The sequence below is a fragment of the Amycolatopsis sp. NPDC003865 genome (genome assembly GCF_053605345.1).
The window spans coordinates 1-112,059 of the sequence record NZ_JBSGJA010000005.1 but is presented as its reverse complement, the minus strand read 5'-3'; the positions used below and the strand labels follow the sequence as shown (position 1 = coordinate 112,059).

At 72.3% G+C, this 112,059-nt stretch carries 108 protein-coding genes, 1 tRNA gene and 1 pseudogene (1 of these 110 only partly in view); 68 read left to right on the top strand and 42 right to left on the bottom strand.

The features are described 5' to 3' along the window. From ACWEVP_RS14630 to ACWEVP_RS14615, 4 genes are all read left to right on the top strand, one after another. On the top strand, window positions 1-354 hold the 3' portion of the coding sequence (locus tag ACWEVP_RS14630) for an SgcJ/EcaC family oxidoreductase (RefSeq protein ID WP_452063051.1). 57 nt of this gene lie to the left of the window's left edge; 354 of the gene's 411 nt are visible here — the last part of the coding sequence; the start codon falls outside the window, past its left edge; it ends in the stop codon at window positions 352-354. Then, window positions 351-686, top strand: coding sequence for a hypothetical protein (locus tag ACWEVP_RS14625; protein ID WP_452063050.1), 336 nt, complete (start codon window positions 351-353; stop codon window positions 684-686). Before ACWEVP_RS14630 ends, ACWEVP_RS14625 begins: the two co-directional genes overlap by 4 nt. 64 nt (window positions 687-750) lie before the next feature. Beyond that, the gene (locus ACWEVP_RS14620) at window positions 751-1,563 is read left to right on the top strand and encodes a siderophore-interacting protein (RefSeq protein ID WP_452063049.1); all 813 of its coding nucleotides are present in this window, start codon (window positions 751-753) and stop codon (window positions 1,561-1,563) included. A 9-nt stretch (window positions 1,564-1,572) separates the two neighbouring features. Continuing rightward, entirely contained in the window at window positions 1,573-2,796 is a 1,224-nt protein-coding gene (locus ACWEVP_RS14615) for a serine hydrolase domain-containing protein (protein WP_452063048.1), read from the top strand. Between the two features lie 23 nt (window positions 2,797-2,819). Here the strand turns inward: ACWEVP_RS14615 and ACWEVP_RS14610 are convergent, their stop codons facing one another. Together ACWEVP_RS14610 and ACWEVP_RS14605 are read right to left on the bottom strand one after the other, a co-directional pair. Further along, window positions 2,820-3,410, bottom strand: a complete 591-nt coding sequence (locus tag ACWEVP_RS14610) for an N-acetyltransferase family protein (protein WP_452063047.1) — start codon at window positions 3,408-3,410, stop codon at window positions 2,820-2,822. Window positions 3,411-3,414: 4 nt separating this feature from the next. Continuing rightward, complete coding sequence (locus tag ACWEVP_RS14605; protein WP_452063046.1) at window positions 3,415-4,029, bottom strand: DJ-1/PfpI family protein; 615 nt, start codon at window positions 4,027-4,029, stop codon at window positions 3,415-3,417. A 62-nt stretch (window positions 4,030-4,091) separates the two neighbouring features. Between ACWEVP_RS14605 and ACWEVP_RS14600 the strand changes: the two genes are divergently transcribed. After that, window positions 4,092-5,429, top strand: a complete 1,338-nt coding sequence (locus tag ACWEVP_RS14600; RefSeq protein ID WP_452063045.1) for an aminotransferase-like domain-containing protein — start codon at window positions 4,092-4,094, stop codon at window positions 5,427-5,429. 148 nt (window positions 5,430-5,577) lie between these two features. Further along, entirely contained in the window at window positions 5,578-5,883 is a 306-nt protein-coding gene (locus ACWEVP_RS14595; protein WP_452063044.1) for a DUF4342 domain-containing protein, read from the top strand. A 32-nt stretch (window positions 5,884-5,915) separates the two neighbouring features. Here ACWEVP_RS14595 and ACWEVP_RS14590 read toward each other — a convergent pair whose 3' ends face one another. The 5 genes from ACWEVP_RS14590 to ACWEVP_RS14570 all read right to left on the bottom strand — a co-directional run bounded on the left by ACWEVP_RS14590 (window position 5,916) and on the right by ACWEVP_RS14570 (window position 12,173). Continuing rightward, window positions 5,916-7,361, bottom strand: a complete 1,446-nt coding sequence (locus tag ACWEVP_RS14590; protein ID WP_452063043.1) for an alpha/beta hydrolase — start codon at window positions 7,359-7,361, stop codon at window positions 5,916-5,918. Window positions 7,362-7,432: 71 nt separating this feature from the next. Then, on the bottom strand, window positions 7,433-8,431 hold the full coding sequence (locus ACWEVP_RS14585) for a TIGR03842 family LLM class F420-dependent oxidoreductase (RefSeq protein WP_452063042.1): 999 nt from the start codon (window positions 8,429-8,431) through the stop codon (window positions 7,433-7,435). 7 nt (window positions 8,432-8,438) lie between these two features. Further along, window positions 8,439-9,821: a dihydropyrimidinase gene (gene hydA, locus ACWEVP_RS14580; RefSeq protein WP_452063041.1), complete on the bottom strand. Its 1,383-nt coding sequence runs from the start codon at window positions 9,819-9,821 to the stop codon at window positions 8,439-8,441. Beyond that, window positions 9,821-10,603 carry a nitrilase-related carbon-nitrogen hydrolase gene (locus ACWEVP_RS14575; protein WP_452063302.1) on the bottom strand — a complete coding sequence of 261 codons (783 nt, stop codon included), beginning with the start codon at window positions 10,601-10,603 and terminating at the stop codon, window positions 9,821-9,823. Before ACWEVP_RS14575 ends, hydA begins: the two co-directional genes overlap by 1 nt. A 10-nt stretch (window positions 10,604-10,613) precedes the next feature. Beyond that, window positions 10,614-12,173 (bottom strand): NCS1 family nucleobase:cation symporter-1, encoded by a 1,560-nt coding sequence (locus tag ACWEVP_RS14570; protein ID WP_452063040.1) that lies wholly within the window; start codon window positions 12,171-12,173, stop codon window positions 10,614-10,616. A 220-nt stretch (window positions 12,174-12,393) separates the two neighbouring features. Here ACWEVP_RS14570 and ACWEVP_RS14565 point away from each other — a divergent pair, with 220 nt between their 5' ends. The 3 genes from ACWEVP_RS14565 to ACWEVP_RS14555 all read left to right on the top strand — a co-directional run bounded on the left by ACWEVP_RS14565 (window position 12,394) and on the right by ACWEVP_RS14555 (window position 15,783). Continuing rightward, window positions 12,394-13,086 carry a response regulator transcription factor gene (locus tag ACWEVP_RS14565; RefSeq protein ID WP_452063039.1) on the top strand — a complete coding sequence of 231 codons (693 nt, stop codon included), beginning with the start codon at window positions 12,394-12,396 and terminating at the stop codon, window positions 13,084-13,086. Next, the gene (locus ACWEVP_RS14560; RefSeq protein ID WP_452063038.1) at window positions 13,083-14,063 is read left to right on the top strand and encodes a HAMP domain-containing sensor histidine kinase; all 981 of its coding nucleotides are present in this window, start codon (window positions 13,083-13,085) and stop codon (window positions 14,061-14,063) included. Before ACWEVP_RS14565 ends, ACWEVP_RS14560 begins: the two co-directional genes overlap by 4 nt. 127 nt (window positions 14,064-14,190) lie before the next feature. Next, complete coding sequence (locus ACWEVP_RS14555) at window positions 14,191-15,783, top strand: DUF4153 domain-containing protein (RefSeq protein WP_452063037.1); 1,593 nt, start codon at window positions 14,191-14,193, stop codon at window positions 15,781-15,783. A gap of 203 nt (window positions 15,784-15,986) precedes the next feature. Here the strand turns inward: ACWEVP_RS14555 and ACWEVP_RS14550 are convergent, their stop codons facing one another. Both ACWEVP_RS14550 and ACWEVP_RS14545 read right to left on the bottom strand, forming a co-directional pair. Continuing rightward, window positions 15,987-16,319 carry an SSI family serine proteinase inhibitor gene (locus ACWEVP_RS14550; RefSeq protein ID WP_452063036.1) on the bottom strand — a complete coding sequence of 111 codons (333 nt, stop codon included), beginning with the start codon at window positions 16,317-16,319 and terminating at the stop codon, window positions 15,987-15,989. 58 nt (window positions 16,320-16,377) lie between these two features. Further along, window positions 16,378-18,012, bottom strand: a complete 1,635-nt coding sequence (locus ACWEVP_RS14545) for a PucR family transcriptional regulator (RefSeq protein ID WP_452063035.1) — start codon at window positions 18,010-18,012, stop codon at window positions 16,378-16,380. 134 nt (window positions 18,013-18,146) lie between these two features. Between ACWEVP_RS14545 and ACWEVP_RS14540 the strand changes: the two genes are divergently transcribed. Both ACWEVP_RS14540 and ACWEVP_RS14535 read left to right on the top strand, forming a co-directional pair. Further along, a complete protein-coding gene (locus ACWEVP_RS14540; RefSeq protein ID WP_452063034.1) occupies window positions 18,147-19,637 on the top strand; it encodes a CoA-acylating methylmalonate-semialdehyde dehydrogenase in 1,491 nt (496 codons plus the stop codon). A 70-nt stretch (window positions 19,638-19,707) separates the two neighbouring features. Continuing rightward, complete coding sequence (locus tag ACWEVP_RS14535) at window positions 19,708-20,559, top strand: aldo/keto reductase (protein ID WP_452063033.1); 852 nt, start codon at window positions 19,708-19,710, stop codon at window positions 20,557-20,559. Here ACWEVP_RS14535 and ACWEVP_RS14530 read toward each other — a convergent pair. The 4 genes from ACWEVP_RS14530 to ACWEVP_RS14515 are packed head-to-tail and all read right to left on the bottom strand — an operon-like array spanning window position 20,556 to window position 22,946. Continuing rightward, complete coding sequence (locus ACWEVP_RS14530; protein ID WP_452063032.1) at window positions 20,556-21,047, bottom strand: hypothetical protein; 492 nt, start codon at window positions 21,045-21,047, stop codon at window positions 20,556-20,558. The two genes, ACWEVP_RS14535 and ACWEVP_RS14530, sit on opposite strands and share 4 nt — an antisense overlap. Beyond that, complete coding sequence (locus ACWEVP_RS14525) at window positions 21,044-22,240, bottom strand: hypothetical protein (protein WP_452063031.1); 1,197 nt, start codon at window positions 22,238-22,240, stop codon at window positions 21,044-21,046. Before ACWEVP_RS14525 ends, ACWEVP_RS14530 begins: the two co-directional genes overlap by 4 nt. Then, window positions 22,237-22,554 carry a type VII secretion target gene (locus ACWEVP_RS14520; RefSeq protein WP_452063030.1) on the bottom strand — a complete coding sequence of 106 codons (318 nt, stop codon included), beginning with the start codon at window positions 22,552-22,554 and terminating at the stop codon, window positions 22,237-22,239. The genes ACWEVP_RS14525 and ACWEVP_RS14520 overlap by 4 nt, the downstream gene beginning before the upstream one ends. After that, window positions 22,554-22,946 carry a YbaB/EbfC family nucleoid-associated protein gene (locus tag ACWEVP_RS14515; RefSeq protein ID WP_452063029.1) on the bottom strand — a complete coding sequence of 131 codons (393 nt, stop codon included), beginning with the start codon at window positions 22,944-22,946 and terminating at the stop codon, window positions 22,554-22,556. Before ACWEVP_RS14515 ends, ACWEVP_RS14520 begins: the two co-directional genes overlap by 1 nt. Window positions 22,947-23,186: 240 nt before the next feature. On the opposite strand from ACWEVP_RS14515, the gene hrcA reads away from it, so the two are divergent. The 19 genes from hrcA (at window position 23,187) to ACWEVP_RS14420 (ending at window position 38,081) form a co-directional block, all read left to right on the top strand. Further along, on the top strand, window positions 23,187-24,212 hold the full coding sequence (hrcA, locus tag ACWEVP_RS14510; RefSeq protein ID WP_452063028.1) for a heat-inducible transcriptional repressor HrcA: 1,026 nt from the start codon (window positions 23,187-23,189) through the stop codon (window positions 24,210-24,212). Between the two features lie 31 nt (window positions 24,213-24,243). After that, entirely contained in the window at window positions 24,244-25,410 is a 1,167-nt protein-coding gene (dnaJ, locus tag ACWEVP_RS14505) for a molecular chaperone DnaJ (RefSeq protein ID WP_452063027.1), read from the top strand. A gap of 3 nt (window positions 25,411-25,413) precedes the next feature. Continuing rightward, window positions 25,414-26,166 (top strand): 16S rRNA (uracil(1498)-N(3))-methyltransferase, encoded by a 753-nt coding sequence (locus ACWEVP_RS14500; RefSeq protein ID WP_452063026.1) that lies wholly within the window; start codon window positions 25,414-25,416, stop codon window positions 26,164-26,166. Window positions 26,167-26,561: 395 nt separating this feature from the next. Then, complete coding sequence (locus ACWEVP_RS14495; RefSeq protein ID WP_452063025.1) at window positions 26,562-26,924, top strand: histidine triad nucleotide-binding protein; 363 nt, start codon at window positions 26,562-26,564, stop codon at window positions 26,922-26,924. Between the two features lie 86 nt (window positions 26,925-27,010). Beyond that, window positions 27,011-28,084: a PhoH family protein gene (locus ACWEVP_RS14490; protein ID WP_452063024.1), complete on the top strand. Its 1,074-nt coding sequence runs from the start codon at window positions 27,011-27,013 to the stop codon at window positions 28,082-28,084. Continuing rightward, window positions 28,081-28,641, top strand: coding sequence for an rRNA maturation RNase YbeY (ybeY, locus tag ACWEVP_RS14485; RefSeq protein WP_452063023.1), 561 nt, complete (start codon window positions 28,081-28,083; stop codon window positions 28,639-28,641). The genes ACWEVP_RS14490 and ybeY overlap by 4 nt, the downstream gene beginning before the upstream one ends. A gap of 9 nt (window positions 28,642-28,650) precedes the next feature. Then, window positions 28,651-29,997, top strand: a complete 1,347-nt coding sequence (locus tag ACWEVP_RS14480; protein WP_452063022.1) for a hemolysin family protein — start codon at window positions 28,651-28,653, stop codon at window positions 29,995-29,997. After that, window positions 29,990-30,328, top strand: coding sequence for a cytidine deaminase (locus ACWEVP_RS14475; protein ID WP_086679058.1), 339 nt, complete (start codon window positions 29,990-29,992; stop codon window positions 30,326-30,328). The genes ACWEVP_RS14480 and ACWEVP_RS14475 overlap by 8 nt, the downstream gene beginning before the upstream one ends. Further along, window positions 30,325-31,221: a GTPase Era gene (gene era, locus ACWEVP_RS14470; RefSeq protein ID WP_452063021.1), complete on the top strand. Its 897-nt coding sequence runs from the start codon at window positions 30,325-30,327 to the stop codon at window positions 31,219-31,221. Before ACWEVP_RS14475 ends, era begins: the two co-directional genes overlap by 4 nt. Before the next feature lies 1 nt (window position 31,222). After that, window positions 31,223-31,528 (top strand): CD225/dispanin family protein, encoded by a 306-nt coding sequence (locus tag ACWEVP_RS14465; RefSeq protein ID WP_452063020.1) that lies wholly within the window; start codon window positions 31,223-31,225, stop codon window positions 31,526-31,528. 29 nt (window positions 31,529-31,557) lie between these two features. Then, a complete protein-coding gene (locus ACWEVP_RS14460) occupies window positions 31,558-31,872 on the top strand; it encodes a CD225/dispanin family protein (RefSeq protein ID WP_452063019.1) in 315 nt (104 codons plus the stop codon). Then, window positions 31,869-32,318, top strand: a complete 450-nt coding sequence (locus ACWEVP_RS14455; protein WP_452063018.1) for a DUF2752 domain-containing protein — start codon at window positions 31,869-31,871, stop codon at window positions 32,316-32,318. The genes ACWEVP_RS14460 and ACWEVP_RS14455 overlap by 4 nt, the downstream gene beginning before the upstream one ends. A 184-nt stretch (window positions 32,319-32,502) precedes the next feature. Then, window positions 32,503-33,564 (top strand): RDD family protein, encoded by a 1,062-nt coding sequence (locus ACWEVP_RS14450; protein WP_452063017.1) that lies wholly within the window; start codon window positions 32,503-32,505, stop codon window positions 33,562-33,564. Between the two features lie 67 nt (window positions 33,565-33,631). Next, window positions 33,632-34,096, top strand: coding sequence for a CD225/dispanin family protein (locus ACWEVP_RS14445; RefSeq protein WP_452063016.1), 465 nt, complete (start codon window positions 33,632-33,634; stop codon window positions 34,094-34,096). A 52-nt stretch (window positions 34,097-34,148) separates the two neighbouring features. After that, window positions 34,149-34,940, top strand: coding sequence for a DNA repair protein RecO (recO, locus tag ACWEVP_RS14440; protein WP_452063015.1), 792 nt, complete (start codon window positions 34,149-34,151; stop codon window positions 34,938-34,940). Window positions 34,941-34,980: 40 nt separating this feature from the next. Then, window positions 34,981-35,796 (top strand): isoprenyl transferase, encoded by an 816-nt coding sequence (locus ACWEVP_RS14435; protein WP_452063014.1) that lies wholly within the window; start codon window positions 34,981-34,983, stop codon window positions 35,794-35,796. Then, window positions 35,793-36,218, top strand: a complete 426-nt coding sequence (locus ACWEVP_RS14430) for a YbjN domain-containing protein (RefSeq protein ID WP_452063013.1) — start codon at window positions 35,793-35,795, stop codon at window positions 36,216-36,218. The genes ACWEVP_RS14435 and ACWEVP_RS14430 overlap by 4 nt, the downstream gene beginning before the upstream one ends. A 118-nt stretch (window positions 36,219-36,336) precedes the next feature. Further along, window positions 36,337-37,338, top strand: coding sequence for a permease (locus ACWEVP_RS14425; RefSeq protein WP_452063012.1), 1,002 nt, complete (start codon window positions 36,337-36,339; stop codon window positions 37,336-37,338). Continuing rightward, complete coding sequence (locus tag ACWEVP_RS14420) at window positions 37,335-38,081, top strand: TIGR03943 family putative permease subunit (protein ID WP_452063011.1); 747 nt, start codon at window positions 37,335-37,337, stop codon at window positions 38,079-38,081. The genes ACWEVP_RS14425 and ACWEVP_RS14420 overlap by 4 nt, the downstream gene beginning before the upstream one ends. A gap of 21 nt (window positions 38,082-38,102) precedes the next feature. On the opposite strand, the gene ACWEVP_RS14415 is transcribed toward ACWEVP_RS14420, so the two are convergent. Both ACWEVP_RS14415 and ACWEVP_RS14410 read right to left on the bottom strand, forming a co-directional pair. Further along, on the bottom strand, window positions 38,103-38,516 hold the full coding sequence (locus tag ACWEVP_RS14415) for a Fur family transcriptional regulator (RefSeq protein WP_364456119.1): 414 nt from the start codon (window positions 38,514-38,516) through the stop codon (window positions 38,103-38,105). Continuing rightward, entirely contained in the window at window positions 38,516-38,878 is a 363-nt protein-coding gene (locus tag ACWEVP_RS14410; protein WP_400876598.1) for an ArsR/SmtB family transcription factor, read from the bottom strand. The genes ACWEVP_RS14415 and ACWEVP_RS14410 overlap by 1 nt, the downstream gene beginning before the upstream one ends. A gap of 266 nt (window positions 38,879-39,144) precedes the next feature. Here ACWEVP_RS14410 and ACWEVP_RS14405 point away from each other — a divergent pair, with 266 nt between their 5' ends. From ACWEVP_RS14405 to ACWEVP_RS14350, 12 genes are all read left to right on the top strand, one after another. Continuing rightward, complete coding sequence (locus ACWEVP_RS14405; protein ID WP_452063010.1) at window positions 39,145-40,230, top strand: hypothetical protein; 1,086 nt, start codon at window positions 39,145-39,147, stop codon at window positions 40,228-40,230. Then, the gene (locus tag ACWEVP_RS14400) at window positions 40,231-40,869 is read left to right on the top strand and encodes a class F sortase (protein WP_452063009.1); all 639 of its coding nucleotides are present in this window, start codon (window positions 40,231-40,233) and stop codon (window positions 40,867-40,869) included. A 167-nt stretch (window positions 40,870-41,036) separates the two neighbouring features. Continuing rightward, on the top strand, window positions 41,037-41,687 hold the full coding sequence (locus ACWEVP_RS14395; protein WP_452063008.1) for a class F sortase: 651 nt from the start codon (window positions 41,037-41,039) through the stop codon (window positions 41,685-41,687). Window positions 41,688-41,770: 83 nt separating this feature from the next. After that, window positions 41,771-43,159 (top strand): glycine--tRNA ligase, encoded by a 1,389-nt coding sequence (locus ACWEVP_RS14390; RefSeq protein ID WP_364456129.1) that lies wholly within the window; start codon window positions 41,771-41,773, stop codon window positions 43,157-43,159. Window positions 43,160-43,253: 94 nt separating this feature from the next. Further along, window positions 43,254-44,186 carry an ABC transporter ATP-binding protein gene (locus ACWEVP_RS14385; RefSeq protein ID WP_452063007.1) on the top strand — a complete coding sequence of 311 codons (933 nt, stop codon included), beginning with the start codon at window positions 43,254-43,256 and terminating at the stop codon, window positions 44,184-44,186. Continuing rightward, window positions 44,183-44,920, top strand: coding sequence for an ABC transporter permease (locus tag ACWEVP_RS14380; protein ID WP_452063006.1), 738 nt, complete (start codon window positions 44,183-44,185; stop codon window positions 44,918-44,920). Before ACWEVP_RS14385 ends, ACWEVP_RS14380 begins: the two co-directional genes overlap by 4 nt. A 16-nt stretch (window positions 44,921-44,936) precedes the next feature. Next, window positions 44,937-46,142, top strand: a complete 1,206-nt coding sequence (locus tag ACWEVP_RS14375; protein WP_452063005.1) for a sensor histidine kinase — start codon at window positions 44,937-44,939, stop codon at window positions 46,140-46,142. Next, a complete protein-coding gene (locus ACWEVP_RS14370) occupies window positions 46,139-46,744 on the top strand; it encodes a response regulator transcription factor (protein ID WP_452063004.1) in 606 nt (201 codons plus the stop codon). The genes ACWEVP_RS14375 and ACWEVP_RS14370 overlap by 4 nt, the downstream gene beginning before the upstream one ends. A gap of 24 nt (window positions 46,745-46,768) precedes the next feature. Continuing rightward, window positions 46,769-47,422 (top strand): YdcF family protein, encoded by a 654-nt coding sequence (locus tag ACWEVP_RS14365; protein ID WP_452063003.1) that lies wholly within the window; start codon window positions 46,769-46,771, stop codon window positions 47,420-47,422. A gap of 34 nt (window positions 47,423-47,456) precedes the next feature. After that, window positions 47,457-48,731, top strand: a complete 1,275-nt coding sequence (locus ACWEVP_RS14360; protein WP_452063002.1) for a deoxyguanosinetriphosphate triphosphohydrolase — start codon at window positions 47,457-47,459, stop codon at window positions 48,729-48,731. Between the two features lie 507 nt (window positions 48,732-49,238). After that, complete coding sequence (locus tag ACWEVP_RS14355; protein ID WP_452063001.1) at window positions 49,239-50,330, top strand: serpin family protein; 1,092 nt, start codon at window positions 49,239-49,241, stop codon at window positions 50,328-50,330. Continuing rightward, window positions 50,327-52,138 carry a glycosyl transferase gene (locus ACWEVP_RS14350; protein WP_452063000.1) on the top strand — a complete coding sequence of 604 codons (1,812 nt, stop codon included), beginning with the start codon at window positions 50,327-50,329 and terminating at the stop codon, window positions 52,136-52,138. The genes ACWEVP_RS14355 and ACWEVP_RS14350 overlap by 4 nt, the downstream gene beginning before the upstream one ends. On the opposite strand, the gene ACWEVP_RS14345 is transcribed toward ACWEVP_RS14350, so the two are convergent. Next, window positions 52,139-52,825, bottom strand: coding sequence for an alpha/beta fold hydrolase (locus ACWEVP_RS14345; protein WP_452062999.1), 687 nt, complete (start codon window positions 52,823-52,825; stop codon window positions 52,139-52,141). A 50-nt stretch (window positions 52,826-52,875) separates the two neighbouring features. On the opposite strand from ACWEVP_RS14345, the gene ACWEVP_RS14340 reads away from it, so the two are divergent. Further along, entirely contained in the window at window positions 52,876-53,415 is a 540-nt protein-coding gene (locus ACWEVP_RS14340) for a DinB family protein (protein WP_452062998.1), read from the top strand. 1 nt (window position 53,416) lies between these two features. On the opposite strand, the gene ACWEVP_RS14335 is transcribed toward ACWEVP_RS14340, so the two are convergent. From ACWEVP_RS14335 to ACWEVP_RS14325, 3 genes are all read right to left on the bottom strand, one after another. Beyond that, a complete protein-coding gene (locus ACWEVP_RS14335) occupies window positions 53,417-54,811 on the bottom strand; it encodes a serine/threonine-protein kinase (RefSeq protein WP_452062997.1) in 1,395 nt (464 codons plus the stop codon). A 97-nt stretch (window positions 54,812-54,908) separates the two neighbouring features. Beyond that, on the bottom strand, window positions 54,909-55,253 hold the full coding sequence (locus ACWEVP_RS14330; protein ID WP_452062996.1) for a VOC family protein: 345 nt from the start codon (window positions 55,251-55,253) through the stop codon (window positions 54,909-54,911). A 31-nt stretch (window positions 55,254-55,284) separates the two neighbouring features. Continuing rightward, window positions 55,285-55,887 carry a TetR/AcrR family transcriptional regulator gene (locus tag ACWEVP_RS14325; protein WP_452062995.1) on the bottom strand — a complete coding sequence of 201 codons (603 nt, stop codon included), beginning with the start codon at window positions 55,885-55,887 and terminating at the stop codon, window positions 55,285-55,287. 101 nt (window positions 55,888-55,988) lie between these two features. On the opposite strand from ACWEVP_RS14325, the gene ACWEVP_RS14320 reads away from it, so the two are divergent. Beyond that, on the top strand, window positions 55,989-56,699 hold the full coding sequence (locus ACWEVP_RS14320) for a carboxymuconolactone decarboxylase family protein (protein ID WP_452062994.1): 711 nt from the start codon (window positions 55,989-55,991) through the stop codon (window positions 56,697-56,699). On the opposite strand, the gene ACWEVP_RS14315 is transcribed toward ACWEVP_RS14320, so the two are convergent. Then, the gene (locus ACWEVP_RS14315; protein WP_452062993.1) at window positions 56,663-57,115 is read right to left on the bottom strand and encodes a MarR family winged helix-turn-helix transcriptional regulator; all 453 of its coding nucleotides are present in this window, start codon (window positions 57,113-57,115) and stop codon (window positions 56,663-56,665) included. The two genes, ACWEVP_RS14320 and ACWEVP_RS14315, sit on opposite strands and share 37 nt — an antisense overlap. A 24-nt stretch (window positions 57,116-57,139) precedes the next feature. Between ACWEVP_RS14315 and ACWEVP_RS14310 the strand changes: the two genes are divergently transcribed. From ACWEVP_RS14310 to ACWEVP_RS14300, 3 genes are all read left to right on the top strand, one after another. Continuing rightward, window positions 57,140-58,498, top strand: coding sequence for an MFS transporter (locus ACWEVP_RS14310; RefSeq protein WP_452062992.1), 1,359 nt, complete (start codon window positions 57,140-57,142; stop codon window positions 58,496-58,498). 21 nt (window positions 58,499-58,519) lie between these two features. Beyond that, complete coding sequence (locus ACWEVP_RS14305; protein WP_452062991.1) at window positions 58,520-59,086, top strand: carboxymuconolactone decarboxylase family protein; 567 nt, start codon at window positions 58,520-58,522, stop codon at window positions 59,084-59,086. A 63-nt stretch (window positions 59,087-59,149) separates the two neighbouring features. Then, entirely contained in the window at window positions 59,150-59,920 is a 771-nt protein-coding gene (locus tag ACWEVP_RS14300; RefSeq protein WP_452062990.1) for a hypothetical protein, read from the top strand. On the opposite strand, the gene ACWEVP_RS14295 is transcribed toward ACWEVP_RS14300, so the two are convergent. Beyond that, window positions 59,892-60,845 carry a sigma-70 family RNA polymerase sigma factor gene (locus tag ACWEVP_RS14295; RefSeq protein ID WP_452062989.1) on the bottom strand — a complete coding sequence of 318 codons (954 nt, stop codon included), beginning with the start codon at window positions 60,843-60,845 and terminating at the stop codon, window positions 59,892-59,894. The genes ACWEVP_RS14300 and ACWEVP_RS14295 overlap by 29 nt on opposite strands. Before the next feature lie 32 nt (window positions 60,846-60,877). On the opposite strand from ACWEVP_RS14295, the gene dnaG reads away from it, so the two are divergent. The 3 genes from dnaG to ACWEVP_RS14280 are packed head-to-tail and all read left to right on the top strand — an operon-like array spanning window position 60,878 to window position 64,127. Further along, complete coding sequence (gene dnaG, locus ACWEVP_RS14290) at window positions 60,878-62,794, top strand: DNA primase (RefSeq protein WP_452062988.1); 1,917 nt, start codon at window positions 60,878-60,880, stop codon at window positions 62,792-62,794. A 1-nt stretch (window position 62,795) separates the two neighbouring features. Further along, window positions 62,796-63,317, top strand: coding sequence for a hypothetical protein (locus ACWEVP_RS14285; RefSeq protein WP_452062987.1), 522 nt, complete (start codon window positions 62,796-62,798; stop codon window positions 63,315-63,317). A 48-nt stretch (window positions 63,318-63,365) separates the two neighbouring features. Then, window positions 63,366-64,127: a trans-aconitate 2-methyltransferase gene (locus ACWEVP_RS14280; RefSeq protein ID WP_452062986.1), complete on the top strand. Its 762-nt coding sequence runs from the start codon at window positions 63,366-63,368 to the stop codon at window positions 64,125-64,127. Here the strand turns inward: ACWEVP_RS14280 and ACWEVP_RS14275 are convergent. Beyond that, window positions 64,124-64,336: a hypothetical protein gene (locus ACWEVP_RS14275; RefSeq protein WP_452063315.1), complete on the bottom strand. Its 213-nt coding sequence runs from the start codon at window positions 64,334-64,336 to the stop codon at window positions 64,124-64,126. The two genes, ACWEVP_RS14280 and ACWEVP_RS14275, sit on opposite strands and share 4 nt — an antisense overlap. A 125-nt stretch (window positions 64,337-64,461) precedes the next feature. Between ACWEVP_RS14275 and ACWEVP_RS14270 the strand changes: the two genes are divergently transcribed. Beyond that, window positions 64,462-64,534 (top strand) — tRNA-Asn (locus ACWEVP_RS14270). Between the two features lie 56 nt (window positions 64,535-64,590). On the opposite strand, the gene ACWEVP_RS14265 is transcribed toward ACWEVP_RS14270, so the two are convergent. Further along, window positions 64,591-65,160, bottom strand: a complete 570-nt coding sequence (locus tag ACWEVP_RS14265) for a TetR/AcrR family transcriptional regulator (RefSeq protein WP_452062985.1) — start codon at window positions 65,158-65,160, stop codon at window positions 64,591-64,593. Window positions 65,161-65,273: 113 nt separating this feature from the next. Here ACWEVP_RS14265 and ACWEVP_RS14260 point away from each other — a divergent pair, with 113 nt between their 5' ends. Then, window positions 65,274-66,437, top strand: a complete 1,164-nt coding sequence (locus ACWEVP_RS14260; RefSeq protein ID WP_452062984.1) for an epoxide hydrolase family protein — start codon at window positions 65,274-65,276, stop codon at window positions 66,435-66,437. A gap of 24 nt (window positions 66,438-66,461) precedes the next feature. Here the strand turns inward: ACWEVP_RS14260 and ACWEVP_RS14255 are convergent, their stop codons facing one another. The 5 genes from ACWEVP_RS14255 to ACWEVP_RS14235 are packed head-to-tail and all read right to left on the bottom strand — an operon-like array spanning window position 66,462 to window position 71,368. Beyond that, on the bottom strand, window positions 66,462-67,010 hold the full coding sequence (locus ACWEVP_RS14255) for a TetR/AcrR family transcriptional regulator (RefSeq protein ID WP_452062983.1): 549 nt from the start codon (window positions 67,008-67,010) through the stop codon (window positions 66,462-66,464). Then, window positions 67,010-68,287 (bottom strand): amidohydrolase family protein, encoded by a 1,278-nt coding sequence (locus tag ACWEVP_RS14250; protein ID WP_452062982.1) that lies wholly within the window; start codon window positions 68,285-68,287, stop codon window positions 67,010-67,012. The genes ACWEVP_RS14255 and ACWEVP_RS14250 overlap by 1 nt, the downstream gene beginning before the upstream one ends. Further along, window positions 68,284-69,762 carry an FAD-dependent monooxygenase gene (locus tag ACWEVP_RS14245; protein WP_452062981.1) on the bottom strand — a complete coding sequence of 493 codons (1,479 nt, stop codon included), beginning with the start codon at window positions 69,760-69,762 and terminating at the stop codon, window positions 68,284-68,286. The genes ACWEVP_RS14250 and ACWEVP_RS14245 overlap by 4 nt, the downstream gene beginning before the upstream one ends. Beyond that, window positions 69,759-70,655 (bottom strand): alpha/beta fold hydrolase, encoded by an 897-nt coding sequence (locus tag ACWEVP_RS14240; RefSeq protein ID WP_452062980.1) that lies wholly within the window; start codon window positions 70,653-70,655, stop codon window positions 69,759-69,761. Before ACWEVP_RS14240 ends, ACWEVP_RS14245 begins: the two co-directional genes overlap by 4 nt. Continuing rightward, the gene (locus tag ACWEVP_RS14235; protein ID WP_452062979.1) at window positions 70,652-71,368 is read right to left on the bottom strand and encodes an alpha/beta fold hydrolase; all 717 of its coding nucleotides are present in this window, start codon (window positions 71,366-71,368) and stop codon (window positions 70,652-70,654) included. The genes ACWEVP_RS14240 and ACWEVP_RS14235 overlap by 4 nt, the downstream gene beginning before the upstream one ends. A gap of 129 nt (window positions 71,369-71,497) precedes the next feature. Between ACWEVP_RS14235 and ACWEVP_RS14230 the strand changes: the two genes are divergently transcribed. Continuing rightward, window positions 71,498-72,166: a TetR/AcrR family transcriptional regulator gene (locus tag ACWEVP_RS14230; protein WP_452062978.1), complete on the top strand. Its 669-nt coding sequence runs from the start codon at window positions 71,498-71,500 to the stop codon at window positions 72,164-72,166. On the opposite strand, the gene ACWEVP_RS14225 is transcribed toward ACWEVP_RS14230, so the two are convergent. Next, a complete protein-coding gene (locus tag ACWEVP_RS14225; protein ID WP_452062977.1) occupies window positions 72,132-73,703 on the bottom strand; it encodes a glycoside hydrolase family 44 protein in 1,572 nt (523 codons plus the stop codon). The two genes, ACWEVP_RS14230 and ACWEVP_RS14225, sit on opposite strands and share 35 nt — an antisense overlap. 208 nt (window positions 73,704-73,911) lie before the next feature. Next, window positions 73,912-74,568 (bottom strand): TetR/AcrR family transcriptional regulator, encoded by a 657-nt coding sequence (locus ACWEVP_RS14220; RefSeq protein WP_452062976.1) that lies wholly within the window; start codon window positions 74,566-74,568, stop codon window positions 73,912-73,914. Between the two features lie 135 nt (window positions 74,569-74,703). Here ACWEVP_RS14220 and ACWEVP_RS14215 point away from each other — a divergent pair, with 135 nt between their 5' ends. Genes ACWEVP_RS14215 through mhpA form a run of 5 tightly spaced genes read left to right on the top strand, consistent with a single transcriptional unit; the run spans window position 74,704 to window position 80,402 of the window. Further along, complete coding sequence (locus ACWEVP_RS14215) at window positions 74,704-75,828, top strand: VOC family protein (protein WP_452062975.1); 1,125 nt, start codon at window positions 74,704-74,706, stop codon at window positions 75,826-75,828. Beyond that, window positions 75,825-76,754, top strand: a complete 930-nt coding sequence (locus ACWEVP_RS14210; RefSeq protein WP_452062974.1) for a fumarylacetoacetate hydrolase family protein — start codon at window positions 75,825-75,827, stop codon at window positions 76,752-76,754. Before ACWEVP_RS14215 ends, ACWEVP_RS14210 begins: the two co-directional genes overlap by 4 nt. Further along, window positions 76,751-78,619 (top strand): acyl-CoA synthetase, encoded by a 1,869-nt coding sequence (locus tag ACWEVP_RS14205; RefSeq protein ID WP_452062973.1) that lies wholly within the window; start codon window positions 76,751-76,753, stop codon window positions 78,617-78,619. Before ACWEVP_RS14210 ends, ACWEVP_RS14205 begins: the two co-directional genes overlap by 4 nt. Continuing rightward, window positions 78,616-78,957, top strand: coding sequence for a DoxX family protein (locus ACWEVP_RS14200; RefSeq protein WP_452062972.1), 342 nt, complete (start codon window positions 78,616-78,618; stop codon window positions 78,955-78,957). Before ACWEVP_RS14205 ends, ACWEVP_RS14200 begins: the two co-directional genes overlap by 4 nt. Beyond that, on the top strand, window positions 78,954-80,402 hold the full coding sequence (mhpA, locus tag ACWEVP_RS14195) for a bifunctional 3-(3-hydroxy-phenyl)propionate/3-hydroxycinnamic acid hydroxylase MhpA (RefSeq protein ID WP_452062971.1): 1,449 nt from the start codon (window positions 78,954-78,956) through the stop codon (window positions 80,400-80,402). The genes ACWEVP_RS14200 and mhpA overlap by 4 nt, the downstream gene beginning before the upstream one ends. A gap of 265 nt (window positions 80,403-80,667) precedes the next feature. On the opposite strand, the gene ACWEVP_RS14190 is transcribed toward mhpA, so the two are convergent. After that, entirely contained in the window at window positions 80,668-81,207 is a 540-nt protein-coding gene (locus ACWEVP_RS14190) for a YbhB/YbcL family Raf kinase inhibitor-like protein (RefSeq protein WP_452062970.1), read from the bottom strand. Window positions 81,208-81,318: 111 nt separating this feature from the next. Here ACWEVP_RS14190 and ACWEVP_RS14185 point away from each other — a divergent pair, with 111 nt between their 5' ends. Both ACWEVP_RS14185 and ACWEVP_RS14180 read left to right on the top strand, forming a co-directional pair. Further along, window positions 81,319-82,026 carry a GntR family transcriptional regulator gene (locus ACWEVP_RS14185; protein ID WP_452063301.1) on the top strand — a complete coding sequence of 236 codons (708 nt, stop codon included), beginning with the start codon at window positions 81,319-81,321 and terminating at the stop codon, window positions 82,024-82,026. Next, on the top strand, window positions 82,023-82,229 hold the full coding sequence (locus tag ACWEVP_RS14180; protein ID WP_452062969.1) for a hypothetical protein: 207 nt from the start codon (window positions 82,023-82,025) through the stop codon (window positions 82,227-82,229). Before ACWEVP_RS14185 ends, ACWEVP_RS14180 begins: the two co-directional genes overlap by 4 nt. Here the strand turns inward: ACWEVP_RS14180 and ACWEVP_RS14175 are convergent. From ACWEVP_RS14175 to ACWEVP_RS14165, 3 genes are read right to left on the bottom strand one after another with little or no spacing between them, the layout of a single operon-like run. Beyond that, window positions 82,209-83,666 carry a glycosyltransferase family 39 protein gene (locus ACWEVP_RS14175; RefSeq protein WP_452062968.1) on the bottom strand — a complete coding sequence of 486 codons (1,458 nt, stop codon included), beginning with the start codon at window positions 83,664-83,666 and terminating at the stop codon, window positions 82,209-82,211. The genes ACWEVP_RS14180 and ACWEVP_RS14175 overlap by 21 nt on opposite strands. Beyond that, window positions 83,663-84,355 (bottom strand): TetR/AcrR family transcriptional regulator, encoded by a 693-nt coding sequence (locus tag ACWEVP_RS14170; protein ID WP_452062967.1) that lies wholly within the window; start codon window positions 84,353-84,355, stop codon window positions 83,663-83,665. Before ACWEVP_RS14170 ends, ACWEVP_RS14175 begins: the two co-directional genes overlap by 4 nt. 24 nt (window positions 84,356-84,379) lie before the next feature. Further along, window positions 84,380-85,330: an alcohol dehydrogenase catalytic domain-containing protein gene (locus ACWEVP_RS14165; protein ID WP_452062966.1), complete on the bottom strand. Its 951-nt coding sequence runs from the start codon at window positions 85,328-85,330 to the stop codon at window positions 84,380-84,382. Between the two features lie 95 nt (window positions 85,331-85,425). Here ACWEVP_RS14165 and ACWEVP_RS14160 point away from each other — a divergent pair, with 95 nt between their 5' ends. Next, a complete protein-coding gene (locus ACWEVP_RS14160) occupies window positions 85,426-85,998 on the top strand; it encodes a TetR/AcrR family transcriptional regulator (protein ID WP_452062965.1) in 573 nt (190 codons plus the stop codon). 4 nt (window positions 85,999-86,002) lie between these two features. On the opposite strand, the gene ACWEVP_RS14155 is transcribed toward ACWEVP_RS14160, so the two are convergent. Further along, window positions 86,003-88,678, bottom strand: a complete 2,676-nt coding sequence (locus tag ACWEVP_RS14155; RefSeq protein WP_452062964.1) for a glycoside hydrolase family 9 protein — start codon at window positions 88,676-88,678, stop codon at window positions 86,003-86,005. Window positions 88,679-88,792: 114 nt separating this feature from the next. Next, window positions 88,793-89,535: pseudogene (locus ACWEVP_RS14150) on the bottom strand (AraC family transcriptional regulator). A 91-nt stretch (window positions 89,536-89,626) separates the two neighbouring features. Here ACWEVP_RS14150 and ACWEVP_RS14145 point away from each other — a divergent pair. Next, window positions 89,627-90,556, top strand: coding sequence for an NADP-dependent oxidoreductase (locus tag ACWEVP_RS14145; RefSeq protein WP_452062963.1), 930 nt, complete (start codon window positions 89,627-89,629; stop codon window positions 90,554-90,556). On the opposite strand, the gene ACWEVP_RS14140 is transcribed toward ACWEVP_RS14145, so the two are convergent. Next, window positions 90,546-91,235 (bottom strand): TetR/AcrR family transcriptional regulator, encoded by a 690-nt coding sequence (locus ACWEVP_RS14140; protein WP_452062962.1) that lies wholly within the window; start codon window positions 91,233-91,235, stop codon window positions 90,546-90,548. The genes ACWEVP_RS14145 and ACWEVP_RS14140 overlap by 11 nt on opposite strands. A 106-nt stretch (window positions 91,236-91,341) precedes the next feature. Between ACWEVP_RS14140 and ACWEVP_RS14135 the strand changes: the two genes are divergently transcribed. Then, window positions 91,342-91,863, top strand: coding sequence for an RNA polymerase sigma factor (locus tag ACWEVP_RS14135; RefSeq protein WP_452062961.1), 522 nt, complete (start codon window positions 91,342-91,344; stop codon window positions 91,861-91,863). A 251-nt stretch (window positions 91,864-92,114) separates the two neighbouring features. After that, window positions 92,115-92,519, top strand: a complete 405-nt coding sequence (locus tag ACWEVP_RS14130) for a hypothetical protein (RefSeq protein WP_452062960.1) — start codon at window positions 92,115-92,117, stop codon at window positions 92,517-92,519. A gap of 156 nt (window positions 92,520-92,675) precedes the next feature. On the opposite strand, the gene ACWEVP_RS14125 is transcribed toward ACWEVP_RS14130, so the two are convergent. From ACWEVP_RS14125 to ACWEVP_RS14110, 4 genes are all read right to left on the bottom strand, one after another. Beyond that, window positions 92,676-94,313 carry a beta-1,3-glucanase family protein gene (locus ACWEVP_RS14125; protein ID WP_452062959.1) on the bottom strand — a complete coding sequence of 546 codons (1,638 nt, stop codon included), beginning with the start codon at window positions 94,311-94,313 and terminating at the stop codon, window positions 92,676-92,678. Between the two features lie 465 nt (window positions 94,314-94,778). Next, on the bottom strand, window positions 94,779-95,564 hold the full coding sequence (locus ACWEVP_RS14120) for an NAD-dependent epimerase/dehydratase family protein (protein ID WP_452062958.1): 786 nt from the start codon (window positions 95,562-95,564) through the stop codon (window positions 94,779-94,781). Further along, a complete protein-coding gene (locus ACWEVP_RS14115) occupies window positions 95,564-96,562 on the bottom strand; it encodes a Gfo/Idh/MocA family protein (protein WP_452062957.1) in 999 nt (332 codons plus the stop codon). The genes ACWEVP_RS14120 and ACWEVP_RS14115 overlap by 1 nt, the downstream gene beginning before the upstream one ends. Continuing rightward, window positions 96,541-97,986, bottom strand: coding sequence for an NDP-hexose 2,3-dehydratase family protein (locus ACWEVP_RS14110; RefSeq protein WP_452062956.1), 1,446 nt, complete (start codon window positions 97,984-97,986; stop codon window positions 96,541-96,543). The genes ACWEVP_RS14115 and ACWEVP_RS14110 overlap by 22 nt, the downstream gene beginning before the upstream one ends. A 165-nt stretch (window positions 97,987-98,151) precedes the next feature. Between ACWEVP_RS14110 and ACWEVP_RS14105 the strand changes: the two genes are divergently transcribed. Together ACWEVP_RS14105 and ACWEVP_RS14100 are read left to right on the top strand one after the other, a co-directional pair. Continuing rightward, window positions 98,152-99,372, top strand: coding sequence for a macrolide family glycosyltransferase (locus ACWEVP_RS14105; RefSeq protein WP_452062955.1), 1,221 nt, complete (start codon window positions 98,152-98,154; stop codon window positions 99,370-99,372). After that, window positions 99,369-109,565 carry an SDR family NAD(P)-dependent oxidoreductase gene (locus ACWEVP_RS14100; RefSeq protein ID WP_452062954.1) on the top strand — a complete coding sequence of 3,399 codons (10,197 nt, stop codon included), beginning with the start codon at window positions 99,369-99,371 and terminating at the stop codon, window positions 109,563-109,565. Before ACWEVP_RS14105 ends, ACWEVP_RS14100 begins: the two co-directional genes overlap by 4 nt. A gap of 74 nt (window positions 109,566-109,639) precedes the next feature. On the opposite strand, the gene ACWEVP_RS14095 is transcribed toward ACWEVP_RS14100, so the two are convergent. Next, window positions 109,640-109,855: a hypothetical protein gene (locus tag ACWEVP_RS14095; RefSeq protein WP_452062953.1), complete on the bottom strand. Its 216-nt coding sequence runs from the start codon at window positions 109,853-109,855 to the stop codon at window positions 109,640-109,642. A 271-nt stretch (window positions 109,856-110,126) separates the two neighbouring features. Between ACWEVP_RS14095 and ACWEVP_RS14090 the strand changes: the two genes are divergently transcribed. Continuing rightward, on the top strand, window positions 110,127-111,098 hold the full coding sequence (locus ACWEVP_RS14090; RefSeq protein ID WP_452062952.1) for an ABC transporter ATP-binding protein: 972 nt from the start codon (window positions 110,127-110,129) through the stop codon (window positions 111,096-111,098). Between the two features lies 1 nt (window position 111,099). Beyond that, on the top strand, window positions 111,100-111,930 hold the full coding sequence (locus tag ACWEVP_RS14085; protein WP_452062951.1) for an ABC transporter permease subunit: 831 nt from the start codon (window positions 111,100-111,102) through the stop codon (window positions 111,928-111,930). Window positions 111,931-112,059: the final 129 nt, after the last annotated feature.

The following is a 112,059-nucleotide window of genomic DNA, read 5'->3' as shown; positions in this document are numbered from 1 at the left end:
AACGCCGGCGACGCGACCGCGTACGGCCGGCTGTTCACCGAAGACGCGGACTACGTGACGTTCTTCGGCCTCAACTTCCCCGGCCGCGAGGCGATCGAGAGCTCGCATCGCGCCCTCTTCGAGGGGCCGCTGAAGGGGTCCAAGCTGACCGGGCGGCTCGGCGCGACGGCGAAGGTGCGGTTCGTCCGGCCCGACGTCGCCGTGGTCGTCGCCGGTGGTGGCTCGTCGCTGACCGGCGCGGACACCGCCGACGAGGGCCGCGACTCGACCGTGAGCTTCGTGCTCGTCGAGGAGGAGGGCCAGTGGCTGATCACGGCGTTCCAGAACACGCGCGTCTCGGATCCGCGCGGGTGAAGGCGCTTGCGGAGGCGTCGGGCGTGGTCGCGCGCCCGGCGGCCGAGGTGTTCGAGGTCCTGCTGCGGCGGGTGACCGGGGGCGGCTACCCGATGCGGACGGAGATCGACCGCGAGCGCGGGTTCCTCGCGGTCCAGGGCGGCTGGTGGTACCGCGGCGAATACCGCGTCACCCCGGATCCGGTCGGCGCGCGCGTCGAGCACCGGGTGGTCAACGCGGCGGCCTGGGGCCGCTGGGGTGTCCCGCTGGCCAACCGGTTCTTCCTGGGGTTCCGCGCGCGGACTTCTGTCGCTTTTGCCCGGATGCTCGAGGAACTGGGCACATCCGAGTAGGCAACCGGCGGCTGCGGCGCGTACGGTTGCTTAGGTAACCCTTAGTTCTCCCGAGGAGTTGTCGATGGCTGAAGCACCCCGGCGGTCCGGGCGTCCCGCGGTGCGGCTGCGGGTGCTGCGCACCGAGCGGCTGACCCCGCACATGATCCGGATCGTCGCGGGCGGCGAAGGCATCGCCGAGTTCACGCCCAACGCGTTCACCGATGCCTACGTCAAGGTGCTGTTCAAGGTGCCGGGCGTCGAGTACCCCGAGCCGTTCGACGTCCAGGAGTGCCGGGCGACCCTGCCGCGCGAGCACTGGCCGCGGATGCGCTCCTACACGGTCCGGGCGTTCGACCCCCAGGCCGGCGAGCTGGTCCTCGACTTCGTCCACCACGGCGACGAAGGCATCGCCGGCCCGTGGGCGGCGTCGGCTCAGGCGGGCGACGAGCTGCTGCTGTCCGGCCCCGGTGGCGCGTACGCGCCGGGCGACGAGGCCGACTGGCACCTGCTGGCCGGGGACGAAAGCGCGTTGCCCGCCATCGCGGCGTCCCTGGAGGCGCTCCCCGCGGGCGTCCCGGCGCACGCCGTGATCCTGGTGGAGGACGCCGGCGAAGAGCAGCCGCTGGTTTCGAAGGCCGACGCGCAGATCACGTGGCTGCACCGGTCGGCCGGCGGCGACGTCGCCGAGGCGGTGCGCGCGCTGCCGTGGCGCGACGGCGTCGTCCAGGCGTTCGTGCACGGCGAGGCGGGGTTCGTTCGCGACCTGCGGCGCTACCTGCTCGACGAGCGCGGGGTGCGGCGCGAGCTGCTGTCCATCTCCGGGTACTGGCGCGTCGGCAAGAACGACGAAGCGTGGCGCGAGGAGAAGGCGGCCGAACGGGCCCGCGAGAAGTAACCTCGCCGCATGGCGAACCTCAAGGTGGACGTCGACCCGGCCGAAGCCGGGTTCGACGCGGGCCGGCTGTCCCGGATCGACGCGCACTTCGACCGCTACGTCGAGAACGGCCGGTTGCCCGGCTGGCTCGCGGTGGTGAGCAGGCACGGCCGGATCGTGCACATCGGCAGCGGCGGGTACAGCGACGTCGAAGCCGGCACCCCGGTCGAGGTCGACACGCTGTGGCGGATCTTCTCGATGACGAAGCCGATCACGTCGGTGGCGGCGATGATGCTCGCCGAAGAGGGCTTGCTGGAGCTGGACGACCCGATCTCCCGGTGGCTGCCGGAGTTCGCGTCGCCGCGGGTGTACGTCAAGGGATCGGCGCTGGCGCCCCTGACCGAGCCGGCCCGCGCGCCGATCCGCGTGTGGCACCTGCTGACGCACACGGCGGGCCTGACGTACGGCTTCCACCACGGTCACCCCGTCGACGCGATCTACCGTTCGGCGGGCTTCGAGTGGGGGACGCCGCCGGGCCTGGACCTGGCGGCGTGTTCCGAGAGGTGGGCGTCGTTGCCGCTGGTGTTCCAGCCGGGAGCGGAGTGGAACTATTCGGTGGCGACGGACGTCCTCGGCCGGCTCGTCGAGGTGGTTTCCGGGCTGCCGCTGGACGAGTTCTTCGCGTCGCGCATCTTCACGCCGCTGGGCATGACGGACACGGGGTTCGTGGCTGCTTCGCTTTCTCGGCTGGCCGCGCTTTACGTGCCCTCACCGGACGGGCTGGCGCGCAACGACGCGTTCGGCCGGCTGGGGACGTCTCGCCCGGACTGCCTGTCCGGAGGCGGCGGCCTCGTGTCGTCGGCGGCGGACTATTGGCGGTTCACGGAGATGCTGCTGCGCGGCGGTGCGTTGGACGACGTCCGGTTGCTGTCCCCGCGGACGGTGTCGCTGATGGCATCGAACCACCTGCCGGGTCACGTGGACCTGGAGGAGTACGGGCGGCCGTTGTTCGCAGAGATGCCGTTCGACGGCCACGGGTTCGGGCTGGGGTTTTCGGTGCTGGAGGACCCGGTCAAGGCACGGACGCTGTCGTCGGCGGGGGAGTTCGCCTGGGGCGGCGCGGCTTCGACCGCGTTTTGGGTGGACCCGGACGAGGATCTGACGGTGGGGTTCTACACGCAGCTTTTGCCGTCGAGCACGTATCGGTTGCGTTCGCAGCTCAGGCAGCTGGTCTACCAGGCGCTGGTGGACTGAGCCGTCGGCGCGCGCGATCTCGGTCACGAATTCCGCTTGAAGAAAGAGAACTCGCGCTCCGATCCCGCTGCCGGGGCCGGGGCGAGCAGGGGCGCCTCGGGATGGTCGCGGAGCCGGACCTCCGCCTCCGCGACCCCCTCCGCGATCACCCGGCTTCCCCGCGCGTAGTCCAACAACTCCGCCACTGGGCGGTTGTCCGCCGAATACACCGCCGTGAAGCGGTCGAACCCGCGCTCCAGAGCCGCCAAGCCCAGCATGTGCAGCAACGCCGAGGCCAGCCCCACCCGGCGCCATGCCGGGGCCACCGCTATCGCCACCTCGGCCATCCGCCTGCCCGTCGCCTCGTAGCGCGCCACCGCCACTCCCGGGCCCTCCAGGCTCCGGGCCACCAAAGCGAACCGGCGTTCGTAGTCCAGTACCGTCAAGCGCTCCAGCAACCGGGGTGTCACGCGGGGTGCCGAGCCGCAGAAGCGGCGCCGCAGGGTCTCCGGGTCCGCGGTGCGGATGGCTTCGCCCAGCTCCGGTGCGTCCTGCGGGGTGAGCGGGCGGACCCGCACGCGGCGGCCGTCGCGGAGGAGGAGCGTGCGGTCGAATCCCTGCGGGGGTCTCGTCACCCGGTCACTTTAGGGCAGGTGCCAAGTACGGGGTGACGTTTCGCAGCGCCCGCGCGACGTACTCCGCCTTTTCCCCGACCGGCGCGACGTAGTGCATGGCCTCCTCCGCCGCCGCCAGGCTGTGGAGCCGGGCGATCGTCCACGTCGCCAAGTACGCCGAGGCCAGGCAGCCGCCCGCCGTGGCGACCGTGCCGCGGGCGAAGAACGGCTGGTCGAGGACCGCGACGCCGGCCGCGACCACCCACGGCTTGGTGATCAGGTCGGTGCACGCGGGTACGCCGGCCAGCAACCCCAGCTTCGCCAGCACCAGCGTGCCCGAGCACTGGGCCGCCAAGAGCTGCCGCGCGGGGTCGAGGCGGCCCAGCACGCCCATGATCGCCGGGTCCGCCACGACTTCGCGGGTCCGGGCACCGCTGCCGACGATCACGGCGTCGGCGTCGCAGGCCTCCTCGAGGTCCGCCGTCGCTTCGATCGTGACGCCGTTCATCGAGCGCACCCGCGGTGCCGGGCCGGCGATGGAGACCCGCCAGCCGGGTTCGCGGACCCGGCTGAGGACGCCGAGGGCGATCAGAGAATCGAGTTCGTTGTAGCCGTCGAAAGTCAGGATCGCGATGTGCATGCCGGCACGCTACGAGCACCGACCCAGGACAGTCCAAGAATTGTCCTGCCTACAATCCGGCCATGCGCGTACCCAAGTACAAGGGGGTCGTCGACGCCTTCGCGGCGGAGATCCGGGACGGGCGCCGCCCGGCCGGGACGAAGCTGCCCACGCACCGCCGCCTGGCCGCGGACCAGGGCATCGCCGTGGTCACCGCTTCCCGCGTGTACGCCGAGCTCGAAGCGATGGGACTGGTCAGCTGCGAGCAGGGCCGGGGCACGTTCGTGCGCGACCCCGCCGGCGCGCCCGGCGCGGCGCCCGACGAGCGGTCGGTGGCCGCCGACGCCCTCGACCTGAGTTTCAACTACCCCGCCGTGCCCGGACAGGCCGATCTGCTGCGCCAGGCCCTGCGCGACCTCGCGACCGCCGGCGACCTCGACGCGCTGCTGCGCTACCAGCCCCACCGCGGGCGCGCCCGCGACCGGGCCGCCGTCGCCCGGCACCTGCGCCGGCGGGGACTCGACGCCGGCCGCGAGCGCGTGCTGATCGTCGACGGTGCCCAGCATGGCCTCGCCGTGACGGCCATGACCCTGTTCCGGCCCGGCGACGTCGTCGCGGTCGACGCCCTGACCTACCCCGGGTTCCGGGCGCTCGCGCGCACGCTCGCGCTGGAGCCCGCGCCGCTGCCGGTGACCGCGGCCGGGCCCGACCTCGACGCCCTCGACCGGCTGTGCCGCCGCCGCGAGGTCCGCGCGGTGTATTCGATGCCGACCCTGCACAACCCGCTGGGCTGGGTGCTCGACGACGCCCACCGCGCGGAGCTGGTCTCGATCGCCCGCGCGCACGGGCTGACGATCATCGAAGACGCCTCCTACGCCTATCTCGCCGAGGACGCTCCGCCTCCGCTGGCGATGCTCGCACCCGAGGCCACCGTGTACGTTTCGGGGCTGTCGAAGAGCGTCGCGACCGGGCTGCGCTTCGGATTCGTCGTCGCACCCGCCGAGCTCGTGCCGCCGCTGGAGCGCGCCATCCGGGCGACGACGTGGAACACGCCCGCGCTGACCGCGGAAATCGCCCGCCGCTGGCTCGACGACGGCACGGTCGACCGCCTCGAGGCGCGGAAGCGCGAAGACGCCCGTCGCCGGCAGGCCGTCGCCGTCGAGGTGCTCGCCGGGCTGCCCGTCCTCGCGCACCCGTCGTCGTACTTCCTGTGGCTGCCCCTGGCCCCGGACGCGCGCCCGGACCGGATCGCGGCGGCGCTGGCGCGGCGGCGGGTCGCGGTCGCCACCGCCGAACCGTTCGCCACGACGCCGACCGTGCCCCACGCGCTCCGGCTCGCGCTCGGCTCCGTCGGGCTCACCGAGCTGCGCGACGCCCTGGAAGCCGTCCGGCAGGAGGCGGGCGCCGACGCGTTCCGCTGATCACGCGCGCCGAGTACGTCGGGAGCCCACCTCGCCGCGACGGCGTCCCGGTGACTTTCGGCCCGCGAGCGAGGACGATCAGCTCTTCGTCCGCCGCCACCGGCCCGCGCAGACTCCGGGCGCAAGCCCATCCCGAGGAGGAACGAACATGACGGTCGACAGCCCGACGGCGAAGCGGGCCGAGCGGTTCCGCGGCCAGGAACTGGTCGCGCGGGTCAAGGAGCTCATCCACCAGGGCAACGTCCGGCGGATCCGGGTCAAGAACGACGAAGGCCACACGGTGCTGGAGATCCCGGTCACAGCCGGTGTCGTCGCCGCCATCGCCGCCCCGGTGGTCACCGCGATCGGGGCGATCGCCGCGCTGGCCAAGGAATGGACCATCGAGGTCGACCACCTGACGGCGCCCGAGCAGGCGCCGGCCGAGAAGAAGCCCGAAGAGGGCACGGCCGGCTGACCCGGACGGTGACCGGGCCTGCCCGGCCACCCTCAGCCGAACGGACCCCGGTCCGGGGCGCAGACCGTGCCCCGGCCGGGGACCGAACCCGCGTCGAAGTAGCGGTCGAGCCAGGCGTCCACGCACGCGCTCTTGCCGCGCGAGCCGTGGCCGTACGTGTCGAGGCTCAGCAGGCGGGCGTTGCCCAGCAGCTTCTCGGTTCGCTGGGCTCCGGCGTACGGCGTTTCGAGGTCGCCCTGGCGGTTGGCGAGGAGCAGGATCGGCGCCGTCGGCCGGTCCCACGGACCCGCGTACCGGCCGGTGTCCGAGACGTCCCAGGTGGCGCACGGAAGCGTCTTGTAGACGTCGTAGGGGCCGAAGCCGCGTCCCACCCGGTCGGCTTTCCGCGCGTAGTCCCACCACACGGCCGGATCGCGCGGGTTCGCCGCGTCCGAACACAGCGTCGCGCCGCCGCCGAGCAGGGAGTCGACGTCCGGCGGGCCGCCCGCCGACGCCGGTGCGCGCGACGCCGGATCCGCCAGCGCGGTCAGGAAAGCAGCGAGGTGCGGAGCGGCTTGGGCGTCGGTCAAGGAGGTGTGGATCTGCGCGATCGCGCTCTGGTAGGTGACGGTGACCTGCTTGCCGGTCGTGTCCGTCACCGTGATCGGGCCCGACTCCAGCCGGTCCAGGATCCGGTCGTAGTCGAAGGCGCACCGCGAACCGCAGGCGTCCGAAAAGGACTGGAACGCGCGTGGCGCGTCTTCGTAGCCGCGCAGGCGGTAGCTCATCGGCCCGGTTCCGGCCGCCCAGCGCGCCGGGTCGTCGACCGCGTCGAGCGCCATCGAACCGACCCGGCCGGGGAACAGGTTGGCGTACGTCTCGCCGAGGTAGGTGCCGTAGGACTTCCCGTAGTAGCGCAGCTTCGGTTCGCCGAACGCTGCCCGCAGCCGGTCGAGGTCGCGGGCGATCGTGCCGGTGGAGAGGTGGTCCGCGAGCGGGCCCGCGTTCCGTTCGCAGAGGTCGGTGACGGTCTTCGTGTCGGCGATCTGCTGCTGTTCGGCGGCGCGGGTCAGCGGGAACGTGCCGAGCGCGCGCTGTAGCACCGCCGGCTGCGACGGGTCGGTGAAGCAGTGGATCTTCGAGCTGGCGCCGACGCCGCGCGGGTCGAACCCGACGATGTCGAAGCGCTCGTGCAGGAAGGGTGTCAACGCGGGCGCGAACCGGCCGGACGATCCTGGGCCGCCGGGGTTGTAGAAGATCGTGCCCAGCTTGCGGTCCTGGTCGGTGGCGGGCAACCGGCCGACCGCGACGGACACGCTGCCCAGTGAAGAGTCCTGATAGGACAGTGGGACGTCGAGGTGGCCGCACTGGTACCCGGCGGCGCAGGTGGGTTCCCAGACGATTCCGGCGGGGCTCGCCGCGGCCGCGGGCGCACTCAAGGCGACCGCGCTCGCGACGGCCCCCAGAGCCAGCGCAGCACGGAGTTTCGGAGAATTCATGCTCCGATGCTCCCGTCACCGGGACCGGGGGCGCGCTGGTGCGCGCCCCCGGAACCGGGGTAGGGCGGGCCCTACGCGGTGAGCTTCGGGATGATCTGCGAGCCGTAGGACGCCAGCGTCGCCTCCCGGTCGTCGTGCATCAGGTACAGCGAGAACTGGTCGACGCCCAGTTCCGCCAGCTCCTGCAGGCGTTCGACGTGGGCCGACGCCGGTCCCAGCAGGCAGAAGCGGTCGACGATCTCGTCCGGGACGAACTCCGTCGACGGGTTGCCCGCCTTGCCGTGGTGGCTGTAGTCGTACCCCTCCCGTTCGCGGATGTAGTCCGTCAGCTCGCGCGGCACCGCACCCGACGAGCCGTACCGCGCGACCAGGTCGGCGACGTGGTTGCCGACCATCCCGCCGAACCAGCGCAGCTGTTCGCGCTGGTGCGGCAGGTCGTCGCCGACGTACGCCGGTGCCGCGACGCAGATGGTGATGCCGCCGGGGTCGCGCCCGGCCGCGCGGGCCGCGTCGCGGACCGCGCCGATCGTCCAGCGGGCGATCGCCGGGTCCGCGCACTGGAGGATGAAACCGTCCGCGTGCTCGCCGACCGTCTGCAGCGCCTTCGGCCCGTACCCGGCCATCCACATTTCCAGGCGTCCGTTGCGGATCCACGGGATCTGCACGGTCTTGTCGTTCATCGTCACCGCGCGGCCTTCGGCGAGGTCCTTGACCACGCGCATGCAGTCGCGCACGGTGGCCAAAGTGGAGGGTGGCTTGCCGACCACCCGGTGCGCGGAGTCGCCGCGGCCGATGCCGCAGACCGTCCGGTTGCCGTACATGTCGTTGAGCGTGGCGAAGGTGGACGCCATCACCGACCAGTCGCGCGTGCCCGGGCTGGTCACCATCGGGCCCACGATGAGCGACGACGTCGCCGCGAGCACGGCGGAGTAGATGACGAACGGTTCCTGCCACAGCACGCAGGAGTCGAACGTCCAGCCGTAGCGGAACCCGGCGTCCTCGGCGTCCTTCATCAGCCGCACGACGTCCCGCGCCGGCGGGTCGGTCTGCAGCACGATCCCGAAGTCCATGGCTACCTCAATTCAGATACTGGTTGAGGGAGCGGGACAGGAACCTGCCGTGTGACGTCGACCCGGTGAACCCGTCCGGCGACACGACGACGCGCCCCCGCGACAGCACCGTGTGCACGCGCCCGGTGATCTCGAACCCTTCGTAGGCCGAGTAGTCCACGTTCATGTGGTGCGTCTCGGCCGACAGCGTCTGCGTCGCCGCTGGGTCGTAGATCACGATGTCCGCGTCCGATCCCGCCGCGATGACTCCCTTCTTCGGGTACAGGCCGAACATCCGCGCGGGCGTCGCCGAACACGTCTCGACCCAGCGCCCCAGCGTCAGCTCGCCGGCGACGACGCCCTGGTGCAGCAGGTCCATCCGGTGCTCGACGCCCGGCATCCCGTTCGGGATGGCCCGGAAGTCGCCGCGGCCCAGCTCCTTCTGGTCCTTGAAGCAGAAGGGGCAGTGGTCGGTCGACACGACGGACAGGTCGTTCGTCCGCAGGCCACGCCACAGGTCGGCCTGGTGCGACTTCTCGCGCAGTGGTGGTGAAGCGACGTATTTGGCTCCTTCGAAGTCCGGCTTGGCAAGGTCCTCAATGGACAGGTACAGGTACTGCGGGCACGTCTCCGCGAAGACGTTCTGGCCGTCGTTGCGCGCCTCCGCCACCGCCGCGAGCGCCTGCGACGCCGAGAGGTGCACGATGTACAGCGGGGCACCGGTCACCTTCGCGAGCTGGATCGCCCGCGATGTCGCCTCTCCTTCCAGCTCCGGCGGCCGGGTCAGGCCGTGCTGCACGGGGTCCGTGTTACCGGCCGCCACCGCCTGCGCCGCCAGCTGGTCGATCGCGATGCCGTTTTCCGCGTGCATCATGATCGTAGCGCCGATTTCGCGGGCTTTCTGCATCGCGAGCAGGATTTCCCCGTCCGTGGAGTAGAACACCCCCGGGTACGCCATGAACATCTTGAAGCTGCCGACCCCGCCGTCGACGCAGGCTTCCATCTCCTTCAGCGACTGGTCGTTGACGTCGGAGACGATCATGTGGAAGCCGTAGTCGATCGCGCAGTTGCCGTCCGCCTTCGAGTGCCACTTGTCCAAAGTGGACAACAGGGACGTGCCCTTGGCCTGCACGGCGAAGTCGATGATCGTCGTCGTGCCGCCCCACGCCGCGGCCGTCGTCCCGGTCGAGAACGTGTCGACGGAGTGCGTGCCGCCGAACGGCATCTCCATGTGCGTGTGCGCGTCGATGCCGCCGGGCAGCACGTACTTCCCGGTCGCGTCGATCGTCTCGTCGCCGGTCAGCGTCCCGGGCGCCCCGACGGCGGCGATGGTCTCGCCGTCGACGAGGACGTCGGCCAGCAGGGCTCCCGACGGCGAGACGACCTGACCGCCCTTGATGAGCGTGGTCATCAGGCCTCCGCGAGCGGGCCGTAGGTGTCCGGACGGCGGTCGCGGTAGAACGCCCAGGTGTTCCGGACCTCCTCGAGCAGCGACAGGTCGAGGTCGCGCACCACGACCTCGTCTTCGGTGTCGGACGCGGCGTCGCCGACCAGCTGCCCGCGCGGGTCGACGAAGTACGTCTGGCCGTAGAAGTCGTTGTCGCCCAGCGGTTCGACACCGACCCGGTTGATCGCGCCGACGAAGTACTCGTTCGCCACCGCGGCCGCCGGCTGCTCCAGCTTCCAGAGGTACTGCGACAGGCTGCGGCTCGTCGCCGAGGGGTTGAACACGATCTTCGCCCCGGCGAGGCCCAGTGCCCGCCAGCCCTCGGGGAAGTGCCGCTCGTAGCAGATGTAGACGCCGATGCGGCCCACGGCCGTGTCGAACACCGGGTAGCCGAGGTTGCCGGGGCGGAAGTAGAACTTCTCCCAGAACCCCTTCACCTGCGGGATGTGGTTCTTGCGGTACTTGCCGAGGTAGGTGCCGTCGGCGTCGATCACCGCGGCGGTGTTGTAGTAGACGCCGGGCTGCTCGACCTCGTACATCGGCACGATCAGCACGACGCCGTGGCGCTGGGCCACCTCCTGCATGAGCTGCGTCGTCGGGCCGTCGGGGATGGCCTCGGTGTAGGAGTAGTAGTCGGCGTCCTGCACCTGGCAGAAGTACGGCCCGTAGAACAGTTCCTGGAGGCAGACGACCTGGGCGCCCTGCGAGGCGGCGGTGGCGATGTGGTCGACCGCCGCCTTGATCATGGACTCCTTGTCACCCGTCCACCGCTGCTGGATCAGGCCGGCTCGAACCACGCTCACTGATTTCCTCCTTCGTTGTGGACAAGGGCATGGACAGGGCGGCGAAGACGGCGAACGCGCCGACCAGGCCGACCACCCAGTTGTAGTCGTAAAGCGGCTTGAGGAACGGGATCAGCCCGTCCGCGGGGAACGGCCCGCCATAGGCGCCGCCGACCGCGAGGACGGCCCCCACCAGCGTCGCGACCAACGCGCGCCAGTTCCAGCCGCCGCTGAACCAGTACACCCCATCGGGTGTGTAGAGGTCCTTCAGCCGCAGCTTCGTGCGGTTGATGACCCAGTACCCGGCGACGAGCACCCCGGCGACGGCGCCGAGCAGGCCGCCGTAGAAGCCGAGCCAGGCGAAGATGTAGATGTTCGGGTCGGAGTACAGCCGCCACGGCTGGATCAGGACGCCGATGACGCCGGTGATCCCGCCGCCGACGGCGAACGTGATCCGCTTCGGGAACGCGTTCGAGAAGTCGTAGGACGGACTGACGACGTTGGCCGCGAGGTTCGCCGAAATCGTCGCCAGCACCAGCGCGACCAGCGCGACGACGACCACGACCGGGCTGGTGAACTTGTCCGCCAGCTGCGCCGGGTCCCAGATGTCCTCGCCGTAGAGCACGTGCCCGCCCGACGTCGTCAGGATGGCCACGATCGCGATGAACGTCATCGTCGTCGGCAGGCCGAGGATCTGGCCGCGGACCTGCTTGCGCTGGCTGCCGCCGAAGCGGGTGAAGTCCGGCATGTTCAGCGACAGCGTCGACCAGAACGCGATCATCGCCATCAGCGCGGGCGCGAACACCTTCCAGAAGTCCGGGCCCCAGCCGAGCTTGCCGCCGTCGGACAGGATCGGGCCGAGCCCGCCCGCCTTGACCAGCACGTACCCGAGCATGATCAGGAAGCCGACGGACACCAGCGGCGCCGTCCAGTTCTCGAACCGGCGGACCGCCTCCATGCCGCGCCAGATGATCAGCATCTGCCCGATCCAGAAGACCACGAAGGACAGCCAGAGCGTCCAGTGCTGCCCGGCGACCACGGCGGAGTCGCGCCACCACGAGCCGAGCAGCCGGCCGAGGATGACGTAGATCGCCTCGCCGCCGACCCACGTCTGGATGCCGAACCAGCCGCACGCGATGAACGCGCGCAGCAGCGCGGCCAGGTTGGCGCCGCGCAGGCCGTAGAAGGCGCGGGCGAACACCGGGAACGGGATGCCGTACTTGGTGCCGGCGTGGCTGTTGAGCAGCATCGGGGCCAGCACGATCAGGTTGCCGATCGTGATCGTGATCAGCGCCTGCACCCAGTTCATGCCGAGCGCGATCAGCGACGCGGCCAGGGCGTAGCTGGGGATGTTGTGCGCCATCCCCATCCAGAGCGCGAAGTAGTTGTAGGTGGTCCAGGTCCGTTTTTCGACGGGAACGGGGGCCAGTTCCGAGTTGAAGAACCGGCTGCCTTCGAGAGACCTGACGTCGGCGGGGTCGAGCTCGACCCGGCCGTCGTCGTGCACGCGCTGGTCTGCGGGTGTCGGCGCCATTGCGGCATCCTGCGCGCCTGGTCAGCGCCGGGGCAACGGCAGTCTGTTCACTCTTCGCTGATCAGGAGTGCAGTCTGTCGATTGCGCGAACGGCCGTCGGAGTGCATGACCTGCGTCACACATCTCGGCGCAACGAACCGGCAAAGCGGGTGAAACGTCTCCACAGGATCTTCACAGTTCACGCGAACCGTCTCCACCGGGGGTGCTTAAGGTCGTGGCCATGGAACCGGGAGTGCGGCGGGTGCTGGTCGTCGAGGACGACCTCACGATCGCCGCGTCGATCGCGGCCCGGCTGCGGGCCGAGGGCTTCACCGTCGACGTCGCCCACGACGGGCCGGCGGCCGTCGAGGCGGACGCGGCCTTCGAGCCCGACCTCGTGGTGCTGGACGTGATGCTGCCGGGGTTCGACGGCCTGGAGGTCTGCCGCCGGATCCAGGGACGGCGGCCGGTGCCGGTGCTCATGCTGACCGCGCGCGCCGACGAGACGGACATGCTGGTCGGCCTGGGGGTCGGCGCCGACGACTACCTCACGAAACCGTTCTCGATGCGGGTGCTGACCGCGCGGGTGCACGCGCTGCTGCGGCGGGTCGAGCGGTCCTCGTCGGTGACGGGCACGCGGATCGTGCTGGGCGACCTCGAGATCGACGTCGACCAGCGGCGCGTCGCCCGGGCGGGGGTCGCGGCGCAGCTGACGCCGATCGAGTTCGACCTGCTGGTGCACTTCGCGCGGCGGCCGCGGGTGGTGCAGCCGCGCGAACGGCTGCTGTCGGAGGTGTGGGACTGGGACGTCCACGGCACGTCGGCGGGGACACGGGCGGTGGACAGCCACATCAAGGCGCTGCGGCGCAAGCTCGGCGCGGACCTGATCCGGACCGTGCACGGCGTCGGCTACGCGTTGGAGGCGGGAGCGTGAACCTCGTGCCGCGGCCACTGGACCGGATCCGGTCGATCAAGCTCAAGCTGGCGATCCTGATGGTGGCGTCCGGTGGCGTCGCGTTCGCGTTCTTCAACTGGCAGATCGGCTGGCTGCCGCCGAAGACGACGATCACGGCGATGGTGCTGGCGCTGGTGTTGTCGCAGGTACTGGCGCACGGGATGACCCGGCCGCTGCGGGAGATGACGGCGGCGGCGCGGGCGATGGCGAAGGGCGACTACACGCGCCGGATCCGCGCGACCACGCGGGACGAGGTGGGCTCGCTGGCGTCGGCGTTCAACCAGATGGCGGGGGACCTCGGGGACGCCGACCGGCAGCGGCGCGAGCTGATCGCGAACGTGTCCCACGAGCTGCGGACGCCGATCACGGCGTTGAGCGGGGTGCTGGAAAACCTGGTCGACGGGGTGGAGGACGCGGACCCGGCGACGTTGAAGACGGCGCTGCAGCAGACCGAGCGCCTGGCGACCTTGGTGGACGAGCTGCTCGATTTGTCGCGGCTCGACGCGGGGGCGATCCCGCTGCACAAGACGTCCTTTTGCCTCTCCTCACTGCTTTCCGAAGCGGTCTCGGAGGCGGCGTTGATCCGCGGGGTGACTTTCTCGGTGTCGGTTTCGCCACCGGACGCCGTGGTGGTGGCGGATCGCGGGCGGCTGTTCCAGGTGGTGGCGAACCTGCTGGAGAACGCGGCCCGCCACGGTCCGGCCGGCGGGTCGGTCGAGGTGCTCGCCGAGGTCCGGCCGGGTGAGGTGCGCCTCGACGTGTGCGACGAGGGGCCGGGCATCGCGCCGGCGGACCGGGTGCGGGTGTTCGAGCGGTTCACGCGGGGGGAGCGGTCGACCGGCGGGGGGACCGGGCTGGGGCTGGCCATCGCCCGGTGGGCCGTGGAGCTGCACGGGGGGACGATCGAAGCCGTGGGGGCCGGGAGCCGGATCCGGGTGACGCTGCCGGCGGGGTAGGTCGGCCCGGCGCGTCTTGAATGAGTCATTCAGGTCAGGGGGCGACGCGGGTCGCGGGGGTTTTGGCCGTTCTCGATCTCCGCGAGCCACCCGTGGATATTTGCGAATGCGAACGACAGGTGGGACGATGCCGAAGAGCAGGATCAGTGAGCCAAGCGGGGAGAAGCCCGCGCCGCGAGGCAAGCGACCGGCCGTAGCCGACCGAGCCGCCGCGGGGGTGGGCGACCGTTCGCGAGCGGCCGGAGCCGCCGCGTCGGGCGGTGGGGTTGCCGTGGCCGCTCCTCCTGTTCTCCTCCAGCCGCTGCCGCCGCCGAAATCCGCCGTCGTGCCACTGCCGCCGGCCGTTCTCCCCGCCGCCGGCCTCGCCGGGGCCGGGGCCGCCCTCGTCCTGCCCGCCGACCGGCCCGGGGTCGGGTGGTTGCTCACCGGGCTGGCCGTCGCCGCCGCGGTCTTCGTCGCCGATCGGCGGTCCTCGGCCGGTTCCGGGTCCTTCACCTGGCGCAGCGCCGGGTGGGCCGCTCTCGCCCTCGCGCTGCTCGGGATGGGGGCCGTGCGGGCGTCCGGGTGGCTGTTCGTCCTCTGCGTGCTCGGCGCCGCCGTCACCGGGTCGCTGGCCGTCGTGGGGAAGCGGACCGTCAACTCCGTACTCTACGACGTGCTCGCCGTCCCGCTCGAAGCCCTCAAAGCGATTCCGTGGGCCGGGCGCGGGGTGGGCCGCTTCGCCGCCCGGCGCGACGGCGTCGCCCGGCGGATCGCCCTCGCCGTGCTCGCGGCGGCCGCGCTCGTCGCCGTCTTCGTTCCGCTGCTCGCCAGTGCCGATGCCGCCTTCGCGGCCGTGGTCGGCGCCGTCGTTCCCGATCTCAGTGTCGACGTGCTCGTGCGGTGGTGTTGCGTCTTCGTCGTCGTAGCGTTGCTCGTCGCCGGGGCGTGCTACTTCCTCGCCGCGCCACCGCACCGCGCCGCCGAAGACCGTCCACACCGGACCCGGTACGGTCTGGAATGGACGGTGCCGCTCACCGTTCTCATCGTGCTGTTCAGCGTTTTCGTCGGCGTCCGGCTGGTCGTGCTGTTCGGGGGTACGGAGTACGTCCTGCGGACCAGCAACCTGACGTCCGCCGAGTACGCGCGCGGCGGCTTCTGGCAGCTGTGCGCCGTCACCGTGCTGACGCTCGGCATCGTCGCCGCGGCGCTGCGGTGGGCGCCGAACGCCACCAAGGCCGACCGCCTCCGGCAGCGCATTCTGCTCGGGGCGCTGAGCGCGCTCAGCCTGGTGCTCGTCGGATCGGCGTTGAGTCGCATGTGGACGTACCAGGAGGCGTACGGCTTCACGGTGCTGCGGCTGCTCGTCGAGGTCTGCGAGCTGTGGTTCGGCGCGGTGTTCGTGCTGGTGTGCGCCTCGCTGGTCAAGCTCCGTTCGACGTGGCTGCCCCGCGCGGCGATCGGCACGGCGGCCGCCGCGCTGCTGGTCCTCGCCGTTCTCGACCCCGAACGGCTGATCGCCGACGCCAACCTCGACCGCGCGGCCGCCGGCAAGCCCCTGGACCACCGGTACCTGGCGGGGTTCTCGACCGACGTGGTCCCGGTGGTGTCGGCCCGTCTGCCGGAGCCGCTGCGGACGTGCGTGCTGCGCGAGGTCCTGGCGGACGACACCCCGGACGGCTGGCCGGCATGGAACCTCAGCCGCGCGAGTGCCCGCGAGGTGACGCTCGGCACCTGCTGAACCGCCGGCGCGTGCGGTGCGTGGTTAAGAGCAATGCGCGGAAGCCACCGGGCCGTCGTGGGGGCGGCCCGGCGGCTTCCGCGCGCCGAGCCGGGTCACGAAGGCTGCCCACGACCGGGTGGTGACGAAGAGTGTGCCGCCGGGCGAGCTCCCGGACGCCGTGCCCGGTCGGGCGACTTACCCTTTGCCGTGGCGGAACAGCGTCAGAAGGCGAAGACGTCGTCCGAATTGCGGTCCGCTTCGCAGCGGTTCGCATACGTCGTGCGGAACGACACCGGCTTGCCGCGCCACGTGCCGACCGCCGTCACGTCCACCGGGGCGTAGATCAGCGTGCACATCTGGTGGCGGGCGTTGATGCGCGAGAAGTCGCCGCCCGCGCTCGTCAGTACCGCGCACGCCTTGTCGTGCTTGGGGTGCGTGCCGCCCGCCGGGTCGCACGTCAGGACCACCGAGCCGATCCGGTCGGCCGTGTCGTGGGTGGTGAGCTGCAGCGTCGACGCCGGCGGCTGCACGGGCGCGAGGCAGCTCAAGCTCATCAAGCAGGCTGCGAAGGGGAGTAGGGCCATATCGGTTCCATCGGCAGCCCGGGGTCGATCACTGTGCTCCACGTCCGGGTGAGTCTTCTTCGCTCGACCGGGTGAGGTCCGCCGCCAGCAGGGCGACGTACAGCGAGAGCATCGACTCCGGGTCCTCCAGCCGCACGCCCAGGACCTGCTCGATCCGGGCGAGCTGCTGGTAGTACGCCGTCCGTGAGGTGTGCGCCGCCGCGGCCGCCGCCGACTTGTTGCCGCCCTGCTCGCAGTAGTGCCGCAGCGCCTGCACCAGCCGGCTGCCCGAGGCGGCGTCGCGCTGCAGCAGCGGGCCCAGCTCGCGGGCGGCGAACGCCGTCACGCGCTCGTCGCCCGACAGCAGGTGCAGCAGGCCGCGCAACCGCACGTCGGACAGCCGGTGCAGGACCCGGTCCGTCCCGGCCCCCAGCGCGGCCGCCGCGACCTGCCCGGCCTCCATCAGCGTCCGGCCCGCTTCGGCGGGCGAAAACACCGTGGTCCCGACCGCGAGCACCCCCGGCGCGCTGCCGCGGGCCTCGTGGACGTCGGTCGCGAGCCGGTGCAGCACCGTGTCGGCGTTGGCCTCCGGCGACAACGCGAGCAGCGCCCGCACGCCCAGCTCGTCGGTCGCCACCAGCGCCGACACCTTCGCGCGGCGCGCCGCCAGCACCGTCGCCTCGGCCAGTTCGCGCAGCACCGGCGGCGTGGACAAGGCCGGCCGGGTGCCGGCCAGCCGGGGCCGGACCGCCAGCCCGACCAGCTGCCGCCCGCCCAGCGGCACGGCCAGCGCCGAGGCGCGCGCCAGCAGCTCCGCCGACGGCGCCGGCGACGCGAGCAGCTCGGTGAGCACCGCGCGGTGGGCCTGGCGCTCGAGGCCGTCGGAATCCTTCGCGACCAGCCGGTGCACGGCCAGCGCGGACGCGGCCCGCTCGGCGACCACCCGGTGGCGGTGCGGCGGCTGGTCGGCGCAGACGACGACGAGGCGGCCCCAGTCGTGCCCGCGCGCGCCGACGACGGTCACCAGCCAGCCCGAACCGGGGTGGTAGCCGGTCCGCTCGCCGAGCTGCACCACCCGCGACCGCGACGGCCAGCCGGTGAGCAGCTCGGCCGGGTCGGTGCCGGCCGCGTCGTAGGCGAGGACCTCGTGCGACAGCGTCTCCAGCACCACCGGCTGCTCGGTCAGCCGGGCGACCTCACCGAGGACGACACCGGGTTCGGCGCCCGCGACCGTCAGCGCGGTGAACGTCTCGTGGACGCGCTCGGCGGCGCGCAGCTCGGCGACCTGGGCGTCGACGATCTGGCCGTTCACCGCCTCGGTGACGCTCACGTACCGCGTCTCACGCGAGAGCGTCACCAGCGGCAGGCCGTGCTTCTCGGCCGCCTCGACCAGCGCGGCGGGCAGCTTGTCGCTCCAGTGCCGGACCAGCTCGATCACCAGCCCGGCGGCGCCGACCCCGGCCAGGTCGGCGACGTAGCGGGCGAGCGACGGGCCGTCGTCGGGCAGCGCGACGCCGGTCGTCAGCACCAGCTCGCCGCCACGCAGCAGGTGCGCGATGTCGGCGACCTCGGCGACGTGCGCCCAGCGCACCGGGGCGTCGAGCCCGGCCGAGCCGGCGACGACGTGCGGACGGCCCTGGCGCAGCACCGGCAGCGCGAGCACCTCGGCGACGGTCGGGTACATGGCTCCTCGCGTGTGATCGGCAGGGACAGACTGTACGGCGGGAAGCCAACTGACGTACACGTTGTCGATGGCGTTGGCGTGGCGCCCGCCCGGAGACTCGCAGGAGAAGTCCCCCGAGCGAAGGAGCGCGCGCCGTGACCGACCGCATCAGCCACTGGATCGACGGCAAGCCGTTCACCGGGACCGCCGAGCGCTCGGGCGAGGTGTTCGACCCCGCGACCGGGCAGGTCCGGGCGCACGTCGACTTCGCGGGCGACGCCGAGGTCGAAACTGCCGTCGCCGCGGCCAAGGCGGCGCTGCCGGGCTGGCGCGGGACGTCCCTGGCCGGCCGGACGCGGGTGCTGTTCGCCTTCCGCGAGCTGCTGTCGGCCCGCAAGCACGAGCTGGCGAAGATCGTCACGAGCGAGCACGGCAAGGTCGAGTCCGACGCGGCGGGCGAGGTCGCCCGCGCGATCGAGAACGTCGAGTACGCGTGCGGCGCGGCGCAGCTGCTCAAGGGCGGGTTCAGCGAGAACGCCTCCACCGGCGTCGACGTCTACTCGATCGCGCAGCCACTCGGCGTGGTCGGGGTCGTCTCGCCGTTCAACTTCCCGGCCATGGTGCCGCTGTGGTTCGTCCCGAACGCGCTGGCCTGCGGGAACACCGTCGTGCTCAAGCCGAGCGAGAAGGACCCGTCGGCCGCGGTGTTCATCGCCGAGCTGTTCGCCGAAGCCGGGCTGCCCGCGGGCGTGCTCAACGTGCTGCACGGCGACAAGGTGGCGGTGGACGGGCTCCTCGAACACCCCGACGTCAAGGCGATCTCGTTCGTCGGGTCGACGCCGATCGCGCGGTACGTCTACGAAACCGGGACCCGGCACGGCAAGCGCGTCCAGGCGCTCGGCGGTGCGAAGAACCACATGGTCGTCCTGCCGGACGCGGACCTCGACCTGGCCGCGGACGCCGCGGTGTCGGCCGGGTTCGGCTCGGCGGGAGAGCGCTGCATGGCGGTGTCGGTGGTCGTCGCGGTCGACCCGGTCGGCGACGAACTGGTCCGCAAGATCACCGAGCGGATGTCCGTGCTGCGCGTCGGCGACGGCCGCGACCCCGAGTCGGAGATGGGGCCGCTGGTCACGAAGGCGCACCACGCGCGGGTCGCGTCCTATGTGGACGCCGGCGTCGCCGAGGGGGCGTCGCTCGTGGTGGACGGCCGCGGCATCGACGTGCCCGGCGACGGGTTCTGGCTCGGCCCGACGCTGTTCGACCACGTCCGCACGGACATGTCGATCTACACCGACGAGATCTTCGGCCCGGTGCTGTCGGTCGCGCGGACGGCTTCGTACGACGACGCCCTGGAGCTGATCAACGCGAACCCGTACGGCAACGGGGTGGCCATCTTCACCGGCGACGGGTCCTCCGCGCGGCGGTTCCAGAACGAGGTCGAGGTCGGGATGGTCGGCGTGAACGTCCCGATCCCGGTCCCGGTGGGGTACTACTCGTTCGGCGGCTGGAAGGACTCGCTGTTCGGCGACAGCCACGCTTACGGGCCGGAGGGCTTCCACTTCTTCACGCGGACGAAGGTCGTGACGTCGCGGTGGCCGGACCGCTCGCACGCGGGCGTGAACCTGGGCTTCCCGCGCAACTCCTAGGCCGGGGAATCGCCCGCGGGTCCGCCGGGTTGGCACCTGGGGGGGCCCGCGGACGACGTTAGGAAGAGGAATGAGCGCGAAGAACTCCGGCACTTTCACCATCGGCGGCGACCTCCCGGTCACGCGGCTCGGGTACGGCGCCATGCAGCTCACCGGGCCGGGGGTGTGGGGCGACCCGAAGGACCCGGACGAGGCCGTGCGCGTGCTGAGGCGCGCGGTGGAGCTGGGCGTCACCCTGATCGACACGGCCGACGCCTACGGCCCGTTCGTCGCCGACCTGCTCATCAAGAAGGCACTGCACCCGTACGCCGACGACCTGGTCATCGCGACCAAGGCCGGCTTCACCCGGCAGGGGCCGAACCAGTGGATCCCGGTCGGCCGGCCCGAGTACCTGCGCCAGCAGGTCGAGCTGAGCCTGCGCCACCTCGGCCTCGAGCGGATCGACCTGCTGCAGCTGCACCGCATCGACCCGAAGGTGCCCGTGGCCGAGCAGGTCGGGGAGCTGAAGAAACTGCAGGACGAGGGCAAGATCCGGCACATCGGCCTGTCCGAGGTCGGCGTCGGCGACCTCGCCGAGGCGCGGAAGACCGCCGAGATCGTGTCGGTGCAGAACCTGTTCAACCTGGCCAAGCGCGACGCCGAGCCGCTGCTGGAGCACGCCACCGAGCACGGCATCGCGTTCATCCCGTGGTTCCCGCTGGCGACCGGCGCCCTCGCCGGGCCGGACAGCCCGCTGACCACCCTCGCCAAGGAGCACGACGCGTCGCCGTCGCAGCTCGCGCTCGCGTGGCTGCTCAAGCGGTCGCCCGTCGTGCTGCCGATCCCGGGGACCTCGTCGGTCGCGCACCTCGAGGACAACGTCGCCGCCGCGGACATCGAGCTGACCGACGCCGAGTTCGACGCCCTCAGCAAGGCGGTCTAAGCGGGCAGGACGTTGATCAGCAGCTTCGACCGCGGTGCGATCAGCACCGTGTTGACGCGGTCCGGCCGGATCCGCTCGCGGAGCTCTCGCTCCAGCGGGTAGGTCCGGCCGCCCGTCGTGAGGTAGTAGTGCTCGTTGTACCCCTGGCTGAGCCGGGTGGAGAGCGCGATCGGGTGGTCGCCGCCGGGCCGCTGCCTGCCGAAGTCGTGGGTCCAGCCCGTGGTCGCGACCAGCCGGCCGCTCCGCACGTCCGCCAGCCGGCGCCGGCAGACGAACGCGAACCAGGCGGTGATCGCCAGAACCGGGACGAGGGTGCCGAGGACTTCGGCGGCGGTCTCCGCCACGGCGGCGAGCAGCGCCGCCACCACGAGGCCGGCGACGACCAGAACGGCCGCGACCCAGAAGTTGAAGTCGAGCAGCTTTCCCCGTTGCGACGGGTGGAGCCGGCCGTGGCGGTTGGCCAGTTCCACCTCGGCCTGCTCGATCACTCGGCCTCGCCTTCGGGGTGTTCCTTCTCGTAGGCCTCCCGGCCTTCGTGGTAGCGGTCGATCTGTTCGTTCTCCTGACGGCGGCCCTCGGTCACGACACCGACGGTGTCCGCGGTGCTCCACCCCGGATAGCCGCCGGCCTTCCGCCACTCCGCCGGCTTGAGCGCGCTGCGGCCGTCCTCCGAGTACTTGTCGCCGAGGCCTTCGACCTTTTCGCGGCCGGGGACATGTGACTCGACGGCGTCGCTCCAGCCCTTCGCCGTCTCTTCGGCGGACTTCGCCTCCCGGCCCGCCTGCTTCAGCTCGTTGGCCTTCCGCTCGATGCCCGCGGCCGTGTCGACGCTCTTGTCCACGATCTTGTCGAGCCCCTTGCCGGCCTTCTTCAGCGCGTTGGCCGCACTTTCGAGGGCTGCCTTCGACTTCCCGGCACCCTTCGCCAGGCCCTCCAGCTTCTCCACGACCTTCGCGATGCGCGTGCTGATCTTCTCCGCCAGCACCCCGCCCTCGACGACCGTGTCCGCGATGAACGCCGCGACCGTGCCGCCGAAGGTGCACCAGGAGGCCGCCAGCGCGGCCACGGCCTTGACGATCAGCTCGCCCACGAACGACGAGATCATGTCGCGGATCAGCCCGCGCTCGGTGCCGACCAGCGCCGCCCCGACGTTCATCGCCGTCGACGCGGCCCCCGCGTGCGACGCCGCGCCGCGCAGGACGCTGACGTAGCTCTCCGCCGTCCGCTGGTAGGCCTCCGCCGAGCCGCAGTCGCTGAAGGACTGCTGGACCTTCTTCGCCCGCTGCTCGTAGCTTTCGGCCGTCTCGGTGAGCGACTTCTGGATGTTCGACCACGTCACGGCCTTGGCCGTGACGGCCTCGGGCTTGCCGGCGAGCTTGTCGAGGCCGTCCTTGAGGAAGCTGATGTGCTCGATCAGCCACCCGACCCCGGCGCCGGCGAGGGTGCCGAGCGGGTCCATCGCCGCGCCGAGCAGGTCGAGGGCGTCCGTGCCGACGTCCATGGCGAGGTTGCCCCAGTCGCCGCCGCGGGCGTCGGTGAGCGTCGACGCGGCGTCGCTGAAGATGCCCGCGCCGCCGGTCTGGGCGTTGAGGTTGTCCAGCTCGCCCTTCGAGCCGTCGCCCATGCCGCTCCAGAAGCCGCCCGGCGACTCGGCGGTCGCGACCAGGGAGTTCTCCGTCATGCCGGCAGCTCCTTGCCGATGCCCTCGATCAGGCACTTCGTCTTTTCTTCGTGCTCGCGGAACGCCGCGTGCGCGGCCTTGACGCGGTCGGCGACGTCGTGGCCGGCCTCGACGGCCGCGGTCAGGAAGCCGTCGGCGCTGTCCACCCACCCCTGGATCGGCACCGCGAACACCTGCCCGACCAGCCCGAAGGCGTCGAAGTCCAGCGCGCCGGCGGTGCCCGCGGCCTCGACCGCCTGCTGCACCTTGCCCGCGATCTCGCGGACCTCGTCCTCGTGGCCGCCGAGGACGTCGAAGTCGACCTTCATCGCCATCACAGCCCCCGGCGCAGGATCGGGCCGCCGAAGTCGTCGTCGGCGGGCGGATTCCGGCGTGGTTCCCGGCGCGGTTCTCCGTCCGGGATCTCGGGTTCCGGAATCTGTTCACGGAGGAATTGCATCGCGTCGCTGTCGGCGCCGATGACCGGCGCCATGACGGCGGTCAGCTGCCGCGCGGCGTCGAGCTGGGCGCGTTTGGCGGTGGCCAGGACGGCCTGCGCGAGCCGGGCGCGGGGCACCTCGTCCGCACGCGGGCCGAAGGTGAGTTCCTGCAGCGCACCGCTGGTGCCGACGGTCACCGTGACAGCGCCGTCGGCACTCGTGGCGGTCGCCGAGACGTGCTCGAGCCGCGCTTTGGCCTCGGCCGCGCGCCGGGCGATTTCGGGCATTCCGGCTGAAGCGGGTTCAATTCGGTTCACGGCGACCTCGGAAGTCGGGGAAGGGCATGCGGATCAGAGGCAGCAAACCGCTTTTCGGTTCCCCCATCAAGCCGGAAATTCCTGGCGAGAACAATGCATGGGAATTCGTTTGTCCGTCCTTTACCCGACTGGGACGGCCCGGGTTGAGCACAACCGGCTCAGGCTTCCGTAAACTCGGGGTGAGCAGCGAGCGAGGTAGGTGAGGAACCGGTGGCCAACGCGGATGAGCGCCGCTTCGAAGTGCTGCGCGCGATCGTCGCCGACTACGTGTCCAACCAGGAGCCCGTCGGGTCCAAGGCGATCGTCGAGCGGCACAACCTCGGCGTGTCCAGCGCGACCGTGCGCAACGACATGGCGACGCTCGAAGAAGAGGGCTACATCACCCAGCCGCACACCAGTGCCGGCCGCGTGCCGACCGACAAGGGCTACCGCCTCTTCGTCGACCGGCTCTCGGAGATCAAGCCCCTCTCCACCGCCGAACGCAAGGCCATCACCACCTTCCTCGACAGCGGCACCGACCTCGACGACGTCCTGCGCCGGTCGGTCCGGCTGCTCGCGCAGCTGACCCGGCAGGTCGCCGTCGTCCAGTACCCGATGCTGACCAACGCCAAGGTGCGCCACCTCGAGGTGGTGCCGCTCACGCCGGCGCGGCTCATGCTGGTGCTGATCACCGACAACGGCCGGGTCGACCAGCGCACGGTCGACCTCGGCGACGTCGTCACCGAAGAGGACGTCGCCCGGCTGCGGACCGTGCTCAACGCGGCCATGTCGGGACGGCGGCTCAACGACGCCGCCGCGCGCGTCGCCGAGCTGCCCGACCAGGCGCCGGGCGAGCTGCGGGACGCGCTCATCCGCGTCACGACCGTGCTGGTCGAGTCGCTGGCCGAGCACCCGGAAGAACGCCTGGTCCTCGGCGGGACCGCGAACCTCACGCGGAACGTCGCCGACTTCCCGGGCTCGCTGCGCCAGGTCCTCGAAGCCCTCGAGGAGCAGGTGGTCGTGCTCAAGCTGCTGGCCGCGGCGCGCAACCCCGGTGCGATCACGGTGCGCATCGGTGAGGAAAATGAGGACGAGCAGATGCGCAGCACCTCGGTCGTCTCGATCGGCTACGGCCGCGACGACGTCGTGCTCGGCGGCATGGGAGTCGTCGGCCCGACCCGGATGGACTATCCGGGCACGATCGCCGCGGTGCGCGCGGTCGCCAACTACGTGGGGCAGATCCTGGCCGGCCGCTGAGCCGGGCAGAGCAGAAGGAGAAGCAGAGACGGTGGCGAGGGACTACTACGGCATCCTCGGGGTGGCCAAGAACGCGAGCGATCAGGAGATCAAGCGCGCGTACCGGAAGCTGGCCCGGGAGCTGCACCCCGACGTCAACCCGTCGGACGACGCCCAGCACAAGTTCGCCGAGGTCACCACGGCCTACGAGGTGCTGTCCGACCCGCAGAAGCGCAAGATCGTCGACCTCGGCGGCGACCCGATGGACAACGGCGCGCGCGGCGGGGGCGGCGGTGACCCGTTCGCCGGGTTCGGCGGCCTCGGCGACATCATGGACGCCTTCTTCGGCGCGGCCGGCGGTGGCGGCGGACGCGGGCGCGGACCCCGCAGCCGCGTCCAGCCCGGCTCCGACGCCCTCATCCGGCTCGGCCTCACCCTCGAGGAGTGCGCCACCGGGGTCGACAAGGAGATCGCCGTCGACACCGCGATCGTCTGCGACCTCTGCCGCGGCGCCGGCACGGCCGAGGGCACCACGGTCAAGACGTGCGACACCTGCGGCGGCGCCGGCGAGGTCCAGTCCGTGCAGCGGTCGTTCCTCGGCCAGGTCGTCACCGCCCGCCCGTGCCCGGTCTGCCGCGGCTTCGGCGAGGTCATCCCCGACCCCTGCCGCCAGTGCGGCGGCGACGGCCGCATCCGCGCCCGCCGCAACGTCACCGCCAAGATCCCGCCGGGCGTCGGCGACGGCATGCGCATCCGCCTCTCCGGCCAGGGCGAAGTCGGCCCCGGCGGCGGCCCGGCGGGCGACCTCTACGTCGAGATCGACGAGACCCCGCACGAGGTCTTCGTCCGGCAGGGCCACGACCTGCACTGCAACTTCCGCATCCCGATGACCACCGCCGCCCTCGGCGCCACGGTGCCCATCGCGACGCTCGTCGACGGCGACTACGAGCTCGACATCGAACCCGGCACCCAGCCCAACGCCGAGCTCGTCCTCACCGGCAAGGGCATGCCGCGGCTGCGGTCCTCCGGGCGCGTCGACGGCCGCGGCGACCTGCACGTCCACATCGACGTCCAGGTGCCGACCAAGCTCGACGAAGCCCAGCGCGAGCTGCTGGTCGAGCTGGCCCAGCAACGCGGTGAAGAGGCCCCGACCCTCGCCTCGAACGGCAGCAAGCACGGCGGCCTCTTCGGCAAGCTGCGCGCCAAGAACCACCGCTGACCCGTGCCGGACACCACCCTGCCGGTCTTCCTCGCGGCCGCCGTGCCCGCTTCCGGGCGCACGGTCCTCGACGGCGAGGAAGCCCGGCACGCGGCCACCGTCCGCCGCCTGCGCGCGGGGGAGCGGCTCGTCCTGTCCGACGGCGCGGGCGCGATGGCCCGCTGCGTCGTCGAAGCCGTCCAGCCCGGCCGCGACGCCGCGCTGACGCTGTCGGTCGAGGAAAGCTGGACCGAGGACCCACCCGCCCTGCGCGTCGTCCTCGCCCAAGCCCTCGCGAAAGGCGACCGCGGCGAACTCGCCGTCGAACTGGCCACCGAGGCCGGCGTCGACGCGATCGTCCCCTGGCGCGCCGCCCGCAGCGTCGCCAAGTGGGAAGACGGCGGCCGCGGCGACAAAGCCCTCGCCCGCTGGCGCGCCACCGCCCGCTCCGCCGCCAAACAAGCCCGCCGCGCCCACATCCCCGACGTCACCGAAGCCGTCAGCACGCGCGAGCTCGCCGGGCTCGTGGCGACGATGTCCCTGGCCATCGTGCTCGAATCCGACGTCCCCGACCGCCTCACCGACCTCGACCTCCCCGACACCGGTGACGTCCTCCTCGTCGTCGGCCCCGAAGGCGGCATCACCGACGACGAACTCCACACCCTGCGCGAAGCCGGCGCCCGCGCCGTCCGGCTGGGCACGACCGTCCTGCGCACCTCCACCGCCGCGGCCGTCGCCCTCGGCGCGCTCGGCGCCCTGACCACCCGGTGGCGGTGAAAAGATCACCGGAAAAAAGAAGCCCCATTTTGCGCCCAGTTATGGCGCGATCACACTCCGACCCGTTACTCTCGTTTACTAACGCACCACGCACCGTCTCGGACCGTCACGGATAGAGGCGACCGGTGCGCCACTGGGAAGCAAGACTCCGCCGGGCACCTCCCCCCTCGGTCCGGCGGCCGCCGCGGACGCGGTAGATCGACCCCCAGGGTCTACCGCTCCGCGGCCCCCTTCCTCTCGCTTCGCTCGACTCAGGTGGCCGCTTCGCGTTCGTTGTGTCTTCTGGGGGTCGAACCCCCAGACCCCCGCCGGGGGCTTCGCCCCCGGACCCCCCGCGGCTTTCGGCCGGTGCCTGTCTGTGCCGCGTGTTGCCTTCGTCGGTAGGGTTCCTGCTCATGAGTGAGGCTGAGACTCTCTTCGAACGGATCATTGCCGGGGAGATCCCTGCTGACGTCGTCTACCAGGACGACACCACCTTTGCCTTCCGGGACATTCGGCCTCAGGCGAAGGTTCACGTCCTCGTTGTGCCTCGGACCCGGTATCGGAACCTCGGGGAGCTTGCTGCCGCCGATCCTCAGCTGCTTGCCGATGTTGCTCTTGCCGCTCGGAAGGTCGCCGAGCTCGAGGGCGTTCTCGAGTCCGGGTACCGCGTGGTCTTCAACACCGACTCCGATGCCGGGCAGACCGTCTTTCACGTTCACGCCCACGTTCTCGGTGGTGAGCCTCTGGGGCTCTTCGGGGCTCCTCAGGAGGACTAGGGAAACCGGCCTGCGTCTTGTCGGTGGGTGCCAGTAGCATCGGTGGGGTCCGATCTCCCTCACCGAGAAAGCAGGCCTGAGGCCACGTGGCCGGAACCGTACCGGGTGGTGCCGCCCGACCCGACGTCCCCGGGGACGTCGCCAAAACCGAGGATGCCTCCGTCCAGGCTGCGCAGTCCCGGTTCCCCATCCCAGATGCCGCCGCCCTCAGCCTGCTCGGCTCCCGCGACGAGAACCTGCGCGTCGCCGAGGAGCTCCTGGCCGCCGACGTGCACGTCCGCGGCAACGAGGTCACCTTGACCGGCACCCCCGCCGACGTCGCGTTCGCCGAACGCGTCTTCGCCGAGCTCGTGCAGCTCGCCGGCGGTGGCCAGCAGGTAGGCCCCGACACCGTCCGCCGCACCATCGGCATGCTCTCCACCGGGGACGCCTCGCCCGCCGAGGTCCTCAGCCTCAACATCGTCTCCCGCCGCGGCAAGACCATCCGGCCCAAGACGCTCAACCAGAAGCGCTACGTCGACGCCATCGACAAGCACACCGTCGTCTTCGGCATCGGCCCCGCCGGCACCGGCAAGACCTACCTCGCCATGGCCAAGGCCGTCCAGGCGCTGCAGGCCAAGCAGGTCACCCGCATCGTGCTGACCCGCCCCGCCGTCGAAGCCGGCGAGCGCCTCGGCTACCTGCCCGGCACCCTCAACGAGAAGATCGACCCGTACCTGCGGCCGCTCTACGACGCGCTGCACGACATGGTCGAGCCCGAGTCGATCCCGCGGCTCATGCAGGCCGGCACCATCGAGATCGCGCCCCTGGCCTACATGCGCGGCCGCACGCTGAACGACGCCTTCATCATCCTCGACGAGGCCCAGAACACCACGCCCGAGCAGATGAAGATGTTCCTCACCCGCCTCGGCTTCGGCTCCAAGATCGTCGTCACCGGCGACATCACCCAGGTCGACCTGCCCAGCGGCCAGCGCAGCGGCCTCCGCGTCGTCCGCGACATCCTCCACGGCGTCGACGACCTCCACTTCGCCGAACTGACCAGCCAGGACGTCGTCCGGCACCGGCTCGTCGCGAGCATCGTCGACGCCTACGAGAAGTGGCAGGCCGTGCAGGACACCCAGGAACAGCAGGGCAACGGCTGGAAGGGCACCCGGCGGTGAGCATCGAGATCGCCAACGAGTCCGGCGTCGACGTCGACGAGACCTCCATCGTCTCCGCCGCCCGCTACGCCCTCGACAAGATGGAGGTCAGCCCGCTCGCCGAGCTGTCCATCCTGCTCGTCACCCTCGACGTCATGGAAGACCTCCACGAACGCTGGATGGACCTCCCCGGCCCCACCGACGTCATGGCCTTCCCCATGGACGAGCTCGACTCCAGCCGCCGCCCCGACGCCCCCGACGCGTCCCCGGCACTGCTCGGCGACATCGTGCTCTGCCCGGCGTTCGCCAAGGACCAGGCCAAGACCGCGGGCCACGCCCTGATCGACGAGCTGCACCTGCTCACCGTGCACGGTTGCCTCCACCTCCTCGGCTACGACCACGCCGAGCCCGCCGAGGAACGCGAGATGTTCGCCCTGCAGAAGCGCATCCTCGGCGAGTACCAGGACGCCGTCGCCGCCCTGCAGAAGCAGGACGCCCAGCGCAGCTCCGACGACCGCGTCCTCGGCTTCGCCGGGCTCGACGCCGCCGCCGAACCACCCGCCGGGGAAACGCCCTAGGCGTCAGCCATGGTCCAGCTCCTCTTCGCGATCGCGCTCGTGCTCCTCGCGGGCGTGTTCGCCGCGGCCGACGCCGCGATCAGCACCGTGTCGCAAGCCCGGGCCGACGGCCTCGCCCGGCTCGGGCTGCCCGGCGCCCGCCAGCTCTCCGCCGTCGTCGCCGAACGCCGCCGCCACATCAACCTGCTCCTCCTGCTGCGCCTCGGCTGCGAACTCACCGCCACCGTCCTCGTCACGGTGTTCGTCGGCACCCGCCTCGCGCCCCTCGGCGTGGCCGTGCTCGTCACCGCCGTCGTGATGGTCGTCGTCAGCTACGTCCTCATCGGCGTCGGCCCCCGCACCCTCGGCCGCCAGCACCCCTACCGCATCGGCCGCTACGTCGCCGGGCCCGTCCGCGTCCTCGGTTCCGTCCTCGGCCCGCTGTCCCGGCTGCTCATCCTCATCGGTAACGCCATCACCCCCGGCCAGGGCTTCCGCGAAGGCCCGTTCACCTCCGAGGTCGAGCTGCGCGAGCTGGTCGACATCGCCCAGGAACGCGGCGTCGTCGAGGACTCCGAGCGCGAGATGATCCACTCGGTGTTCGAGCTCGGCGACACCGTCGCCCGCGAGGTCATGGTGCCGCGCACCGAGATCGTCTGGATCGAGCGCACCAAGACCGTCCGCCAGGCACTGGCGCTGGCCCTGCGCACCGGCTTCACCCGGCTCCCGGTGATCGACGAGTCCGTCGACGACATCGTCGGCGTCGTCAACATCAAGGACCTGATGGCCGGGTACATGGACCCGGACGGCGCGAGCACCGTCGTCGGCACGCTGATGAACGAAGCCTCGTTCGTCCCCGACTCGAAACGGCTCGACGAGCTGCTCAAGGAGATGCAGCGCTCGCACAACCACATGGCGATCGCCGTCGACGAGTACGGCGGCACCGCCGGCCTCCTCACCATCGAGGACGTCATCGAGGAGATCGTCGGCGAGATCACCGACGAGTCCGACGCCGACGAGCGCCCCGAGGTCGAGGAACTGACCGACGGCGCGGTCCGGGTCTCGTCCCGGATGAGCGTCGACGACCTGGGCGAGCTCTTCGGCATCGACCTCGAAGACCACGACGTGGAGACCGTGGGCGGGCTGCTCGCGGAACGACTGGGTAGGGTCCCGCTGCCGGGGGCCGAAGCCGAGGTCGCCGGCCTTCGGCTGTTCGCCGAAGGGGGCAAGGACCGCCGTGGCCGCATGCGGATCACCACCGTGGTCGTCCACCCGGCCGACGCCGAGGCGATGACCGACCCGGCCGACCGCACGACCCGGCGCCGCACGCGCCTGCCCCACCCCGACGAACGCGACAGGAGCGTCGAACATGCCTGACCTCGAGGCGGAGGACCAGAAGCTGGTCGTCCTCGCCCGGTCCTCGCGCGCCCGCATCCAGGCCCCCGAAGGCGCCGCGGTCCGCGACACCGACGGCCGCACCTACGCCGCGGGCACGGTCGACCAGCCGTCGTTCAAGCTCACCGCCCTGCAGGCCGCGGTCGCCGCCGCGCTCTCCAGCGGCGCCGAAGGCATCGAAGCCGCCGCCGTCGTCAGCGAAGAAGGCCTGCTCAAGGGCGCTTCCGTGCACGCGGTCCGTGACATCGCGAAGTACGCGCCGATCATCCTCGCCGCCCCGGACGGCACGGTCCTCGAGGTGCTCGAACGATGACGGAACACCGCTCCGGCTTCGCCTGCTTCGTCGGCCGCCCCAACGCGGGCAAGTCGACGCTCACCAACGCCCTGGTCGGCACCAAGGTCGCGATCACCTCGAGCAAGCCGCAGACCACGCGCCACGCGATCCGCGGCATCGTGCACCGCGAGGACGCCCAGCTCGTCCTCATCGACACCCCCGGCCTGCACCGCCCGCGCACCCTGCTCGGCGAGCGGCTCAACGACATCGTGCACACGACGTGGTCCGAAGTGGACGTCGTCGGCTTCTGCGTGCCCGCCAACGAAAAGATCGGCCCCGGCGACAAGTTCATCGCCGCCGAGCTGCAGAAGATCGCGAAGCGTACGCCGGTCATCGGGATCGTCACGAAGACCGACCTCGTCCAGCCGCAGCAGGTCGCCGAGCAGCTGCTCGCGCTGCAGGAGGTCATGGACTTCGCCGAGCTGATCCCGGTGTCGGCGGTGGACGGCTTCCAGGTCGGCGCGCTCGCGGACCTGCTCGTCGGCAAGCTCCCCGAAGGCCCGCAGCTCTACCCGGGCGGCGAGCTCACCGACGAACCCGAGCAGACGCTGGTCGCCGAGCTCATCCGCGAGTCCGCCCTGGAGGGCGTCCGCGACGAGCTGCCGCACTCGATCGCCGTCACGGTCGAGGAGATGCTGCCCCGCGAAGGCCGCGACGACCTCATCGACGTGCACGCGTTCCTCTACGTGGAGCGGCCCAGCCAGAAGGGCATCATCCTCGGGCACAAGGGCGAGCGGCTGCGCGAGGTCGGCGCCACCGCGCGCAAGAACATCGAGGCGCTGCTCGGCTCCAAGGTCTACCTCGACCTGCACGTCAAGGTGGCCAAGGAGTGGCAGCGCGACCCCCGCCAGCTGCGCCGGCTCGGGTTCTGACGTGAGCGAGCAGCCGCGGCCGCCTGCCGACTACAACCCCGGCCCGCCGCCGTCGAACCACCTGGTCTGGGGGATCGTCAGCGCGATCCTGTGCTGCCTCCCGTTCGGCGCGCTGTCGATCTACCAGGCCGCGAAGGTCGAAAAGCTCTGGGCGCAGGGCGACCCGGAAGCCGCGCACGAGGCGGCCCGCGACGCCCGGCGGTGGGCGATCGTCGCCGCCGTCGCCGGCGCCGTCCTGTGGGTCGCGGCGATCGTGACGGTCGTCTTGCTGCTCGGAACCCTCACCGACGACGCCGCGTCGAACTGACGCAAGCTCGGCGGCAGGAGGCGATCCCGGTGTACCAGCAGTACCCGCCCTACGGCTGGGGGCCGAACTACGGACCGCCGCCGGAGAACAACATGGTCTGGGCGATCCTCTCGACCGTGATGTGCTGCATGCCGTTGGGTATCGTCTCCATCGTGAAGGCGAGCCAGGTCAACTCCCTGTGGTTCCAGGGCTTCCACGCCGAAGCGCACCGGGCCGCCGACGAAGCCCGCAAGTGGGCGATGTGGTCGGCGATCTCCGCCGGCGTGCTGATCGCGCTCTACCTGGTGTTCGTCTTCGTGATGTTCGCCTTCCTCGGCGTCTCCTTCTGGGCGCTGCTGCCATGACGACCGTCTACACGGGATACCCGGCCCGTGGCGTCAAAGCGAAGCTCCGCGCCCTCGGCGCCCCGATGGCCGTCGTGGGCGCGCTCGGCGCGTGCTGCGCGGCGGTCTGGATCGGTGACCCCACCACCCCCGGCGGCTGGCTCCCGGTCTGCCCGACCAAGGCGCTGCTCGGCATCGACTGCCCCGGCTGCGGCGGCATGCGGATGGCCTACAGCCTGATGCACGGCGACCTCCCCGCGGCCCTGCACTACAACGCCGTGTCGCTCGTCTTCGTCCTCCTCTTCGTGTGGAGCACGATCGCCTGGACGGTCGGGCGGCTGCGCGGCCGCTGGGTCGACAGCTGGCTGCACTGGCGCTGGACCCCGCTGACCGTCGGCGTCGTGTTCGTCGTCTGGTTCGTCATTCGCAACCTCCCGTTCGCCCCGTTCACCGCCCTGCACGTCTGATTCGGACGGACGGGAACCGCGTCGCCACGCTGCGCGTCGGAGGCAGGTCCGGTTCACCCGGACAGTGGATGCCTGGGCAGCGCGGCCGCAGGTGAACCGAGTACGCTCCCGCGGACCAGTGCCGTACGTCCGGCGCGGTTCCGCACGGAGTGTGCGGAGGAGTGACCAGCGAGGGGGAGACCCAATGACCGATCCCTACGGTCAGCCGTCCTTCGGGCAGCAGCAGCCCGGCGGCCAGCAACCGTTCGGACAACCGCAGCCCGGTCAGGCACCGCCGCCGTACGGGCAGCCCGCGCCCTTCGGGCAGCCGGCCCCGTTCGGCCAGCCGGGTACCCCCTTCGGGGCGCCGCAAAACTACGCGAACTGGGGCCAGCGCGCCGTCGCGCTGCTGATCGACCAGGCGCCGGTCCTCGTCATCTACCTGATCGCGGTCATCGTCTTCGTCTCCGGCGCGTATGGGCTCGGCGGGACCCTGTACGGCCTGGGCGCGCTCGCCGGCATCGGCTGGGCCGTCTACAACCGGTGGATCCAGCAGGGCAACACCGGCCAGTCGCTGGGCAAGCGGATCGCCGGCATCAAGCTGATCAGCGAGCAGACCGGGCAGCCGATCGGCGCCGGGTCCGCGTTCCTGCGCGACCTGTGCCACGTCGTCGACGGCGCGGCCTGCTACATCGGCTTCCTGTGGCCGCTCTGGGACGACAAGAGCCAGACCTTCGCCGACAAGATCGTCGGAACGGTCGTGGTGCAGGCCGACGCCGCGCCCGGCCAGGCCCCGTTCGGGCAGCAGCCCGGCGCGCAGCCCTTCGCCGGCGGCTACCCGCCGCCGGGACAGCAGCCCGGCCAGCCCGGTCAGCCCGGTCAGTTCGGCCAGCCCGGCCAGCCGCCGTCCGGCGGTTTCCCGCAGCAGCCGCAGTCCGGTGGCTTCGGCCAGCCCGCGCCGGGTGGTTTCCCGCAGCAGCAACCGGCTTCCGGCGGGTTCGGCCAGCCGCCCCAGCCGGGTGGCTTCGGCCAGCAGCCCGGCCAGCCGCTCGCCCCGCCGCCCGGTGGCGGGTCCGCCTTCGACGAGGTCGAGCGCACCCAGATGCTCCGCCCGGATTCCGCCGGGGGCGGCGGATCCGCGTTCGACGAGCAGGCCGAGCGGACGCAGATGCTGCGTCCGGAAGGCCAGGGCGACGCCGGGCAGACCCAGAAGATCCAACCGGGCCAGTTCGGCCAGCCGCCGAACGACCAGCCGCCGCACCACTGAGGCAGCCTTTCCGCACCACCGCCGGGGTGACCCGGCGGACGTTCACGAATAGTTGGGGTACACGTTCATGACCAATCCCTACGGCCAGCAGCAGCCGCCCTACGGCCAGCAGCCGCAGTCCGGCGGATTCCCGCAGCAGCCCGGTTACGGCACGCCGTCGGGCGGGATGCCCGCCTACGGCCAGCCCGCGCCGTACGGCCAGCCGCCGTCCGGCGGCTTCGGCGCGCCCGGCTACGGCATGCCCGGCGGCGGCGACATCAACGCCATCAAGGACTACAAGGGCTGGGCGATCGCCTCGCTCTTCCTGGGCGGCCTGATCCTCGGCATCTTCGCGATCATGAAGTCCAACGAGGTCGGCACGTATAAGATGCAGGGCAACTACATGATGGCGGAGCAGGCGTCGCGCACCACCAAGACGCTCTGCCTGATCTCCACCATCCTGGGCGGCATCGGCTGCGTCGTGGCGATCATCCTGATCATCGTCGCGGTGACCGCCACGACGTACACCTGCTACGGCTACTCCTACTGCTGATTCCCGCGGGGCGCTCCACCCCGGCATCACCCCGAAGTGGGACGATGTCGGGGTGGTGAACCTCTACCGCGACACCGGGGTGGTGTTGCGCACGCACAAGCTGGGTGAGGCCGACCGGATCGTCACCCTGCTGACCCGGCGGCACGGCAAGGTCCGCGCCGTCGCGAAGGGCGTGCGGCGGACCTCTTCGCGGTTCGGGGCCCGGCTGGAGCCGTTCGGCCACGTCGACGTGCAGTTCTACACCGGACGCACGCTCGACGTCATCACCCAGGTCGAGACCGTGGACGCGTTCCAGCTGCCGCTGGTCGCCGACTACCAGCGCTACACCGCGGCGAGCGCGATCGCCGAGACCGCGGACCGGCTCTCGGCCGAAGAGGGCGAGCCGGTGCTCAAGCTCTACCTCCTCGTCTGCGGCGCGCTGCGGTCGCTCGCCGCCGGGGAACGCGACCCGTCGCTCGTGCTCGACGCCTTCTTCCTCCGCGCGATGTCCTACGAAGGCTGGGCGCCCGCGCTCACCGAGTGCGCCCGCTGCGGCCTGCCCGGTCCGCACGTCGCGTTCAGCGTCCCCGCCGGCGGCTCGATGTGCCAGGACTGCCGCGTCCCGGGGGCCGTGCACCCCGCGCCCGAGGTCCTGGACCTGCTCACGGCCCTGCTGCACGGCGAGTGGACGATGGCCGAGGCGACCCTGCCGGGCACCCGCCGCGACGCGAGCGGCCTGGTCGCGGCGCACCTGCAGTGGCATCTGGAGCGGCAGCTCCGGTCCCTTCCCCTGGTCGAGCGACGCGCCCGGGAGTCGGCGGTGACATCCCGGACCCCCGAGGGACAGGTGGTGTCCGGGCAGTAGGGTCGGGCTGACCGGTATCACCCATCCAGGGAGGCTCGCAGTGCTGCGCAGGGGACGCGAGAGCAAGGCGTCGCGGTACGAGCTGCGGGCCCCGGATCCGCACCCGTCCGGCGCGAAGCCACCGGAAATCCCGCGCGAGCTGGTCCCGAAGCACGTCGCGCTGGTCATGGACGGCAACGGCCGCTGGGCCAACCAGCGCGGCCTGCCCCGGATCGAAGGCCACAAGCGCGGCGAAGCGGTGATGATCGACGTCGCCGCCGGCGCGGTCGAGATCGGCGTCAAGTGGCTCTCGGTGTACGCCTTCTCGACGGAGAACTGGAAGCGCAGCCCCGAAGAGGTGCGGTTCCTGATGGGCTTCAACCGCGACACCATCCGCCGCCAGGTCGACTACCTCGGCTCGATCGGCGTGCGCATCCGGTGGGCCGGGCGGCGCCCGAAGCTGTGGGCGTCGGTGATCAAGGAGCTGCAGGCGGCCGAGGAGAAGACCAAGCACAACACGGCGCTGAACATGACGATGTGCGTCAACTACGGCGGCCGCGCGGAGCTGGGCGACGCCATGCGGCGGATCGGGCAGGACGTCGCGGACGGCAGGCTGGACCCGGCCAAGATCAGCGAGAAGACCATCGGCAAGTACCTGTACCAGCCGGACATGCCGGACGTGGACCTGTTCCTGCGGCCTTCGGGCGAACAGCGGACGTCGAACTTCCTGCTGTGGCAGTCGGCCTACGCCGAGATGGTCTACCAGGACACGCTGTTCCCGGACTTCGACCGCACGCACCTGTGGCGCGCGTGCCTGGAGTTCGCGAAGCGGGACCGCCGCTTCGGCGGCGCGATAGACCAGGCGGCCTTGTCGTGAGCGCGACCGAAGCGGCCGAGACCGCGGAGCTGCTGACACAGGCCAAGGACGCGCTCGAGCGGTACCTCGAGGTGCGCGTCGACGACGACGGCGCGCTGACGTTCTCCCACGGCGACGTCCCCTGCGTGATCCAGGCGACTCGGCTCGGCGAGGGACTCACCGTGCTGTCGCTGACCTGCGTGGTCGGCTGGGACCTGCCGGACCGCCCCGGCCTGTCGGTCGCGGTCGCCGAGCGGGCGGGCCAGGGGCTCTTCGGCACGCTCGGGGTCGGGCATTCCGACGGTGGCCTCGACGTGACGCTGCGGTACGCGTTCCCGGCGGCGGGTCTGGACGCTGCGGCGCTCGGAACGTTGCTGATGCTGGTGGTGTCGACGGCGTCGCAGCTGCGGACCGATCTGCCGGGGATCGTGCCCGGCGAATAACCCACACGGGGCTTTTCGGCCCCGCGAAAGGTAAATTCCGGCCGGAAAACGGCCGTTTCCGACCGTTCGCGGATGTGCGGTGCTCTCGCTGCCGGATCCGGCTGGCATCATCGCCGTCGTGAACATCGTTTCCGATACGCGCCGGCGCACCCGCCGGTTCCGGATCAGCTCGGTCGAGGTGCTGTGCGCGGTCCTGCTGGTCGCGATCCTCGGTCAGGGCTGGCTGCAGCAGGCGTTCGACGTGCCCGCGCTGCGCACGGGCTCGACGGTGTTCGTCGCCGTCTGCGTGCAGGCGCTGCCGTTCCTCGTGCTGGGCGTGCTGATCAGCGGGGCCATCGCCGCGTTCGTGCCGGCTCGCGTGCTGGAGAAGGTGCTGCCCCGGCGCGCCGGGGCGGCGGTCGGGGTGGCGGGGCTGGCCGGTGTCGCGCTGCCGGGGTGTGAGTGCGCGTCGGTGCCGGTGGCGCGCCGGCTGATGGGCCAGGGCGTGGCCCCGGCGGCGGCGTTGACGTTCCTGCTGGCGGCGCCGGCGGTGAACCCGGTGGTCCTGGTGGCGACGGCGGTGGCGTTCCCCGGCAAGCCGGAGATGGTGCTGGCGCGGTTCGCCGGTTCGCTGGCGACGGCGATGGTGATGGGCTGGCTGTGGGCCCGCTGGGGCAAGCTGGAGTGGATCACGGCCCGCGCGTTGCGGCGGTTGCCCGACGTCGCGGGCGGCCAGCGCTGGCGGGTGTTCGCGGAGACGGCCCGCACGGACCTGGTCGAGGCGGGCGGCTTCCTGGTGCTGGGGGCGCTGATTTCGTCGGCGCTGAACGTGCTGGTGCCCGCCCGGTGGTTCGGGGTGCTGGGTGACCAGCTGGTGCTCGGCATCGTCGTGATGGCGGTGCTCGCGGTGGTCCTGGCGTTGTGCAGCGAGGCGGACGCGTTCGTGGCGGCTTCGCTCACGGCGCTGCCGCTGCTGCCGAAGCTGGTGTTCCTGGTGGTGGGGCCGGCGGTGGACGTGAAGCTGTTCGCGTTGCAGGCGGGGACGTTCGGGAAGTCGTTCGCGGTCCGGTTCGCCCCGGTGACGTTCGTGGTGGCGGCGGCGTGCGCCGTGGTGGCCGGGCTGGTGGTGGGGGTGGCGTGAAACGCGAAACGCAGAACATCCTGCTGGTGCTGCTGGGCGGCGCGCTCGTGAAGATCGCGCTCAACGGCGACTACCTGAGGTACGTGAAGCCGGCGCAGCAGCCGTGGATCATCGCGGGCGGAGCGGTGATGGTCCTGCTCGGCGCGGTGGCGATCGCGCGTGATGTGCTTGCGGCGCGGGCGAAGGCGGCCGCCCGCGCACCTCTCGGCGATGGTGGTGACGACCACGCGGGCCACTCCCACTCGGCGCGGTCCGCCTGGCTGCTGCTGGTTCCGGTGCTGGCGGTCTTCCTCGTCGCCCCGCCGGCGCTGGGCGCGGACTCGGTCATCCGCACCGAGGCCCGGGTCCCGTCGAGCGCGGCCGCCGCCAACGCCGCCGCCTTCCCGCCCCTGCCCGCCGGGAACGTCGTGCCGCTGAGCGTCAACGAGTTCGTCAGCCGCGCGGGCTGGGACGCCTCCGGCACCCTCGACGGCCGCACCGTCTCACTGACCGGTTTCGTCGTGCACACCGGCGGCAACACCCTGCTGGCCCGCCTGGTGATCAGCTGCTGCGCGGCCGACGCGTTCCCGGTGACGGTCCACCTCCGCGGCGGCGAAGCCGACCACCTCGCCGGCGACGCCTGGATCCAGGTGACGGGCCAGGTCGTCCCCGGCACGGCCACGAAGAACAACAGCTACACGCCGGACTTCACCTTGACCTCGATCACGACCGTGCCGGCGCCGAAGGACCCCTACGAGTACTGACCGCGCCGCCGGCCGTTCCGCTCAGTGCTCCGCGCAGGTGCCGGTGATCTCCACCGTGTGGGAGATCTGCGAAAAGCCGTGCTCGGCCGCGATCTTCTCCGCCCAGCGCTCCACCGCCGGCCCCTCGACCTCCACCGTGCGGCCGCACAGGCGGCACACCAGGTGATGGTGGTGGTGCGCCGAGCACCGGCGGTAGATGGCCTCGCCCGAGTCCGTGCGCAGCACGTCGATCTCGCCGGCCTCGGACAACGACTGCAGTGTGCGGTACACCGTCGTCAAGCCGATGCCGTCGCCGCGTTTGCGCAGCTCGTCGTGCAGCTCCTGGGCCGAACGGAAGTCGTCGATCCTGCTCAGCAGCTCGACGACCGCCGCCCGCTGGCGGGTCGATCGGCGGCCGGGCACCGGGGCCTGGCTGCGCGGCGCGGCGGCGTTCATCACTTTCCTTCCTGCACGTGCGCGACGGCGTCGACGACGATGTGGGCCAGGTGGTCGTCGGCGAGCCGGTAGACGACCTCGCGGCCGCGACGCTCGCCCTGGACCACCCCGGCCGTCTTCAGCACCCGCAGGTGCTGGCTGATCAGCGGCTGCGCGACGTCGAGGGCGTCCACCAGCTCGTGCACGCACCGGTCGGCCGCGCGCAGCTGCAGCACGATCGCGATCCGGACCGGCGCCGCCAGCGCGCGCAGCAGGTCGCCCGCGTCCGTCAGGACCGACGCAGGGGGGTGTGCCGGTGCGGCGGCCGCCGGGGCGCACTCCGCGAGTCCCGGCTGGGCGTCACTCCCGGTCACCGTCGCCATACCCGCCTCCACCCTCGTCGCCGCGACATGAATTCCGTAGTCATTGCCGATAACGGCACCGCCCATCCTAGTGTTCCCCCGGACGCGGCCCCGCTCCGTCGCCTCGCCTGCGGACTACGGCCGGTCGTACTACCCCATTCGGGTGAGTTCGTGGGATATTGCCTCTTCGGCTTCGCATGTCGTGGCCGACGGTGCAAGGTTGTCGCGGAGCGTTTCGTCGCTTCTCGTACGCTGGCGACCCGCCCGAGCAGACGCAGTGGGGAGACATGACCCGTTTCGTGACGAAAGCAGCCGTCCTGACGGCCGTCCTCTTCCCGCTGGCCGGCACCGGGGTCGCCGGGGCGCAGAGCCAGGCCGTCGACGAGAAGACGGGCCCTGTCTCCTTCGCCAACATCGCGTCGGTCCGGATCGGCGGCGAGGGCCAGCGCGGCGGCGCCCTGATCACCGAAACCCAGCGCTCCCCGCTGCTTCCCGGCCAGTCCAAGCTCGGCACGGACCGGGTCACCGTGCCCAAGGACGACGGCGAGCGCGCCACCTTCGGCGGGCACTACCAGATCGACCTCGGCCGCTACACCGGCGGCAACCCCTACCCGTCGGGCGTCCCGAGCCGGGACCACAACGTCGTCGCCGCGCTGCAGGCGACCACCGTGCCGACCGCCGTCGCCGAGACGAACTACGCGCTGCGCGACAACTGGCAGGGCGGCGCGAAGCCGTCCGACAACACCGTGCTGGTGCTCGAAGGCGCGAAGACGTCGGTGGACTGCACCGCGCCGGGCAAGCTCACCGGCACCTCGGCGGTGAACCGGCTGTGGGTGCGGCAGGGCGGCGGGCTCGGCATCGTCCCGATGCCCGGCGGCACCGCGGGCCTCGAGCTGAAGAACCTGCGGCTCGGCCCGCCCGGCGACATCGCGAACGCCAGCAAGGACACCACCGTCTCCGACCTGAAGCTGACCCGCGTCGCCGCGTTCGACCAGCTGATCCGCCAGGACGGCTGGCGGGGCGGCGACTACACGGCCGTCGCCGGCTGGCGCGTCGAGATCACCACGCACGTCAAGGACGCGGCGGGCGCCGCGGTGCAGGACGTCCAGACGAACATCGTGCTCGGCGGGGTCAGCTGCTCGGTGCCGAAGGGCTTCGTCGCGAAGGCCGCGGGCAGCACCGGCGGCGGCACGGGCGCGACGCAGGCCCCGGTGCCGACGCAGGTCCCGGCCGGGTACCTGGGCGCGGCCGCGCCCGACACCGGCGGGGACGGCTCGCGCATCCCGCTCGGCATCGGCCTGCTGTTCGGCGGGGTGTTCTTCGCGGCCGTCGCGCTGCTGCTCGGCAGGCGGCGCAAGACCGGGACGGACTAGGTGCTGCGCACCGGGCTGGCCGCCGTCTCGGCGGCACTGGCCGTGGCCGCGTTCGCGGCCGGGGTCATCGTGCTGACCTGGCTGCCGCCCACGGCCACGCAGGCCGCCGCGCCGCCACCCGGCTCGTTGCCGGGGGAGAACGCGGCCCCGGCCGTGCTGCCCGCCGACAACGAGTCCGCCGCGCAGCAGCGCCCGGGCACGGTCCGGCTGCCCGACGGGGCGACCGCCCGCCTGGTCCGCACGGAGCTCACCGACCGCGGCGTGCTGCCGATCCCGCGTGGCCTCGGCGACGCGGCCTGGTGGGGCGCGAAGCTGGGCGCGGCGCAGGGGGCGGCGCTGCTGTCCGGGCACGTGAACTGGGAGGGGCGGCGCGGCCCGTTCGACGAGCTGTGGCGCATGCGCGACGGCGACGAGGTGAGCGTGGTCGACGCCCGCGGCGGCCGCTGGGTGTACCGCGTGGACGACGTGGTGACGCTGCCGAAGGAGGCGCTGCCGGAGCAGGCCGCGAAGTGGTTCGGCCAGAACGGGCCGCACCGGCTGGTCCTGGTCACCTGCGGCGGCGACTACGTGGGCGGCACCGAAGGCTACGACGAGAACCGCCTGGTCACGGCCAGGCTGGTGACGCGCCCCGCGGGCTGATCCGAGTCGGCTGGTGCGGGCTGACGGCTGCCGTGGGACCCGCTGCGCCGAACCGCCGCCGGGCTGCGGAAGCCGCCGCCACCCCGCACCTCGCCGATCCGCTGCAACCCACGCCGCCCCTCACCGCATGTGACCCTTCGCAACGGCACGACCAGCGAAGGAGCAGCATGCAGGAGCGGAACCCGGCGGAGAAGAACGGCTCCGGCCGCTGGTGGATCGTCGGGGTCACCGGCGCGTTCGTGGTCGCGGCGCTCGTCGCCACCCTGCTCATCTTCACCGGAAAGGATGAACCCGCCGGCGCCAACGGCAGCACCACCACCCCCGCCGCCCCCACCGCGGTCGCGGAGCAGCCCGCCAAAACCGACACCGGCCAGGCGCCCGCGAACCTCGCCCTCCCCGGCGGCGGCACCGCGAAGCTCGTCCGGGAGGACCTCGACTCCAGCGGCGCCCTCGAGATCCCCGAAGGCCTCGACGAAGCCGCCTGGTGGGGCGCGAAACTCGGCGCCGACCACGGCGTCGCCTTGCTCTCGGGGCACGTCAACTGGAAGGGCGAGAAGGGCCCCTTCACCGAGCTCTGGCAGGTCAAGCAGGGTCAGGAGATCAAGCTGACCGACGCCGCCGGCGGGGCCTGGGTGTACCGCGTCGACGCGACCGAGACCATCCACAAGTCGGAGCTCGCCGGGCGCTCGGAGCAGCTGTTCGACCCCGACGGCCCGCACAAGCTGCTCCTGGTCACCTGCGGCGGCGAGTACGTCGGCGGGACCGAGGGCTACGAGGACAACCGCGTCGTCACGGCGTCGCTGGTGTCGCGGCCCTAGCCTGCGCGAAAAGGGCTCGGCCCCGGCGGATACCCTGGACGTTCTAGTCCGATAACCGTCCCCGCATGCTTCCGGAGCGTGGAGTGCCCACGAACACCATCGATACCGTAGTCAGCCTGTGCAAGCGCCGTGGTTTCGTCTTCCCCAGCGGGGAGATCTACGGCGGTACCCGCTCGGCGTGGGACTACGGACCGCTCGGGGTCGAGCTCAAGGACAACATCAAGCGCCAGTGGTGGAAGACCGTGGTCCAGGGCCGCGACGACGTCGTCGGCCTCGACTCCTCGGTCATCCTGCCGCGCCAGGTGTGGGTGGCTTCGGGGCACGTCAACGTGTTCACCGACCCGCTGATCGAGTGCCTCTCGTGCCACAAGCGGTTCCGCGCCGACCAGCTCGCCGAGGAGTACGAGGCGCGCAGCGGCAAGCAGACGTCCGAGGACGACCTGTCCGACGTGCCGTGCCCGAACTGCGGCACGCGCGGCGAGTACACCGCGCCGCGGGACTTCAACATGATGCTGAAGACCTACCTCGGCCCGGTGGAGTCCGAGGAGGGCCTGCACTACCTCCGCCCGGAGACCGCGCAGGGCATCTTCGTCAACTTCTCGAACGTCCAGACGACGTCGCGGATGAAGCCGCCGTTCGGCATCGGCCAGATCGGCAAGTCGTTCCGCAACGAGATCACGCCGGGCAACTTCATCTTCCGCACGCGCGAGTTCGAGCAGATGGAGATGGAGTTCTTCGTCGAGCCGGGCGAGGACGAGACCTGGCACCAGTACTGGATCGACGAGCGCACGAAGTGGTACACCGACCTCGGCATCAAGGCCGAGAACCTGCGCCACTTCGAGCACCCGAAGGAAAAGCTCTCGCACTACGCGAAGCGCACGGTCGACATCGAGTACCGCTTCGCGTTCAACGCGGGCCAGGAGTGGGGCGAGCTGGAAGGCATCGCCAACCGCACCGACTTCGACCTGACCACCCACTCGAACCACTCGGGGCAGGACCTGTCGTACTTCGACCCGACGTCGAAGCAGCGGTACCGCCCGTTCGTCATCGAGCCGGCGGCCGGTGTCGGCCGGTCGATGATGGCGTTCCTGATCGACGCCTACTACGAGGAAGAGGTGCCGAACGCCAAGGGCGGCACCGACAAGCGCGTGGTGCTGAAGCTCGACCCGCGGCTGGCGCCGTTCAAGGCCGCGGTGCTGCCGCTGTCGCGCAACGCCGACCTCACGCCGAAGGCGAAGGCCGTCGCCGAGCTGCTGCGCAAGCACTGGAACGTCGACTTCGACGACGCGGGCTCGATCGGCAAGCGCTACCGCCGGCACGAGGAGATCGGCACGCCGTACTGCGTGACTGTCGACTTCGACAGCCTCGAAGACAACGCCGTCACGGTCCGCGACCGCGACAGCATGGCGCAGGAGCGCGTCGCGATCGACAAGCTGGAGTCCTACCTGGCGGGCCGCCTGATCGGCTGCTGAGCCACCCGGAGCCCGGGTACCCCTGACACCTGTCACGGTCACTTCGTGACGCACGGTCTGGGGACCCGGGCTTCGTGCACGGCAGCCTGGGGGCATGCGAGAAACGAACTCCCAGGCGGTGGCGGCGGGGGCCGCGATCCACCTCACCGGCCTGCGCAAGCACTACGGCGACGTGCACGCGGTCGACGGCGTCGACCTCACGATCGCCCCGGGCGAAGTGGTCGCCCTGCTCGGCCCGAACGGCGCCGGCAAGTCCACCACCGTCGACATGATCCTCGGGCTGACCGAGCCCGGCAGCGGGGACGTCCGCGTGTTCGGCCGCAAGCCGATCGACGCCGTCCGCGCCGGCCTGATCGGCGCGATGCTGCAGGGCGGCGCCCTGATGGACGACCTGACCGTCGCGGAGACCGTCGGCATGGTCGCGGGCCTGCACCGCAAGCCGCTGCCGGTCGCCGAGGCCCTGCGCGCCGCCGGGATCGAGGAGCTGGCCGGCCGCCGCGCGAACAAGCTCTCCGGCGGGCAGAAGCAGCGGGTGCGCTTCGCCGTCGCCCTGGTCAGCGACCCCGACCTGCTGATCCTCGACGAGCCGACCGCCGCGATGGACGTCGGCACGCGCCGCGAGTTCTGGCAGTCGATGTACGCGTTCACCGAGTCCGGCCGCACGGTCCTGTTCGCCACGCACTACCTCGAAGAGGCCGAGGAGTTCGCCGACCGGGTCGTGCTGATGCGCCGCGGCCGGATCGTCGCCGACGGCAGCGTCGCCGAGGTCCGCGCGCTGGCCGGCGGCCGGACGCTGCGGGCCGCCGTCCCGGGCGCCACCGACGCCGTCATCGCGGCCCTGCCGGGTGTCAAGGAGTTCGAGCTGCGCGGCGGCCGCGTCGCGATCTCCAGCGGCGACTCCGACGCGACGCTCTGGGCGCTCAAGGCCGCGGTGCCCGCCGTGCACGACGTCGAGATCGGCGCCGTCGGCCTCGAAGGCGCCTTCCTCTCCCTGACCGCCGACGAAACCCCGGAGTCCGTGCGATGACCACCTACCTGCTCACCGAGATCCGCCGCAACTTCCGGCAGCCGCGGTTCCTGATCTTCGTCGTCGCCTTCCCGGTGCTGATGTTCCTGTTGCAGGCCAACGTGTTCGTCAAGGCGGACGCGCCGGAGCACGCGCAGTTCGCCGCCGTGATCATGATCAACATGATGACGTTCGGGACCTTCGCCGCGGCCAACACCAGCGGCGGCAGGCTCGCGCTGGAACGCGCGCTCGGCTGGCAGCGGCAGCTGCGGCTGACCCCGCTCACCGGCACCGGCTACCTGGCGGGCAAAGGCCTTTCCGGCATGCTCGTCGGGCTGCCCGCGCTGATCCTGGTGCCGCTGCTGGCCGTCACCGCCGAGGGCGTGCACCTCGACGCCGCGGGCTGGGTGCGGATCTTCGCCGGCGTCTGGCTCGGCACCATCCCGCTGGTCCTGCTGGGCCTGCTGATCGGGCAGTTCGGCACCCCCGAGACGATGCAGCCGATCAGCATGATCGTCACCCTCGGCATGGGGTTCCTCGGTGGCCTGTGGATCCCCCTGGAAGGCATGCCGTCGTGGATGCACGACGTCGCCCAGATCATGCCGACCTACTGGGTGCTGCAGGTGGCCCGGCCGGCCGTGACCAGCGACCTGGTGGTCTCGCTGCCGACGGCCGTCGGCGTTCTCGCGGCGTGGACGGTCGTGCTGGGGGCACTGGTGATCAGGCGTTACCGTAAGGACAGTGCCCGCGTCTGAGGGCCGGAGGGGAACCATGGCCGAGGACGACGTGAACCGGAAGTACGGGCTGGGCACGAGGGAAACGTGGTGGGAGGACCCGCCGCCCAACCGCGGCAAGAGCGGGCCGGACAAGTTCCGGTGGCCGGTCCTGTCGATCGTGTTCACCCTGCCCTACCTCATCCCGGCGACGAAGTCGCTGCTGAAGGTGGACCGGGTGACCCCGGGGGTGGTCGCGCTGTGGGTGCTCGTCTACGGCGTCGCCGTCTCCTACGCGCTGTTCCCGCTGGCGTTCGACCGCGCCCGCCCGTTCCGCTTCGCCTACAGCGGGTGGATGCTCGTCCTCGGGCTCGCCGTGGTCGCGGCGACGAGCACCAGCCCGTTCGTCTTGCTCTACGGCACCGCCGCGCTGGTGTTCCTGCTGCCGCTGGCCTGGGTGGTGCTGCTCGACGGCGCCGCGTTGCTGGTCGCGGCGGTGATCCTGCTGATCGGCGGCCGGTTCGCCGACAACTGGGGTGACCTGGTCACGGTCGGCTCGGTGACGATGGCGATGTTCTTCATGTCCAGCCTGGTCCGGGCGGTCCGGCGGCTGCAGCAGGCCAACGAGGAGATCGCGACGCTCGCCGTGACGAACGAGCGCCAGCGCGTCGCCCGCGACCTGCACGACCTGCTCGGGCACAGCCTCACCACGATCACCGTCAAGGCGGGGCTGGCCCGGCGGGTGCTGGAGAGCTCGGGGGACATCCCGCGCACGGTCGAGGAGATCCGCGAGATCGAGAGTCTGACGCGCAGCGCGCTGTCCGACGTCCGCGCCACCGTGTCGGAGTACCGCGAGGTGTCGCTGTCGGCCGAGATCGTCGGCGCCCGGGCCGCGTTGCGGGCCGCGGAGATCGACGCCGACCTGCCGCACGCCGTCGACAACGTGCGGCCGGAGTTCCAGAGCGTCTTCGGGTACGTGCTGCGCGAGGCCGTGACGAACGTGCTGCGGCACTCCGGGGCCAAGCAGGTCAAGGTGAAGCTGGGGGACACCTGGCTCGAGGTCGAGGACGACGGCACCGCCACCGGCGTCGTCGCGGGCAACGGCCTGCGCGGGCTCACCGAGCGGCTCGCCGCCGTCGGGGGGACGCTGCGGACGTCGGTGCGGCCCGGGGGAGGATTGCTGGTGCGGGCGGAGATCCCGCAGCCGGAACCCCGCGCGGCCGCCCCGGCCGTGCGCGCCGAACCCGCGGGAGGACTCGCTTGATCCGGGTGTTGCTGGCCGACGACCAGGCCATGGTGCGCGGCGCGCTGGCCACCGTGCTCGGCCTCGAAACCGACATCGAGGTGGTCGGGCAGGTCGGCTCCGGCGACGAGGTGGTGGCCGCCGCGCGGGAAGCGAAGCCGGACGTCGCCCTGCTGGACGTGCAGATGCCGGGCAAGGACGGCCTGGAGGCGGCGGCCGACCTGCGGGCCGCGCTCCCGTCGTGTCGGGTGATCATCTGCACGACGTTCGGGCGGCCCGGCTACCTCGCGCGCGCGATGGCGGCGGGCGCGGCCGGGTTCGTCGTCAAGGACGCCCCGCCCGAGCAGCTCGTCGAAGCCGTCCGCCGGGTCCACAGTGGACTCCGGGTGGTGGACCCGGCGCTGGCCGCCGAGTCGCTGGCCACCGGCGCCAGCCCGCTCACCGCGCGCGAGCGGGACGTGTTGCGGGAAGCCAAGGACGGGGCCACGGTGGCCGGCATCGCCCGCGCGGTGCACCTGTCCGAAGGGACCGTGCGCAACCACCTGTCCGCCGCGATCGGCAAGACCGGCGCCCGGACGCGGGCCGAAGCCGTGCGGGTCGCGGAGGAGCGTGGCTGGCTCTGAGCCGCTTCTGAAAGAATGGGCCGGGTGGGTACCGCTGAACGCACCAAACCGTCGCTCGCGAACTGGGCGCGCCGGATCGCCTTCGGCACGCTCCTCGTGCTGCTCGCGCTGGTCGGCGGCACGGCGTTCCGCGTCTGGCAGGTCGCGCGGGAGAACGACCGCACACCCGCCGACGTCATCGTGGTGCTCGGCGCGGCGCAGTACAACGGCAAGCCGTCGGACATCTACGCGGCGCGCCTGATCAAGGCGAAGCAGCTCTACGACGCGGGCGTCGCGAAGACGATCGTCACGGCGGGCGGCAAGAAGGCCGAGGACAACTTCACCGAGGCGCGGGCCGGCCAGCTCTGGCTGACCCGCCACGGCGTGCCGTCGTCCGCGACCCTGGCGGTCGGCGAGGGCAGCGACACGCTCCGCAGCCTCCGAGCGGTCGCGGAGCAGGTGCAGGGCCGCGGCTGGCACACGGCGGTGCTGGTCAGCGACCCGTGGCACTCGTTCCGGGCCCGCACGATGGCCGACGACCTCGGCCTCGACGCCTGGACCGCGCCGACGCACAGCGGGCCGATCGTGCAGGAGCGCGTGACGCAGGTCCGCTACATCGTCCGCGAGACCGGCGCGCTGCTGTACTACCGGCTGACGAAGACCCCGGCCGACGACCTGTTCGCCACGTTCCTCGGCTGAGCTTTTTGTCGGTGCCCGCGTTTAGGCTGGTCGGGTGGATTACACGGAGCACGACACCGCCCGCCTGCTGCCGGAGCCGGCGAAGGGCGCGGCGCTGCCCGGCACGCGCGAAGACGGGCGCAGCGCGTTCTCGCGCGACCGGGCCCGCGTGCTGCATTCGGCGGCGCTGCGGCGGCTGGCCGGCAAGACCCAGGTGGTCGGGCCGGGGGAGGGCGCCGAGGTCACCGGCGTCCCGCGCACGCGGCTGACCCACTCGCTGGAGGTCGCGCAGATCGGCCGCGGGATCGCCGACGAGCTGGGCGCGGACCCGGACCTGGCCGACACGGCCGGGCTGGCGCACGACATCGGGCACCCGCCGTTCGGGCACAACGGCGAACGCGCGCTCGACGAGGTGGCGGCCGCGTGCGGCGGCTTCGAGGGCAACGCGCAGACGCTGCGGATCCTCACGCGGCTGGAGCCGAAGCTGCTGTCGGCCGAGGGCGACCCGGTGGGGCTCAACCTGACCCGCGCGTGCCTGGACGCGACCACGAAGTACCCGTGGCCGCGCAAGCCGGGGCAGGCGAAGTACGGCGTGTACGAGGACGACGTGCCGGTGTTCTCGTGGTTCCGGTCCGGGGCGCCGGCGGAGCGGACCTGCCTGGAGGCCCAGATCATGGACTGGGCGGACGACGTCGCGTATTCGGTGCACGACGTCGAGGACGGCGTGCTGGCCGGCCGGATCAAGCTGCGCGTGCTGGCCCACCCGGACGAGCGCGCGGCCGTCGCCGAGGCGGCGGCCAAGCACTTCTCGGCGCAGTCGGTGTCCACTTTGGAGGATGCGGCGGCGGAGCTGCTGGCGCTGCCGGTGGTGGCGGCGCTGGCGTCGGCGGAACCGGACGGCTCACCGGGCGCGCAGGTGGCGTTGAAGAGGCTGACGAGCGAGCTGGTCGGCCGCTTCACGACGGCGGCGGTCAGCAGCACGCGCGCGGAGTTCGGCGAGGGGCCGCTGGGGCGGTACCGGGCGAGGCTGTGCGTCCCGGACCAGGTGGCGGCGGAGGTGGCCCTGCTGAAGGCGCTGGCGTTGCGGTACGTGATGAGCGACCGCCGCCGGCTGGCGATGCAGGAGGGGCAACGGGAGCTGCTGGTGGAGCTGGTCCACGCGCTGGCGCGGCGGGCGCCGGAGTCGCTGGACCCGCTGTTCGTACCGGCCTGGGAGTCGGCGCGTGACGACGCCGGGTTGCTGCGGGTGGTGATCGACCAGGTCGCTTCGTTGACGGACGCGCAGGCCCACGCGTGGCATTCGTGGCACGTGACCCGCCACCACCGCTGACGGGCGTGGAGCGAGGCTGCCACCGGTCGGGCCGGGCCGGGTGGCGGCCGCGCCGACAGCGGCCGGCAGCCGCGCTCACCGCGACCGGCCGCGGCGGCCAACCGGTGGCGGGCCGGTGCTTGGGGTGGTTGGGCTTCGGACGGCCACCCGCGTGGCGAGCCGGTTGGGGTGGCTGGGCTTGGGTCGGTGCTGGGTGGTGGGCCGGTGCTGGGTGGTGGGCCGGTGCTGGGGGTGGCCGGGCTTCGGGCGGCCACCCGGGTGGCGGGCCGGTGCTTGGGTGGCTGGGTTCGGGTCGGTGCTGGGTGGTGGGCCGGTGGTTGGGGTGGCTGGGCCCGGGTCGGTGCTGGGTAGCGGACCGGCGCTCGCCCCGGTGCGGCCCGTCCCGGACCTCGGCGCGCGGTGGTTCTGGCACCCGGCTGTGCGATCACCCGTGGGGGATTTGTCACCCGTGGGCGGAGTTCCGCGTGGTCGCCCGGCGGGGGTGCCCGGTCCGGTAGTCTCGCCCGCATGGCCACGGACAGCCACCTCCGGTTCGCCCTCGCCGTCCACCGGGCCCTCGGTGCCGAGGGCGGGAACTCCTGTTTCTCCCCCTACTCGGTGGCCAGTGCGCTGACCCTCGCCTCGCGCGCCGCCCGGGGGAAAACCCGGGACGAGCTCGTCGCCCTGCTCGGGGATCCCGGGGAACAGACCTCACTCCTGCGCGAGGCCGCCGTACTCGTCGAGGAGAGCCGCGGCGAACAGGCCGAGCTCGCCGTCGCCAACACCCTGTGGGCCGACGACCGGCTCCCGCTCGAAGACTCCTTCAAGACCGAGCTGGCCGAGTGGCCCGGCGCCGCCGTCTCGAGCGTGCCCTTCGAGAAGGACCCCGAAGCCGCGCGCGCGCTGGTCAACGCCGATGTCGAGCGCACCACCCGCGGCCTCATCCCGCAGCTGCTGCCGCCCGGCTCGATCGACCGGGACGTCGCCGCCGTGCTCGTCAACGCGCTCTACCTGAAAGCCGCGTGGAAGCTGCCGTTCCGCGAGGCGAACACCTCCGACGCGCCCTTCCACGCGCCGTCCGGCACGCGGGACGTCCCGACCATGTGGCTCGGTGAGCGCGTCGGCTACGCGCACGCCGACGGCTGGCAGGCTGTCCAGCTGGTCGCCGCGGGCGGGCTGCAAGCCGTCGTGCTGCTGCCCGACGGCGACCTCGCCGACGCCGAAGCGGCCTTCGACCAGGCCGCTCTCACCAGCCTGCTCGACCGCGTCAAGGTCAAGCCCGTCGAGCTCGCGCTCCCCAAGATCTCGCTCGACGTCGCCAGCTCGCTCACCGGCGTGCTGCGCGGGCTCGGCGTCCGCACGATGTTCACCGACGAGGCCGACCTGAGCGGGCTCTCCCCGGACCCCCGGCTGACGGTGTCCGAGGTGCTGCACCAGGCCGTGCTGCGGGTGGACGAACAAGGCTTCGAGGGGGCCGCGGCGACCGCGCTCACCATGCGCCTCACCTCGATGATCATCGACGAACCGGTCACCGTGACGGTGGACCGGCCGTTCCTGCTGCTGGTCCGGCACGCCGGCACCGGGGCCCTCCACTTCTTCGCCAGGGTGGTCGAACCGTGAGCTTGAAGTCCGAAGCCGTCCCCGAACTCGTTCCGCCCGCCCCCGAACCACCCGAAGGCCCGAAGCGCTGGGCGTGGCAGGACTCCGCGATCACCGGCGGGTTCCTGCTCTTCACGATCCTGCTCTACAACGGGCTCTGGTTCGACCTCAAGCGCGGCTACCTGTGGAACGGCGCCTCCGACCAGAGCCAGTGGGAGTGGTACTCGACGGTCGTCGCGAAGTCCGTCCTGCACTTCCAGAACCCGTTCACCACGGACCTGCAGAACTACCCGCACGGCGTCAACATGGCGGCGAACGCGGCGATGTTCGGCCTCAACATCCCGCTCGCCCCGATCACCCTGACCTTCGGTGCCACGCTGACGTGGGCGATCGTGCTCACCGCCGGCCTCGCCGGCACCGCGACCGGCTGGTACTGGGTCTTCTCCCGGCACCTGGTGCCGAACCGGACGGCGGCCGCGATCGGCGGCGCGTTCTGCGGCTTCGCGCCGCCGATGATCTCGCACGGCAACGCGCACCCGAACTTCGTCGTGCTGTTCGTGCTGCCGTTCATCGCGCTCAAGACCATCCAGATCGCGCACGGCGAACGGCCCGTCCGCAACGGCATCTGGCTCGGGTTGCTCGTCGCGTGGCAGATCCTGCTCGGCGAAGAGCCGCTGGCCATCTTCGCGCTCACGTTCATCGTGTTCGCGATCGCCTACCTCGTCCCGCACCGCGCGGAGGTCCGCGGCATGCTGGCGCCGCTGGCGAAGGGGATCGGCGTGGGCGCGGTCGTCGCGGTGCTGATCGCCGGGTTCCCGCTGTACTGGCAGTTCTTCGGCCCCCAGAGCTTCCACTCGCTGCTGCACGGGTCCGCGGGCAACGACACGGCGGCCTTCACGCGCTTCGCGACGCAGTCGATCGCGGGCGCGCCGGAGGCGGCCGCGGACGTGTCGATGAACCGCACCGAGGAGAACGCGTTCTTCGGCTGGCCGCTGATCGTGCTCATGGTGATGCTGACGATCTGGCTCTGGCGCGACGTCGTTTCGCGCGCGCTCGCGATCACGATGTACGTGATGGCCCTCCTTTCGCTGGGCATCGAAATCACGGTGGCGCACGACGACACCGGCATCCCCGGCCCGTGGAAGTGGCTGGGTCAGCTGCCGCTGCTGGACTCGCTGCTGGAGTCCCGGCTCGCGATGGGCTGCATCCCGGTGGCCGGCGGGCTCCTGGCGATCGCGACGCACCGCGTGTGGACGGCGGCGGCCGAGCAGCCGGAACCCCTCGAAGGCAAGCAACGGTTCCCCCTGAAGATGGTCTGGATCGGCGCGGTGGTGGCGGTGCTGCTGCCGATCGCGCCGACGGAACTGGTGACGCACGAACGCCCGCTCTCGCCGCCCTTCTTCGCCGACGGGATCTGGCGCCAGTACGTCGCCCCGGGCGGCTCGCTGGTGCCGGTCCCGCTGCCGAGCACGGGCGAGGCCGAGCCGTTGCACTGGCAGGTCGACGCCGGCCTCGGCTACCCGATGCCCGAGGGCTACTTCGTCGGCCCGACCTCGCCCACCGACCGCCGCGGCCGCTACGGCGCGGTGCCGCTGCCGACGTCGGACCTGTTCGCCGAGGTCGAGAAGACCGGGCAGGCCGCGGACGTCACCGAAGCCGACCGCACCCAGGCCCTGGCCGACCTGCGCGCCTGGAACGCCGACGTGCTGGTGGTCGGGCCGCGGCAGAACCAGGAAGCGTTGAAGTCCACTGTGGAGCTCCTCCTTCGCAAGCCGGCGGAGTTCGTCGGCGGGGTGTGGATCTGGGACGTGCGCGCGCTGACGCCGTGATCACGCCTCCGCGGCGTCGAGCAGGATCGTGGTCAGCTCCTTCGGCTGCGAGAACATCGGCCAGTGCCCGGTGTTCAGCTCGACCAGCTCCCAGCGGTCGCTTTCCAGCAGCTTCACGACGTCCGGACTCGGTGTCTCCCCGTCGAGCAGGCATTTGACGTAGGTCGCCGGAAGCTCGCCCAGCGGCCGCGCGAGTTCGGCCGGCTCGGTCAGCGCCGCGGCCGGGTGCGGGGTCGAACCCTCGAGGAACCGGGCGATCTCGGCGTCCGAGAGCCCTTGGCCGGCACAGTCTTCCGCGGTCAGCGGCGGCCAGAAGCCGCGCTCGGTGAGCGCCGCGACCTGCGCCTCGGACCAGACGGAGGTGAACGACTCGCCGTCGGTGGGCACGTTCGAGTCGACGAACACCACGCGCCGCAGCCGGTCGCCGATCCGCTCGGCCGCCTGCCCGGCGGGGATGCCGGAGTAGCTGTGCCCGACCACGACGACGTCCCGCAAGCCGCCTTGCGAGACGACGTCGACGATGTCCTGCACGTGCCTTTGCTGCCCCGCGGGCAGGTCGTGTTTTTCGGCGACCCCGGACAACGTCACCGCGTGCGCGCCGTGACCCGCTTCGCGCAGCCCCGGGACGACGTCGTCCCACGCCCACGAACCGAGCCAAGCCCCTGCTACCAAGACGAATTCAGCCATGCCGGAAAACCTAGCGGAGGGGTCCGACAATTTCGGTAGAGTCGGCGCCCGTGACCTCAGTGGACGACCAGGGGCGGACCGAGCCGCCCGTCGACGGCGACGAAGCCGCCGTGCTGCTCGGTTTCCTCGACTTCCACCGCGAAACCCTGGCGTGGAAGTGCGCCGGCCTGACCGAGGCGGGCTTGCGCGCGACGCACCCGCCGGCCACGCTGACGCTGGGCGGGCTGCTCAAGCACCTCGCGTACGTGGAGGACTACTGGTTTTCCTGCGTCCTGTTCGACCGCGAGCCCGCGGCGCCGTGGAACGCGGTCGACTGGCGCGAAAACCCGGACTGGGACTGGGATTCCGCGGCCGAAGACACCCCGGAGCAGCTCCGCGCGCTTTGGTCGGACGCGGTCGCGCGGTCTCGCGAGCGCTACGCGGAGGCGCTGGCGAACGGCGATCTCTCGCAGCCCTCGAAGCACACGCGGCGGGACGGGACCGCGCCGAGCCTGCGCTGGATCCTGGTCCACATGATCGAGGAGTACTGCCGCCACAACGGCCACGCCGACCTCATCCGCGAGTCGATCGACGGCAGCACGGGCGAATAGCTCACCGGCTCTTCGCGAGGGTGTCGGAGTCGATGCACAGCTCGCCGTCCCGCAGGGCGAGCCCGAGGACGTGCGTTTCGGTGGTGTCCGGGCGGCCGTCGCGGTAGTGCAGCCGGATCCGCGCGGTGACCGTGCTGCCTTCGACCGCGGGCGTCCCGAGGACCTCGGCCCCGCTGAACCTGCTCCAGAACTTGTCGTAGCTGTCCCGGGTCCGCAGCCGCAGGTTCGGCCCGATCAGCTCCCAGCCGGCGGCGGTGTCCGGCAGCAGCCCGTAGTAGTGGACGACGAACCCGGCGAGATCGCCGGGAGCCGGACGGCTCGCACCGGCCGTGGGCACCGCGGTCGTCTCCGCCACCGGGGTGGTCGTGCGGACCGGCACCGGAACCGGTGCGGCGACCGGTGCCGAGGCCGGCGTCCCGGGCGGGGTCCGCGCCAGGAACGACGGCAGGGCGAGCACCGCGCCCACCCCGCCGAGCAGGAGAACCGTGACGATCGTGACCGCGACCAGCAGCCCGGTCCGGTGCCGCGGCGGGGCTTCGGGGCCGACCCTGGTGAAGGCCTGGGTCGCGGCGGGCGGAGCGGCGGAGCCGAGGGCGGCCTTCGCGCCGGCCGCGAGCGCCGCGGCGGTCGGGTACCGGTCGTCCGGGCTCTTCGCCATGCCCCGGGCCACGACGCCGTCGAGTGCCGCGGGAAGGCCCGGGTGCAGCAGGCTCGCGCGCGGCGGAGCCTGGTTGAGGTGGGCGTGGAGGATCGACGCGGCCGTCGTCGCCGCGAACGGTTTGGTGGCGGTCAGGCACTGGTGCAGCACGCACGCGAGGGCGTAGACGTCGACGCGCTGGTCGGGCCGGGCCCCGGTGAACCGCTCGGGCGCCATGTAGTCGAGCGTGCCGATCGCCGCGCCGGCACCGGTCAGCCCGGTCGCCGACTCCTGCGACCGCGCGATCCCGAAGTCCACCAGGTAGGCGAACCCGCTGCCGGTCAGCAGGATGTTCGACGGCTTGACGTCCCGGTGGACCAGGCCTTCGGCGTGCGCGGCCGTGAGGGCCTGGGCGATCTGGCCGACGACGTCGACGGCTTCGGCCGCGTCCATCGGCCCGCGTGTGCTCAGCCGCGTCGCGAGGTCTACGCCGTCGACGAGCTGCATGTCCAGGTAGAGGCGGCCGTCGATTTCCCCGAACGCGTGAATCGGCACGATGTGCGGCTCGCGCAGCCGCGCCACCGCGTGCGCCTCGCGGCGGAAACGCTCGCGGAACTCCTCGTCGGCGGCGAGGTGGGGCGGCAGCACCTTCAGCGCCACGACCCGGTCGAGCCGGGTGTCGCGGGCGCGCAGGACTTCGCCCATGCCACCGCGCGCGATCGGCCGTTCGATGCGGTACGGCCCGAATTCCGGGTTCACGAGGCTCCTTCTCAGGGTGGATTACCCCGGAAGTCGCGGCGCCGCGGGCGGCGCGTTACGGGTCCGGCGAAATCCGGGTGCCGGCGCCCGGTCGCGGTCACCAACGGCGGTGCGCGATCTGGAAGACGTTCCCGAACGGGTCGCGGACCATCGCGCGGCGGTCGCCGTAGGGCAGGTTCGCGGGTGGCTCGAGGCTCGTCGCGCCGCAGTCGAGCGCCCGGCGGTACGTCGCGTCCGCGTCGGGGACGTACACGTACAGGAACGCGGGGAACAGCTCGCGCTCGCCGACGGCCGACACCATGACGAGCGAGTCCCCGATGCGGATCTCGGCGGGCCGCCCGCTCTCGATCTCGCCGGTGGCGCCGAACACCGAGCGCAGGAACGCGACGGTGGCGACGACGTCGCGCACCACCATCCGGGGGACCACCGTCTGGAGGCTCATACCCGCCCACCCAAGCCGGTTGCCCGGCTGATCACAAGTGCAGGCCGACCAGCTTCACCAGGAACCGGTCGATCTGCTCGACGGCGGGCGGCCACGGCAGGTCCGGCTCGTTGATCCGCTGGGCGAGCATGCCGTTGACGGCGGTCCGCAGGTCGATCGCGACGGTCGCGGCGTCGTCGGCCGGGGCCAGGCCCGCGTCCATGCACGCCTGGACCGCCTCGGTCGTGCGGGCGACCATGACCTCCTTGAACGGCATGCCGTGGCGCCGGTGGACCGCGCTTTCGTGCAGCACCTTGTAAAGGCCGGAGTGCTCGCGCGCCCACGCCGCCTGCGCCAGGATCCGGGCCCGCAGCGCGGTCGCCGGGTCCGGCGCGTCCGCCGCGGCCGCGTCGCCGGTGCCGACGAGCTCTTCGTGGCAGCGCTGCATCGCGGCCAGGACCAGCGCGTCGCGGTCCGGAAAGTGCAGGTAGACCGACGTCGCCGCGATCGACACCTCGCGCGCGACGGCTCGCAGCGAGAGCGCTTCGTCGTCGCCCAGCTCTTCGAGCATCCGTACGGCGGCCGTGACGATCTCGTCGCGCAGGATTTCGCCTTGGCCGCGCGCGTTCGGACGGCGGCGGGTCGTCTCTTCCATCGAGGTCAGTGTAGCTGGACACCCATCGCGCTACAGGTGTAGCTTCAATTGCACTACAGCTGTAGCGCTACGTACGTTCAGCACACTGAGGGAGCACGATCTTGACCACCACCGAAACGAACCTCGACCGGCTCGCCGCGCTCGATCCGGCGTTCGCGCAGCTGGTCGGCGCCACCGCGCGGCACGTCCGGGCGATTCCCGAGCTGACCGAGCGGGAGAAGACGTTCCTCTGCGTCGCGGCCGACGTCTGCCAGGCGAGCCTGGGCCTGGCGTTCCGGGCTCACGTGCGGACCGGGCTGGCCGCCGGAGTGTCCACTTCGGACGTTCGTGAGCTGCTTCGCTTCGTCTCGTACGACTGCGGCTACCACGCCGCGACGGCGGGCATCGAGCGGATCACCGAGCTGGAAGCGGAGCTGGGCATCGACCCGGAGCTGACGGCGCCCGAACCGGTGCCGGACGGACCCAGCCCGCTGCCGGAGGAAGTACGGGCCCGGCTGAACGAGCTGGACCCGCACTTCACCGGGTTCTTCGACCTCCAGTCGCGGATGCGCGCCGGCCATGGCCCGGGCACGCTGAGCGAACGCGAGCGCGGCGTGGTCAGCCTCAGCGTCGACGTCCACTACCAGACCCTGGAAGACACGTTCCGCATCCACGTCGGACGTGCGCTGCGCGGCGGCGCGTCGCCGGAAGACGTGCGCGCGGCCCTGCGGTTCAACGCCCAGTTCGGCGTCACGCGGGCCTGGCGCGCTTGGGAAGCGCTGAACGCGATCCTGGCTCAGTCGAGGACTTCGCCGGCGAGCCGCGTCAGGTAGCCCGCGAAACGTTCCCGATCCGCCGGGTCCCAGTGGCCCACCAGCGCCTCGAACGCCTGGCGCTGGTGGGCCTGCGAAGCCGCGAGGAACTCCTTCGCGGCTTCGGTGAGCGTCAGCACCGCGCGGCGGGCGTCGCGGGACGACGTCGAGCGCACCACGAACCCGTCGCGGCCCGCTTCGGCGACCATCCGGCTGGCCACCGAGCGGTCGATGCCCAGCTGGCGGGCCACGTCGGCGACCGTCACCTCGTCGCCCGACGCGCCGTCGACCGCCTGGATGACGAAGAGGTTCGGCACCGTCCACGCCGGCGGGGCGTCCGCGGCGAAGCGTTCGACGACGTCCGGGGCCCACTGACGGGCCCAGTGCCGGACCAGGCGGAACAGGGCCGGTCCGCCGCCGGAGCTTGATGCGTGCATAAGGCACGTTATAACGTGTGCTTTATGCACGCATCTCGGAACCTCGCTTTCGCGGGCTTGCTGCTCGGCATGGCCATGGCCCAGCTCGACGGCCTGATCGTCACCGCGGCCCTGCCCTCGATCGGCGCCGACCTGCACGCCCGCACCGGGCTCGTGGCGGTGACCGCCGCCGGCTTGCTCACCCTCACCGTCGCGACGCCGCTGCACGGACGGCTCGGCGACCTCCACGGCCGCCGGATCTCCTTCGCGGGCTCGGTCCTCGTGTTCGCGGCGGCCTCGGCGTGGTGCGCCGCCGCCTCCGGCCTCGGCTCGCTCGTCGCCGCGCGCGCCCTGCAGGGCCTGGGTGGCAGCGGCCTCGTCGTCACGGCGATGAGCGCGCTCGGCGAGCTGTTCGACCGCGACGAGCTGCTGCGGCGCCAAGGCTGGCAGACGGCCGTGTTCGCGGCCGCCACGCTCGGGGGACCGCCGCTCGGCGGCCTGCTCGCGGCGGGGCCGGGCTGGCGCTGGATCTTCCTGGTCAACCTGCCGCTGTGCGTACCGGCGCTCTTCCTCGGTCTACGCGGGTTGCCCGCGAAATCCCTTCGCAGCAGCGAAAAGTTCGACGTCGGGAGCAGCCTCCTGCTCGTGGCCGCGGGGTCGGCGGTCGTCGCGCTGGGCACGGTCGACGCCCTCGCGCACAGTCCACTATGGACTCCGGTGCTGGCCGGAACCGCCGTGGTGGCGGGCTTCCTGTTCGTGCGAAGGCAGCGTCGCACGACGAGCCCGCTGATCTCGCCGAAGGTGTTCGCGGACGGCGTTCTCGCACGCGCGGTGGTGGTCAACGGCCTGGCGGGTGCCGCGCTCTACGGCACCTTCACCTACGTCGCGCTCGTCGCGGCCTTGGGAGCCGACCCGGCCGTGACCGGGTTGCTGCTGATCGCGATGACCGCCGGGCAGCTCGCGTTGTCCGCCTCCTTCGCCGCGCTGGCCCGCCGGCACCCGGAAATGCCGGTGTGGGGCCGGTTCGGCTGCTTCCTCGGGACGGCCGGGCTCGCCACGGTCGCCGTCGCGGCGGCGCTGGGCGGCAGCCCGTGGCTCCTCGCGCCGGGGCTGTTCGCGATCGGCGCGGCCTTCGCGGTCTGCACGTCGGCCTACACCGTCCTGGGCCAGACGCGAGCCCGGCGCGACCTGCTGGGCGTCACACTCGGCTCGCTGACCTTCGCCCGCCAGGCAGGCGGGCTGGCGGGGGCGGCGGCCTTCGGCTGGCTCGCGCTGGCGACGACCGGCGGGCTCGGGGCCGCCGGCCTCACCGTCGTGTTCGGCGCGGCGGCCGCGCTCATGCTGGTGGCCTGCGTCACCTCGCCCGCTGTCACGTCTTCCGAGGCGGTCTCGTCCTCCTCGTGACCGCGAACGAAGGAGAAAGCGATGCCTCGCATCCCCGCGAAGAAGACGTCCGAAGCCGGTTTCGTGCTCAAACTGATGTACCGGTTCGCGGGCCGCCGCTACGGCGCCGTGCCCGAGCCGATGGCCGTCGCCGCCCACCACCCGGCCCTGCTGCGCACCTACGCGGTGCACGAAACGCTGGCCGAGCGGGCGTCGAAGAAGGTGCCGGCGAACGTGCGCGAGCTCGCCGTCTACCGGGTCGCGACCCGGATCGGCTGCTCGTGGTGCGTCGACTTCGGGACCATGCTGCAGAAGCACGACGGCCTGGACATCGAGCGGCTGAAGAAGATCGACGACTACGCGACCTCGCCCGCCTTCAGCCGCCGGGAACGGCTCGCCATCGCCTACGCCGACGCGATGTCCGGCGAGCACGTCACCGTGACCGACGAGCAGGTCGCCGAGCTCGAGCGCGAGTTCGGCCGCGCCGGTGTCGTCGAGCTGACCTACCAGATCGCGCTGGAGAACTCCCGGGCCCGGATGAACAGCGCGCTCGGCATCGTCGACCAGGGCTTCACCTCGGGTGACGCCTGCCGCGTCCCGCTCCCGTAGGACACCGGGGATCGGACCCCGGGTGGACGCGCCACCGGGGTCCGCCGCGGGACCGTTTCGCGCATGCACCTCGTCGCCAGTGAACGGATCAAGCTCTTCAGCATCGCCACGCCCTGGGTGTGCGGCGTCTTCACCCTGGTCGCGCTGGCCTTCCCGGCCGCGCTCACGGCGCTCACCGCCACCGAGTCCCGGCTGCCGCCCACCGTCGCGAGCACCCAGTTCGGCTACCAGCTCGCCCTGGTCGCCGTGCTGGTGCTGGGCGCGCTCGCGGTGACCGGCGAGTACCACTCCGGCACGATCCACGGCACCTTCCAGGCCGTGCCGAGCCGGACGCCGGTGCTGCTGGCCAAGGCCGCGCTCGTCGCCGGGTACGCCTTCCTGCTCGGCGAAGCCGCCGCGTTCGCGGCCTGGCTGGTGGCCCGGGTCCTCGCCCCGGACGCCGACCTGGCCCTGGACAGCGCCGCCGACTGGCGGATCGTCGCCGGGACCGGACCGGTGTTCGCCCTGGCCGCCGTCTGCGGGGTCGGGGTCGGTCTGCTCCTGCGGTACACCGCCGGCGCGGTCGCGGTGCTCGTCGCCTACCCGCTGATGGCGGAGAACGTCGTCCAGCTGATCCCGCGGGCCGGGCAGGCGATCCACCGGTGGCTGCCGCTGAACGCCGTCACGAAGTTCCTCAGCGGGAACGGTGAGGCCAACGCGGGCCGGGACGGCGGCAACGCCACCGTCCTGTCGGACTCACCGCTGAGCCCGGGCTGGGCGCTGGCCTACTTCGGGGCTTTCGCCGTGCTCCTGCTGGCGGCCGGGATCACGAAGGCGCGCCGCCGGGACGCGTGATCCGGGCCAGCTTGTCCGGGTTGACGACGTCGTAGATCGCCACGATCTTCCCGTCGCGGACGGTCATCGCCTGCACGTGCTCGTCGAGGTCGAAGAAGCCCTCCTGACCCGGTTGCGGCGCGAGGTGCACGCCTAGGTCGCCGTTGACGAGCACCGGCGTGCCGGCGGTGAGGATCCCGGGCGCGTACTTCCTCGTGAGGCCGACGAAGAACCGGGCGATCTTGTCCGCGCCGACGATGAGCTGGCGCGTGGTCCGGCCCTTGCCGTTCGAGTCGCCGATGAGCACGACCTCCGGGGCGAGCAGCTCGGTCATCGCCCGGATGTCGCCCTGCTGCAGGGCGGTGACGAACTTCTCGAGGATCTTCGCCTGGTCCTCCAGCGGGACGCGCGGCGCCGGGTCGGCGTCGGCGAGGGCCTTGCGGCCGCGGGAGGCGTGCTGGCGCGCGGCGTCGACCGAGACGCCGAGCGCGTCGGCGATTTCCGCGAACGGCACCGAAAAGGCGTCGTGCAGCACGAACGCGACGCGCTGCTCGGGGGTCAGCTTGTCGAGCACGACCAGCGCGGCCATCCGCAGCCCGTCGTCGCGCACGGCGACTTCCAGGGGGTCCTCGCTCACCGGCCGCCCGAACGGCGTGACGACCGGCTCGGGCAGCCAGTTGCCGACGTACTTCTCCCGCTGGGCCGCGGCCGACTTGAGCCGGTCGAGGCAGATCCGGCCGACGACGGTGGTGAGCCAGCCCCGCAGGTCCCGGATCGCCGCGCGGCCGGCGTCGTCCAGCCCGGCCAGCCGCAGCCAGGACTCCTGGACGGCGTCCTCGGCGTCGGCGCGGGTACCGGTCAGCCGGTAGGCGACCCCGATCAGGTGGCCGCGGTGCTCGGCGAACTCCGCGGCTAGCGTGTCCTGGGCGGTGGGCGTGGAGACCATGCCCCGAGTGTGCCGCAAACGGCGAGACTAGAGTGGGTGACGTGGCAGGACGGATTCGGGAGAGCGACATCGCGGAGGTGCGCGAGCGGAACCGGATCGACGAGGTCGTCGGGGAGTACGTGGCGCTGCGCCGCGCCGGCGGGGGCAGCCTGAAGGGCCTCTGCCCGTTCCACAACGAGAAGACCCCGTCGTTCAACGTCCGCCCGACGCACGGCACCTTCCACTGCTTCGGCTGTGGCGAGGGTGGCGACGTGATCAAGTTCATCCAGAAGATCGACCTGATCTCGTTCGTGGAGGCCGTCGAGCGGCTGGCCGACCGGGTCGGCATCCGGCTCACCTACGAAGGCGGCGGCGCGACGATCCAGCGCGACCGCGGCAGCCGCACTCGGCTCGTCGAGGCCCACCGCCTCGCGCAGGAGTTCTACGCCGAGCAGCTGGTCACCGACGAGGCGCGCGCCGCGCGGGACTTCCTGTCCGAGCGCGGGTTCGACGCCGCCGCGGCGAAGACGTTCGGCTGCGGGTACGCGCCCGGCGGCTGGGACAAGCTGACGAAGTTCCTGCTCAACCGCGGCTTCGAGGTCAAGGAGCTGCTCACGGCTGGGCTGTCCAAGGAGGGCCAGCGCGGCCCGATGGACCGCTTCCACCGGCGGCTGGTGTGGCCGATCCGCGACGTCGGCAACGACGTCGTCGGCTTCGGCGCGCGACGGCTGTTCGACGACGACCGGATCTCGGCGAAGTACCTCAACACCGCCGAGTCGCCGATCTACAAGAAGTCCCAGGTCATGTTCGGCCTCGACCTCGCCAAGCGCGAGATCGCGAAGCGGCACCAGGTCGTGGTGGTCGAGGGCTACACCGACGTGATGGCGATGCACGCGGCGGGCGTGCCGACGGCGGTCGCGTCGTCGGGCACGGCGTTCGGCGAAGACCACATGAAGGTGCTTCGTCGGCTGATGATGGACGACGACGCCTTCCGCGGCGAAGTGATCTTCACGTTCGACGGCGACGAAGCGGGCCAGAAGGCCGCGTTGAAGGCGTTCGAGGGCGACCAGACGTTCGCCGGCCAGACGTACATCGCGGTGGCGCCGGACGGGATGGACCCGTGCGAGCTGCGGCTGGCCAAGGGCGACAGCGCGGTGAAGGACCTGGTCGCGCGGCGGACCCCGCTGTTCGAGTTCGTCATCCGCAGCACGCTCAAGAACTACGACCTCGACTCGGTCGACGGCCAGGTCGCGGCGCTGCAGAAGACCGTGCCGATGGTGGCGTCGATCAAGGACCGCGCGGCCCGCGACGGCTACGCGTCGAAGCTCGCCTGGTGGGTGGGCTGGCAGGACGTCGCGCAGGTGGTCAACCGGGTCCGCGGCAGTGCGGGCGCGACCGACAAGCGCGGCGGGGCGCCGCTGCGTCAGCCCGCGCGCGGCCAGCAGGCGGCCCCGGCGGCGCCTGCCCAGGACGTGGCCCGCCCGGCGCCGAAGGACCCGCGGTTCGCCGTCCAGCGAGAGGCGCTGAAGGCCGCGCTGCAGCAACCCGCGATCGCCGGGCCGGAGTACGACGCGCTGCCGCTGGAGGCGTTCACGCACCCGGTGTACGTGGCGGTCCACGAGGCCGTGCTGAAGGCCGGGGGCGCGGGTTCGGGCCTGACCGGCCCGGCACTGCTGGACGCGGCGGCGCCGCACTGTCCGGAAGGGACGGTCCGGCGCGTGCTGTCCGAGCTGGCCGTGGAACCGTTGCAGGCCAAGGACGAAGTCGACTCGCGGTACATCTCCTCGATCCTCGCGCGCCTGCAGGAGGGGCTCGTCGGGCGGCAGATCGCGGAGATCAAGGGGAAGCTGCAGCGGCTTTCGCCGGTCGAAGCGCCGGACGACTACCGCGCGCTGTTCGGCGACCTCGTCGCGCTGGAGCAGTACAAGAAGTCGCTGGGCGAGCAGGCGGCCGCCAGCACGTGGAGCTGAGATGAGCTGGTTGCGCCGGTTGCTGGGCGACCGCACACCGCCGGACTTCGCGGGCTCGCTGGACCCCGGCGAGGACGTCGTCGACAGCGCCCCGGTCGAGGGCGGTGGCTACCTGGTCGTGACGGCGCTGGGCCTGTGGGTCCCGGACGGCGGCGGGGCGCGCCGCGTCGGCTGGCACCTCGTAGGCAAGGCGGCCTGGGCGGACGGCGTCTTCACGCTGACGGAGTCGTCCGAGGTGGGCACGGCGGGCTCCGCGGTCGTGCTGGCCGACCTGCCGCCGGTGCGCTTCCGGCTGCCGGCGCCGGGCAAGGTGCCGCGCGAGACCTACCAGCGCGTCGAGGGCTCGATCCGCTCGCGGCACCGGCAGGAGATCGGCGCCGGGGGAGCGTGGTTCGTGCAGCGCAAGATCCCCGGCCGCGACGGGAGTGTCCTGCAGGTCCGGCCCGACCCGGGAACCGACCCCGGGCTGGTGGCGGCCATCGCCGAGCAGGTGGCCGCGAAGCTGGTCAACCCCGCCGAATAGCAGTACGCTCGTACTCAGTACAGGCGTACTGTTTACTGGGAGGCTGCCGTGTGGGATCCGGACAAGTACCTCGACTACGCCGACCTGCGGGCCCGGCCGTTTTACGACCTCGTCTCCCGCATCGGCGCGGCGGCTCCGCGACGCGTCGTGGACCTGGGGTGCGGCCCCGGCAACCTGACCGCGTCGCTCCGGGAGCGCTGGCCTTCGGCGGCGCTGGAGTGCGGCGACAGTTCACCCGAAATGGTGAAGGCCGCCCGCGCCCGCGGACTCGACGCGTCGCTGCTCGACGTCCGCGACTGGACGCCGGCGCCGGACACCGACGTCGTCGTGTCGAACGCCGTCCTGCAGTGGGTGCCGGACCACGGTCCGCTGCTTCGCCGCTGGGTCTCGTCGCTGCCCTCGGGTGCCTGGCTGGCGGTGCAGGTGCCGGGCAATTTCACCGCGCCGTCGCACGCGCTGACGCGGCAGCTGGCGGCGTCCCCGGCGTGGTCCTCCCGGCTGGCCGAGGTGGTCCTGCGCGAGGACGACGCGGTGTCGAGCCCTCTGGAGTACGCGAACCTCCTGGCCGACGCGGGCTGCGGCGTCGACGCCTGGGAGACGACGTACGTGCAGCCGTTGCGCGGGCCGTCACCGGTGCTGGAGTGGATAACGGGGACGGCGCTGCGCCCCATCCGCGCTGCCCTGCCGGACGCGGAGTGGGAGCAGTTCCGCGCCGAGCTGGCGCCGCTGCTGTCGTCGGCGTACCCGGCGCGCGCCGACGGAACGACGTGGTTCGAGTTCCGCCGGGTGTTCTTCGTGGCCCAGGTCTAGCGGCGCACCTTCTCGCCGATCTTGGCGCGGGCCACGCCGGCGGCCCCCTGAACCATGGGGTGGTCGACGGCCCGGCGGTAGGTGCGCACGAGCTGTTCGTACCGCCCCCGGCCTGCCTTGGCGCCCAGCACGTACCCCAGGCCTGCCCCCAGCAGGAACTTCTTCATCCGCGTCCACGCCTTCCGTCCGTAGGTCGTCCGACTGTCCATTGTCCAGGAAAACGGCCCGGAGGGTGCGGTTGCGCCAAGTGGGGGGTGGGTGCGGAGGGTGTGAAGGCATGGGCTAAAGTTCTTCTCGTCGGACGGAGACGGACGACACCGGAAGTGAGCGACATTCCCCTGTAGCTCAACTGGCAGAGCATTCGGCTGTTAACCGGAGGGTTCTTGGTTCGAGTCCAAGCGGGGGAGCAGAGGCCCAGGTCATCGACCTGGGCCTTCTTCGCGTCCGAGGTCTCGCCAAGGCATCACGGCCGGCGGTCCAGGAGGAACTTCGCGCGCGCTTCGGGCACTCCCAACATCAGCAGGCTCGTCATCGACGCTGCGCGGACGCCGAGGGCCCCGTGCGACAAATCTTTGTCCGCGATGGTGAACACCGTGGCGAAAGCGATCTCGCTCAGAACGTCCGCGGGCAGGTGCCGTCCGAACGCTTTGCCGTCCTGGCCTCGTTCGACCAGCTCGGCAAGCGTCTTCTCGACCGGTCCGAGGAGGGCGTGGATCTCCTCTCCGTACTCACCGCGGCGGAGCGCCACCAGCACGCGGTAACGGTGCGCCAACGGCCAGAGGTGGGCGATGAAGCCGACCCAGGCCTCGTCGGCCGCTTCGCCGGCGGCGGTGATCTCCGCCAGTACGGCCGCTATCTCGCTCACGGCCCGGTGCGTGAGAGCCAGCACCAGGTCGGTTCGAGAGGGGAAGTGACCGTAGACGGTACGTCGGACCACGCCGGCGGCGGAGGCGATCGCACCCATGCCGGCATCCGGGTTCCTCCCCAGGACTTCGAGTGCGACGTCGAGAATCCGCTCCCGCGTGTCCCTCATGCCGCACACCCCCAGGTCTCGATCCGCGTCGCTTCGATGATTGCACACTGGTGTGCAATTGCGTAATCTGCACACGGGTGTGCAACACCGTGACAGGACAGGAGAACCGGACGATGACCGCATCGACCACCGCACCGCCGGACCTCGTCCGCCCGTTCCGCTTCGTGCTCCAGGATTCCGAGATCGCTGACCTCAAGCAGCGGCTGGCCAGGACGCGCTGGCCGGATCCGGAGACCGTCCCCGACTGGTCGCAAGGTGTCCGCGTGGAGAACGCCAAGTCGCTCGTCGCCTACTGGGAGCGGGACTACGACTGGCGACGATTCGAGTCGGCGGTCAACAGCTTCCCCCAGTTCCTGACCACGATCGACGGCCTGGACATCCACTTCATCCACGTCAGGTCCCGGAACCCGGGTGCGATGCCCCTGATCCTGACCCACGGGTGGCCGGGATCGATCGTCGAATTCCTGAAACTGATCGGCCCGCTCACGGACCCGGTCGCGTTCGGCGGCGACGTCGGAGATTCCTTCGACGTCGTCGTTCCGTCCCTGCCCGGATTCGGGTTCTCCGGAAAGCCGGCCGAGGCGGGCTGGACGGTGCCGCGCATCGCCGCCGCATGGGTGGAGCTGATGAAGCGTCTCGGCTACCGCGACTGGGCGGCTCAGGGCGGTGACTGGGGTTCGGTCGTGACCACCGCTCTCGGAGCCATGCGACCCGAAGGGCTGCTCGGGATTCACTTGAACACCCCCTACGCTTTTCCCGCTCGGATACCCGGCACGCTTTCTGCCGAAGAGCGCCACGCCGTGGACGGCCTCGCCCGCTACACCGGCGCCCTCGGTGGTTCGAACCACCTCCAGGGCACGAAGCCGGAGACCGTCGGGTTCGCGCTGGCGGACTCCCCGGCGGGCCAGGCGGCCTGGATCTACGAGAAGTTCCAGTCCAAAACGGACAACCACGGGCTCGCCGAGGACGTTCTGAGCACCGATGACATGCTGGACGCGATATCGCTCTACTGGTTCACCAACAGTGCCGCCTCGTCCGCCCGCATCTACTGGGAGAACCGATCGGCCAGTATGGCCGGCCCGAAGCTGACACTCCCGGTCGCGGTGACCGTGTTCCCGCGAGACGTCCCACGCCTGCCGCGAAGCTGGATCGAAGACACCTACCGCGACCTGATCCACTACGGCGAGGCCGACAGGGGCGGCCACTTCGCGGCTCTCGAGCAGCCCGAGATCCTGATCAGCGAAATCCGCGCCGGCCTGAGGAGTCTGCGCCGGTAGCCGACGCAGAAGCACGGCAGCCACTCACTGTTCAGGGCCGGCCAGGCCGTGGAGGACGAGGTTCGTGACCGCATCGGGGACGCGGTCGTCGCCGGCGGGCAGGGCTTGGTTGAGGCCGGCGAGCATGAGGCCCACCGCGGCGGCCACCAGTTCGGGGTCGCCGGCGAGCGGCCGGCCGCGGTCACGCCGGTTCTCCAGGTGCTTGCGCAGCGGGGCCGTCCAGGCCGTCAGCTCGTCCCGGAACCGTCCGGAGGCCGGGGCGGCCGCGGTCGCCGACTGCAGCAGGGCGATGGCGGTGGGGCGGTGGGTGCGCAGTGCGGTCCAGCAGGCCGTGACGTGCGCGCGGAGGGTGTCGTCGTCGGGGGCCGGTGTCCCGGCGAGTTCGCCGCGCAGCACCGAGAGGAGCTGTTCCTTGTCACGGAAGTGGCGGTAGAACGATCCCACGGCGCGGCCGGCCGCGGCCGCGATGTCGCTGACCTTGGTGTCGGGGTAACCGCGTTCACCGAACAGTCGCTTCGCCGCGGCCAGCAGCTCCGTCCGGGTCCGGCTCGCGAGTTCGCTCCGGGTGCTCATCAGCCGGCGAGGTGGGGGACGAGCCGAGCCGAGGAGTCCCGCAACTGTTCCCGGACGGCGTCGATGTCGACGTCGAGGAGGGTGTGGTCGCGTTTGCGCCAGCGCCCGGCGATCATGACCGCTTCGATGTCGCCGGTGGTGGCGTGCAGGGCGGCGGCGACCGGGTTCGGCGCCGGGGCGTCGAGGACGACGAGGTCGGCCTGCAGGCCCGGTTCGAGCCGGCCGACGCGGTCGGCGAGGCCGAGTGCCCGGGCACCTTCGACGGTGGCCCAGGCCAGTGCCTGCTTCGCGGTGATCGTCGCGGTGGGGGAGGAGGAGCCGGTGACCCGCCGGTGGTGCTCGTGGTCGTGGCCGCGCTGGTGTGCCAGGGCGATGCGGGCGGCGGAGAGCACGTCGGCGGGCGTGACGGCGTCGGTGTCGGTGCCCAGCGACGGCGCGGCACCCAGCCGGAGCAGGCTCCCCGTGACGGGGAAGCCATGGCCTTGGCCGAGCTCGTTCTCGGGCGTGCTGGTGAGGCCGGCGCCCGCGTCGATGAGGGTCTTGAGCCAGTCGTCGGTGAGCCCGGCGCCGTGCACGACGTTCGTGCGGGGGCTCAGCAGCCCGGCGTCCCGCACCGCGGTCCACCCGGGCCCGGGTTCGCCGCCGCTCTGGTGCATCGACACCACGAGGCCGCGTTCGGCGGCGGCCCGGAAATCGGCGACCGCGGTGTCCGGAGTGGACAGTTGCGGGCCCCGGACGGCCATGCCGAGGGTGAGCAGCGGGCCGGCGGGCAGCCGGTCGACCTCTTCGACGGGGTGGGTCGCGTCGGGGGCGGAGTAGGGGGTGCCGTGCAGGAACACCCCGCGGATGCCGGACGCCACGAGTCCGTCGATCGCGGCGTCGGTGTGGTCCGGGGTGGGGGTGTTGTGGCACCAGTCGCCGAGGGTGGTGGTGCCGCGGTCGAGCTGGCTCAGCGCGCCGGCGAGAGTGCCGATCCGCATGTCCTCCGGACGGTAGTGCCGGGCCACGGTGCCGTGCACGCGGCCGAGGTAGTCCGCGAGCGTCCAGTCGGCGCCGGCGCCCCGCAGCGCGGTCTGCCAGGTGTGCAGGTGGGCGTTGACCAGGCCGGGCATGATGATCCGGCCGGTGACGTCGATGATCTCCGCGCCGGTTTCGCCGAGTCCGTCGCCGACGGCGGCGATGGTGCCGTCGTCGATCAGGATGTCGGCGCGTTCGGCGTCGGGCCGGTCCGGCGCCATGGTGATGACCTGCGCGCCGCGCAGCAGGACGCGGTTCACCCGGCCACCTCCGGGGTCATGGCGCGCACGGCGGCGCGGGTCGAGGCGAGGAAGTCGCGGGTCGCGATGTGCCCGAGGTAGCCGTCGGGCCGGACGAGCAGCAGCGTGTCGCCTTCGACCCCGTAGCCGCGGCGGAAGCCGTCCCGTCCGTCGACGGTGATCCGTCGCAGCGGTGCTCCCGCGGCCGGCCAGGCGAGTTCGTCGCTCGCCGCCGCGGCCCGCGGGCCGTGCGCGACCAGGGTGAAGTGCGGCCCCCGGTAGGCGTCGAACAGACGCGAGCCGGGCAGTTCGGCGTCCGGCGCGCGGTCGCCGACCTGCAGCGTCTTCGTGCGGTCGGCGCCGCCGGGCGCGAGCGGGCCGCCCTGGTAGGTGAGGGACAGCTGCTGTTCGTCCTGGCCGCGGCGCAGGCTCGACGGGTCGAGCTTGGCGAGGCCTTCGTACTTCTTCGTGGACAGGCCGAGCACGCCCGCGGCGATCGGCAGGCGTTCGGCTTCGTAGCTGTCCAGCAGCCGCGGGTCGGCTCCGGCGAGGACCTGGCCGAGCTTCCAACCGAGGTTGTAGGCGTCCTGGATGCCGGTGTTGAGGCCCTGCGCGCCGGCCGGGGTGTGCACGTGCGCGGCGTCGCCGACGAGGAACACGCGCCCGCGGCGGTAGGCCTCGGCCAGGCGGATGTTGGGCCGGAAGACCGACCGCCACCGGATGTCGCGCACGGCGATGGCGCGGTTGCGGGTGTGCGCCCGGATCCGGCGGGTGATCGCGTCTTCGCCTTCGGGCGCTTCTTCGCCGGGGGACAGCCGGATCATCCACTGGAACAGGTCGGTGTGCGGCAGCGGGCACGCGCCGGCGAACCGGCCCCGCGCACCCGGCCAGACGTGCCAGCGGTTCCCGGACAGGCCGGTCGTGACGGCGTCGACGATCAGCATCCGGTCTGCCTCGCGGGTCTCGCCGAGGAACCCCAGCCCGAGGTGCTTACGGACGGCGCTGGAACCGCCGTCGGCGCCGACGAGGTAGCGGGCGGTGATCCGTTCCGGGCCGTCGTCGCCGAGCACGGTGGCGGTGACCGACGTGGCGTCCTGCTCGAACCCGATGAGCTCCCGGCCGTACTCGACCCGGCCGCCGAGCCGGTCGTGCAGCACGGCGTCGGTGCGGTACTGGGGCATCAGCCGCGTGTTCGGGTACGGGACGTCGGCGGTGCGGTCGCGGTTGCGGAACATCCGCCACGGGACGGTCACCGGGCCGAGGTGGAGGCCGAGGCGGGGGTAGTCGCTGCTGCCGGCGAGGACGTCGTCGAGCACGCCGAGGTCGTCGAACACCTCGAGCGTTCGGGGCTGGAGGCCCTTGGCGCGGGAGCCTTCGAAGGAGTGCCGGGCCTTGTCGATGATCCGGACCGCGAGACCGCGGCGGACCAGGTCGATGGCCAGGGTGGTGCCGGCCGGGCCGGCGCCGGCGATCAGGACGTCGAGGGGTTCGTTCATGGTTCGAGCCGATCCGGGTGGGGAACGGCGAACGACGCGAGCAGGTCGCCGACGTCGTCCGGCCGTTCGTAGGGGGCCATGTGGCCGCATTCGGTGATGACGTGCGTCCGCCGCGGGCGCAGCAGTTCGTGGACGGTGCCGAGGTGGGTGATCGGGGTGACCCGGTCGTCGTCGCCCCACACCAGCAGGACGGGCAGGCCCAGCTCGCCGGTGCTGCGGAACAGGTCCTGCCGGTCGTACAGCGGAAAGTCCTGCAGGGTCTGGAAGAAGGCGTGGAGGGAGCCTTCGAACCGGTAGGCGTCCCGCACCATCGCGACCAGCCGAGCGGACAGATCGCGGTCGCGGACGTTGTGCCCGAGGTGGTCTTCCAGGAGCTTGCGGCCGAAGCGCCGGGCGACGAACCCGGCGAGGAAATCGTTGCGCAGCAACCGGTGGGCGCGGGGACGTTCGCCCAGCCCGGCCGGTCCTACGACGGTGAGCGTGGCCACGGTCTCGGGGCGGAGGTTCGCGTAGGCCATCGCGACCAGCGCGCCCATCGACGTGCCGACGACGTGGCGGGGTGGCGCGAGGTTCAGCGCCGAGGTCAGTTCGGCGAGCTGCCGGACGAACAACGCTTCGTCGTAGCGGCCCCGGACGCGGTCGGAGTAACCGCGTCCGTAGGCACTGTGGGCGAGCGTGCGCAGACCTCGCTCGCGCAGGCGGGCCGCGAGACCGTCCCAATAGGACAGCGGAATCGTGATGCCGCCGACGAGGACGACGAGTTCCCCGCCGTCGGGGCCGGTCAGCTCGTAGTGCGTAACGCCGTCGGACAACTCGACGAAGCTGCCGCGCAGCGTCCGACGCGTGGCGGTGTCGAGCCGGCGGTCCTCGTCGGAGGCGACGAAGTACCTCATCGCAGGAACTCCGTGATCGCCGCGGCCACCCAGTCCGGATCCTCTTCCGGCAGCAGATGCCCGCCGTCGGCGTGCACGCGCTCGACGGCGCCGGGGACGTCGCGGGCGAAGTGCTGCCCGTCGACGCCGGCGCTGCGCAGGACCAGCGTCGGGACCGCGAGCTTCGGGATTTCGGCGCTGCGGTCGGGCTGGTCGGTGGTGGCGAAGTCGACGAACGCCGACCGGTTCCCGGGGCGGCTCGTCAGGGCGTGCACCCGGTCGACCATGGCGTCGTCCACGATCGCGGAATTCGCGCCGACGGCCTCCCGCAACCCGCGTTCGGTCGCGCCGCGCGGCAGCCACCGCCGCAGCAGCGGGCGCAGCAGCGGGTTCCGGGCCAGCCGCAACCCGGCGGGCAGCGTCTTCTCCGGGTAGCCGGTGGCGTTGACCAGCACCAGCGCGTCGACCCGGTCCGGGGCGTCGAGGGCCAGGTTCCACGCGATGTTGCCGCCCAGGGAATTGCCCACCACCGTGAAGTGCGGCAGCCCGAGCGCGGTCGTGAAGCGGGCGATCGTGCCCGCGTAGGTCCGGACGCGGTAGTCGCGGTCGGGCCGCGGGCCGGTCCGCCCGAAACCCGGGAGGTCCGGGCGGATGACGTCGTGCGACGCCGACAACAGTGCCGCGACCCGCTCGAAGCCCTCCAACGACGACCCGCTGCCGTGCAGCAACACCACAGCAGGTCCTTGACCTGCGCGTTCGTAGTGCACGCGAAGTCCGTCGACCGGGATTGACTGGATGTCCTTCATAATGGCAACAGTGTTGCCGTTATTGCGGGAGGTGTCAACCGCGGCCATACTGGGCGGGTGACCAGTCCGTCTCAGGCCGCTCGGCGGTCACGTGGCCGTCCCGCCGTCCCGCTGGACCGGATCCTCGCCGCGGCACTGCAGCTCGTCGACGAGGAAGGCGCCGAGGCGCTGTCGATGCGGACGCTCGCCCAACGCCTCGAATCCGGCACGGCCACGCTCTACCGCCACTTCGGCAACCGGGCGACCTTGGTCACCCACGTCGTCGATCGCGTCTTCGGCGAGGTGGAACTCGACCCCGGCAGGCTGGCGGAGCTGCCGTGGGACCAGGCCTGCCAGGCCGTCGCGCAGGCGATGTTCGACGCACTGGGCCGGCACCGGGCGGTGGCGCCGCTGCTGATCGAGCAGACACCGACCGGGCCGAACGCGATGGTGCTGCGGGAACGCTGCCTGGCCGTCCTGCTCGACGGTGGACTGCCGCCGGAACTCGCGGCGCGCGCCTACGCGACCCTCTCGCGCTACGTCCTCGGGTTCGCCATCCAGCTCACCGGTTCCGGGAACGACGCCGAGCGGGCGCGCGCGTCGGCGCACTTCCACGACCTGTCGCCCGCGGACTTCCCGGCCACGCGCGCGGTCGCGGACTCCTTGCCGGTGCCGCTGGAAGACGAGTTCGCCTTCGGCCTGGACCTGATCGTCAACGGCCTGCGCGCGGCAGGACCAGCAGGGTGAGGGAGTTCGCCGGGTACGTCGTGGTGACACTGCCGCGGTTCACCGGCAGGTCCGCGCCTCGCACGATCGAGGAGAGATCGGCCGGGCTGTAGGTGAATCGCTGCGCGGTGCGGTCGGCGCCGGTGACCGCCAGCGGGGCGGCCAGGTCGCCGCCCGTCTTGTTGAGCACCATGAGGGTCAGGGCGCCGTCGCAACGGCGTTGTGCGCCGTAGATCGCGAGCTGTCCTTGGTCGGTGCTGGCCGCGGAGACGCTGACGTCGCCGAACTTGCTTCCGGCGCCGTCATAGTTGCGGTACATCCGGAACGCGTACGCGGCCGGGTCCGTCGGCTTGGGTTCGCCCCAGATGGTGGCCAGGTCGAGGCCTTCGCGGCCGAAGATGCCGAGGACGTCGGCTTCGGCGAGGGCGCCGTTGATGTCGTCGAGGGCGCCCCAGTTGTATTCGGTGATGGCGGTCTTGGTGCCGGGGTTGTACTGGGCGATCCACTGCTTCATCGTGCGGATGAACTGCAGCGGCGGGGCGTTGACGCCGCTCGGGCCGATCCAGGATTCCTCGACGTAGGACGGGTCCCACAGCGAGCGGGTCGACCGCAGCCGCCACGCGTTGGCTTCGGGCGTCTTGTCCCCGCTGATCTGGGGGTAGTAGTGCTGGTCGAAGTAGTCGAGCAGCCGCTTGCCCGCGGTGGTGCTCGCGTCCTTCATGTTCTTCAGGAACCACTGGGACAGGTTGAGCCCGCCGTGGGCGGCGGCGTCCGCGCCCGGCGCGCAACCGTCCACACCGGACGCGACCCATTCGCAGTAGCCCCACCCGGACGGGCCCAGGACCGCCGCGCGCGGATCGGCGGACTTGACGGCCGCCGCGGTCGCGGTGCTCTTGGCACCCAGTTCGTCATCGGACACGGGCTGGGGGTGGACGTCGCGGTGGGTGGAGCTCCACAGCACCGGTTCGTTGTCCAGTTCGTAGATCGGTACGCCGCCGCGGGCCGCCGTACCGAACTGGCCGACCAGGTGTGACACCTCGGCGCCCGCGAAGGACGCGTCGGCCGGGATCGAGGTGTCGGTGGGTTCCGCGCCGGTGAGGTCCGTGTTGTTCAGCCGGCCGTTGCCGCAGTTGGCGTCCCATTGGTCGAAGGAGTCCTGCGCCGGGAACCGCGTCGCCGGGAACCCGCAGGCGTGCGGCGACGACGGCGAGTCCTTCGCCACCCAGCCGGACATCGGGAGGGTGACCACCTGCTTGATTCCGCGGTCCCGGTTGCGCCGGACGTAGGCCTCGAGGGTGTTGTCCGGGCCGGCCACGATGTTCTCGAAGTACCAGTCGCTGCCGGTGTTGTAGGTGTGGTTGGTGAAGTTGTAGCGGCTGCTCGCGTTGCCACCCCAGCGCGAGACCGGCGTGCCGAGTTCGGCGACGAGCGCGGGATCGCCGCCGTTCATCCCGTAGATGTCGGGACTGATCGCGTGCCGCGCCGCGGACAGGTCCACCGACAGGCTGAGCCCGGCGGCGGAAGCCGGGGGTGCTCCGGTGGTCAGCAGTGCCGTCACCAGGCAACCGCCCGCGGCGAGGGGTTTGCCGGACGGTAAGCGATTCCGTCGCCGAGCAGCCACCGGGAGACTCCTGACGTCGATGTGTGGGAGCGCTCCCACACGATACCGGCCAGGTGCCGGCCGTCAATCCTCCGAGTGGAAGCCGGTGTCGTTCACGGTGGTGGAACAGAACAATCGCGCCGGCGGCGGTGGTAACTTTCCTCGTTCAGGCGGCGGTGTCCGGCCCGATCGCGATCGCGTCGAGGTCGGGCAGCGGGCGACCGCAGATCTCCTCGGCTTCGGCCGCGGTGAGGCCGAGCATGCGCAGCAGGTCCTCGGTCACCCGGTCGGTCGTGGCGGCGTCGTCGCGCTCGGGCCGGCGGTGCAGCAGGTGGCCGAGGCCGAGCGCGGTCCCGGCGACCGTGACCATGGCGAGTTCGGTGTCGGTGACGGTGAAGCGGCCGGCTCGCACGGCGGCCTCGATGTCGCGGCGGGCGCGAGGAGCGAGCCCGCTCTCCGAGGTGGCGATTTCGAGACCGTGGTGCAGGAGGACCTTGCTGAGTTCGGGATGCCGCCGGTGCAGGCGTCCGGTCAGCCGGAAGCTCTGCGCGAAGACCTGCGCCGGGTCATCCAGGCCGGCGGTCAGCTCGTCCAGCAGGGCGCCGTGGACGTCGAGGGCGTCCTCGACCGCCGCCTGGTACAGCTGCTCCTTCGTCTCGAAGTGGTTGTAGAACGACCCCATTCCGACGTCCGCGGCCTGGGTGATCTCCAGGATCGGGACCGCGGTCTTCCCCTCGGCGATCAGTGCCTGGGCCGCTCGGACCAGAGCTGCGCGGGTGCGCGCCTTGCGCCGTTCCAGTCGGCTCGGAGCGTGCTCCGGCATCCGTGCTCCCGTCTTCGCTGGTCGTCGCCGCATCGTAGCGCACGCGTCACTGCTGAGGAATTCGTCAGAAACCCTTGACTGATGACATGCTCGTAACTGACGATGTCGTCATCAACGTGGATGGAGGGAGCAGCCGTGGGAGATCCGCACAGCGGGCTGCACAGCGAGCACGGCGCGCTCGCGGGCGAGCACCCCGGGCGCGCGGCGAACCCGGTGATCAAGGTGCACGACCTGGCGTGGCTCGAGTTCGAGAAGCCGGACCTGGAGCGGGCGGAGGTGTTCGCCCGGGCCTTCGGGTTCACTCCGACGCTCAGCACCCGGCACGAGCTGCACCTGCGGGGCACCGATGCCGGCGCGCCGTGCGTGCTCATCCGCAAGGGCGCTCGGTCGAAGTTCCTCGGGCCGGCGTTTGTGGCCGCGGCTCCGGGCGACGTCCCGCGGCTGGCCGAAGCCGCCGGACGACCGGTCGCCCGGCTGCCGGAGACGCTGGGCGGCGTCGCCGTGGACCTGCCCGACCCGAGCGGACTGCGGGTCCGGGTCGTCTCGGACACCCACGAGCTGCCCGCGCTGCCGCCGCAGGAGCCGCACGTGCTCAACGTCGGCCACGAGGTCCGGCGGGTCAACGCCACGCAACGGCCGCCCCGGGCCCCGGCGCTGACGCAGCGGCTCGGGCACGTGGTGCTGCAGACGACCCGCTACCGCGAGGCGCTGGACTGGTACCTGGACCACCTCGGCTTGATCGTCAGCGACTTCCTGTACCACCCCGGACAGCGCGAGCGCGGGCCGGTGATGAGCTTCATCCGGTGCGACCGGGGTGCCACCCCGGCCGACCACCACACGCTGGCCATGGTGCTCGGCCCGGCCGACCGCTACGTGCACTCGGCCTACCAGGTCGCCGACCTCGACGCGCTGGCCGCGGGCGGCGAGTACCTGCGCGAGCACGGCTACCACCATTCGTGGGGCATCGGCAGGCACATCGAGGGCAGCCAGCTCTTCGACTACTGGCGTGACCCGGACGGGTTCATGGTCGAACACTTCAGCGACGGCGACCTCTTCGACAACACCCTCGAGCCCGGCTGGGGCCCGCTGACCGCCTCCGGGCTGGCCCAGTGGGGACCGCCCGCCACCGCCGACTTCCTCGGCGTCAAGCCGGGCAGGGAATCCCTGCGCGAGCTGCGTGCGGTGTTCTCCGCGCTGCGCGAAGACAACGAATTCGACGCCCGGCGCTTGCTGGGCCTGCTGAAGGTGGCCCGCTCATGAGCTTGACCGTCCTGCGCACCGCCGACGCCTGGTACGTCGTCACTCCCTCGGGGGCAGCGAAGCTTCCCACGACCGCGAAGACGACCGCCGAACTGCTCGCCGACCGAGCGGCGATCACGGCCGCGGCCACGGACACCGTGCCGGTGGCCTCGCTCGACCTGGTCTCCCCGGTCACCGCGCCTTGCCGCGTGGTCGCTCAGATGACGAACTTCGTTTCGCACGTCACGGACGCCGGGATGGACCTGAAAACCGTGCCGTTGACGTTCTTCCGCAAGGCGTCCGGGTCGATCAGCGGCCCGTTCGACGACGTCGTCAAGCCGCCGCACGTGCGCCTGCTCGACTACGAGGTGGAGATCGGGCTGGTCATCGGCCGGGTGATCCCCGTCGGCAGCGAGATCACCGAGGTGGCTGAGTGCGTCGCGGGCCTGGTCGTGACCAACGACGTGTCCGCCCGGGACATCCAGCTGCCGCAGACCCAGTTCTACGAGGCCAAGTCGTACCCGACGTTCACCCCGGCCGGGCCCGCCCTCGTGCTCCTGGAGGGCCACGAGCTGAAGCGGTTCGCCGACCTGCGGCTGCGGCTGTCGGTCAACGGCACGGTCCGCCAGGACGCGGTGGTCGGTGGCGACATGATCCACCGCCCGCTCGAGGCCCTGCGGGCGTTGGCCCGGTTCCAGCGGCTGGATCCCGGCGACCTGGTGTTGACCGGGACTCCGGCCGGCACGGCGCTGTCGGCGCCACCGAAGGCGGTCGAGAAGATCGCCGCCCTGCTGCCGTCGGCACTCAAGTGGAAGCTGTTCTTCAAGGGACAGGCGAAAAACCCGAAGTACCTGGCCGACGGTGACGTCGTCGAGGCGACGGTCGCGACCGACGACGGTGCCCTCGATCTGGGCACCCAGCGCACGGTCGTGAGGTACCGGCGATGACCGGTGCTTCCCTGTGGCCGCGCTACGCCGAACCCGCCGACCTGGCCGCGATCGAGGCCGTCCCGCTCGCCGAACGAGGCCTGCCCGAGTCGACCTACGCCCTGCTGCGACGGGCCGCCGCGAGGTGGCCGGAGCACCCGGCCACCACCGTGTTGCCCGAGGCCGCGCGATGGCGCGAGCCCGTCCGCCGCACGTTCGCCGAGCTGCTCGCCGACGTCCACCGCTACGCGAACCTGTTGCGCGACCTCGGGGTCCGGCGGGGCGATGCGGTCGCGTTGCTGTCGCCCAACTGCGCCGACCTGGTTCCGGCGACCCTGGCCGCGCAGCTCGCCGGGATCGCGGCTCCGCTGAACGGCGGCCTGTCCCGCGACCACCTGGGCGAACTGCTCCGCCGGTCCGGCGCCCGGGTGCTGATCACCGCCGGGCCGGACCTCGCGCCGGAGGTCTGGGACACCGCCCGGGCGCTGGCCACCGAGCTGGACGTCGTCCTCGTGCTGCGCCCGACCGGCGCATCGGCTGCGGTGCCCGCCATCGCGGGAGTGCGCGTCGGCGACCTCGCCGAGCTTGCCTCCACAATGGACTCTTCCGGTTTCGCCGGGGAACCCCCGGTGGCGTCGGATCTGGCCGCGTTGTTCCACACCGGAGGCACCACCGGGGCCCCGAAGCTGGCCGCGCACACGCACGCCAATGAGGTCGCCGACGCGTGGATGATCGCGGCCAACTCGCTGCTCGACGTCGGCTCGGTCATCTTCGCGGCGCTGCCGCTGTTCCACGTCAACGCGCTCGTCGTCACGCTGCTCGCCCCGCTGTTCAAGGGCCAGCACGCGGTGTGGGCCGGTCCGCTCGGTTACCGGGAACCGGCGCTGTACGGGGAGTTCTGGAAGATCGTCGAACACCACCGGATCGCCGCGATGAGCGCGGTCCCGACCGTGTACGCGGTGCTCGCGCAGTGCCCGGTCGACGCCGACGTCTCCAGCCTGCGGTTCGCCATGGTCGGCGCTTCACCGCTGCCCGCCGCCGTCCGAGACGGTTTCCAGGCACACACCGGAGTCACGCTGGTCGAGGGCTACGGACTGACCGAAGCCACCTGTGCCAGCGCGCGCAGCTTCCCCGACGTCCCGCGCCCCGGCACCGTCGGCCAGCGCCTGCCCTACCAGCGGATGAAGGTCCTCCACCCGGAAACGGGCGAGGAGCTGCCCCGCGGCGGGACCGGGGTGCTGGCCATCAACGGCCCCACGGTGTTCCCCGGCTATGTCGTCGGGCGTGCCGGGACCGGGTACGTCCTGGACGGCCTCGGCAAACTCCGCGACGGCTGGCTGAACACCGGTGACCTGGCCCGGCTGGACGCCGACGGATTCGTGCACCTGGCGGGCCGGGCCAAGGACCTCATCATCCGCGGCGGGCACAACATCGACCCGGCGCTGATCGAGGACGCCCTGCTCGCCCACCCCGAGGTGACCGCGGCCGGTGCGGTCGGCCGTCCGGACGAGCATTCCGGGGAGGTGCCCGTCGCCTACGTGACCCGCACACCCGGGGCCACGGCGAGCGAGGCCGACCTGCTCGCCTGGGCCGCCGACCGGGTGCCCGAGCGCGCCGCCGCGCCGAAAGCCGTCACCGTGCTCGACGCGCTGCCCGTGACCGACGTCGGCAAGCCCTACAAGCTCGCGTTGCGCGCCGACGCCACCCGCCGCGCGATCGCCGAGGCCCTCGCCGCGTTCGACGGGGTGACCGTCGGCGCGGTGATCGAGGACGGCACCGTGACCGCCACGATCACCCTCGCGTCCGATGTGGACGAACCGAAGGTGAAGGCCGTTCTCGGTCGCTACGCCGTCCCTGCCCGCCTGACCCTCGGAGAAACCTCGTGATCGCGTTGTCGGTTCTCGTGGCGGCCGTCTTCCTCCTCTTCGGCGCGGCCAAGCTGTTCGCGCTCGCGCCCATGCGGGAACGCGCCGCGCACGCCGGATTTTCCGTCGGTGCCTACCGCGGCATCGGTGCCCTGGAGATCGCCGGAGCCGCCGGTCTCCTGCTCGGCTTGACCCTGCCGGTGCTCGGCGCCCTGGCCGGCGCCGGCCTGCTCCTGCTGCTCGCGGGCGCACTCGCCACGCACGTGCGCGCCCACGACCGAGGCCGTGACCTCGTCCCGGCGCTGGTCTGCGCGGCGCTCGTCGCCGGTTACCTCGTGGCCCTCGGGGTGTCGCCGTGAGGGTGCCCGTCGTCATCGTCGGGGCCGGCCCGGCCGGACTGACCGCCGCGGCGCTGCTCGGCCGCTACGGCGTCGAGTGCCTGGTGCTCGAACGCTGGGAGTCGGTCTACCCGCAACCCCGGGCGGTGCACCTGGACGACGAGGTGCACCGCATCCTCGGGCGGCTCGGGCTGGCCGGGGAGTTCGCGGCCATCTCCTGGCCCTGCCACGGGCTGCGGCTGCTCGATCCGGACCTGCGGGTGCTGGCGGAGTTCCGCCGCTCTCCGGGCGGCGGCCGGCACGGCTACCCGGAGGCGAACATGTTCGACCAGCCCGCCCTGGAGCACCTGCTCCGCACCCACCTGGCGACGATCGGCGCGGTCACCCTGCGCGGCAACACCGAGGTCACCGGGATCCGGCAGGACGGGACGGGCGTGCGGGTCGAGGTGACCGACCGCGGCACCGGCGCGCGGGAGATGATCCACGCGGACTACGTCCTGGGCTGCGACGGCGCCAACAGCCTCACCAGAACCGCGATCGGCGCGAAGATGGCGGACCTGAAGTTCGACCAGCGGTGGCTCGTGGTCGACATCGCCACCACCGCCGACCTCGGCCAGTGGGAAGGCGTGCACCAGGTCTGCGACCCGGGCCGCGCCGCGACCTACATGCGCATCGGGAAGACCCGCCACCGCTGGGAGTTCCGGCTGCTGCCGGGGGAGACCGCCGACGACTTCGGTCACCTCGACCGGCTGCGTCCGCTGATCGCGCCGTGGACCGGGGAGATCGACCTGGAGATCCTCCGCGTCGCCGAGTACACCTTCCGCGCGCGGATCGCGGACCGGTGGCGTGACCGCCGCGTGTTCCTGCTCGGCGACGCCGCCCACCTGACCCCACCGTTCATCGGCCAGGGGATGGGCGCGGGGCTGCGCGACGCGGCCAACCTCGCCTGGAAACTCGCCGGTGTCCTCGCGGGAACTCTGCCGTCGAGCGCACTCGACACCTACGAAGCGGAACGCAAGCCGCACGCTCGTGCGATGATCCGGCGGGCGGTGCTGATCGGCAAGGCGATGACCGAAGGCGGCCGGTTCGGCGACCTCGTCCGCCGGGTGGTCGCGCCGCGCCTGAACGGCCGCGTCCTCGACAGCGCGACGCCCGCCCTGCGCCGGTCAGTCCTGGTGGCGCGGCCCCGCTTCGGGCGGTCGCTGGCGGGACGGTTGTGCCCCAACGCCCTTCTCGACGACGGAACCCGTTTCGACGACGTGGCCGGTGGCCGCTTCGCCGTCGTCACCACGAGTACGCCGTCGGAGGCCGAGCGAGCCGCCATCCGGGAGTCCGGCGCGGTGCTCGTCACCACCCGGCGTTCCGGTGAGCTGCGCCGCTGGCTGCGCACCGGCGCGGCCGTCGTCCGTCCGGACGGCACGGTGCTGAGCGCCGGCAACAGCATCTCCCGGTGCCGGTACCCCTGACGCGCGGGCGGCCGTCACGTCGTGCCCGGTCGTCCCGCTGCGGGAGATCCCGTGACACCACTGCGCTCGTTCGCCGTCGACGCCGGAGGGGGGCCAGAACTGTTCGGTACCGCGAAGGCCTTCGCGGACTGAGCTGCCGGTCACGCGCTGCTGCCGCCGGATGTCGTGTCGGCCGAGCGGGCGGCCGTGAGTGAGCGGCGACGCCCGGATGTGACCCGGGGCCGGTCGGGCGGCCCCGGTGGGTGATTCCCGGGGCCGCCCCGCCTCAGGCGGCGGTCTCGGCGGTGGCGACCAGGACGGCGCGGCCGAGGATGTGGCTGGCCATCTGGAAGCCGAGGTAGGCGGGCGTGCCTTGGGGGTCGACGTCGATGTGATCGACGTCGAGGGCGTGCACGACGATGAAGTAGCGGTGTTCGCCGTGTCCGGCGGGCGGGGCCGCGCCGATGAAGCGGGGCGCCCTCGCGTCGTTGGGCAGCTGGAACGCGCCGTCGGGCAGGCCTGATCCGGTGTCGTCGCCGGCGCCTTCGTCGAGGCTGGTGACGTCGGCGGGGATGTCGGCGACGGCCCAGTGGGTGAAGCCGCAGCCGGTGGGGGCGTCCGGGTCGTAGACGGTGATCGCGTAGCTGCGGGTGCCGGCTGGGGCGCCGTGCCAGGACAGCTGGGGTGAGCGGTCCTGGCCGCCCGGGATTCCGCTGATGCCGGACAGGTGCGCGGCGGGCAGTGGCTTGCCGTCGGTGACGGTCGTGCTGGTCACGGTGAACGTCGCCGCCTCGGGGAGGCGGGCGAAGGGGTCGTTGAGGGTCATGTGGTCTTCCTGTCGCTGGAGTGTGATCGACGATGTGCTTGATAATCGATTATCTGAATCATAGTCTACGATCAAGGCGGGGCGGGAAGTCAAGTGAGTGAGGGGAAGCGGATGCTGTCGGAGCAGGTCCACGCGCGGCTGCGGGAGGCGATCATGCGCGGGGAGCACGCGCCGGGTGCGCCGCTGAAGCCGCAGGAGCTGGCGAAGGCGCACGGCGTGAGCTTGGTCGTCGTCCGCGAGGCGCTGGTGCGCTTGGTCGGGGAGGGGCTGGCGGATCGGCTGCCCAACCGGGGGTTCGCGGTGCCGGAGTTTTCCGACCGCCGGTGGCAGGAGCTGGCGCAGGCCCGCTGCGTGGTGGAGCCGGCGATGCTGCGCCTGGCGGTGGCGAACGGTGACCTGGACTGGGAGGCCCGCGTCCGCGCCGCGCACCACCGTCTCGAGCGGACTCCGGTGCTGGATCCCGCCGAGGGCGACTACATGAGCAGCGCCTGGTCCGAAGCGCACCGGCGGTTCCACCGCACCCTGCTGGACGGCTGTGGCAACGCGCCGCTGCTGGACACCTTCGACCGGATGTGGGCCGCGACCGAGCTGGCGCGGCGGTGGTCCGGCCGGGCCACCCCGGGCCGCGACCACGTCGCCGAACACCTCGAACTGGAGGAAGCGGCACTGGCTCGCGACGCCGAGCGGGCCGCGACCTGCCTGTACCGCCACCTGTCGAGCACGGCCGAAGCACTCGAGCCGGAGGACGTCACAGCAGGAGATAGGGAAGCCGGGCTCGCACCGCGGGCCGGGTCGCCGAGTCCGATGCGGCCGGGGTGATCGCCGAGTTCGCTCGCCGCGCGAAAGCAGCCAGGCTCGCCCACCTCGGCGCCGCCGGATGGCTGCTGACCATCAGCGTCGACGTCCGCGACGAAAACGCGGTGCAGCAAGCGGTCGAGCGGGCCGTCGCCCGGCTCGGCCGGATCGACGGGCCGAGGGGTGATCCGACGAGCTCCGGCTGCTCAGTCGTAGTGCCGCAGTGACGGCCACATCTGCTGCCACGTGCCGTGCGGTTGGCGGCACTCGTAGATCGCCGCGTGGTGGTCGGTCTCCTCGTTCTCGATGCCGTCCGGCATTGTGATCGGCCCGATTTCGCTTACTTCCGACCAGAACCGCCGCAGGTAGGACATCCGGAACTCGCCGACGCACAGCACGGTTTCCGGGCGGCCGGCCGGTGGTTCCCAGAAGCTGTACGCGTTCTGCCCGCTGATGACCGGCTCCCTCGGCTCGCCGACGATCGTGAGTGCGCCGGCCTCGCCGTAGTTGCTCGTGAAGATCGGGGTGCCCGGTGGCAGCCGGTCTTCCGCCGCCCTGACCTGGCTGACGAATTCGGGCCAGCCGTACGTTTCCATGACCGTGGGGTTCAGCGCGCGCAACGCGTTTTGGTCGCGGGCCGGCAGGACCGGATACCCGATCACGATCGCGATCAGTCCTGACAGGACGATCACCACCGGCCAGCGGCGACGGCCCCGGCTCGTTGCCTCGGCGTGCACCGCGCCGGCCGCGAACAGCGCGATCAGCGCCGGCGCCGGGTAGTACGGCTTGCCGCCGCCGAGGGTGAACACGACGACCGCCGTCACCACAAGTGCCAGCGCCCACCGGTGGTCGCGGCCCAGCCGGCGGATCCCGAGCACGCACAGCACGATCAGCGGCGGACCCGCCAGCAGCACCAGCAGCGGCAGCTGCGCCAGCGAGCCGAGCGCTCCGCCGGTCCGGTCGCTCAGCACCCGTGCCATCGCCAGGTTCGGCCAGCCGTTCCGCGCGTCCCACAGCACGTTCGGGACCGCCATGAGCACGGCCACCGCGCCGGCGAGCCACGGGCCGGGCGTGCGCAGCGCGTCCCGGTGCGACACCAGCAGGCCGATCGCGACGCCGAGCAGCAGGACCGCCACGGTGTCCTTGTTCTCCAGGCCGATGCCCCCGACCACCCCGGCGAGCAGCCACGCCGCCGTCGTGCGCAGCCGCAGCGCCCGCGCGACGGCGACGAACATCGCCGCCCAGACCAGCTGGTCGGTCACGGTCGTGCCGAACAACACCGACGCCGCGACGAACGCGACACTGGCCGCGGTCGCGCCGGCGGCGATGGCCTGAGCCCGCGCGCCGCCGCCGAACTCGGCCGCCAGCTTGGCGCCGAGCACGACGCAGCCGGCCTGGCACGCGACCGCGAGGACCCGCAGCGGCAGCACGCCGCCGGGCAACTCGGCCGCCCACCGCGCCAGCAACGGCGTCAGGGGCGGCTGGTCGACGTAGCCCCAGGCCGGGTGCCGGCCGGTGATCACGTAGTAGAACTCGTCGCGGTGCCAGCCGTACCGCGCGGCGACCACGAGGTGCACGACGGCCGCCACGGCCGCGATGGCCAGCACCGGCCGCCAGGCGAGCTTCGGCTGTTCCGCCAGGGTCAGGTTCTCGGTCGCGCTCACGATTCCCCCAGGAACGCGCTGGTCAACAGGTGGCGGACGGTGGTCCGGCACTGGTCGTCGGTCAGCATCGCGGAGTCGGGATCACCCAGCCGGTGCCAGGCGAACCAGGCCACGGTTTCGGCGATGAACCGGGCCGCCGTGGGCACGTCGGGCACCGCCCGCAGGTGGCCGGACCGGATGCGCTTGCGCAGGTAGCCGCTCAACGCGTCGAAGTGGCCCCGGCGGCGCTGCACGAACCAGAACTGGAACATCTCCGGGAGTTCGCGGGCGCACTGCGCGACGAGCGCGAGGACGTCCCGGTTGTTCTCGATGAAGCTGTAGAGCTCGTCGACGATCTCGCCGAACTCCTCACGGGCCGACTCGACCCGCCGCCGCCCCGACGCGGCGGCCAGCCGCGGAAACCCATCGGCGCCGGTCCACCGCCGCGCCAGGGCGACGATCTCTTCTTCGGACGACAGCCGCACGGGCGTCTCGAGCCCGTCCAGCAGTTCCGGCCCGATCGACCACGCCAGGGCGACGTAGAGCAGCGCTTCCTTGCTCTGGACGTAGGTGTAGAGGGCGCCGTGGCTGAGGCCGAGCGCCTTCGCCACGTCGGAAATGCCGGTTTCCCGATAGCCGTGGTGGGTGAAGACCCGTGCGGCCGCCTCGGCGATGTCCGCCAGCGACCGCGTGGCTGTTCGTCCTGCCATGGGACGCAGTCTTTCTTGACTGACTCAGTCAGTCACAAGAATTACGCTCTGGCCGACCTGGAGGACGACCTTGCCCCCGGGACGCTGCGACTGGCTCAGCTCGATGGCTTCCCGCCAGTCGGCGAGGGGGACGACGCGGGCGACCGGGATGCCGAACCGGCCTTCCGCGGCGAGCTGGGCGCACTTCTCGACGACGTCGTAGCGGTGGCCGAGCGGTCCCTCGGTGAACGCGTCGCGGGCACCGAGTTCGCGGGCGGCCGCGAGGTTGCTGATGGTCAGGACGTGCCGGGGGTCGGTGACCGTGCGGAGGAGTCCGGGAATCGTCGCGTCGTCGGGCGGTGACACGTCGAGGACGACATCGACCGGCCCGCCCGCCAGTTCGCGTACCCGCTCGGCCATGCCCTCGCCGTAGGGCGTGACCTCCGCCCCGGTCGCGCGCAGCGCCTCGGTGTGGGTGGGGCCCGCCGTCGTGAGCACGCGGGCGCCGCTCAGGCGGGCGAGGTGCACGGCGGCGAAGCCCGTCGTGGTGCCGCCCCCGCTCACGAGGAGGGTCGTGGCCGGGGTGATGCCGAGCAGGTCCAGGCCGAGCTGGGCGGTGTCCACGGCCATGGGCAGCGCGGCGGCGGCCGCCGGGGCCAGCTCGGGCGGCCGGGGAAACCAGGTGTCGAGCACCGCGTGGCCGGACGCGCCCGCGGTCGGGCCGGTGAACGGGGCCGGACCGAACACCGCGTCGCCGAGGCGGACGCCCGTAACGCCCTCGCCGACGGCGTCGACCGTGCCGGCGACCTCGAGCCCGACCCCGCGGGGCAGGTCACCGGGGTAGAGGCCCCGGCACAGCGCCAGGTCGGCGGGGTTGATGGTGCAGACCTCGACGGCGACGCGGAGCTGCCCCGGGGCCGGGTGGGGCGGCTCGGCGTCTTCGAGCCGCAGGACGTCGAGGGGCTCGCCGTTCCGGTGGAAACGCAGGGTGCGCATGACGATCTCCTGACCGTGACCGAGTGACAGCAGATGCTGTCGTCACGCGACGGTAGCACAGTGATGACAGCATCTGCTGTCGCTATGCTGACGGCATGGCTCGTTGGGAAGGCAACACCCGGGAGCGGCTCGAGCGCGCGGCGCTGGAACTGTTCCGCGATCAGGGCTACGACCGCACCACGGTCGCGCAGATCGCCAAGCACGCCGGCTTGACCGAGCGCTCGTTCTACCGCTGGTTCACCGACAAGCGGGAGGTGCTGTTCGCCGGCGACGAGCTGCAGGCCTGCCTGGAAGCGGGCATCGACGAGGTGCCGGCCGGCACCGGCGCGCTCGCGACGCTGATGGCCGCGTTCACCGCCGTGCCCGACGTACTGCGCCCGCCCGAGGTGCTGATCGAGCTGCGCGCCGTCATCGCGGCCAACCCGCCGCTGCGGGAACGCAGCCTGATCAAGGAAGCGGTGCTGGCCGAGGCGACCGCCGCGGCCCTGTGCCGCCGCGGCCACGACGAGCACACCGCGCGGCTGGCCACCGCACTCGGCATGGCGATCCTGGCGTCGGCCACCCGGCGCTGGGTGCTCGGCGAGCAGGGCGACTTCCCCGCCCTGCTCGCCGACAGCGCCGCCGACCTGCTCGCCGTCGCCGCCGACCTGCCGGGCGAACCGCGGTAGCCGATCAGGGCTCGGTGCCCCAGGCGAGAGCACCGGCCTGGTAGGCCGTCGTGGTGGCGAGGTCGCTGAACGCCGCCGCCGCGCGGTAGCTGTAGTCGTCGGCCTGGTCGAACGCCGCCCAGTCGGCCTTGGCGACCCGGATCTGGACTTCGCCGGTGTTCGCGCCGGCGGCGAGGGTGCCACCGCCGAAACCGACCTCTACGTAGGCGTCGGCGCCCGGTCGCGGCGTCGCGAGCTTCACCACCCGCAGCGAGACGTTGGCGCAGCCGACCACCGCGTAGTCGCACCAGATCTGGTAGTTCGGGTTGGTGGCGTCGCCGGTGAACCAGTACCGCGCGGTGACGCCGGTCAGGGCGACGGACGTGCTGCCCCGGTTGACGATCTGGAGACCGGCGCGGATCTGGTTGTCGGTGGTCCCGCTGCTGGACCGCTGCTGGACGGCGAGCGTTCCGGTGCCGCCGCCGGTCGTCGTGGTCGTGACCGACACCGAGCTGGCCGGGGACCCGTTGCCGGCGGCGTCCCGCGCGCGCACCGAGAACGTGTACGCGGTGCCGGGGGTGAGGCCGGTGACCTGGTAGCCGGTGCTCGTGGTGCTGCCGATCGTCGCGCCCGCCGAGTTCAGCACGTCGTACCCGGCGACGCCGACGTCGTCGGTGGCCGCGGTCCACGTGAGACTGACGCTCGTGCTGCCCGCGACGGCGGTGACCCCGGTCGGCGCCGACGGCGGAGTGGTGTCCCCTGTGGACGGTCCGGGCGGGCTGCCCCACAGCACCGTGGCGCCCTGGGCGAGCACCAGCCGCGAGGCGTTCGCGGGCGCGGAACCGCTCGGCGCGAGGCCGGTGTGCGACCAGTCGTTGCCCGGGTCCCAGGTGCCGGCGCTGCTGATCCGGAACTGCACTTCCTTGCGGTAGCGCGATTGCCCGCCCGGCGCGACCCCGCCGGAGCACTGCACGTCGACGTAGTAGACGGAGCCGGAGAACTGGCGCACGGCCGGCGCGTCACATTGGTTGTACGCGGAGGAAACCGAGATCTGGCCGGGCGTCGTGGCGCCGTCGAGCGTGAAGTAGTAGCGCAGCGAGCCGGTGAAGGTGCGTGCCGGCCACGCCGACTTGTTGATCACGTACGCCTTGATCTCGGTGAACGTGCCGCCGTCGGGCTGGTTGAGGGCGCCCTGCGCCAGGATTTCCGGGCCGTCGGGGGTTTCCGCCGTCGGGAACGACGCCAGTGGCGTGCCACCGTACTCGCCGTAGAGGCGGGCCAGCGCGCTGGTGAAGCCGGCGTTGTAGTCGAGGGCGACCTCGTTCATCGTGTAGTTGGTCCGGTCGTCGGTGTAGGCGTCATTGGGCGAGGAAGGGCCGCCGACGAGCGCGCCGTACAGGACGTGCCGGCTCAACGTCGGCTCGTTGATGTTGTCGGCCCAGGAGCCGTGCGCGGTGCGGTGGTGCGGGTTGCGGGGCGGGTTGACGCCGAACCCGACCTCGAAGCTCGCGCCGCGGGGGTTGTCGCCCAGCGCGTAGTCGATCTGCCGGACGCCGAACGCGTGGTACGTCGCCGCGCGCGTGGGATCGGTGGCGCGCAACCAGTCCGAGTACGTCAGCGCCACGAACGCGGTGTTCGCCGCGTACCGCAGCGAGCCCCACTGGTCGAGCACGGCCTGGCCGCCGGGGGAGTAGGGCACGCGCTGGCCGTTCACGCCGGTGGTCCACCAGTCCAGCCAGCGGTTGGCGTCGGCGACGTACTCGGGGTCGCCGGTGAGCTGGGCGAGCAGGACGTAGGCGCCGTAGGACTTGTCGTCCCAGGCCAGCGTCCAGCGGTAGGACCGGGTGGTGGTCTGCGGTTCGGTGGCCAGCTTCTCGTACTCGGCGCGCGCCTTGGCCAGGTAGGCGCTGTCGCCGGTGGCCTTGTAGAGCCAGATCGCGCCCCACACCAGCTCGTCCTGGTAACCGCTCCAGGACTTGTAGAAGTTCTGGGCGTCGGTGATGCAGTTCGAGTAGGCGCCGCGGTGGTTGTCGGCGAACGAGTACAGCTGCTTGGCGTGCGTGAGCAGGGTGGCCGCGTAGGTGGGATCGTCGGCCTGGAACACCAGTGAGCCGGAGGCCAGCTGCGCGGCGGCTTCGCCCGCGAGGTCCGAGCCGGGGCAGGAGTCGTCGACGCGGTAGGCGGGGCGGGCCATGGTCATCGTCTCGGCCGGGCCCCACCACTTGTGGTCGTCGTCGCCCTTGCCGACCTGGCCGTACAGCACGTCGGGGTGCGGGTGCGCCTTGATCAGCCAGTCGGCACCCCAGCGCAGGTTCGCGAGCAGGTACGGCCACTGGCCGGAATCCCGGTAGGCGGCGCGGTTTTCCAGTCCGCCCCAGGCGAGCATGGTCATGCTGGACTCGAACGGCAGCCCGAACTTGACGTGGTCACCGGCGTCGTAGAACCCGCCGGTGAGGTCGAGGCCGGCGTCCTTGCCGTCGTCGAGGGCGGACGGGCCGCGCCACGAGACCCGGTTGCCGCTGGGCAGCACGCCGGAGCGCTGGGCGTCGTAGAACCAGACGGCCTTCTGCAGTGCTTCGCCGTAGTTGAACTTCCCGGCGGCGGTGGTGCCCGCGGACACGCCGGGGACCACCAGGCTCAGGCCGAGCACGAGCAGCGCGACGACCACCCGGGAAATCGCCTTCGTCATCGAAGTGCGCACGCCGCCTCCTGGCCTCTGGGAGCGCTTCCAGGTTGGAGGGTAAAGGGTCGTGCCCGCCTCGTCGTGGTCCACTCGGATGAATATTGGGAGCGCTCTCAGCAGCCCGCAGGTGTGCTATCGCATGGCCGCGCGGTAGCGGCCGGGGGTGCGGCCGACCAGCGCGGTGAACGCCTCGATGAAGCTGCCCGGGTTCGCCCAGCCCAGCCGGATCGCCGTGTCCGTCACCGACCGGCCTTCGCCGAGTTCGAGCACCGCGCGCTGGACGCGCAGCAGCGTGCGCCACTGGTGGAAGCTCATCGACAGCTCGCTGCCGAACAGCCGGCTGAGCGTCCGTTCGCTCGAGCCGGTCCGGCGCCCCAGCTCCGCCAGCGTCGCCGGGCTGGCCGGGTCGGCGTGCAGCAGGTCCGTCACCGCCTTGAGGCGGGCGTCGCGCGGCTCCGGAAGACGCAATGGCTCACGTGGGGCGCGCGCGAGTTCCGAAAGGACGACGTCGAGCAGCAGCCGGGAGCGGGGACCGTCGGCCGGGTCTTCGAGCTTCGCCAGGTAGGCCTCGCGCAGCAGCGCGCTCGCCTCGAACACCGACGGTTCCGCCGGCAGCTGCCCGGCCCGCGCCGCCGGCACCTCGAGCAGCCGGATGTCGGTCCGGCCGTGCGATCGGCCGCTGTGGACGTGGAACGGCGGCACCCACGTGACGCGGTTCGCCGGCGCCACCCAGGTACCGGCCCGGTCGAGGTGACCAGTGCCCCGGACGCGGCGTACCGGAGCTGGCCGAAGTCGTGGAAGTGGGCGGGGACGACGTCGCCGTGCGCCAACGGCTCGCACACCGCCGGTTCGCCGGCCCGGACGAGTTCGATCATCATCGACGTCCAGCCTAGCTTGGCGGGTTGCCGGAAAATCCTGGCGCGGCACCGGTGGCCCGCCCGCGCGGTGGCGGGCCACCGTCGGGGTATGCGAGTCATCACCCAGCACAGCTTCGGGGGCCCGGAGGTCCTCACCGTCGAAACCGCGCCGGAACCCCGGCCCCTGCCGAGCGAGGTCCTCGTCCGCGTGCGGGCGATCGGGCTGAACCCCCTGGAACCGCGCCTGCGGGCCGGGGAATTCCCGTTGCTCGGCCCGCCGCCGTTCGTCCTCGGCTGGGACGTCAGCGGCGTGGTCGAGGCGTCGCCCGGGACGTGGCGGTTCAGGCCGGGCGACGAGGTGTTCGGGATGCCGCTGTTCCCGCGGGCGGCCGGCGCCTACGCCGAGTTCGTGGCGGCGCCGGCCCTGCACCTGGCGCGCAAGCCGGCGTCGCTCTCCCACGTCGAGGCGGCGGCGCTGCCGGTCGCCGGGCTGACGGCGTGGCAGGGCCTCGTCGACCTCGGCGGCGTGAGCGCGGGCGACCGCGTGCTGGTCCACGGCGGGGGCGGCGGGGTCGGCCACGTCGCCGTCCAGCTCGCGAAGTCCCTCGGCGCGCACGTGATCGCCACCGCGGGTCCGGCCAAGCGGGAGTTCGTCGCGGGGCTCGGCGCCGACGAGGTGATCGACTACACCGCGGCCGACTTCACCGAGGTGGCCGGCGACATCGACGTGGTGCTCGACACGCTCGGCGGCGACGCCGCCGAACGCTCGCTCGAGGTGCTCCGCCCCGGCGGCCACCTCGTGACGGCGGTCGCCGAGGAGGACACGGAGCTCATCGCGAAGTTCGAGGCGGCGGGCATGCGCTTCAGCGGCATCGCGGTCGACCCCGATCCGGTCGCCCTGCGCGGCCTCGCCGCCCTCGTCGACCGGGGCGAGCTCCGGGTCCACGTGCAGGAGACCTTCCCGTTCGACCGGATCGCCGACGCGCACCGGCTGATCGAGCGGGGTCACCTGCGGGGCAAGGTGGTCCTCACCGTCTGACGCCCGGTGGGCGCGGCGGGGGCGGCAGCGGCCGGTGCGGGTCGAGTTCGACGCCGCCGGCGCGCAGGGAGTCGTCGATGATGCGCCAGATCCAGTGGGTGAGGAGCTCGGTCAGCCGGTGCCGCGTGACGCCGCGGGGGCTTTCGAGCCATTGCGCGGTGCAGGAGTCGACGAGACCGACGACGCCGAAGGAAATGACCTCGGCGATGCGCGCGTCCAGTTCGAACGCGGTCAGGTAGAACTCGAACACCTGGGTGAGCTGGCGCGCGATGACGGTCTTGACGTCTGAGATCGCGTCCCGCCCGCCGATCTGGGCGTGCCGGGTCAGGTAGCGGTAGAGGTTGCCGTTGCCGGCGAGCCAGCCGGTGTGCGCGTCGACCGCGACGGTGATCATCTGCAGCGGACTGCCCTGCGGCTCCCACACGGGCTGCAGCGCGGTGGTGATGAGCCCGGTCGCCCGGTCGGCGATCGCGCGCTTGAGGTCGGTCGCGTCGTCGAAGTGCTTGTACAGCTGGGGACGCGCCACGCCGGCGACGTCGGCGATGCGCTCGGTCGACACGTCGGGGCCGTGCTCGGCGATCGCCCGCAGGGCGGCGTCCACGAACTCGCGACGCCGTCGCTCGCGCTGTCCCGCCCAGCGGGCCGCGCGTCCGTCGCCGGGACCGGAGGAGGACGTCACTTCGAAGACCCTACCGGGGTCCAGAGTAGGGGCTACGCTTCTGTATCTGTTACTTTGAGGCCCGGATTATCACGGAGCGTGGTTGCGGCGAGGATCGGAGTGCGCGATGTGGGGAGCGGTCGACGACGGCGGCCCGCCGGACGCCCGGCTGATCGCCGAGTTCCGCCGGGGCGACGCCGGCGCGGGTGACCGGCTCTTCCGCCGGCACGCCGGGGCCCTGCGCCGGCTCGCCGCGGAGTGGGCCGGCCGGCCCGCCGACGGCGACGAGCTGGTGGCGGCGGCGTTCACCCGCGTCCTCGCCGTCCTCCGCGCCGGTGGCGGGCCGCGGGAAAACCTCCGGCCGTACCTCGTGACGACGATGCGCGAGCTGGCCGCCCGCCGGTCCGGCCCGGGGGCCGACGACCTGGCCGGGGCGGCTTTCCACGCCCTGCCGGCCCGCTGGCGGACGGTGCTGTGGAGCACCGTCGCCGACGGGCGCACGGCGGCCGAGCTGGCTCCCGTGCTGGGGGTGCCGCCGACCGGAGTCGCGGCGGTGGCCGCGCGTGCCCGCGAGGCGCTGCGGCATGCCTACCTACAGGCCCGGCAGCCCGCGCCGGGCGGGGTGGCCGGTCCCGGGCGGTGGCGATGAACCCCGCCGCCACCCCCATCTTCGACGCGGTGGTCGCCGAGGCCGGCCTGCAGTGGCCGGGCCCCGACGACGACGAACCGGGCCCTCCCGAACCACCGGTGTCGACCGTCGGTCCGTAAGCGGATCCATCACCCGTCCGGGCCGGACTAACTCTTCCGGGTTAACTCAGGCGGCGGGTTCGGTGCCTTCGTGGCGTCACGGGCCGCGACGAGCGCCCTCGCACTCCCGAGACCGACGGGGAGGACGGGCCAGTGGGCGATCGAGAGCACGGCGGCGGCGCCGTGCGGACGCTGCGCGGCCGGTGGCGGCGGGCGAGCAGCACCAGCGGGTGGCGGTTCCCGAGCGACTGGGCGGTGCCCGAAGTGGACGACGTCTGCGCCTGCGCGCTGGTCCGCGGCGACCTGATCGCGGCGCTGACCGCCCTCGGCGCGGCACGGGCGCGGACCGGCGCCGGGCTGGACGAGACGCTGTACGACGTCGCGGCGCTGCACGCGGTGCTGGACAGCAGCACGGACGCGACGCAGCCGGCGATGTTGCGCGCGGCCGCGCTCGGCTGGGCCGACGCGACGACCGAGCCGGAGACCGGCCCGCGGTGGGCGGTGGTGGACCGGCCGGCGGCGGGAGGTTCCGCGCCCGGAAGTGCGGTGGGGTGGTAGGTGCTGGACCGGGCGGCGGTGGGTGGTTCCGCGCCCGAAAGTGCCGCGGGGCCAGCGTGGTAGGCGCTGCCGGTCCGGCGGCCCCTTTCCGCGCAAGGAACCGCCCGCGCACGGAAAAGCCCAGGCCGCCGGCCTGGGCTTCCCCGCTCTGCGGACCTACCGCGTGAACGTGAACCAGTTGATGTTGACGAAGTCCGCCGAGCCGCCCGAGAACGTCAAATACAGATCGTGCACGCCGGTCGCCGAGCTCACGATGTTCGCCGGGACCGTCTGCCACGACTGCCAGCCGCCGTTGTTGGCGAAGTCGATCTCCGCGAGCACCGGGCCCGACACGCTGTCCACCCGCGCGCGGATCGCGCCGCTCACGCCCGCCGCCGCGCCCGACGCCAGCCGGGCGACGAACTGGCGGGGTGCGCTCGATCCGAAGTCGACGCCCGAATACTTCAGCCAGTCGCCGTTGGCGATCCAGCCGACGTCCGTGCCGCCGCCGGAATCGCTGCACGCCTCGTTCTGCGTGCCGCTCTGGGCGCTGTAGGACTCCGCCTGGATCGTCGAGTACGCGCTCGTGCCGCCGCCGGTCGGTGGGGTCGTGGTGCCGCCGCCCGCGCCCAGCGCCACGGTCCAGGACGTCGGGGCCGGGTCCTGGAGGTGGCCGTCCACCGGCTGGCTGCCGGTCGGGCCGACGTCGTCGTACGGGAACGCGTAGCCGATCGACGCGTGCTGGTGGACCAGACGCGCGTAGTGGTTCGTCGTGGCGTCCTTGTAGTACTGCGAAGGGGCGACGCCGTCGGGCTGGTTGTTGCCGCCCGCGACCAGCAGGCTGCTGCGGTTGAGCGCGGCCGCGAGCCGGGCCGCGATCGCGCCGCGCGCGTCGCCGCCGGAGTTGTAGAGCGGCCCGCTCGCGCAGCCGAAGATGTCGATCGCGCTGGGCTTGGTGAACGGCACGCCGTTGGTGTTCAGGCCGGCGAACACGATCGTGTCGCCGCTGACCGTGCCGGTGTAGGAGCCGATGCCGCCCTGGCCGTTGATCGTCAGCGGCGTCGAGCGGTAGTGGTCCCAGACGGCGTTGAGGTACCCGCTCCAGTAGCCGCCGAAGTCGGTCGGGGAGTGGCCCGGCGCGAGCACGCGCACCACCTTGCCGGAGCTGTCGGTGACGACCAGCTGGTCCCACGGCGCCCCGTCCGCGGCGTGCTGGGCGCGCAGCCCGTCGGCGATGGCGCCGAGCGCGCCGTCCGGCAGCGGGCTGACCGACTGCGACCCCGCCGCGCCCGTCGTGGCCATCGAGACCGGCAGCGCCACCATGTCGACGTAGCTGATGTTCGCGTACAGGTTCGCGCTGTTGTAGGTGAACTCGGCGAAGGTCCAGTTGGTCCGCCAGTTCGGGTCGGAGCTGGTGAAGCCGGGCTGCACCAGGCCCGGGCCCGGGTTGACGAAGAACTGGATCTTCTGGTCCGTCGAGAACCACACGCGGCCGCCGATGATGTAGTCGCGCAGCGTCACCGTGACCTGGGCGCCCGAGCCGGTGAGCGGAATGGCGTAGTCCGGGATCGGCGTCACGGGCGAGGACGGGTTGGGCAGCCGCTGGAACTGGCCGCTCGCCGTGACGAACCCGGGCCAGCCCGACGTGTCCGCGCCGCTGATGTAGGCGTAGACGGTGCCGTTGCCCGAATTGTTCTTCAGGGTCACCGGCAGCGACGCCGCGGCCCGCGCTTTCGGCGCGGTGGCGGTGGACCACAGCGACGCGCCGGCCACGGCGGTCAGACCGGCGGTGACGAAGGTACGCCTGGACAGCATGGCGCCTCCTCGGGGAGAGCGGTACGTGCGTGGCGGGGGCACGCGTCCGCGACGGTGGGGACGGCCGAACGCTAAGGACGCCTCGACGCAATGGTCAAGACCACTGGACGCGGTCGGGTACGGGCGGCCGGAGAGCCTGCCCGCGAGTACATCCACCCGCGGCTACTCCATTCGAGGGCCGGATGCCTCCTCCTCGATCAACTTAGGTTGTCCGCGTCAGCGACCTTTTCCGCTAGCCCCACCACGTCCCGGCCCGGGAAGCTCAATACCGCAGGCGCGCGCCCGGCGGAGGGGGAATCGATGACGGGGGGACAGCGCGGCGCCGCGCCGCCGTGAGCGGCCGCAGACCCGGCGGGAGCACTCCCCCCTCCCGCCTGCGAGGTACGACGTCCGGCGCACCCAGCCCCCAGTACGGTGTGCCGGACGTCGTGCCGCTCCGGTAGCGGAGCACTCCACAGTGGACGATCAGACGGCGGCCGCGGCCTTCAGGTGCCGGCGGGCGTTGCCGGCCAGCTCGTCGATGTTGCGGTCCAGCAGCGACTTCAGGTAGCCGGGGCCGATGCCGAAGTCGTCGAAGCCGGTGACCAGCCCGCGCAGCTTGTCGATCCGCACCTCGCCGCGCTTGGCGGGCATGTCGATCAGCTTGCGCTCGGCGCGGGTGCCGAGGCGCTCCTCCAGCCCGTCGACGATGTCCTCGATCGCCTCCGACCGCCCGGACGCCACGTTGACGACCTCGTCGCGGACGCCCTGGGCGAGCAGCGAGTCGATCATCCGCATCATGTCGCCGACGTCGAGCAGGTCGCGCGAGACCCCGGAGTGCAGCGTCACCGAGCCCGAGAGCAGCTGCCGGGTCAGGGACGGCAGCAGCTGGTGCGGTGACTGCCCGCGCCCCACGATGTGCGACAGCCGCAGCACGAGCCAGCGCGCGCCCGAGAGCGCGCAGACGTGTTCGAGGCACAGCTTGTGGCGCCCGTACGGGGTGAGCGGGAAGACCGCGCCGCCCTCGCTGCCGATCGACTGGTCGGCGCCGTACATCCCGGTCGACGCGGTGGACAGGAAGATCACCGTGCGGCCGGCGGCCCGGCAGCGGTGGATCACGTCGTAGACCAAAGTGGACTCGCGCTGGAACGCGGACACGTCGTTGACCAGCACGGTCGAGACGCCCGCGGCGATGAGGGTGACGTCCGGGTGCCGGTCGCCGAAGTAGCGCCGGGTGTGGTGGGCGATGAAGCCGTTCCCGATGATCTCCATCAGCCGATCACCGCCGCGGCGTGCGTGAACACTTCGCCGGCGAGCCGCGCGGTGGCCACCGACGAGGTGAGCCAGGCGGCTTCGGAGTCGTCGCGCCCGGCGAGCGCGGCGACGGCGAACGAGCGCAGCGACAGCTCGAACTGGTGTGCCGGGGGCAGCCAGAGCTCTTCGACGTGGTCCTGTTCTTCGATGCGCAGCACGGGTTGCCGCCCCGGTGGCGGGGTGAAGGCGCGGTCGAGCGAGAGCGCGGCGCCGCTGCCCCAGAGCTCGTACCGCGAGCGGTAGCTGTGCTGGAACCCGAAGTCGAGCGACGCCGTGACCCCGCTCGCCGAGGTGAGCAGCGCGTGCCCGGCGACGTCGACGCCGGTGCCGTCGAACTTCAGCGTGGCCCCGGTCACCCGGAGCTCGGGGCCCAGCAGGAAGAGCGCGGCGCGCAAGGGGTACACGCCGACGTCGAGCAGGGCCCCGCCGCCCAGCGACGGCTCGTAGCGGATGTCGCCGGCGGCCAGCGGCGGGATGCCGAACGACGCGGTGAACGTCCGGAGCTCGCCCAGCCGGCCGCCGTCGAGCAGCTCCCGCACCTTCGCGTGCTGCGGGTGGTGCACGAAAGTGAAGTTCTCGCGCAGCACCAGCTCCTGCTTCTCCGCCAGCTCGGCGAGGTCCTCGGCCTGGTCGAGGGTCAGGGTGAGCGGCTTCTCGCACAGCACGTGCTTCCCGGCCAGCAACGCCTTCCGCGCCCACTCGTGGTGCAGCGCGGTCGGCAGCGAGACGTACACGGCGTCGACGTCGGGGCTGTCGAGCAGCTCCGCGTAGGTCGAGGCGGTGACGCCGAAGCGCCGGGCGAACTCCGCGGCCTTCTCCGGTGAACGGGCCGCGACCTCGGTCAGCTCCAGCTCGGCGACGCCGGCCAGCGCGGGCAGCGTGCGCCGCGCGGCGATCGACGAGCAGCCCAGCGCGCCCAGGCGCAGCGGCCGGTTCACCGCAGCCCCCGCAGGCACGCGATCAGGCTGCGGGCCTGCACGTTGACGTAGTGGCTGTGCCGCAGCAGCTCGTTGAGCTGGTTGAGGGTGAGCCACCGGAAGTCGGCCAGCCCGGCGTCCGGGAAGTCCGCGGGCACCTCGATGATCTGGTAGTCGCTGTAGGCGTGGTGGAACCGGCCGCCCTCTTCCGACAGCTGGGCGGCGAAGAGCACTTGGTCGTCGCGTCTGCCCAGCACGGTGTCGAGGAACGGCGGGCGGTGCGCGGGCGGGGTGAGCACGTAGTTGTCCGGGGTGCACTGCACGGTCGGCGCCAGCTCCACCACGTCCAGGTAACCGGGCTCGACGCGAGCGTTGAGCAGCGCGTGCAGCACCCCGTCGACGCGCTTGACCAGCAGCGCCACCACCCCCGCGCCGTGCGGGCGGACCAGCGGCTGCGTCCACCGCGCGACCTCGCGGCCGTTGGTGGTGATGTCGACGGCGATGATGCTGAAGAACAGGCCGAGCTCGTGGGAGATCTCGGCCGGGGTCCGGACCCAGTTCGCGACCTCGCTCAGCGGCAGGGAGCTGGTGCGCACGACGTGCTGGGCCTGGCGCGAGGTGATCCAGCTGAGCACTTCGGTGCGCGTGTGCAGGCTGCCGGTGTGCTGGGCCGACGAGCGCGCCACCGCCGCGGCGAGGTCGCTCACGGCGTCGCCTTCGCGGCCTTCGAGCCCGGCCGGCATGCACGAGAGCACCGTGCGGGCGTCCATGTTGACCAGGTTGTCCTGCTTGAGCAGCTCGTGCAGCTGGCCGAGGGTGAGCCAGCGGAAGTCCTCGGGCAGCTCGCCGCCGGCCTCGAACTCCGCCGCTTCGACGATCATGTTCCGGTTGCGCTTGCGGTAGAACCACGAACCCTGCTCCGACTGCAGGACGTCGGCGAGCACGGTTTCCGGGTCCGGGTCGCGGAAGTGGTCCAGGTAGGGGACCGGCCGCCCGCCGTGCACGCGCGTGTAGTTGCTCTTGGTCGCCTGGACCGTCGGCGAGATCTGGACGCCGTTGACGTTGCCCGGCTCGGACTTCGCCTGCATCAGGCAGTGCAGGACGCCGTCGATCTCCTTGACGAGGATGCCGAGGATGCCGATCTCCGGCTGGTTGATGATCGGCTGCGACCAGTGCGTGACGGGCCCGTGGTCGGTGTCGACCTCCAGGCCCTCGACGCCGAAGAAGCGGCCGCTCTCGTGGCGCAGGTTCCCGCTGCCGGCTTCGAAGCCCCAGTGGCGAAGGTCGCCGAACTCGATGCGCCGGACTTCGTGGCGGTGGGCGCGGTTGCGGTCGGCGATCCAGCCGGCCACGAGCGCGTTCGGGGTCGCGACGCCGTCGGTGGCGGCGGCCGATCTGGCCAGCCGGTGCGGCAGCGTCACGTCCGGTTTGCGGAGCAGTCCGGTTCCGGTGTGGCGCTCCATGGGTTTCACCTCGCGTGGCCGGCGGACGGGATGTCCTAGTTCTAGCCGGGGAAATCTAGGAGGAATGCTGGTCTTCGGGCGGCTGGCGCGGGGACACTAGGCGATTCACCGGTTTTCCTGTGCAGCCGCCGGGGGCGGGCCGCGCGCCGACCTAGGGTGGCCGCCGTGGACGTCTCCGGCGGGCATGTCGCCTTCTTCGGTTTCCCTGGCTTCGGTCACCTCCGGCCGACGCTGCCGGTCGTGCGCGAGCTGCTCGCGCGCGGGCACGAAGTGTCTTATGTGGTCGCCGAGCGGTTCGCCGGTGTGGTGGCCGAAACCGGCGCGACGGTGCTGACCTACCCGTCGGCGTTCCCGGAGTCGATGCCGGACGTGCACACCGCCGACGACCTCGCCACCGTGCTCGCGCACTACCTCGACGAGGCCTACGCCCCGCTCGCCACCGCGTGGCCGGCGTTCGCGGACCGCCCGGTGGACCTGGTGGTCGAGGACGTGCTGAGCACCGACGTCGGCGGTCTCGTCGCGCGGCGCGCCGGCTGCGGTGTCGTCCGGCTGTTCGCCGGGTTCGGCGGCAACGACGAGGTCCCGCTCAACGGCAGCGAAGCCGACCTCGATGGCCCGCCGCTCGACCCCGGGCACCCGGCGCTGGCAGCGTGCGGCGAGCGCATCACCGCGCTGCTCGCGCAGTTCGGCCTCGACACCCCGCCGAGCTTCCCGCCCGGTGGCGGGGAAGTCGTGGCGAACCTGGTGTTCGTGCCCCGGGCGTTCCAGCCACGCGCGGAGTGCTTCGGCGACGAATTCGTGTTCGTCGGCCCGACCGGTGACGACGGCCCCGCGCACGACGGCTGGGCCCCGCCCGGCGAGGACGTCCCCGTCGTGCTCGTGTCGCTGGGCACCTCGTCCAACAGCAACCCCGGGTTCTTCACCGCCTGCGGGCGGGCCTTCGCGGGCACCGGCTGGCGGGTCGTGATGACGACCGCGGGCCACGTCGGCGACGACGTCGCGGCGGCCATGCCGGACAACGTCGAGCTGCACTCCTGGCTCGACCACCGCGCGGTCCTCCCGCACACCGACGTCGTCGTCTGCCAGGCCGGGACGGGGTCCCTGATGGACGCCTTCGGCCACGGCGTCCCGGTGGTCGCCGTGCCGCAGCGCCCGGAGGCGCGGGTGACGGCGGCGCAGGTCGAGCGGCTGGGACTGGGCCGCGCGCTGCTCGAAGACGTGACCGGCGCCGCCGTGCGCGACGCCGTGCTGGCCGTCGCCGCCGACGCGGCCATGGCCAGGGAAGTCGCGCGGATGCGGGACGCGATCAAGGCTGCCGGCGGCGCGAAACGGGCGGCGGACGTGCTCGAACGCGCCGTGCGGGCCGGCGATGGGGAAAAGGCATGAGCGACGACGACAAGCTGCGCGGGTACCTCAAGAAGGTCACCGCGGACCTGTACCGGACGCGCGAGCGGCTGCGCGACGCCGAGGACCGCGAACACGAGCCGATCGCGATCGTGGCGATGAGCTGCCGCTACCCCGGCGGCGTCCGCTCGCCGGAAGACCTCTGGGACCTGGTGGCTTCGGGCCGCGACGCCATCTCGGGGTTCCCCGTCAACCGCGGCTGGGACCTCGACGCGCTCTACGACCCGGACCCCGATCGCGCCGGGACGTGCTACACCCGCCACGGCGGGTTCCTGCACGACGCGGACCGGTTCGATCCGGAGTTCTTCGGCATCTCCCCGCGTGAGGCGCAGACGATCGACCCGCAGCAGCGGCTCCTGCTCGAAACGGCGTGGGAGGCGTTCGAGCGGGGCGGGATCGACCCGGTGTCGCTGCGCGGCAGCAGCACGGGCGTGTTCGCCGGGGTCATGTACAACGACTACGCGACGCGGCTGACCGGCCTGCCCGCGAGCCTCGAAGGCTATGTGGGCAACGGAAGCGCCGCCAGCATCGCGTCCGGCCGCGTGGCCTACACCTTCGGCCTGGAAGGCCCGGCGGTCACGGTGGACACGGCGTGCTCGTCGTCGCTGGTCGCGGTGCACTGGGCCGCGCAGGCCCTGCGGCGCGGGGACTGCTCGCTGGCGCTGGCCGGCGGCGTCGCGGTGATGTCGACGCCGGTGACGTTCATCGGGTTCAGCCGCCAGCGCGGGCTCTCGCCGGACGGCCGGTGCCGCTCCTACGCCGACGCCGCCGACGGCACCGGCTGGGGCGAGGGCGCGGGTTTCCTGTTGCTGGAACGGCTTTCCGACGCGCGCCGCAACGGCCACCCGGTGCTCGCGGTGGTGCGCGGCTCGGCGGTCAACTCCGACGGCGCGAGCAGCGGGCTGACCGCGCCGAACGGGCCGTCGCAGCAGCGGGTCATCCGTGCCGCGCTCGCCGACGCCGGACTGTCCGCCGCGGACGTCGACGTCGTCGAGGGCCACGGCACCGGGACCACACTGGGCGACCCGATCGAAGCGCAGGCGCTGCTGGCGACCTACGGCCGCGAACGCGCGGGCGCCGAGCCGCTGTGGCTGGGTTCGGCGAAGTCGAACATCGGGCACACGCAGGCCGCGGCCGGCGTCGGCGGGATCATCAAGATGGTCATGGCCCTGCGCAACGAGGTCCTGCCGCGCACGCTGCACGCGGAGACGCCGACGTCCAAAGTGGACTGGGACGCGGGCGGGGTCCGGTTGCTGCAGGAGGCCGTCGCGTGGCCGGCGGGGGAGCGGCCGCGGCGCGCCGGGGTTTCGTCCTTCGGCGTGAGCGGGACCAACGCGCACACGATCCTCGAGCAGGCGCCCGAGCTTTCGGTTGCTGCCGCCGAACCGGGCGTGCCGGGGCTGGTCCCGGTGGTTCTCTCGGGCAAGAGCCCCGAGGCGGTGCGCGCGCAGGCGGAGCGGCTGCTGTCGCGTGTGGACGGTCTGCGGCCGGTCGACGTCGGCTACTCGCTGGCCACCACGCGGACCGCGTTCGAGCACCGCGCGGTCGTCGTCGCTTCGACCGCCGAGGAACTGCGGGACGGCTTGGCCGAGCCCGCGATCGGCGAAACCGTTCCGGGGAAGACGGCTTACGTGTTCCCGGGCCAGGGGGCGCAGCAGCCGGGCATGGGCCGCGAGCTGTACGCCGCGTTCCCCGCGTTCGCGCAAGCCTTCGACGAGGTCTGCGCGGGGTTCACCGGGCTGCGGGACCTGGTCTTCGGCGGCGGCGAGCTGGACCGCACCGAAGTGGCGCAGCCCGCGCTGTTCGCCGTGGAGGTCGCGCTGTACCGGCTCCTGGAGTCGTGGGGCCTGACCCCGGACTTCGTCATGGGCCACTCCATCGGCGAGCTGGCCGCCGCGCACGTCGCCGGGGTGTTCGACCTGCCGGACGCGTGCCGGCTGGTCGCCGCGCGGGCGCGGCTCATGCAGTCGGTTCCGGTGGCCGGGGCGATGGCGTCGGTGCGGGCCACGGAGGACGAGGTGCGGCCGCTGCTGCGCGACGGCGTGGCCGTCGCGGCGGTCAACGGGCCCGGAGCCGTGGTCGTCTCCGGCGACGTCGACGCCGTCGAGGAGATCGCCGCGCGGTTCCCCGGTTCGAAGCGGCTGCGCGTCAGCCACGCGTTCCACTCACCGCACATGGACGCCGTCCTGGGCGAGTTCCGCGCGGTCGCTTCGACGATCTCCTACGCGCCGCCGAAGATCCCGGTGGTGTCCAATGTGACCGGTGAACCCGCCGACGTCGCCTCGGCGGAGTACTGGACCGGGCACATCCGCGCCACCGTCCGGTTCCACGAGGGGATGCGCTGGCTCGCGGCCAACCGCGTGACGCGGTTCGTGACCCCCGGCCCCGGCGGCACCGTCGCCGCGATGGCCGGCGACTGCGTGGACGCCCTGGTGGTGCCGGTCCTGCGCCGCGACCGCGACGAGGTGCGCACGTTCACCGAAGCCGTCGGGAAGCTGCACATGGCCGGGTTCAGCCCGGACTGGAACGCCGTGTTCGCCGGCCGCGGGGCGCGGGTGGTGGACCTGCCGACGTACCCCTTCCAACGGGAACGCTACTGGCTGGACGGGCAGCGCGCGGTCAAGCCGGGCGGCGCGCTGTACCGGGTGGCACGGGTCCCCGCGACCGGTGGCGATCCGGCGGTCGACTGGCACGAGCTGGGCGCCGAGGTGCCGCCGGTGGTCTGCTTCCGGTGCGAGGCCGAGGACGACGTCGTCCCGGCCGCGCACCGGCTGGCGCGGGAAGCCTTGGAAGTGCTGCAGGCGTGGCTGTCCGATGATCGGTACACCCGGTCGAAGCTGGTCTTCGTCACGCGGGGCGTGACCGGGGCCGCGGTGCGGGGCCTGGTCCGGTCCGCGCAGGCCGAGCACCCCGGCCGGTTCGTCCTGGCGGACGTCGACGGCGAGCTGCCGGAATCGTTCGTCACGGAGGAACCGGAAGCCACCTATGCCGGTGGTGCGGTCACCGTGCCGCGGCTGGTGGAGTCCACTTCGGACGGGTCGGTCCGGCTCGGCGGGACGGTGCTCGTCACCGGCGGCGCCGGGTCGCTCGGGAGTGAGCTGGCCCGGCACCTGGTCCGCGCGCACGACGTGCGGCGGCTCGTCCTGGTGAGCCGCCGGGGGCCGGCCGCGCCGGGCGCGGCGGAACTCCGAGCCGAGCTGACGGCCGAAGGCGCCGACGTCGTGCTCGCCGCCTGCGATGTCGCCGACCGGGAAGCCTTGGCCGAGTTGCTCGGCGAGGTCGGCCCGCTCGACGCCGTGGTGCACGCGGCCGGGGTGCTCGACGACGGGGTCGTCTCCTCGCTCACGCCGGAGCGGCTGGCGGCGGTGCTGCGCCCCAAGCTCGACGCGGCCTGGAACCTGCACGAACTCACCGAAGGCCTGTCGGCCTTCGTGCTGTTCTCGTCGGCCGCCGGGGTCCTCGGCGGGGCCGGGCAGGGCAACTACGCGGCGGCCAACGCGTTCCTCGACGCGCTCGCCGAGCACCGGCGAGAGCTGGGGTTGCCGGCGGTGTCGCTGGCGTGGGGCCCCTGGGTACCCGAGGGTGGGATGACCGGGCGGCTCGCGGAGGCGGAGGTGGCCCGCATGCGCCAGGGCGGCGTGCGGCCGCTGGCGGTGCGCGACGCGTTGGCCCTGTTCGACCGCGCCCTCGCCGGGCCGGAGGCGCTGGTCCTGCCGATCGACCTCGACCCCGGGCGGCTGGCCCCCCGGCCGCTGCTCGCCGGGCTCGCCGGTGATTCCGCCCTCGTGCGGTCCGGCTCGCGCGGCGAGCTCGCCAGTGGTTCCGCCACCGCGGGCGCCGGCTTCCCGGACCTGCTCGCGGGCCTCCCGGAAGCCGACCGGCCCGCCGCCGCGCTGGACTTGGTCCGCGCTCAGGTCGCCGCGGTGCTCGGCCACGCCGCCGCCGCCGTGCGCGCGGACCGGCCGTTCGCCGACCTGGGGTTCGACTCGCTGACCGCGGTCGAGCTGCGCAACGCCCTCGGCCGCGAGACCGGCCTGACCCTGCCGTCCACCCTCGTCTTCGACCACCCGACGCCGCGTGCCCTCGCCGACCACCTGCTCGGCGAGGTCGATCCCGGGGCCGCGGGGCCGACCGGCGGCCGACCGCGTGCGCTCGGCGCGGCCGACCGGAAGCCGACCGGGCTCACCGGCCCGAGCACCGGTGAGCCGATCGGCGTCGTCGCCATGAGCTGCCGGTTCCCCGGCGGCGTCAGCACGCCCGAGCAGCTCTGGGAGCTCCTCGAGGCCGGCCGGGACGTCATCTCGCCGTTCCCCGGCGACCGCGGCTGGGACCTCGACCGCCTCTACCACCCGGACCCCGACCACCCCGGCACCTGCTACACCCGCGAAGGCGGTTTCCTCGCCGACGCGGCCGGGTTCGACCCGGAGTTCTTCGAAGTCTCACCGCGCGAGGCCGTCGCCATGGACCCGCAGCAACGGTTGCTGCTGGAGACCGCCTGGGAGGCCTTCGAACGCGCCGGGATCGACCCGGTGGCCCTGCGCGGCAGCCGCACGGGCGTCTTCGCCGGGACGAACGGCCAGGACTACCCGGCCCTGCTGCGCGACTCGGCCGACGACGTCGCCGGGCACCTCGGCACCGGCAACGCGGCGAGCGTCCTGTCCGGCCGCGTCTCCTACACCTTCGGGCTCGAAGGCCCGGCCGTCACCGTCGACACGGCGTGCTCGTCGTCGCTGGTCGCGCTGCACCTCGCCGCGCAGTCGCTGCGGGCCGGCGAATGCTCGCTGGCGCTGGCCGGCGGCGTCACCGTGATGGCCACCCCCGCCGGGTTCGTCGAGTTCAGCAGGCAGCGCGGGCTGGCCGAAGACGGCCGCTGCAAGGCCTTCTCCGCCGCCGCCGACGGCACCGGCTGGTCGGAGGGCGCCGGAATCCTGCTGCTGGAACGGCTTTCCGACGCGGAGCGCAACGGCCGCCGGATCCTGGCCGTGCTGCGCGGCTCGGCCGTGAACCAGGACGGGTCGAGCAACGGCCTCACCGCCCCGAACGGCCCGTCGCAGCAGCGGGTCATCCGCGCCGCGCTCGCCGACGCCGGGCTCGAACCGTCCGATGTGGACGCCGTGGAAGCGCACGGCACCGGCACCCGGCTCGGCGACCCGATCGAAGCCCAGGCACTGCTCGCCACCTACGGGCAGGACCGCGAGCGTCCGCTGTGGCTCGGCGCGGTCAAGTCGAACCTCGGTCACACCCAGGCCGCCGCCGGTGTCGCCGGGGTGATCAAGACGGTCCTGGCGCTGAACCACGAGGTGCTGCCGCGCACCCTGCACGCCGACGTCCCTTCGGAGCGCGTCGACTGGACCGCCGGGCACGTCCGGCTGCTGACCGAACCGGTCGCCTGGCCCGCCGCCGGGCGCCCGCGCCGGGCCGCGGTGTCCGCGTTCGGCTTCAGCGGTACCAACGCCCACGCCGTGCTGGAAGAAGCGCCGGCCGCGGAAAGGTCCATCGCGGACAAGTCGGTCGTGAAGCTCTGGCCGCTGTCCGGCCACACCGAAGCGGCGTTGTCCGCGCAGGCCGCCGCCCTGCTTCCGGTGGCCGAACAAGGAACCGCCGGCATCGGCGCCGCGCTGGCCGCCCGGACGGCGTTCGACCACCGGGCCGTCGTGGCGGCCCCCGACCAGGCCACCGCCGTGCGGAACCTCCGCCTGCTGGCCGAGGGCGGCGAGGGCGTCGTGCGCGGCCGCGTCACCGGCGAAGGCCGCTCGGCGTTCCTGTTCACCGGCCAGGGCGCCCAGCGCGCGGGCATGGGACTCGCGCTGCGCGAGGAGTTCCCGGTGTTCGCCGACGCCTTCGACGCGGCCTGCGCACGGTTCGACCTCCCGCTGCACGAGGTGATCGCCGAGGGCGGCGAGCGGCTCGGCCAGACGCGCTTCGCCCAGCCCGCGCTGTTCGCGGTCGAGGTCGCGCTGTTCCGCCTGCTGGAGTCGTGGGGCCTGACCCCGGACTTCGTCATGGGCCACTCGATCGGCGAACTCGCGGCCGCCCACGTGGCCGGGGTGCTGAGCCTCGACGACGCCTGCACGCTGGTCGCCGCGCGCGGCCGGCTCATGCAGGAACTCCCCGCGACGGGTGCGATGGTGGCCGTGCGAGCGACGGAGGACGAGGTCCGGCCGCTGCTCACGGCGTTGGTGGACATCGCCGCCGTCAACGGGCCGGCGTCGGTCGTCGTGTCCGGTGTGGAGGAAGACGTCCTCGGCATCGCGGCGCACTTCACGCGGCTGGGCCGGGAGACCAAGCGGCTGCGCACCAGCCACGCGTTCCACTCCCCGCTGATGGACCCGATGCTCGCGCGGTTCCGCGAGGTCGCCCACGGACTGTCCTACCGGGACCCGCGGATCGGGCTGGTGCCGGCCGCCACCGATCCCGAGCACTGGGTCCGCCACGTGCGGGAGACCGTCCGGTTCGCCGACGGTGTCGCCTCGCTGGCGGCCCGGGGGGTCACCCGGTTCGTCGAGCTGGGGCCGGACGCGGTGCTTTCGGCCATGGTCGGCGACTGCGTCGAAGACGAAGTGTTCGTCACCGCGACCCAGCGGCGGAACCGGCCGGACGTCGAGACCCTCCTGACCGCGGTGGCCGAGGCCCACGTGCACGGCTTCTCCCCGGACTGGACCGCGCTGCACGCGGGCGGCGCCCGGGCCGACCTGCCCACCTACCCGTTCCAGCGCCGCCGTTTCTGGCCCGCCGGGGGGCGGCCCGGTGACGTCGCGACCGCCGGGCTGGCCGCCAGCCAGCACCCGTTCCTCGGCGCGACGGCCGAGCTGGCCGGGTCCGCGGGCGTGCTCGGCACCGGCCGGCTTTCGCTGCGCACCCACCCCTGGCTGGCCGGCCACGGCATCGGCGGTTCGGTGCTCTTCCCCGGGACGGCGTTCGTCGACCTCGCCGTCGACGCCGGCGACCGCGCCGGCTGCCCGCAGGTCGAGGAGCTGACCCTCGGGGCGCCGCTGGCGCTGCCCGCGACCGGCGGCGTGCGGCTGCAGGTCCTGACCGGCGCCCCGGACGAGTCCGGGGCGTGCTCGCTGACCATCCACTCACGCCCCGAGGACGCGGCGCCCGACAGCCCGTGGACGCTGCACGCGAGCGGCGTGCTGACGCCGGCGGTCCCGGCGCGCGGCGACGACCTCACGACGTGGCCACCCGCCGGCGCGGAACTCCTCGAAACCGAAGGGCTCTACGACCGGCTCGCGGACAGCGGCTTCGCCTACGGTCCGGTCTTCCGGGGGCTGCGGCGGGCCTGGCGGCACGGCGAGGACGTCTACGCCGAAGCCGAACTGCCCGAAGACGTGGACGTGTCGGCGTTCGGGCTGCACCCGGCGCTGCTCGACGCGGTCCTGCACGCGGCGGCGTTCCTGCCGTTCGCGCCCGCCCCGCACGGCAGGCTGCCGTTCTCCTGGCGCGGGGTGTCGCTGCACGCCGAAGGGGCGCGCGGCCTGCGCGTGCGGCTCACCAAGACCGGCGCCGAGTCACTCGCGATCACCGTCGCCGACTTCGCCGGCCGGGCCGTGGCCACTGTGGACTCCTTGACACTGCGGGAGTTCTCCCCGGATCAGCCGGCAGCCCGCCCGGACGCGCTCTACCGGCTGACCTGGCCCGCGCACGAGGGCGACCTCGCGGATCCGACGTGGACAGTCGCCGCCTCGCTCGCCGACGTCACCGAGGTCCCGGACGTCGTCGTGCTGCCGTTCGCGGCGCGGCCGGTGCACGACGCGCTGGCCCTCGTCCAGGCGTGGCTCGCCGGAGACCGGTTCGCCGAGGCGAAACTGGCGCTGCTCACCTCGGGCGCGGTCGTCGCCGAAGACGGCGACGGGCCGCCCGATCCCGCGCTCGCCGCGGTCTGGGGCCTGGTGCGCTCGGCGCAGTCGGAGCACCCCGGCCGGTTCGTGCTGGTCGACTCCGACGGCTCGGCCGATCCCGCGGCCGCGCTGGCGACGGGGGAGAACCAGGTCGCCCTGCGCGCCGGCACGGCCAGGGTGGCGCGGCTGGCCAAGGAAACCGACGCGCTCACCGTCCCCGCCGGGCCGTGGCGGCTCGACATCGCCGAGCGCGGCACCCTCGACGGGCTGACCGTCGTGCCCTGCCCCGAGTTCGCCGGACCGGTGGCGCCGGGCGCGGTGCGGATCGCCGTGCGTGCCGCCGGCGTGAACTTCCGCGACGTTCTCAACACCCTCGGCATGTACCCGGGCCCGGCGACTTCGCCGGGGCTGGAGGCCGCCGGGGTCGTCACGGCGGTCGGCGCCGGCGTCACCCGCTTCGCGCCCGGCGACCGGGTGATGGGCCTGTTCGGCGGCGCGTTCGGGCCGGTGGCCGAGGTCGACGAGCGCATGGTCTGCCCGCTGCCCGCCGGGCTCTCGTTCGCGCAGGGCGCGTCGGTGCCGGTGGTGTTCCTGACCGCGCTCTACGCCCTGACCGACCTGGGCGACCTGCGGCCCGGCGAGAGCGTCCTGGTGCACGCGGCGGCGGGCGGCGTCGGCATGGCCGCGGTGCAGCTCGCACGGCTGCTCGGCGCGGACGTCTACGGCACCGCGAGCACCGGCAAGCAGGACACGCTGCGGGCGGGCGGCCTGGCGGACGACCACATCGCCTCCTCGCGGACCCTGGACTTCGAGGCCGCGTTCCGCGCGGCGACCGGCGGACGCGGCGTCGACGTCGTGCTCGACTCCCTGTCCGGGGATTTCGTGGACGCGTCGCTGCGGCTGCTGCCGCGCGGCGGCCGGTTCCTCGAGATGGGCAAGACCGACGTCCGCGACCCGGCGACGGTCGCGGCCGCGCACCCCGGCGTCCGGTACCAGGCGTTCGACCTGGTCGAGGCCGGGTACGACCGGATCCGCGAGCTGTTCGACCGGCTGCTGGCCTGGTTCGCCGACGGCGCGCTGACGCCGGTGCCGGTCACCGCGTGGGACGTCCGGCGCGCGCCCGCCGCGTTCCGGCACGTGAGCCAGGCCAAGCACGTCGGCAAGGTCGTGCTGACCGTGCCCGCGCCACTCGATCCCGACGGCACCGTGCTGATCACCGGCGGCACCGGCGGGCTCGGGCGGCTGCTGGCCCGGCACCTCGCGGCGTCCGGCGTCCGGCACCTGCTGCTGACGAGCCGTCGCGGCCCGGGGGCCGATGGCGTCCCCGAGCTGTGCGCCGAGCTGGCCGCGCTCGGGACCGAGGCAGCCGTGGTCGCGTGTGACGCGGCGGACCGGGAGGCGCTGGCGAAGCTCCTGGCCGGGGTGCGGCTGACCGCGGTGGTGCACGCGGCGGGGGTGCTCGACGACGGGCTCGTCGAAGCGCTTTCGGAGGACCGGCTGGACACCGTCCTGCGGCCGAAGGCGGTGGCCGCGGCCAACCTGGACGAGCTGACCCGCGACCACGACCTGTCCGCGTTCGTCCTGTTCTCTTCGGCGGCGGGTGTGCTCGGCGCGCCCGGGCAGGCCAGCTACGCCGCCGCAAACGCTTTCCTGGACGGGCTGGCCCGGCGACGGCGTTCGGCGGGACTGCCCGCGCTGGCGCTGGCGTGGGGCCCGTGGCTCCCGGCCGGCGGCATGACGGCCGGGCTCTCCGACGCCGACGTGCGCCGGATGGCGCGGTCCGGGCTGCCGCCGCTGCCCGCGGACCAGGGACTGGCGCTGTTCGACGCGGCGCTGGACGCCCCCGACGCGGTGCTGGTGCCGATGCTGGTGGACCCGCGCGCGCTGGGCCCCGACGTCCCCGAGCAGCTGCGCGGACTGGTCCGGACCACGATCCGGCGCCGTGCGGCCGAGGGCGACCACGGCCGGCGGGAGCGGCTGGCGGGGATGTCCGCCGAGGACCGGCGGCAGGCGCTGCTGGACCTGGTGTGCGCGCAGGTGGCCGCGGTGCTGGGCCACGGCGGCGTCGTCGACCCGGCCCGGGTGTTCAAGGAGCTGGGCTTCGACTCGCTGACGGCGGTGGAGCTGCGCAACCGGCTGACCGCGGCGACGGGCGTCCGCCTGCCGGCCACGCTGATCTTCGACTACCCGACCCCGGCCGCGCTGGCCGGGTGCCTCGGCGAAGAACTGTTCCCGGAGTCCGAAGTGGACGACGCCGGGGAGAGCGCCGACGACCTGAGCGAGCTGGACGTCGACGACCTGGTGCGGCTGGCTCTCGGCGCCGACGAAGGCTGAAACGCGAAACGGCCGTCCTGGTGACCCCCCGACCGGGACACCAGGACGGCCGCGAAGCCCGTCCGGAAGTGCTTTCAGGAAATGAAGAAACGGCGCCGTCCGGCGGCCGTCGTCTTGCGGGACGCCGCGCTGCGGACGAAGAACGCCACCCCCGCCAGGATCGTCACCGCGCCGCCGATCACGCCGATGGTGTGCTCGCCCGCGTTGAGGATGATCGCGATCCCGCCCGCGACCAGGATCAGCCCCATGACGAGGGAAACGAACGGGCGGCCGCCTTGTTCTTTGGCCATGGGAAACTCCTCGGTGACACTCGACGGATGATTGCCTGTGATCGATTCAAGCACAGCGAAAACTGCGTTGTGAGTCCTCGAAAGTCGTCATTCGACCATCGAAAGTTGACGTTTCCCCGAGTTGCCGGCCCACCCGCGTGCTGGGAAGATCACGCCGGTACGGGGGTTGCAACTTTGGTTGCGGTGAGAAGCCACCTTGTGCCGTAGCACGACGGCCGTGGCAACCGGTTCACTTGACCCAGGCACACAGGATCGGATACGGAGCGGGCGCTTGATCACAGCACGAGACCTGACGAAACGGTACGGCGACACGACGGCCGTGCACGGGCTGTCGTTCGACATCAAGCCCGGCGTCGTGACCGGCTTCCTCGGCCCCAACGGCGCGGGCAAGTCGACCACCATGCGGATGATCCTCGGCCTGGACGCCCCCAGCGGCGGCTCGGTCACCGTCAACGGCAAGGCCTACCGCGACCTGCCCGCGCCGATGCGCGAGGTCGGCGCGCTGCTGGACGCCAAGGCCGTCCACGGCGCGCGCACCGCCTACCGGCACCTGCAGTGGGTGGCCCAGGCCGGCGGCATCCCCCGCAAGCGCGTCGACGAGGTGCTCGACACCGTCGGCCTCGGCGACGTCGCCGGCAAGAAGGTCGGCAACTTCTCCCTCGGCATGTACCAGCGGCTCGGCATCGCGACGGCGTTGCTCGGCGACCCGCCGACGCTGCTGTTCGACGAGCCGGTCAACGGCCTCGACCCCGAGGGCATCTACTGGATCCGGACGCTGATGCAGGACCTCGCCGCCGAGGGGCGGACGGTCTTCGTGTCCAGCCACCTGATGAACGAGATGGAAGAGACCGCCGAGCACGTCATCGTGATCGGCCGCGGCGAGCTGATCGCCGACATGCCGATCACCGACTTCACCCAGCGCAGCGCGCGCAGCCACGTCCACGTCGTCTCGCCGAGCGCGACCGAGCTCGCCGAAGCCCTCGAACGCGCGGGCGCCAAGGTGACGAAGCTGGACGACGGCTCGCTCAACGTCGTCGGCCTGGACGCGCCGGAGATCGGCGACCTCGCGCTGGAGCGCCGGCTCGGGCTGCACGAGCTCACGCCGGTGCGCGCCAGCCTCGAGGCCGCGTTCATGGACCTCACCAAGGACAGCGTGCAGTACCGGTCGCACAGCGGCGCGGCGCCGGCGGAGGAGAAGGTGCTCGAGACCGTGCGGGCGCTCGCGTCGGAAGGGACGGACTGACATGACGACCGCAACCGCACTGCCCGCCGCGAAGACTTCGCCGGGCATCACCAACACGCTCGCCGCCGAGTGGACCAAGCTCAAGTCGGTCCGCTCGACCTGGGTCGTCGTCATCTTCGCGGCCGTCGTCAGCGTCGGGTTCTCCGTGCTGTTCAGCTTCCTGACCGAGCAGGACTACCAGAACCTGCCCGCCGGCCAGACGGCCGACTTCGACTCGGCGGGCACCGCCATGGTCGGGATGAACCTCGGGCTCATCCTCATCTCGGTGCTGGGCGTGCTGGCGGTGTCCGGCGAGTACTCGACCGGGATGATGCGCCTGACCCTGGCGATCACGCCGCACCGCGGCCGGGTCCTGATTTCGAAGGCCGTGGTCGTCGGGCTGCTGGCGTTCGTGCTCGGGACGGTGTTCGCCGCGGCGGCGTTCTTCATCGGCCAGCTGGTGCTCGGCATCAACCCGAACATCCCGACCCTGGGCCTCGGCGGCCCGGGCGTGGTGCGCAGCCTGCTCGGCTGGGGCGCGGAGTTCGCGGCGTTCGCGCTGCTGGCCCTGTCGTTCGGCGTGATGATGCGCAGCGCGGCGGGCGCGATCGCGACGGCGATCGGCTTCATCTTCGCCCCGGCGATCCTGGGCGCGCTGCTGCCGGCGTGGGTCCAGCGCGACATCCTGGCGTACTTCCCGGCGTCGGCCGCGGAGCAGCTGAGCACGGCCCAGCTCAAGACGGACTCGGCGACCTACCTCGGTCCGCTGACCGGCGGCGGGACGCTGCTGACGTGGGTCGCGGTGGCGCTGGTGGTCGCGTTCTCCCTGATGGGCAAGCGCGACTCCGGCTGAGGCAGGCAGTCTCCCGCACCCCGGTCGTGAGTGAGAAACAGGGTTTTTTAAAGTGTTATAAATAAAGAACGACTTGGGGGTGGGTGGGGGGGGGGTGGGAAGAAGGGGGTGGTGGGGGGGGGGGTTGGT

Coding starts and splice junctions, on each gene's coding strand:
- ACWEVP_RS14620 (WP_452063049.1), top strand. CDS start 751: ATGGCTGAAGCACCCCGGCGGTCCGGGCGTCCCGCGGTGCGGCTGCGG.
- ACWEVP_RS14615 (WP_452063048.1), top strand. CDS start 1,573: ATGGCGAACCTCAAGGTGGACGTCGACCCGGCCGAAGCCGGGTTCGAC.
- ACWEVP_RS14605 (WP_452063046.1), bottom strand. CDS start 4,029: ATGCACATCGCGATCCTGACTTTCGACGGCTACAACGAACTCGATTCT.
- ACWEVP_RS14600 (WP_452063045.1), top strand. CDS start 4,092: ATGCGCGTACCCAAGTACAAGGGGGTCGTCGACGCCTTCGCGGCGGAG.
- ACWEVP_RS14595 (WP_452063044.1), top strand. CDS start 5,578: ATGACGGTCGACAGCCCGACGGCGAAGCGGGCCGAGCGGTTCCGCGGC.
- ACWEVP_RS14590 (WP_452063043.1), bottom strand. CDS start 7,361: ATGAATTCTCCGAAACTCCGTGCTGCGCTGGCTCTGGGGGCCGTCGCG.
- ACWEVP_RS14585 (WP_452063042.1), bottom strand. CDS start 8,431: ATGGACTTCGGGATCGTGCTGCAGACCGACCCGCCGGCGCGGGACGTC.
- hydA (WP_452063041.1), bottom strand. CDS start 9,821: ATGACCACGCTCATCAAGGGCGGTCAGGTCGTCTCGCCGTCGGGAGCC.
- ACWEVP_RS14575 (WP_452063302.1), bottom strand. CDS start 10,603: ATGATCAAGGCGGCGGTCGACCACATCGCCACCGCCGCCTCGCAGGGC.
- ACWEVP_RS14570 (WP_452063040.1), bottom strand. CDS start 12,173: ATGGCGCCGACACCCGCAGACCAGCGCGTGCACGACGACGGCCGGGTC.
- ACWEVP_RS14565 (WP_452063039.1), top strand. CDS start 12,394: ATGGAACCGGGAGTGCGGCGGGTGCTGGTCGTCGAGGACGACCTCACG.
- ACWEVP_RS14555 (WP_452063037.1), top strand. CDS start 14,191: ATGCCGAAGAGCAGGATCAGTGAGCCAAGCGGGGAGAAGCCCGCGCCG.
- ACWEVP_RS14550 (WP_452063036.1), bottom strand. CDS start 16,319: ATGAGCTTGAGCTGCCTCGCGCCCGTGCAGCCGCCGGCGTCGACGCTG.
- ACWEVP_RS14545 (WP_452063035.1), bottom strand. CDS start 18,012: ATGTACCCGACCGTCGCCGAGGTGCTCGCGCTGCCGGTGCTGCGCCAG.
- ACWEVP_RS14535 (WP_452063033.1), top strand. CDS start 19,708: ATGAGCGCGAAGAACTCCGGCACTTTCACCATCGGCGGCGACCTCCCG.
- ACWEVP_RS14525 (WP_452063031.1), bottom strand. CDS start 22,240: ATGACGGAGAACTCCCTGGTCGCGACCGCCGAGTCGCCGGGCGGCTTC.
- ACWEVP_RS14520 (WP_452063030.1), bottom strand. CDS start 22,554: ATGGCGATGAAGGTCGACTTCGACGTCCTCGGCGGCCACGAGGACGAG.
- ACWEVP_RS14515 (WP_452063029.1), bottom strand. CDS start 22,946: ATGCCCGAAATCGCCCGGCGCGCGGCCGAGGCCAAAGCGCGGCTCGAG.
- ACWEVP_RS14495 (WP_452063025.1), top strand. CDS start 26,562: ATGAGTGAGGCTGAGACTCTCTTCGAACGGATCATTGCCGGGGAGATC.
- ACWEVP_RS14480 (WP_452063022.1), top strand. CDS start 28,651: ATGGTCCAGCTCCTCTTCGCGATCGCGCTCGTGCTCCTCGCGGGCGTG.
- ACWEVP_RS14475 (WP_086679058.1), top strand. CDS start 29,990: ATGCCTGACCTCGAGGCGGAGGACCAGAAGCTGGTCGTCCTCGCCCGG.
- era (WP_452063021.1), top strand. CDS start 30,325: ATGACGGAACACCGCTCCGGCTTCGCCTGCTTCGTCGGCCGCCCCAAC.
- ACWEVP_RS14455 (WP_452063018.1), top strand. CDS start 31,869: ATGACGACCGTCTACACGGGATACCCGGCCCGTGGCGTCAAAGCGAAG.
- ACWEVP_RS14450 (WP_452063017.1), top strand. CDS start 32,503: ATGACCGATCCCTACGGTCAGCCGTCCTTCGGGCAGCAGCAGCCCGGC.
- ACWEVP_RS14445 (WP_452063016.1), top strand. CDS start 33,632: ATGACCAATCCCTACGGCCAGCAGCAGCCGCCCTACGGCCAGCAGCCG.
- ACWEVP_RS14415 (WP_364456119.1), bottom strand. CDS start 38,516: ATGAACGCCGCCGCGCCGCGCAGCCAGGCCCCGGTGCCCGGCCGCCGA.
- ACWEVP_RS14410 (WP_400876598.1), bottom strand. CDS start 38,878: ATGGCGACGGTGACCGGGAGTGACGCCCAGCCGGGACTCGCGGAGTGC.
- ACWEVP_RS14405 (WP_452063010.1), top strand. CDS start 39,145: ATGACCCGTTTCGTGACGAAAGCAGCCGTCCTGACGGCCGTCCTCTTC.
- ACWEVP_RS14395 (WP_452063008.1), top strand. CDS start 41,037: ATGCAGGAGCGGAACCCGGCGGAGAAGAACGGCTCCGGCCGCTGGTGG.
- ACWEVP_RS14385 (WP_452063007.1), top strand. CDS start 43,254: ATGCGAGAAACGAACTCCCAGGCGGTGGCGGCGGGGGCCGCGATCCAC.
- ACWEVP_RS14380 (WP_452063006.1), top strand. CDS start 44,183: ATGACCACCTACCTGCTCACCGAGATCCGCCGCAACTTCCGGCAGCCG.
- ACWEVP_RS14375 (WP_452063005.1), top strand. CDS start 44,937: ATGGCCGAGGACGACGTGAACCGGAAGTACGGGCTGGGCACGAGGGAA.
- ACWEVP_RS14355 (WP_452063001.1), top strand. CDS start 49,239: ATGGCCACGGACAGCCACCTCCGGTTCGCCCTCGCCGTCCACCGGGCC.
- ACWEVP_RS14345 (WP_452062999.1), bottom strand. CDS start 52,825: ATGGCTGAATTCGTCTTGGTAGCAGGGGCTTGGCTCGGTTCGTGGGCG.
- ACWEVP_RS14330 (WP_452062996.1), bottom strand. CDS start 55,253: ATGAGCCTCCAGACGGTGGTCCCCCGGATGGTGGTGCGCGACGTCGTC.
- ACWEVP_RS14325 (WP_452062995.1), bottom strand. CDS start 55,887: ATGGAAGAGACGACCCGCCGCCGTCCGAACGCGCGCGGCCAAGGCGAA.
- ACWEVP_RS14315 (WP_452062993.1), bottom strand. CDS start 57,115: ATGCACGCATCAAGCTCCGGCGGCGGACCGGCCCTGTTCCGCCTGGTC.
- ACWEVP_RS14310 (WP_452062992.1), top strand. CDS start 57,140: ATGCACGCATCTCGGAACCTCGCTTTCGCGGGCTTGCTGCTCGGCATG.
- ACWEVP_RS14305 (WP_452062991.1), top strand. CDS start 58,520: ATGCCTCGCATCCCCGCGAAGAAGACGTCCGAAGCCGGTTTCGTGCTC.
- ACWEVP_RS14300 (WP_452062990.1), top strand. CDS start 59,150: ATGCACCTCGTCGCCAGTGAACGGATCAAGCTCTTCAGCATCGCCACG.
- ACWEVP_RS14295 (WP_452062989.1), bottom strand. CDS start 60,845: ATGGTCTCCACGCCCACCGCCCAGGACACGCTAGCCGCGGAGTTCGCC.
- ACWEVP_RS14285 (WP_452062987.1), top strand. CDS start 62,796: ATGAGCTGGTTGCGCCGGTTGCTGGGCGACCGCACACCGCCGGACTTC.
- ACWEVP_RS14275 (WP_452063315.1), bottom strand. CDS start 64,336: ATGGACAGTCGGACGACCTACGGACGGAAGGCGTGGACGCGGATGAAG.
- ACWEVP_RS14265 (WP_452062985.1), bottom strand. CDS start 65,160: ATGAGGGACACGCGGGAGCGGATTCTCGACGTCGCACTCGAAGTCCTG.
- ACWEVP_RS14260 (WP_452062984.1), top strand. CDS start 65,274: ATGACCGCATCGACCACCGCACCGCCGGACCTCGTCCGCCCGTTCCGC.
- ACWEVP_RS14255 (WP_452062983.1), bottom strand. CDS start 67,010: ATGAGCACCCGGAGCGAACTCGCGAGCCGGACCCGGACGGAGCTGCTG.
- ACWEVP_RS14245 (WP_452062981.1), bottom strand. CDS start 69,762: ATGAACGAACCCCTCGACGTCCTGATCGCCGGCGCCGGCCCGGCCGGC.
- ACWEVP_RS14240 (WP_452062980.1), bottom strand. CDS start 70,655: ATGAGGTACTTCGTCGCCTCCGACGAGGACCGCCGGCTCGACACCGCC.
- ACWEVP_RS14220 (WP_452062976.1), bottom strand. CDS start 74,568: ATGCCGGAGCACGCTCCGAGCCGACTGGAACGGCGCAAGGCGCGCACC.
- ACWEVP_RS14210 (WP_452062974.1), top strand. CDS start 75,825: ATGAGCTTGACCGTCCTGCGCACCGCCGACGCCTGGTACGTCGTCACT.
- ACWEVP_RS14205 (WP_452062973.1), top strand. CDS start 76,751: ATGACCGGTGCTTCCCTGTGGCCGCGCTACGCCGAACCCGCCGACCTG.
- ACWEVP_RS14190 (WP_452062970.1), bottom strand. CDS start 81,207: ATGACCCTCAACGACCCCTTCGCCCGCCTCCCCGAGGCGGCGACGTTC.
- ACWEVP_RS14185 (WP_452063301.1), top strand. CDS start 81,319: ATGCTGTCGGAGCAGGTCCACGCGCGGCTGCGGGAGGCGATCATGCGC.
- ACWEVP_RS14170 (WP_452062967.1), bottom strand. CDS start 84,355: ATGGCAGGACGAACAGCCACGCGGTCGCTGGCGGACATCGCCGAGGCG.
- ACWEVP_RS14165 (WP_452062966.1), bottom strand. CDS start 85,330: ATGCGCACCCTGCGTTTCCACCGGAACGGCGAGCCCCTCGACGTCCTG.
- ACWEVP_RS14160 (WP_452062965.1), top strand. CDS start 85,426: ATGGCTCGTTGGGAAGGCAACACCCGGGAGCGGCTCGAGCGCGCGGCG.
- ACWEVP_RS14145 (WP_452062963.1), top strand. CDS start 89,627: ATGCGAGTCATCACCCAGCACAGCTTCGGGGGCCCGGAGGTCCTCACC.
- ACWEVP_RS14135 (WP_452062961.1), top strand. CDS start 91,342: ATGTGGGGAGCGGTCGACGACGGCGGCCCGCCGGACGCCCGGCTGATC.
- ACWEVP_RS14125 (WP_452062959.1), bottom strand. CDS start 94,313: ATGCTGTCCAGGCGTACCTTCGTCACCGCCGGTCTGACCGCCGTGGCC.
- ACWEVP_RS14120 (WP_452062958.1), bottom strand. CDS start 95,564: ATGGAGATCATCGGGAACGGCTTCATCGCCCACCACACCCGGCGCTAC.
- ACWEVP_RS14110 (WP_452062956.1), bottom strand. CDS start 97,986: ATGGAGCGCCACACCGGAACCGGACTGCTCCGCAAACCGGACGTGACG.
- ACWEVP_RS14100 (WP_452062954.1), top strand. CDS start 99,369: ATGAGCGACGACGACAAGCTGCGCGGGTACCTCAAGAAGGTCACCGCG.
- ACWEVP_RS14095 (WP_452062953.1), bottom strand. CDS start 109,855: ATGGCCAAAGAACAAGGCGGCCGCCCGTTCGTTTCCCTCGTCATGGGG.
- ACWEVP_RS14085 (WP_452062951.1), top strand. CDS start 111,100: ATGACGACCGCAACCGCACTGCCCGCCGCGAAGACTTCGCCGGGCATC.